Below are 112,241 nucleotides of genomic sequence, written 5' to 3'. Positions count from 1 at the left end.
CCCGTCTAACTGGCGCAATCGCAAGAAGGTGGCGCAATTGCACGAGCGGGGCCAGGTGGGGCGGATGCCGCCGCTCGCCCTCCGCTGCCGACGCCCAACGCCGCCGACGCCCAACGCCGCCGCCCTGCTGCGCCGCCCGAGTGGGTCCGACTGCGCCAAGTCTCGCTGATTGCGCCCGCTTACCTGGCGCAATCGCAAGAAGGTGGCGCAGTTGCACGAGCACGTGCGACGGGTGCGCGAGCACGTGCGACGGCTGCGCGAGCACGTGCGACGGTGGGGGACCACGTGGGACCGTAGCGGGGCCACGTCGCATGGGTGCGGCATCCGTGCCTCGGCCGTCAGTCCGCGTAGTGGTCCGCCACCTCGAGCGCCGTGTCGATCACGTCGAGTCCTCGGCGCAACTCCTCTTCGCTGATCACGAGGGGCGGAGCGATGTGCATGCGGTTCATGTGCGTGAACGGCCATACGCCGGCGGCCTTGCATGCCGCAGCGACCTCGTTCATGGACGCGGCATCCGCTCCCGACGCGTTGAACGGCACGAGCGGCTCTCGCGTTTCCCGGTCGCGCACGAGCTCGAGCGCCCAGAACAGGCCGCGTCCGCGAACCTCTCCGAGCGAACGGTGCGTGCTCAACCACTGAGTGATCGTCGGCTCTACGACTCGCGACCCGAGGTCGCGCACCCTCTCCAGGATGCCATCCCGCTCGAACACCTCGAACGTCGCGACCCCCGCGGCGCAGGCCAGCGGATGCCCCGAGTACGTCAGCCCGCCCGGGAACGCTGCGTCGTCGAAGAAGTGCGCGATGGCATCCGAGATCACGACGCCGCCGAGCGGAACGTAACCAGAGTTGATGCCCTTCGCGAAGGTGATGAGGTCGGGGACGACGCCGTAGGCATCCACCGCGAACCACTCGCCGATGCGCCCGAACCCCACCATCACCTCGTCGGCGATGTAGACGATGCCGTGCCGGTCGCACAGTTCACGGACGCCCTGCAGGTACCCGGCCGGCGGCACGAGCACGCCGTTGGTGCCGACGATCGTCTCGATCAGCACGGCGGCGATGGTCTGAGGCCCCTCGAGTGCGATCACCTGCTCGAGGTGCTCGAGAGCGCGTTGCCCCTCCTCCGCGATGGATGTCGCATGGAACGCCGAGCGGTAGGCATACGGCCCGAAGAAGTGAACGACCGAGTCGTCGGCGGGCTCGTTCGGCCAGCGGCGCGGGTCTCCCGTGAGGGCGATGGCCGTCGACGTGTTGCCGTGGTAGGAGCGGTACATCGACAGCACCTTGCGCCGCCCCGTGTACCGGCGGGCCATGCGCACGGCGTTCTCGTTGGCATCCGCTCCGCCGTTTGTGAAGAACACGTGGTTCAGATCGCCGGGGGCGACCTGGGCGATGCGGCGAGCGAGTTCGCCGCGCACGTCATTCGCCATCGACGGCTGGATGGTCGCGAGGCGGCCGGCCTGCTCCTGGATGGCCCGCACGAGATCCGGATGCTGGTGGCCGAGATTGAGGTTCACCAGTTGCGAACTGAAGTCGAGATAGGCGTTGCCGTCGTAGTCCCAGAACGTCGAGCCCTCGCCGGCGGCGACCGGAAGCGGGTCGATCTGCGCCTGCGCGCTCCACGAGTGGAAGACGTACTCGCGGTCGTCGGCCCGCACCTGCTGCTGCTCCGCGGCATCCCCGAACGAGTGCAGGGCGCCCATGCGATCCACGTACCCGGCACGGGTTCCGCTGTTGGTGAGAGTCATGTGCTTGGTCCTTCTGACGATGCTGGTGTTGTGTCGCTGTGCCGGCCCTGCCGCGAGACTTCGTGTACGCGACCAGACTTGCCGCTGTGACCTGAGTCTCGTCGCGTGCGCCAAGTCTCGGTGGATGCTTGCGGGCGGATGTGGGGTGCCGGCCGGCACGGATGCCTAGTGGTTGCCGGGAAACGCCAGCTCCACTTTGGATTGCGGCGGCTGTGCGCTCGCCTGCGGCCAGCGGCTCGTGACCACCTTCGAGCGCGTGTAGAAGTGGAACGACTCGGGACCGTAGATGTGCGAGTCGCCGAAGAGCGAGTTCTTCCAGCCGCCGAACGAGAACGATCCGACCGGAACCGGGATGGGCACGTTGACGCCCACCATGCCCACCTCGATGCGGAACTCGAACTCGCGAGCCGCTCCGCCGTCGCGCGTGAACACTGCCACTCCATTGCCGTACGGGTTCGCGTTGATGAGCTCGATCGCGTCGTCGAGCGTGTCGACCCGCACGACGGACAGCACGGGTCCGAAGATCTCGTCGCGGTATGCCTTCGACTCCAGCGGAACGTTGTCGAGCAGCGTCGCTCCGATGAAGAAGCCGTCGCCGTCGAACTGTTTCTGGGAGCCGTCGACCACGACCGTCGCGCCCTCCGCGGCCGCGCCCGTCACGTAGGAGAGCACCTTCTGCCTGTGCTGGGCCGTGACGAGCGGGCCCATGCCGCTGGCGGCATCCGTTCCGTCGCCGATGACGAGTTCGTCGATGCGCTGCCGGATGGCGGGGATGAGCCGGTCTCCGGCATCGCCGACCGCGACGAGCACGCTGACGGCCATGCACCGCTCGCCTGCCGACCCGTATGCGGCGGAGACCGCGGCGTCCGCGGCCGCGTCGATGTCGGCATCCGGCATGACGACCATGTGGTTCTTGGCTCCGCCGAGTGCCTGAACGCGCTTGCCGTTCGCGGCGGCGCGCTCGTAGATCGACTTGGCGATGGGTGTGGAGCCGACGAAGCTGACGGCGGCGACGTCGGGGCTGTCGAGGAGGGCGTCTACCGCGACCTTGTCGCCGTGCAGCACGTTCAGCACACCGGCGGGCAGCCCGGCCTCGAGGAACAGCTGGGCCAGGAAGACGGACGCCGACGGATCCTTCTCGCTCGGTTTGAGCACGACGGTGTTGCCGCACGCGATGGCGCTAGCCACCATCCACAACGGGACCATCACCGGAAAGTTGAACGGCGTGATGCACCCGACGACGCCGACGGGTTGCTTGACGCTGTGCACGTCGACGCCGCTGGAGATCTGCTCGCTGTAGTCGCCCTTGAGGTGCTGGATGAGTCCGGATGCGTACTCCACGTTCTCCAGGCCCCGCGCGACCTCGCCTGCCGCGTCCGGGAGCACCTTGCCGTGCTCGCTCGTGATGATGGCCGCCAGTTCGTCCCTGCGTTCGGTGAGCAAGTGGCGCATCCGGAACAGGATGTCCGCCCGCTTCGTCAGACTCGTCGCCCGCCATCCGGCAAGCGCGTTCTTCGCTGCGGAGATGGCGGCTGCGGCATCCGCTTCGCTGGCCATGATCACCTGGTGCTGCACGGCCCCGGTCGCCGGATTGAACACCTCGCCGGTGTGCTCGGGCTCGCCGTACTCGGCTCCGTCGACGATGTGGCGGATCAAAGCCATGGCCGGTCCTTTCGATGTTGAACCGCCCGGGTTCGCGCCCGTTCGAGGGGGTGCGGGGGTGCGTCCGTTCGGCTGTGCGAGCGTGCGGCGCCCATGCATCAGGTGCGCATTCTCGGCGCATCCGGACGAATCGACCGTTCCAGGCAGTAGTGTTGGTGCTCCCATGGTCACAGAGATGTCGGTGAGATAGCGGTGCCAGAACGTCACGGCTTCGTGGAGGCCCGCACAGATCGTCCGAGCGGGGATTCGGATGCCGGGTCAGGCATCCAGCCGCCGCCTCCGGCCGAGCTGGATCGTACGGCGAAGCGCCAGGCGGTGTCGCGCCAGGCGGTACTGCCCACTATCCGCGAGGTGCTCCGCCTCGAAGAGGTCGTCATGGCCGTGCCCGAGGTGCTGACGGGCGAGGATGCGCTCGACCGGCCGGTTCGCTGGGTGCACGTCAGTGAGACCGCCGACGTGACGCACCTCGTGAAGGGTGGCGAGCTCATCCTCTCCACCGGTGTTGGGTGGCCGACGGATGCCGCGGCGCAGCGCGACTTCGCGACTCGCCTCGTCGACGCCGGCATCGTGGGCGTCGTGCTGGAACTCGGGCACCGCTTCGCTGAGCCGCCCACGCCGTTCACCGACGCGGCGAGACGGCTCGACCTGCCCTTCGTCGTGCTGCACCGTGAGGCTCGGTTCGTGGCGATCACCGAGGCCGTGCACTCCAGGGTGATCGCGGACCAGATGGCGGCGCTTCGGGCCAGGGACGAGATCCACGCCCTCTTCACCCAGCTCAGCCTGCGCGGCAGCCCCGCCGACTACATCGTGGCGCAGGTGGCCAGAGTGCTCGGGTCGCCCGCCGTGCTCGAAGACCTGACGCATCGCGTCATCGCGGTGGAGGCGATGGGCGACGACACCCGTGTGCTGCGCGATTGGGAATCGCGGTCGCGGCAGGCGCACGACCGCGCAGCGGATGCCGTCGCCCGCGGCGTGCTGCAGGGTCCGGATGACTGGACCATCGTTCCCGTCGAGGCACGGGGCATCCGCTGGGGATACCTCATCGCCCTCTCCGGGCGGCAGCACCTGGCGGGACGCACGAACGTACTGGAGCAGGCGGCCATCGCCCTGGCGCTCGGCCGCCTCGCGGATCGAGGCGATGAGTGGACCCGCACGAGCCACGAGCGCATCGTCGCCTCGCTGCTCGGAAGGAGGTTCGCCGGCGAATCCTCCTTCGCCGACCGTCTGGAAGCGAGCGGCGTCCCGGTCGCGGGCCGAACACTCGTCGGCATGGCAACGCGCGTTCGTGGCAGCGCGAAGGGAGCCGTGGCGGCGGCATCCGCGGTGCGCGAACTCGGCGTTCCTGCGATCACGGCCGCGCATCCGTCGGCCGACTCGGGCGCGAGCGTCGTGATCGCGTCGCTGCCAGGCCGCGGCAGACTCACCGAGCAGGTGCTGCTTGCCTTCGCCGGCGCCCTTGCCACGGCCGCCGATGCGACGCCGGCGGATGTGACGGTTGCCGTCGGTGCGGATGCCGACGGTGTACCCGGCCTGCTGGCATCCGTCGAGCAGGCGACCGAGCTGCTCGCGCCGCGCGACGACCACAAGCGCCGGGGTCCGCTCATCGTTCGGGTCGACGACCGTCCATTGCTGCGGCTGCTGAACTCGTTCGGCAACGATCCGCGCCTGCAGGCGCACAGCGAACGAATGCTCGCGCCGCTCATCGAGCACGACCTGCGTCGCGGAGGCGACCTGCTCGACGTGCTCACCGCCTATCTCGCCTACCCCGGCAACCGCACGAGGGCCGCGACCGCCAGCCACCTGTCGCGTTCGGTGTTCTACCAGCGCATCGCGCTCATCGAGGACCTGCTTGGCGTCTCGCTCGACGACGGCGAAGTGGTGAGCGCCCTGCACGCCGCGCTGCTCGCGCGCCGCACGCGGCACTGAGCCCGGCGGGGCTGCGCTGCTCGCCGGCCGCGCGCGGAGCGGCCGAGCTCAGCGCCGGGTGCCCCCGCGCCGCGTCACGATGCCGTTGAGCAGCACGACCGCGAGGGCGACGACGAAGACGATCGTTCCGAAGCACAGCACCTGGGGCGGCAGGCCGACCTTGGCAGCGCCGTACACGAACAGGGGGAACGTGACGGTCGGCCCCGCAACGAAGCTCGTGATGACGTAGTCGTCGATCGACATGGCCAGCGCGAGTGCGGCGCCGGCGAGCATCCCGGGCAGCAGCAGCGGGAAGGTCACTTTCCGGAATGCGGTGAGCGGCGGCGCGCCGAGGTCACCCGCGGCCTCTTCCAACACCTTGCCCATGCCCGACAGCCTGGCCCGGATGACCACGACGACGTACGCGATGCAGAACGTGACGTGCACGAGAAGGATGGTCAGGTATCCGAGCGGAACACCCGACGACAGGAAGAACGACAGCGACGCGGCGCCCACCACGATCGACGGGGCGGCGATGTCGGCGAACACCACGGCACTCAAGGGCCCGCGCAACAGGAAGCGGTGGCGCTCCAGTGCCATCGCGAGGGGCACGCCGATCGCGATGGAGATGATCGCGGACAGCACGGCGATCTCGATCGACACCAGGAACGACTGCCCGAGCCCGCTCACCTGCGTCAGGTTCTGGTACCAGTACGTCGTGAACCCGTGCCACTGGAACGTGATGCGGTTCGTCGGCGTGTTGTTGAAGCTGTAGACGATCATCACCAGGATCGGCACGAGTGTGATGCCGATGACCACCCAGTAGATGGTGGGAAGCAGCGGTCGCTTCCGGTCCCTGCGCTCGCCGATGGGCTCCCGCACGGGGCGGGCCGTGGTGACGACATCCGTCGCGGGTGCGTTCACGGCGGTCATACCAGGTCCTCGATGTTGTCGGTTCCGGCGATGCGGGCGTAGGCGAAGAGGATGATGCCCAGCACGATCATGAGCACGGTCGAGAGGGCGGCCGCCACGTTGTACTGCTGGTTGGTGAGGTAGGCATCCTGGATCGCCTGGCCGATCACGTACGTGTGTGTTCCGCCCAGCAGCGAAGCGTTCACCGGGTCGCCCGCGCAGTCGATGAACACGAGCAGCACGCCCGCGAAGATGCCGGAGCGCGTCAGCGGCAGGATCGTGCGCGTGAAAGTATTCGTCTTGTTGCCGTAGAGGTCAGCGGATGCCTCGATCAAGCGAGGATCGATGCGCTCGAGCGCTACGTAGATGGGCAGCACCATGAACGCGAGATCGTTGTACGCGAGTCCGCCGATCACCGCCGCGTTGGTGCCGAGGATGTGGAAGCCCTTGCCTGCCAGGTGCAGGTCGCGCAGCACCGTGAGCACCGGGCCCTGATCCGAGAGCACGAACGCCCACATGTCGGTGCGGATGACGAACGACACGAAGAAGCTCAGCATCACGAGCAGCAGCAGCGCGTTCTTCCACCGCGGGGAGACCCGGAACGCGATGAAGTAGGCGAGCGGAAAGCCGACGACGATCGTGATGATCGTGGCGGCTGCGGCGTAGAGCAGGCCGCGGAGCAGGAACGTGAGGTAGGGCACATCCGAGTTCACGAAGATGTCGGAGTAGACGCTCCAGTTCCAGGTGAACGTGTAGCCGTCCTGCGGATTACCGGTCATGAGCGACACGGCGAGTCCGGATACGAGCGGGATGACGAACAGGATGAGCAGCCACGCCGTGCCGACCAGCCCGAGCAGATAGGGGGTCGAGTGCCGCAGCAGGCTGCGACGCAGACGGCCGTCCTGGCGTTCGAGCGGCGCCTGCTCGCCAGGGACGCTGGCCCGGGCGAGCGTGGGAGTGACGGCGCTCACGACTGGATCACAGGATTGAACACCTTGTTCCACTCCTCGTACTCGTCGTAGTTCTTGAACACGCGGAACTCGTGCGACTTCTCGTCGACAGAGGGGTCGGGGAACACGAGCGGGCTGTTCGCCACTTTCGGGTCGCCCAGCTCGTTCAGGATGTAGTCCTTCGCATCGGGCACGGGGCACACGTAGTTCACCCAGTCCTCGACCATGCCCGCGATCTCGGGCGTGTAGTAGAAGTCCATCCACTTCAGGGCGGAGATGGGATTCTGCGCCTGCATCGGGATCATCATGTTGTCGTGCCAGATCATCTGGCCCTCTTCGGGGATGACGAACTTCAGGTGTTTATTGCCGCCCGCGATCGCCTGGAACACGTCGCCCGACCACGCCTGCGAAACCCAGGTGTCGCCGTTGGAGAGCCGGTCGATGTAGCTCTGGTCGTAGTAGCCGGCGACGTTGGGCTGCTGCTTGCGCAACCAGTCGGCGGCCCTGCGCCAGTCGGCGGGCGTCGACTGCGTGGGGTCCACGCCGATGGCGAGCAGTGCCGCGCTACCGAGCTCGGTGTTGTCGCTCATCATGCCGACGTGGCCCTTGAACGCCGGATCCATGAGGTCTTTGAAGCTCGTGATGGGACGGTCGACGAGCTTGGAGTTGTAGGCAAGGCCCGTGAACCCGGTCTGCCACACCACCGAGTGCTTGTTGCCCGGGTCGTAGGGCGGGTTGCGCACGTTCTTGGCGGCGTATTTGGCGAAGTTCGGCAGCCGGGAGTGGTCGAGCTGCATGACGAAGCCGTTGCTGATCATCTCGGTCAGCTCCCAGCCGTTCGTCATCACGACGAGGTCGTAGCCGGTCGCCTCGTGGGCGCGCAGCTGCGGTGCCACTGTCGCGTAGAACGGCGCGTTGTTCTGGATGACCTGCTGGTAGTTGACGCTGATGCCCGTGGCCTTGGTGAACTTCTCGAGCGATGGGAACTTGCCCTTGTCCTGGTCGATGTAGAGCGGCCAGTTCGCGAAGTCGAGGTGCCCGGTCGTCTTCTGCTTCGACCAGAACGCCGCCCAGTCGACGTGCTGCTGGGCCTGGCTCGACACGGAGCCCTGGATGCTGCACCCGGCCAGGGTGGACCCGAGCGCCGCAACGCCCACCCCTGCCAGCACGCCCTTTAGCATGCCGCGCCGTGAGATGCGCGCCTCGGTGAGGCCGCGCCAGAGCGCTGGATCCGCCGAGGGAGGCGTCACGATGCCCCTCCGGATGCCGACGAGCCTGCAGCAGCGGACCCTGCAGCAGCGGAGCCCGCGGCGGGCGAGGCGGCCGGCGAAGGCGCGAGCAGGAACGCGTGGTCGGCATCCCAGGTGAGCACGACCTGTTCGCCAGGACGAGCTCGGGACGAGTCGGCCAGGTTCTGCGCGAACGCCTTGAGGGTTCCGCCCCACGGCGTGGAGACCTCGTATTCGGTGCTGGCGCCGAGGTACGTGGCGGTCACAACCGTGCCGAGCACGGTGTTTGGTTGAGAGGCGACCGCATGCGTTCCGCCGGCGAGCGCGCTCGGCGCGGCGTAGGCATCCGCTCTGGTCACCACGAGCTTCTCGGGCCGGATGCCCACGCGCGCTCCTTCGGGCAACCGGCCGTCCGCGCCTCTCACCACGAGAGGGGTGCCGTCGGGCAGGCGCAGCGACGCGCCGTCTGCGCCGGCGGTCGACGCGTCGGGAGTGATCACGTTGCACGTGCCGAGGAACTCCGCGACGAACTGCGTGGCCGGGCGGTCGTACACGCGGTCGGGCGTTCCGATGTCTTCGGTGCGCCCGGCGTTCATCACCGCGAGACGGTCGGCCATCGACATGGCCTCGTTCTGGTCGTGCGTGACGTAGAGGAACGTGATGCCGACCTCACGCTGGATGCGCTTGAGCTCCAGCTGCATGGTCTTGCGGATCTTGGCATCGAGCGCACCCATCGGCTCGTCGAGCAGCAGCACCTTCGGCTCGTTGACGAGGGCGCGGGCGAGCGCGACGCGCTGCTGCTGGCCGCCGGAGAGCTGAAGCGGGCGGCGCTTGCCGAAGCCGGCGAGCCCAACCATCTCGAGGTTGCGCTCCACCTTCTCGCGCAACTGCGAAGTCGGCACCTTGCGTCGGCGCAGCCCGAAGGCGACGTTGTCGAACACGGTCAGGTGCGGGAAGAGCGCGTAGGACTGGAACACCGTGTTCACGTCGCGCTTGTAGGGCGGCAGCATCGTGACGTCGCGTCCGTCGAGGTAGATGTGGCCGAGGCTGGGCAGCTCGAACCCGCCGACCATGCGCAATGTGGTCGTCTTGCCGCAGCCCGACGGCCCGAGCAGTGCGAAGAACTCGCCCTTGGCCAGCTGCAGGTCGATGTCGTCCACCGCGATCGCGTCGCCGAACCGTTTCGTGACGTGCCGGATGGAGATGGCGGGTTCACCCGTTGCGGTGGATGCTCCGTGCAGCGCGGATGCCGCGCCCTCGCTCGCCAGGGTCGTCATTGTTCTCCTTCGAAACGCGCCGACCGGGCGGCGCGTCGCCGATGCTGTCGCTCCCGTGCAGAGCTGGATGCGACCACTCTCGGTCAGCTCGGACGATTTGTGTCATTCTGCCAAGCCCAGTGTGACCCACCGAGGGATTTCGGTCGCGAAAAGGCATCCTCTTCGGCCATTTCGTCCGGTGCGCGGGATGCGCATGCCCGGTGCGTGACGACGGTGTTACGTCGGGCGCCCTACGCGGCGATGACGGCCGAGGCGCCGAGGCGCACGCCCTGCGCATCGAGCGCGACCACCTGCACGTGAGCCGCAGCGTCGATGGCTGTGGTGGTCTCGAAGCCGTTCTTCGGAACGGTGGCCACGGCGGCCAGCGAGTCCTCGGACGCTCCGGAAAGCACCTGCCACGAGGCCACTCGGGTTGCACCATTCCAGCTGGCGTAGACGTGCAACCGGCCGGATGCGTCGACGACAGCTGCGACGTCGGGATCCGCCTGCGGCTGCCCCACCCAGATGCTCTTGGCCACCCGATAGCAGGTGTCACCTAGCCCGGATGCCTCCCACACGGCCGTACCGTCTGACGTGAACTCGGTCGCGTACGGCTGAGTACCCCATCCCACGAGCACGTTGCCGTTCTGCAGGAGCTGCGTCGAACCCATGGCGTAGCCCACGTGGTTCTTGTCCGCGTACTCCTGCTTCAGCCGCGCCGTCTTGGCTGCCTCGTCGACGGTCAGCACGAGGCCGCGAGACGTGCCCTTCGACGTGTTCACGTGGTTGTCGAACATGCTGATCTCCGTGGCGGACTGCCTGCGGGCATCGTGCTGCCAGGCGAATGCCGCCGACTGGTCCACCGTGAAGTCGCTCTTCTTGCCGCCAAGCCGCCAGCGGATCTCGCCGGTCTTGCGGTCGAGTGAGTACACGGTGTGGGTGTGCCTCGCGGAGAGCAGCAGCGTGTCGGCAGTATCGGCCGAGATCGCATTGAGGTGGTACGGGTCGTAGGCCGAGGGTGCGGAGCCGCCGTCGGTGCCGAGGGGTTGGTAGCTCTCGCCCAGCGGGATGTGATCGCTCGCACGCCAGTCGAGGAGCAGTTCGTTCGTCGACACGTCGATCTCCTGGATATGGCAGTCGAACATCCAGCCGTCTGCAGATCCGCCGATCGACGTGAGGTCGGCGCGCACCGGCGGGTACGCCGTGATGAGAGCCGTGCCGGCATCGGTGAGCTCGAACTCGTGCAGGTCCGCCTGCAGCCCGCCGCGAGCGTACACGTGCGCGATCGGGCGATACGAGGCATCCAGGATCACTCCGTGGCCTTGACCGTTCCCGTACTGCGACGTGCCCGTCCAATAGGTGAGCACGGATTGCCCCTCGTACCGCTGCACCCGGAAGTCGGTTCCGGCTCCGCCGCCGGGGTGAGACCAGATGAGCGTTCCGTCTACGTCGTAGATGGCCGGCGAGAACTCGTCGGTCTGCGGTGTCGAGAAGACATAGCCATCCGCCAGTGCGGCTCCGCTCGGGCGCCAGATGCTGAGCTTCGGTGCGGTGACCATGGTGCTGGTGAAGCGCTGGAGCGTGTACGCGGGAGCGCTGCTCGTGCCCGACGAGGCGGTCGACGAACTGGCGATGGCGTTCGCGGTTCCGATTCCGGCGAAGGCGCCGGCGATACCGAGAGCGAGTCCGCCGCCACCGAACAGCACTTCACGTCGACGGATGCCCCTTCGCCGCTTCGCCTGCCCGCCCCCCTGGTCCGGAAGGTCGACCTCGACGGGTAGGCGGTCGCTACTCGAGTCGGTCGCGGGCTTTGGGTGTTCGGGCAGGGCGGGGGTCATGGCCATGACGGTAGGACCTGTGAATAGGTACAGGCCATGGCCCGACTGTGTCGCGGCTAGGTCGCCTTGGCCCTGCGTCGGACACTCCTCCGGGATCCCGACCTGCACGTGGCTGACCTGCCGCTGCGAGTCAGCGGGGAGTTGCCTGGGGCAGGTGCCGCAGGCATCCCCGCTCCAGCACCCGCACAGCAACACCGGCGAAAGTAGATGCGTGGAGTTGGCCGTCGACATCGTGCTCGCGCTGGCCGCGATCGTCGCCATCGCCGCAGGGTGGCGCCGCGGAGCGCTCGTGACTGCGCTGTCGATGGTTGGCCTCATCGCGGGCCTATGGATCGGGCTGCTTCTTGCTCCGCTCGTCGTCGCCTGGGTGATGCCGCAGGGCCACGGCAGCGTCATCGCCCGCACAGTGCTGGCCGCGGTGGTGGTGCTCCTCTGCGGTTCGGCTCTCTACGGTGTGGCGACCAGCCTCGGCGCAGTGTTGCGCGGGCGCATCGGTCGTCGTGGCGCCCTGAACCGCATCGACGCGGTGGGCGGAGCCGTCGTCGGCGTCGTCGCATGGGGGGCCGTCGTCTGGCTGCTGGCGGGGTTCGCGCAGTCGTCGTCGATCTACCCGGCTTCGCAACTGGCATCCGCTTCGCGCATCGTCACGATGCTCGATGACATCGCTCCGGTTCCGCCGTCCACGGCCCTCGGAGCCCTCGACGACGCGCTCGCCGGCGCGGGCCTGCCCGAAGTGTTCTCCGGCAACGAGACCATTCCCGACACGGCAGCGCCCGACCCCACGATTCCGGCGGCAGTGCGGGCCGAGTCGCAGAGCGTGGTCAAGGTGGAAGCCGTGCAGTCCAGCTGCTCGATGGCATCCAGCGGCAGCGGCTGGGTGGAGGGCCAGGGCATCGTCGTGACCAACGCGCACGTGGTGGCCGGCTCGTCGTCCGTCGAGGTCGTGACGCAGGACGACCGCGGATACGACGCATCCGTCGTCGCCTTCGATCCGGAACGCGATGTGGCCGTGCTGCGGGTGCCCGACCTGTCGGCTCCCGTGTTGCACATGGGGTCCACGCTGAAAGCGGGAGACCCTGCCGTCGTGGCCGGCTTCCCCGGCGGAGGTCCGTACACGCTGGATTCTGCACGGGTGCGTGGCGAACTGACCGCAGCCGGCACAGACATCTACCAGCACAACACCGTGGTGCGTGACGTGTATTCGCTGCGGGCCGTGGTGCGCGCGGGCAACTCGGGCGGTCCGCTGTTCGACGACGCGGGTGACGTCGTCGGCATGGTCTTCGCGAGGTCGACGACGGATGCCGACACCGGCTATGCGCTCACCCTCGACGAGGTGCGCCCCGTGCTCGCCGGTGCGAGCCCAGCGCCCGTGGCCACCGGAGTCTGCACCTCGGAGTAAGCGGTACACCGCTCGGTCTACCCGCGCTCGCGGGCACCGCGACGACCATTCGCTGAACACTCAGTGAACTCGATGAACGCCCGATGAACCGGCCCGAATCCGGTGCCAGCATGACATCGGTTCGGGGCCGTTCTGGTTCCGCCCGTGCGCCGATGGCAACCGCTCTCGCCTGACCAGGCCAAGCGGATGCCCCGCCAGGCGCGAGAACGATGGTCACGGCGAAGGCGGATCGGTGCAGCGAGCTACGAAGTACGGGGCACTGGCGCTTGCGCTCGCCGCCGTCGTGGCCGCGGGCGTCGTCGGCACGCTCCTGACGCGACAGAACCTGCAGAGCAGCCGCGGGCATCCGGATGCCTACACGGTGGCCGTCGGCATCTCCGGCTGCGGAACGGGTTGGTCGCACGCCACTTCAGGCACCCAGACGTTCGACGTGAAGAACACGTCCATTGCGGGCATGGAGGTATACCTGCAGTCCGCAGAGGGCGGCAAGGTCTACCTCGACCTGGAATCCCTCGGCGCCGGATCCACCACACGCGGCACCGCTGTGCTTGCCGCGGGGCGCTATCGCTTCGTCTGCCTGCCGGCCGACGCCGATCCCATCGCAGGACCCGTCGTTGCCGTATCGGGTGCCACGCGAGTGGCGAACGCGACGCCCGGCATCCGGCCAGTGACCCAGAACGACCTCATTCCCGCGGCGAAGCAGTACGGCGCGTGGATCGAGAGCCGGCTCCCGGTGCTGCAGACGGATGTCGACGCGCTCGCCGCAGACGTGGCATCCGGCGACCTCGACAAGGCTCGCGGCGACTGGCTCACCGCGCACCTCGAGTACGAGTCGCTCGGCGCGGCATACGGCGCCTTCGGCGATGCCGACACCGCCATCAACGGGATGCCCGCCTCCGGCCGCACCGCACTCGACGACTCCGGACTGACCGGGTTCCACAAGGTCGAGGCGCTGCTGTGGTCCGGAGCGAGCGCGGCAGAGGTCGAGCCGTTCACAATGCGCCTCGCCGCGGATGTCGCCGACCTGCGCACGAACTTCCCGAACGCGCGCATCGACCCCCTCGACATCGGCCTGCGCGCCCACGAGATCCTGGAGAACGCCATGCAGTTCGAACTCACCGGCACGACGGATGCCGGCAGCCACACCACGCTCGCCATAGTCGACGCCAACCTCGCGGGCACGGTGGAGGCGCTCGAGCCGCTGCGGGGCATCCTTGCGTCGCGGTACCCCGAGCTGAGCCAGACGGATGCCTCGATCGCCTCCGCGAGACAGCTCGTCGAGTCCTATCGCGCCGCAGACGGCACCTGGACGCCGCTGCAGAGCCTCACGACGGCGCAGCGCGAGCACCTCGACGCGAGGATCGACGCCGCAGTCGAACTGCTCGCGCCCATCGCGGCGATCTGCGACGTACGGAGGGCCGCCTCGTGACGCGTGGGCAGCCGGAGCGAGCGGAGCGCCCGCACCCTGAGCCAGCCGAACGTCCGCCGAGTACCACCGGCGCCACACGGCGGGGATTCCTGCACGGGCTGGTCGGCGCCGGCATCGCCGCGCCGCTGGCTGCCGTGGCCGCTGCGCCCGCGGCCGCATCTGCGGCGACGAGCACCTCCGCTGCGGCCGCTGCCTCCTACCCGTTCCACGGCGCGCACCAGGCGGGCATCCTCACCCCGGCGCAGCGCAACGCAACGTTCGCATCCTTCGACCTGACGGCATCCGGCCGGCAAGAGCTGACCGATCTCATGAAGACGCTCACGGATCGTGCCAGATTCCTCACGTCCGGCGGAACGCCGGACGACGTCGGCATCACGGCTCCGCCGCCCGACTCAGGTGTGCTCGGACCGGATGTGCCGGCGGACGGCCTCACCGTGACCGTGTCGCTCGGGGCATCCGTCTTCGACGAGCGATACGGGCTTGCCGCGCTCAAGCCGCACCGATTGCGCGTGATGGAGGACTTTCCGAACGATGCCCTCGACCGCGCCACGTGCGACGGCGACGTGCTGATGCAGCTGTGCGCCCATAACCCGGACACCGTGACGCACGCACTGCGCGACATCGCCAGAGCCACCCGGGGCGCCATGCAGCTGCGTTGGCGCAAAGACGGCTTCACGTCACCGCCGCGCCCGTCGGGCACGCCGCGAAACCTCATGGGCTTCAGAGACGGAACGTCCGCGCCGGCCCTCGCGGCGGCATCCGCTCCCGACCGGCTCGTTTGGGCCCACGCCGGTGCGGGCGAGCCCGGCTGGGTGGAGGGCGGCTCGTACCAGGTGGTGCGCGTCATCCGCATGCTCGTCGAGTTCTGGGACCGCGTCTCGCTGCACGAGCAGGAGAACATCATCGGCCGCCGACGAGACTCCGGTGCTCCCCTCACGGGCACCCACGAGCACGACGATCCGCACTACGAAACGGATCCGACGGGCGACGTGATCCAGATGGATGCCCACATCCGGCTCGCGAACAACCGCTCGCCCGAGCAGGCGAAGCAGCAGATGCACCGTCGTCCCTACAACTACGACTCGGGCATCGATACGAACGGAAACCTCGACACCGGCCTCATCTTCGCCTGCTTCAACCAGGACCTCGAGCGCCAGTTCGTCACCGTGCAGAAGCGACTCGCGAACGAGCCGCTCACGGACTACATCTCGCCGACCGGCGGCGGCTACTTCTTCGCGCTGCCGGGCGTTCGCGACAAAGCCGACTGGTTCGCCAGCGGGCTGCTGGCCTGATCGCACGTGACGCGATCCGGCGGGCAGCACACCTTCACGACGAAAGGAAAACGAATGCCTACGGTGTTCGGGCGGCGCTCTCTGCGCGTCGCAGCCATCCCGGTCGCGCTTGCCGCGATCGTGACGACGGCGGCCCTCGCGGCTCCGGCGTCCGCCAACCAGCCGGACTTCTCCGGCATCACCAAGACGCCCATCAAGCACCTCGTCGTGCTGTTCGACGAGAACATCTCGTTCGACCACTACTTCGGCACCTACCCGAACGCGACCAACACCGACGGCACGCCGTTCACGGCGGCACCCGGAACTCCGACGGCGAACACGATGCAGAGCGCCGGACTCATCGCATCCAACCCCAACGCGTACGCGCCGCAGCGGCTCACCCCCGCCCAGGCGGTCACGTGCGACCAGAACCACGGCTACGGCGCCGAGCAGAAGGCCGAGAACAACGGCGCGATGGACAAGTTCGTGGAGAACACGAGCAAAGACACCTGCACCGGCATGTACGGCAGCCCCGGCCTCGCCATGGACTACTACGACGGCAACACGGTGACCGCGGAGTGGAACTACGCGCAGAACTATGGAATGAGCGACAACGCGTGGGACACGGTCTTCGGCCCGTCGACCCCCGGGGCACTGAACCTCGTCTCTGGGCAGACGCACGGCGTGACCTCCATCGACCCGAAGACCGGCAAGCAGACGGCGACCCCGGATGCCTACACGGTCGTCTCGCCCGACGCGAACGGGGTCGGCACGGTGATCAACGACCCAGACCCTGCGTACGACGACTGCGCAGACAACAACCACACGTCGACCAACGCACTGGCCTCGCTCTCGGGCAAGAACGTCGGTGACCTGCTCAACGCGAAGAACGTGACGTGGGGCTGGTTCCAGGGCGGCTTCGCGCCGACCACGAAGTGGAACGGCACAGACGGCTACGCGGTTTGCGGTGCGAAGTCCACGAACGTGGCGGGTGCGGCATCCGTCGACTACTCGCCGCACCACAACCCGTTCGCGTACTACAAGTCCACGTCGAATCCGCACCACCTCGCCCCGTCGAGTGACGCCGCCATCGGTCACACCGACCAGGCGAACCACCAGTACGACCTCTCGGCGTTCGACACGGTGCTCAAGCAGAACAACCTGCCTGCCGTGTCGTTCCTGAAGGCGGCTGAGGCGCAGGATGGCCACGCCGGTTACTCCGACCCGCTCGACGAGCAGAAGTTCCTGGTGAACGAGATCAACGCCATCCAGCAGTCGCCGGAGTGGCCGAACACGGCGATCGTCATCAACTACGACGACTCGGACGGCTGGTACGACCACGTCGCACCGACCATCCTGAACGGCTCGAAGGATGCCTCGAACGACTCCGCGATCTGCTCCACCTCGTCCGCACCCGCGGCCGGTGGCTACGCGGACCGTTGCGGTCCGAGCCAGCGCCTGCCGTTCCTGGTGATCTCGCCGTTCTCGAAGCAGAACTACATCGATCACGCCGCGATCGAGCAGACGTCGATCACGAAGTTCATCGAGGACAACTGGTCGACGGGACGCATCGGCGACGCGTCGTTCGACGAGCGCGCAGGCTCCCTCGACGGGTTCTTCGACTTCAAGCACCCTCAGCAGCGTGCCGTGCTGCTGGCCGACAACGGTTCGGTCGCCAAGGTGGTGCCCGTGCAAGTGAAGCCCGGCAACGGCGGCAACTCCGGTGACGGGGGCAACGGACATGGCAACGGGAATGGCAATGGCCACACGTCGCCAGGCCAGGCGATCGCGGATGCCATCAAGTGGGTGCTCGACCAGCTCAGCTCCCTGTTGAAGCACCTGTTCTGACCCACACTGCTGGTTGAGTAGCGTCGCGAAGCGCCGCGTATCGAAACCGCCCACGCGAGTGCCTGGCAAGGTTTCGATACGCGGCTTCGCCGCTACTCAACCGCCGGTGGGCACTCGCGGGGTCACCGCTGGATGAGTAGTCGGTGAAGCCGGCGTATCGAAACCACGCCAACCGCCGGGGGCTTCCCAATTGGACCCGGAGCGCGCTCCGACCGCAATCATGGAGCCATGAAGACCTTCACACTTCCGAACACCTCCATCGAGGCGAGCAACGTCATCCTCGGCCTCATGCGCATCCGTGACCTCGAGGACGAGCAGATCCGCACCCTCGTGGCTTCGGCCCGCGATGCCGGCATCAACTTCTTCGATCACGCCGACATCTACGGCGGCGACCACGCTTGCGAGCGCCGCTTCGGCGATGTGGTGCGGTTCACCGGGGCCGAACGTGAGCAGGTCTACATCCAGTCCAAGGTGGGCATCCGTGACGGCTTCTGGGATTTCTCCAGGGAGCACATCCTCGAGTCCGTCGACGAATCTCTCGCAGCGTTGCGCACCGACTACCTCGACGTGCTCCTGCTGCACCGCCCCGACACACTCATGGAGCCGGACGCGATCGCGGATGCCTTCAGCACCCTTCACGACGCCGGCAAGGTGCGCTACTTCGGTGTCTCGAACCAGACGCCCGGCCAGACAGAACTGCTCAAGCGCTCCGTCAAGCAGCCGCTCATTGCGAACCAGGTGCAGCTGAGCATTACGCACGCGAACCTCATCGCGCAGGGCATCGCTGCCAACATGAAGGGCCTCGACCAGTCGATCGACAGGGATAACGGCATCCTCGACTACGCCCGCCTCAACAACATCACGCTGCAGGCGTGGTCGCCGTTCCAAAAGGGGTTCTTCGACGGCGTGTTCCTCGGCGACCGCGAGAATTACGCCGAGCTCAATGACGCCGTCGACGAGATCGCCGCCGCCCACGGCGTGACTCCCATCGCCGTCGCCGTCGGCTGGATCACGCGGCACCCGGCGAACATGCAGGTCGTGCTCGGCACGACGAACGCGCAGCGCGTGACGGATGCCGCGGCCGGCTCCGACCTGCCCCTCACCCGGCAGGAGTGGTACCGCCTCTTCACCGCCGCCGGCCACACCCTCCCGTAGCCGCGGACACCGCCGGTTCGATACGCGGCTTCGCCGCTACTCAATCGCGATCCCACCGGAATTCAGGACATGTGCGCAGCCGTCCACGTAGTCGCCGAGGATCGGCGTATGTCCTGAAAAGCGCCGGCGACGGCGGGCTGGGGACTGAAGCCCCTGCGGTAGAGGCTTCCGCAGGGGCTGCCAGCCGGTCCGGGCGAGGACTGGGCCGGTGTGGCTGCTCGCGCCAGCCGTTTTCAGGACACCGGCCGAGCCGTCCACATAGTCGCCGCGGGTCGGCCTATGTCCTGAATTGCGGCCGGTTGGTGCGGGCGCTCCGACACCGCCGCTCCGACACCGCCGCTCCGACACCGCTGGTTGGGTAGCGCGCGTCAGCTCCGCGTATCGAAACCAGCCGCCGAGGGTGGATGCCAACCCTTGCGTGAGCCTGGCAGGCGTCGTACTCTGTCGGTCGGTTCGAATCGATTCGAGCCACGGACGTCCACGCCCCACCTCGCGAACCCCCACCCCGTCAAACGCAGAGGAGAACCATGCGCATCACCGTGTGGAACGAGAACTTCCACGAGACGACTCAGCCTGATATCGCAGCGATCTATCCGAACGGCATCCACGCCGCGATAGCGGATGGCCTGGCTGCCCGGTTGCCGGATGCGAGCATCCGCACGGCCACGCTCCAGCAGCCGCAGCACGGACTGGACGCGCAGACACTCGACACGACCGACGTGCTCCTGTGGTGGGGGCACATGAAGCACGACGAGGTCGACGACGAGGTCGTCGACCGGGTGCAGCAGCGCGTGCTGGCAGGCATGGGTCTGATCGTGCTGCACTCCGGACACTTCTCCAAGATCTTCAAGCGGCTCATGGGCACGACGTGCTCGTTGAAGTGGCGCAATGAGGCCGAACGCGAGCTGGTGTGGACGGTCAACCCGTCGCATCCGATCGCGGAGGGCGTTCCTTCGCCGCTCGTGATCGGTGAGCAGGAGATGTACGGCGAGTACTTCGACGTTCCGACTCCGGACGAACTCGTTTTCGTGAGTTCGTTCTCCGGCGGTGAGGTGTTTCGGTCGGGCATCACCTACCGCCGCGGCCTCGGCAAGGTCTTCTACTTCAGCCCTGGCGACCAGGAGTACCCGGTGTTCTTCCACGAGGACGTGCGCGACGTTCTGGCAAACGCCGTGCGCTGGGCCGCGCCGCCGCGGGGCGTGACGCAGGTGCCCGAGGTGGCGAACCCGCCTCGCGACTGGTTCGCGCAGGCATCCGAGGCAGAGGAGGCTCGCGCGTGAGCACGCTGAAGGTCGGGGTCGTCGGGGCCGGATGGGCCGGGCAGCAGCACCTGAAGGGTTACGCCGCTCTCGACGGGGTGGAGATCGCGGCGCTGGCTGCCATGGAAACCGACCAGGTCGTCGCACTGCAGGCCGAGTACGACATTCCGTCCACGTTCCAGCGCTGGGAGGACATGCTCGCGTCCGTGCAGCTGGACGCCATCAGCATCGCGACGCCCACGTTCCTGCACGCGCCGGTGTCGATCGCGGCGCTTGCACGCGGCATCCATGTGTTGACCGAGAAGCCGATCGCGGCGGGTGTCGACGACGCGAGGCGCATGGTCGAGGCGGCGCGGGCATCCGGCAGGGTGCTGCAGGTGGTGTTCAACCACAGGCTGCGGGGAGACATCGCCGAGCTGAGCCGCATCATCTCGAGCGGTGAACTCGGCACGCCGTATGTGGCGAAGGCCGGATGGCTGCGCCGCGCGGGCATTCCGGCATCCGGCTGGTTCGCGAAGAAGGAGCTCTCCGGCGGCGGCCCGCTGCTCGACCTCGGCGTTCACGTCATCGACTACGCGCTGCACCTGCTCGGCGAGCCGGAGGTGGCGACCGTATCTGCATCGACCTACGCGGAGCTCGGCGCGAAGGTGCTCGAGGGATTCGACGTCGAAGACATCGCCATCGCCTTCGTGCGGCTGAAGAACGGCGTCACGCTCACCCTCGAGACCAGCTGGGACAGCTTCTCCCGCCACGACAACGTCTACTGGATGACCGTGTACGGCACCGAAGGCGGCGCCGAACTGCGCGTGGTCGACTATGAGACGAGCGAGTTCACGGTGTTCCGCAACGAGGCAGGCGCGGTCGCCGACTACGAGGCGACGCCGGGCGAGAACGGCGGACACGACCAGGTGGTGGCGGAGTTCATCGAGGCGATCCGCGGCGGCGCGTCCGAGTGGGTCAAGCACGACGGGTCGCTCGGGCTGCGGCGCGCCGAACTCATCGACGCGTGCTACCGCTCGGCGGAGTCCGGGCACGAGGTGGCGCTGGGCTAGTCCAGCCGAGCGCCCGGTTCGGGCCGTATCGAAGAGGCCGGAACTCAGGCCTCGCGGAGCAACTCGAACACGAGCGGCGGCGGGCTGATCACGGTCTTGTACCAGGTCCACGACTGGCCGGCGGTCTGCTCTATCGCGATCCAGCTCTGCTGCGCGGCGGGCAGACCGTTCATGGCGACCGTGAGCGTCTGTTTGCCGGTGATCGTGCGGTTGCCCAGACCGGTGGCGCTCTGGGCACCGTACTGGGTGACCGAGAAGGTGCATGGTGCACCGGCGTCCAGGTAGAAAGTGACCAGGTAGGGCCGCACGGTCGTGGCGCCGTAGGCATCCGGCTCGAAATGCACCGACACCGCAGGATTGCGGGACGGGTTCGCAGATCTGTCGAAGTTCGCGTACGGTGACGCCGCATCCGTCTGCACGATGGTCGCCTGGATGAGCGTGGTGTTGGTGCGGCCGAGGCCGACGGGGTGGGTGACCGACAGTGTGTCGATCGGTGACGGGAAGAAGGCGGACGGGCCAGCCCAGACGACCTTGGTCAGATCCTCAACGGTGAGGTCCTTTTCGAAGGACGAGAAGTCGACCCTATGGGTGGCCGCTATGCCCTCGAAGGGCTGCGGCGTCTCATGGGACATGCGCTCAGAGTAGTTCCGAAAGGTGCGGCCGACCAGCGATTTCTGTGCCGTCCGTGACCCCGTGCATAAGATGGTTCGGTGATCGAACCATCTGTGGACCGACCGGATGCCAGGTCAGCGGTTCACGCGCTGACCCGCGCGTCGCGCATCCTCGAGCGGTCGTTGACCGGCCTGAGTCTCGCCGACTTCCGGGTGCTCTCGGCCGTGGCGGAGGGGGAGGCGCGGGCATCCCGTCTTGCTCATCGCCTCGCCCTGGGCAAACCCGCGATCAGCTCGACGGTCGAGTCGTTGGTGCGTCGCGGACTGCTGCGCCGCGAAGCGCACGACGCCGACCTGCGGGCGACACAGCTCGTGCTGACCGAGGAGGGCGCTGCAGCTCGGGTCGACGCGGAGTCAGCGCTGGTCTCGGTGGTGGTCGCGTTGGTCTCGGACACGACGGATCCCGCCGCCACGCTCGCCGCGCTCGCGGCGCTCGAACCGGCCATAGAGCGGCGGCAGCAGGCGGTGGCCGCAACGAGGGTCGCGGCGCAGAGCCGCACGATGCCGGCCGTGCGGGAAGGAGCGCTGTGACGCGGGAGACAACGGAGGCGCGCACGCCCGATGCGCCGAGCGGCACCGAAGATCACCGGCCAACGGGCGAGCGCGAACCCGGATGGCTCCGCAGGCTCGGCCACTACCTGTGGCGGCACCGGCTGAACGTCACGATCGCCGTCGGCGCCGCCATTCTCGGCTCCGCGTGTCAGGTCGCGACGCCGCTCATCGCCAGGCAGATCGTGGACGGCGTCATCGTCGACAAGAATGCTCCGCTGCTGCCTTGGCTGGCTCTGCTCATCGCGCTCGCTCTGATCGCCTTCGGGTTCGCCTATCTGCGGCGGTACCGAGGCGGACGCGTCGCCCTCGACGTGCAGAACGACCTGCGCAACGAGATGCACGACAAGCTGCAACGACTGGATGCCGCCACCCTCGACACGATGCCGACCGGTCAGCTCGTCGCGCGCGCCAACTCCGACTCCGCACTCGTGCAGGGACTCCTCAACTTCCTGCCGCTTGTCACGGGCAACGTCATCATGATGGTGCTGTCGCTGGTCGTGATGTTCGTGCTGTCGCCGCTGCTGGCGCTCATCAGCCTCGCGGTCGTGCCCGCGCTGCTCGTCGTCAGCTACCGCATGCGCCGCCGCGTCTTCCCGGCCACCTGGGACGGCCAGCAGAAGGAGGGCGAGCTCGCGGAGATCGTCGACGAGGATGTCGGCGGAGTGCGCGTCGTGAAAGCCTTCGGACAGGAGCGCCGCGAGCTGGAGCGGCTCACCCGATCGGCCTCAGCACTGTACGGGTCGCAGATGCGCGCCGTGCGCATCCAGTCGCGGTATCAGCCGCTTCTGGAGGCGGTCCCCGTGCTGGGCCAGGTCGGGATCCTGGCGCTCGGCGGATGGCTGGCGCTGAGCGGCAACATCACGCTCGGCACGTTCCTGGCGTTCTCCAGCTACATCGCGCAGCTGATGGCGCCTGCCAGGCAGCTGGCCGGCATCCTCACCATCGGGCAGATGGCTCGTACCGGCCTCGAGCGCATCTTCCAGCTGCTGGATATGACGCCGACCATCCAGGATGCTCCCGGCTCGATCGAACTGCCCGCCCGGCCGGGCGCGATCGAATTCCGCAACGTCACCTTCGGCTACGACGCGCGGACGCCCGTGCTGCGCGACTTCTCCCTGACGGTGCAGCCGGGGGAGCGCGTCGCCCTCGTGGGTGCGAGCGGCAGCGGAAAGTCGACCGTGGGTCGCCTGCTCGTGCGCTACTACGACCCCGACTCCGGCGGGGTGACGGTCGGCGGAACGGATGTGCGCGGCATCCGTCTCGGCTCACTGCGTCAGAGCGTGGGCATGGCGTTCGAAGACGCCTTTCTGTTCTCCGAGTCGGTGCGCGACAACATCGCATACGGGGCACCGGATGCCGGCGACGACCAGATCGAGACGGCAGCTCGGGCCGCCCAGGCTCACGAGTTCATCATGCAACTGCCGCGGGGCTACGACACCGTCGTCGGCGAACGCGGGCTCAGCCTCTCCGGCGGGCAGCGGCAGCGCATCGCACTCGCGAGGGCGATTCTGCGCGACCCGGCCATCCTGGTGCTCGACGACGCCACGAGCGCGATCGATGCACGCACGGAGCAGGTGATCCACGACGCGCTTCGCACCGTAATGGAGGGCCGCACCGTTCTGCTCGTCGCCCATAGGCACTCCACGCTGCACCTTGCCGACCGGATCGTCGTGCTCGAGCACGGACGCATCGTCGACCAGGGCACGCACGATGAGCTGATCGATCGCAGCCGCACGTACCGCGCCCTGTTCGGAGCAACGGATGCCGCCCGTCGCGGCGACATCGACGCGCTCGCGGGGGTCCCCTTCACCGCCGGTCGAGTACCGCCCCACGAAGAGGGACGCGTATCGAGAGCAGACGATCCGGAAACACCGGGTTTCGATACGCGGGCGGCTGACGCCGCGCGCTACTCAACCGGCGGTGAGTCTGTGCCGGCGGCTGGGGCCGTGCGCGAACCTACCGGCGGTGAGTCGGTGCAGGCGGCTGGGGTGGTGCGCGCACCTACCGGCGCTGAGCAAAAGCGCGCCAGCGCCCCTCGCGCCGCCGCGGCTGCCGGCCTAGGCATGGGGCTGGGCGGGGGAGGCATGCACGGAATGAGCGCGGGCCTCGCCCCGACTCCGGCGCTCCTGGCCAGGGTCGCCGCACTGCCGCCCGTAAGGGATTTCCCAGAGATCGATCTCGACACCGAGTCACGTCACCAGCGCGATTTCACGCTCGGCAAGGTGCTGCGGGAGTTCCGGCGTCCGCTCGCGCTGGCGCTGGTGTTCGTCGTGGTCGACGCCGTCATAGGCCTGCTCGGACCGGCTGTCGTCAAGACCGGCATCGACGACGGCGTGACCACGGGAGTTGCAGCCGTGCTGTTCGGGGCATCCGCTCTTTACCTCGTGATCACGATCATCGACCTGTTCAACGGCATGGCGGAGTCGCTGATCACGGGTCGCGCGGCGCAGCGCATCATGCTGTCGTTGCGCATCCGCGTCTTCGCCCAGCTGCAGCGCCTGTCGCTCGACTACTACGAGCGCGAAATGGCCGGTCGCATCATGACGCGCATGACGACGGACATCGACCAGTTCGAATCCCTGCTACAGAACGGACTGCTCGGGGCGCTCGTCGCATTCGTCACCTTCATCGGGGTCGGCATTGCCCTCGTCATCGTGGATGCGCCGCTCGGCCTGGCCGTGCTGACCATCGTGATCCCGCTCGCCGCGGCCACCGTGTGGTTCCGGCGTCGCTCGTCCCGGCTGTACGACCTGTCGCGCGAGCGCATCGCCATCGTCAATGCGGCGTTCCAGGAGAGCCTGTCGGGCGTGCGCGAGTCGCAGGCGTTCACGCACGAGGAGGCGACCATGCGTCGTTTCCACGGGCACGGCAACGCCTACCTGCGCTCCCGGGTCGCGGCGCAGCGCCTCGTGGCGATCTACTTCCCGTTCGTGCAGTTCCTCTCCGCCATCGCCGACGCCATAGTGCTCGGGCTAGGAGCCGCGCTCATCGCGCAGGGGCAGCTCACTGCCGGTGCGCTGATCGCGTTCCTGCTGTACATCGACATGTTCTTCTCGCCCATTCAGCAGCTCTCCCAGGTGTTCGACGCCTGGCAGCAGACCAGGGTGTCGGTGTCGCGCATCTCCGATCTGATGAAGCTGGAGACGCTCACTCCGCAGCCCGAGCATCCGGTCGCAGTCGGCGATCTCGATGGTGACGTCGCGCTCGACGATGTGCACTTCGCCTATCCGACGGGTGCGGTTTCGAGGGAGGTGCGCGGACCGAGGGATGCCCGCGAGCCCCTCTCGCGGGACGCCACCGCGGCACGGCCGGCCGAGGCGCTCGCCGGCGTAGCGCTCGGCATCCGCCCGGGTGAGACCGTCGCGCTCGTCGGCGAGACCGGCGCAGGAAAGTCGACGGTCATGAAGCTCATCGCGCGGTTCTACGATCCGGACCGGGGTGCAGTGCTCGCCGACGGCGCCGACCTACGCACACTCGATCTCGGCGGATTCAGGCGCAACCTCGGTTACGTGCCTCAGGAATCGTTCCTCTTCACCGGCACAGTGGCCGACAACATCGCATACGGGCGCCCGGATGCCACCGCCTCAGAGATCGAGACCGCCGCCCGTGCCGTCGGCGCGCACGACATGATCGAGGCGCTTCCGTTCGGCTACGACACGGAGATCTCCGAGCGCGGCAAGTCGCTCTCGTCCGGACAACGTCAGCTGATCGCGCTCGCGCGCGCCGACCTCGTGCAGCCGTCGATCCTGCTGCTCGACGAGGCGACGAGCAACCTCGACCTCGCTACCGAGTCCCGTGTGACGGATGCCATGCACCGCCTCGCCCGCGACCGGACGACCGTGCTCATCGCCCACCGTCTGCAGACGGCGATGGGAGCGCACCGCATCGTCATGCTCGATCACGGCAGGGTCATCGAGGTGGGAACGCACGAGGAACTCCTCGAGCGCGACGGGGCGTACGCGGCGATGTGGCGGGCGTTCGAGCTCGCGACCACGTGAGCGGTACGGCCCCGCCCGGATTGAGTAGTACCCGCGACACCGCGGGTCCTACTCAACCCGCGGTGTCGGGGCCGGCGGCGACGATCCGCGCCTCGATGCGCCGCACGGCATCCAGGTAGTCGCCCGTCCACACGAGGCGCACCGCCGTACCCGCCGATCCGCCCCCGTCGTGTGCAAGGTCGCTGCGCAGCGAGTCGACCAACTCGCCCGTGAGCGCTTCATCGGGCACCGGCGCACCGGGGAGCTCGGCACGCTCGACGAGCCGCTTGCCGAAGCGACGGCACCAGATGGCCAGCACGGCACATGACGCCTCGAGAGCGCTCGCTGCGCGTACGTGTTCCGCCTTCGACGCGAGCCGGCCAGAGGCATCCTCGCTGTTCCACATGTCCACGAGGGCGTCGCACACCACACGGATGCCCGCCACTCCCGCCACGGCTGCCGCCGCCTGTTCGAGCGGAACGCGGTGCCCCGACGGCTCGGAGAGGTAGGTGCGGAAGGCGTCGTCGAGGCGTCGTGCGGCTGCTGCAGCACGCCTGGCCTCTCGTAGCGGGGCAGGATGACTGTCCTGCGAGTCATCCCACCTGTTCACTCCGAATCCGACCGCGCCCGACAGGTAGTCCGCCAACTCGGCGTAGGCCTCCGCGAGCGCCGTGCGCAGTGCTGCTGCGGCGCCGCGCGGCCAGAACAGGAGCCCTACGGCGAGGCTCACCAGGGATCCGAGAGCCACGTCCTCGATGCGGTACAACCCGACGGTCCAGCCGGTCGGCTCGATGATGTTGAAGAGCAGCACGAGCGTGAGCGTGAACGCCGCCTGCCCAGCGGCGAACGAGATCACGGTGGGTGCGACCCCTGCGGCCAGCACCGCGAACGGCAGCAGGATCCACAACGCGACTGTGTTCGTTCCGATGAGCGCGAGCAGCACCCCGCCCAACGCCACTCCGACGGCGGTTCCGACGACGCTGCGCACGATGTTGCGTCCGGTGCTGAGCGCGTTCGAGCGCAGCACGGCGAGCGTTCCGAGCACGACCCAGAACGAGTGCTGCACGCCTGCGAGATCGGCCAGGAGCACGGCGAGCGCGAGCGCTATCGCACCCCGGATGCTGTTGTGCAGCCACACCGAATGCCACTCCAGTTGCGCCCCCGCCCGCTCAACGCCGGCACTGAAGCTGCCGATCAGGTCGCCGGGCTGCCTGCCGAGCGCCTTGTCCCACCAACCACGACGTTCGGCCTCCGCCGTCAGCGTGATGTTGCGGCCGACCTGCCCTACGGCGTAGCCCAGCTCCTGGGTGCGGAACCCGGGATCCAGCGCACTGACGAACGACTCCACTGCCGCGGTGCGACCGGATGCCCGCCCGTCGGCTCCCGCCGCCTCGTTCTGCCAGGCTGCACCAGCGTCCACCGCTTCGGAATCACCCGGAAGCCGACCGGTGAGTGGCGGTAGCCACTTCAGCGCGCTCTCGGCCGAAGCCGACCGCGCGTCGGTCAGCCGGGCGAGCGCGATCCGCAGCTGCTCGCTCGGTGCGGCGCTTCGCATCAGGATGTCCGCTCCGCATTCCAGCACGTCGGCCGACGCGGTCTTGACGCGGCAGACATCCAGATAGAACTCGGCGGCCTGCGGAGACACGAGCCGTGGCACGAGGGCGGACTGTGCAACCACCACCTGCAGCCAGCTCAGCTCGTCGACCAGCCGAACAACGGTGCGGGCGGGTGCGTTGAGGCTGGTCGGCCGCGTGGGCGACGAGAGGAAGAGGTCGCGCAGTGCGGTCAGTGCGGCATCCGCTCTGGCCGCGTCGGCGTCGCGCTTCTCTGCGCTCGCGGCATCCCGTCCGGCCAGGATGTGATCGGCGTCTGCCCTGAGCCGGGCACCGAGTGCCCTGCATGCCGCGGCGGCGCTCGTTCGAAGCGGCATCCGAGCCGGTGCAGGCCAGAGCAGCGCAACGGCGGCGAAGGCCACGACGGATGCCGTGCCCCAGCCGGCCAGGCGCGGCACGAGCGTCGAGATGCCCCCGGGCAGCATGACGGGAAGGATGAACGAGAGCAGCAGCGAGGTGCTGGCCGAGGCGAGAACGTCGCTCACGGTGCCCAGGAACAGCACGACGAACGCAACGATGGCCATGGATGCCGATCCGAGCCAGGCGGGAGACGCCAGCAGAGTGCCGAGGCACACGAGCACCGCGCCCGTGACGGCGAGCGACGCCTGCGCCTGCAGGCGTTCCCGCATGGTTCCGCCGAAGCCGACGAACAGCAGCATGGCGAACGATCCGAACGCGCAGAACATGGCGAAGTCCGAATTGCGCACCACGAAGAACCCGAAGGCGAAGAGCGCCGGCACGAGGATGGCCGTGCGCGCTGCCCTGCGCAGCACGCCGAAGCCGGGGTCGTGGCGTTTCAGCCAGCCGCCGAAGTCGGGTCGGGCGCGGAACGTCATCCGCCGTCGCGCATTCTCAGTCACACATCTCAGTCGCCACAGCCACCATTCTCAGACCTTGGCGTCCTGCCGTGGAATGAGGATCTGCTTGATGATGAGCAGGATCGAGGCGGTCACCGGGATCGCGACGAGCGCGCCGAGCAGGCCGAGGAGAGTGCCGCCGACAAGAGCGCCGATCACGACCAGCGATCCCGGAACGGCGATCGCCTTGTTCATCACCCTCGGCGTGAGGACATATGCCTCGATCTGCATATAGACGATGTAGACGATGGCGAAGACCAGCGCGCCGACCGGGCTGCTGAAGAGTGCGATCAGGCTTCCGGCGATCCAGAACAACACGGACCCCACCAGGGGAATGAGCGTGACGCAGAACGCGACGACCGCCATGAGCAGCGGGAACGGCAGGCCGAGGAACAGGTAGAGCAGGAACGCGACGACGGCGTTGAAGAACGCGAGCACGACCATGCCGCCGAGGTAGCCGCCGATACCTGCCGAGATCTGCTCGATCATCGAGGAGACGGTCGGACGGTTGCGGGCGGGAGCCAGACGCGTGAACGCTGTCTTGATCGTCGGAAGGGTGGCGAGAAAGTACAGGCTCAGCACGAGCACGATGATGATGCCGGAGATGACCGTGCCGATGGTCACGCCCACCTTGACGACGCCGCCGCCGATCGCGGCGAGGTTCGCCGGATTGCCGAGGAAGCTCTTCACTTGGTCGGTGATCGACGACACCTGGTCGCCGAAGTTCGTCTGCAGCCAGCGGTAGACATCCGAGTGCTGGAACGCGGTGATGGTGTCAGGGATGTTCGTGACGAACTGGGTGATCTGGGTCACCATCGTGGGAATGACGAGCCAGAGCACGCCGACGAGCACGAGCGCGAAGGCTGCGAACACGATGACGATGCCCCACGGGCGTTGCACCCTGTGCCGCTCGAGCGTGCGAACGACCGGGTCGAGGCCGAGCGCGGCGAACAGGGCGAACACGATGTAGATGATGATCGTCGACAGGTTCGAGAAGGCGAGGCCGACGAGCAGGGCTGCGAGGCCGCCGAGCGTCACCATGAACCCGATGAAGAACGGGTGGTTCAGGTTCGCCCAGAAGGTGCGCGAAGGGACAGCTTCGTGGCTGCGCAAGGCCGCGGCATCCATGCTGGCGCCCGCGTCGCCGGTCGACTCCGTCATGGCCACACTCTCCCGCGTTCGATTCCAGATCCGCTCAGACACGCCGCTCGGAGACACCGTGGTGCCGCCAGCCCGGCCGGATGTCGGCGCCAGCGGGGCGTGGATGCACGCGACATGCAGCCCCAGTCCGGGACAGATCGCATAAAGGTCTAAAGTCCGACCATTGACAGCGCTGCTTCTACGGCGCAAGAATCGCGATCAACGCGTCGCGACGGCGCGGTCCCACCGACCCGATTGGCAGTGACACCGTCATGACTGAAGACACACTGGCTGGGCAGGACCCCATCGACCCGGATGCTCCGGCCGCGGTGGACGAGATCCTCGATGAAGACGCCGCGGCCCTCGCCAAGCTCGGCTACAAGCAGGAACTGCACCGCGGCATGAGCGGCTTCTCCAACTTCGCCGTCTCGTTCTCGATCATCTCCATCCTCGCCGGATGCATCACCTCGTACGCGATCGCCTTGAACTCGGGCGGCCCGGCCGCCATCAACATCGGATGGCCGCTCGTCGGCGTGTTCGTTCTGCTGGTCGCGCTCGCCATGGCCGAGGTGTGCTCGCGCTATCCCACCGCGGGCGGCCTCTATTTCTGGGCCGGACGCCTCGCGAAGAAGAACAAGCGGCAGTGGGCCTGGTTCGTCGGCTGGTTCAACTTCCTCGGAGAGGTGGCCGTGACCGCCGCCATCGACTTCGGAGCGGCGACCACCATGAACGCGTTCGCCGCGCTGGTCTGGGGCATCACACCAACGGCCCTCGGCACCTTCCTCACGTTCGTCGTTCTCATCGTCATCCACGGCCTGCTCAACACCTTCGGGGTGCGGCTCGTGAGCATCCTGTCCAACGTGTCGGCCTGGTGGCACATCGTCGGCGTGCTCATCATCGTCGGCGTGCTCTGGGTTCTGCCGACCCACCACCAGAGCTTCAGCTGGACGATGACCGCCTGGCACAACGCCACGGGGTTCTCGTTCGCCCCGTACGTGTTCCTCATGGGCCTGCTCATGGCGCAGTACACCTACACCGGCTATGACGCATCGGCGCACATCGCCGAGGAGACGAAGGGCGCCGCTCGCACGGCGCCTCGGGGCATCGTCATGAGCGTGTTGGTCTCCATCATCGGCGGCTGGATTCTGCTCTACTCGATCACCGCCGCCATCCAGAACGGCACGTCTGCCGGGCTGGACAAGCTGGCCGCCTCGAGCACGGGTCTTCCGCCCGCCCAGATCTTCCTCGATGCTCTGAACAACCCGACGATGGCCAAGTTCCTGCTCTTCATCGTGTGCGGCGCGCAGTTCTTCTGCGGCATGGCATCCGTCACGGCGAACTCGCGCATGAGCTACGCGTTCTCGCGCGACAACGCCATCCCGGGATCGCGCTGGTGGTCGAAGGTCAACAAGCGCAGCGGCACTCCGACCAACTCGGTGTGGCTGTGCGTGGTTCTCTCGGTCATCCTCACCGTGCCAGCTCTGTTCAACAACACGGCGTATCTCGCGGTCACATCGATAGCCGTCATCGGGCTGTACATCGCCTACGTCACCCCCGTGCTGCTGAGGCGACTCAACAAGGAGTTCGTACCAGGACCGTGGCACCTGGGCAGGTGGAGCCCTCTGGTGGGATGGATCGCGATCGGCTGGGTCATCCTCATCTGCATCCTGTTCGTACTGCCTCCGGTCTCGCCGATTACGGTCAGCACGTTCAACTACTCGCCGATCGCCGTGGTCGTGGTCGCCGTGCTCGCCATCGCGCTCTGGTTCGGCCGTGGGCGCAAGCACTTCATGACGCGCGAGGAGTCCGAGCATCTGACGCTCGCCGCCGACAAGCTCTTGGAGGAATGAGGCGGGAAGGCGCAGGCTCCATGACGATGACGCAGACCCCCCTCGTCGACGCCGTGCTTCAACCGGTGCGCGACCACATGGCCTTCGAGTCGTGCGTCGAGCAACTCGGCTCGGCCATCCAGCTCGGGGTGTTCCGCCCCGGCGAGAAGCTGCCGACGGAACGCGAGCTCGCGGCGCGCATGAACGTCTCCCGCTCCACGGTGCGCGAGGCGATCAGCGCCCTGCGTGCCGCCGGCATGGTCACGACGACGCGAGGACGGGGAGGCGGATCGGTGGTCGGGCAGGCGGGGGCGGCACGACCGCTGACGGATGCGGGGGCATCCGTCTCCCCGTCCCGCGCCGAGCTCGACGACCTCATCGTCTTCAGACGGATCGTCGAGCCGGGCGCCTGCCAGGCAGCGGCATCCACGAGGATGGCGAGGGAGCAGCGGGAACTGCTCCTCACGGCGCTCGCCGAGTTCGACCTCGCCGGACCGGCCGACGACAGAGTGCCCGAGCTCTACCGTCAGGCCGACGCCCGGCTGCACCTGGCGATCGCGTCGGCGTGCGGATCGCCAAAGCTCTCGAAGGCGGTGGGCTGGGTGCAGACGCGGGTGCACGAGTACCTGTCCGAGATCCCGTTCCTGCCCGCGAACATCGTCGGCTCCGACGAGCAGCACGCCCTCATCGTGCACGCGATCGTCGACGGCGACGCGGAAACCGCACGAACCACCATGGAGAAACACTGCGACGCGACCGCGGCGCTGCTGAAAGGACTTCACCCGTGACCGCGAGACAGAACGAACGCATGCTCACCCTCGACGCCCTGCGCGAGTCCATCGACGCAGGCGATATCGACACCGTCATCCTGGGCTTCACCGACATGCAGGGCAGGCTGCAGGGAAAGCTGCTGCACGCCCGCTTCTTTCTCGACAGCGTGGTCGAGCACGGCACCGAAGGATGCAACTACCTGCTCGCAGTCGACGTCGACATGAACACGGTCGACGGGTACGCCGTGTCGTCGTGGGAGCAGGGCTACGGCGACATGGTGTTCGTGCCCGACTGGGCGACCATTCGACGCATGCCCCACCTGGAGAAGACGGCGCTCGTGCAGTGCGATCTGACCTGGATGAACGGCGAGGATGCCACGGTCTCGCCGCGCTCCATCCTGAAGCGCCAGGTGCGGCGCGCGGCCGACAACGGATGGACGGCGTTGGCCGGCACCGAGCTCGAGTTCGTCGTGTACGAGAACAGCTACGAGGATGCTTTCGATCGCGGGTACCGCGGTCTGACGCCCGCGAACCAGTACAACGTCGACTACTCATTGCTCGGATCGAGCAGGGTGGAGCCGCTGCTGCGGAGCATCCGCAACGCCATGTACGAGGCGGGCCTCAACCCGGAGTCGGCGAAGGGCGAATGCAACTTCGGGCAGCACGAGATCGCGTTCCTGTACGACGAGGTCGTGACGACGGCGGACAACCACGTGGTCTACAAGCTCGCGGCGAAGCAGATCGCCGCCCAGGCGGGCAAGTCCATCACGTTCATGGCCAAGCCGAATGAGCGCGAAGGCAACTCGTGCCACCTGCACCTGTCGCTTCGCGGCACGGGCGGCGACCTCGTGTTCTGGGATGCCGACAAGCGCGAACGCACGCCGCTGTACGACCACTTCATCGCGGGCGTGCTCGCCACCATGCGCGAGTTCACGCTGTTCTACGCGCCGAACATCAACTCGTACAAGCGCTACGCGGAGGGATCCTTCGCGCCGACCGCTGTCGCATGGGGGCTCGACAACCGCACCTGTTCCCTGCGCCTCGTCGGGCACGGTCAGGGCGCACGCGTGGAGAACCGCCTCCCGGGCGGAGACGTGAATCCATACCTCGCGCTGGCGGCGATGCTCGCGGGCGGCTTGTACGGCATCGAGAACGAGCTTCCGCTCGAGCCGGAGACGACGGGCAACGCCTACACGGGCGACGCCCCGCGCGTGCCGACCACCCTGCGGGACGCCCGCGACGCGCTCGCCGCATCGGGCATCGCGCGCGAGGCCTTCGGCGACGACGTGGTCGACCACTACCTCAACTACGCCGATGTGGAACTGGCTGCGTTCGACGCGGCCGTCACCGATTGGGAGCTGCGCCGCGGCTTCGAAAGACTCTGAAGCGATGACCGTCACCGACATGCACCACGAAGCACCCGCGTCCGGCCTGCCGTCCTCGCCGTACTCCGGCGGCGGCAGCACGACGCTCATCGATCCGTCGAACGGGCGTGCTTTCGTCGAGCTGCCGCTCGCCGGACTCGAGGAGACGGATGCCGTCATCCGGCGCGCTCACGCCGCCTTCGACTCATGGCGGCGCGTCGCACCGGGTGAGCGAGCCCGCCTGCTGCGCGCGTTCGCGGCGGTGGTGGACGCGCACCTGGACGAGCTCGCGGCCCTCGAGGTGCTGAACTCCGGGCACACCATCGGCAACGCGCGCTGGGAGGCCGGCAACGTGCGCGATGTGCTCAACTACTACTCGGCAGCACCGGAGCGGCACTTCGGACGGCAGATCCCGGTCGCCGGCGGCATCGATGTGACCTTCCACGAGCCGCTCGGCGTGGTCGGAGTCATCGTGCCGTGGAACTTCCCGATGCCCATCGCCGGCTGGGGGTTCGCGCCCGCGCTCGCGGCAGGCAACACGGTGGTGCTCAAGCCCGCGGAGTTGACGCCCCTCACGGCGATGCGCATCGGCGAGCTCGCGCTGGAGGCCGGCATCCCCGATGGCGTGTTCACCGTGCTGCCCGGGCGTGGATCTGTGGTCGGCGAACGGTTCGTCACGCATCCGCTGGTGCGCAAGGTGTGCTTCACCGGATCGACCGAGGTGGGAAAGCGCATCATGCGCGGCTGCGCCGATCAGGTGAAGCGGGTCACGCTCGAGCTCGGCGGCAAGAGCGCCAACATCGTGTTCGCCGACGCCGACCTCGAGCAGGCGGCCGCGGCCGCGCCCGGCGGGGTGTTCGACAACGCCGGGCAGGACTGCTGCGCGCGCTCGCGCATCCTGGTCGAGCGGAGCGCGTACGACCGGTTCCTGGAGCTGCTGGAGCCCGCGGTGCGCGGGTTCCGCGTGGCCGACCCCGTACGCGATGACGCCCAGATGGGCCCCCTCATCTCCGCTGGGCAGCTGGCAACCGTGCGCGGATACGTGGATGCCGCCGACGTCGCGTTCGCCGGCTCGGCGCCGGCAGGAACGGAAGGTTTCTGGTGCCCGCCGACCGTGGTGATCCCGCGTGGGGCATCCGATCCGGTGTGGCGGGAAGAGGTCTTCGGTCCGGTCGTGGCCGTCGTGCCGTTCGACGACGAAGCGGATGCCATCGCGCAGGCGAACGACAGCGACTTCGGTCTCAGCGGCTCGATCTTCACCCGAGACGTCGGCCGCGCGCTGCGGGTGGCCCGTGGAGTGGAGAGCGGCAATCTCTCGGTGAACTCGCATTCGTCGGTTCGCTACTGGACTCCGTTCGGCGGCTTCAAGCAGTCCGGCCTCGGTCGCGAACTGGGCCCGGACGCGCCTGACGCCTTCAGCGAGGTGAAGAACGTGTTCATCGCAACGTGAGCCCCGGCAACCAGGGGAAGCTCGACCAGATACAGCAGCAAAGGAAGAACAACCAGATGACAGGCAAACTCGACGGCAAGGTCGCTGTGATCACGGGCGGATGCTCCGGCATCGGCTTGGCGACCGCGCGCAAGTTCCACGCTGAGGGGGCGCGAGTCGTGATCGGCGACCTCGATTCCGAGCGAGGTGCGGCCGTCGCGTCGGAGTTGGACGGCTCGTTCGTGCGCGCCGACGTGACGAACGTCGACGACGTGAACGCGCTCTTCGCGCACGCCAAGGAACGGTACGGACGGGTGGACGTCGCGTTCAACAACGCGGGCATTTCGCCGGCAGACGACGACTCGATCCTGAAGACAGGCATCGAGGCGTGGGATCGCGTGCAGAAGGTCAACCTGACGAGCGTGTACCTGTGCTGCAAGGCGGTGCTGCCGTACATGCTCGAGCAGGGTGGCGGGTCGATCATCAACACGGCATCCTTCGTGGCGGTCATGGGGGCTGCGACCTCGCAGATCTCTTACACCGCCTCCAAGGGCGGGGTGCTCGCCATGACCCGCGAGCTCGGCGTGCAGTTCGCGGGCAAGGGCATCCGGGTCAACGCTCTGTGCCCTGGACCCGTGAACACGCCGCTGCTGCAGGAGCTGTTCGCCAAGGATCCCGAGCGGGCGGCCAGGCGCCTCGTGCACATTCCGATGGGTCGGTTCGCCGAGCCCGAGGAGATCGCGAATGCGGTGGCGTTCCTCGCCAGCGACGAGTCCAGCTTCATCACCGCCACCGAGTTCCTCGTCGACGGCGGCCTGAGCAACGCCTATGTGACGCCGTTGGAGAGCGACTTCGAGTGAACGAGACCACGCGGATGCCCGTCATCGGCATCACCACGTACCACCGCTCCGCCACGTGGGGGACGTGGCGCGATGTGGTGTGCGATCTGCTTCCGACCGCGTACGCGCATTCGGTGGCGGCGGCCGGGGCTGTTCCGCTGCTCGTGCCGCTTCTCTCCGCACGGCCGGCCGCCGACGCGACGGTCGCCGCCCTCGACGGCTTGATCATCGCAGGAGGCGAGGACATGAATCCGGCCGCCTACGGCGCCGAGCCGGCGCCCCACGTCACGGTGTGGGACGACGCGCGCGACGCGAGCGAGCTGCTCCTGCTCGACGCGGCCGACCGGATCGGCCTGCCCGTGCTCGGCATCTGCCGAGGCATGCAGGTGATGGCCGTGCACTCAGGCGGCTCGCTCATCCAGCATCTTCCGGATGCCATCGGCCACGCCCACCACGCCGCCAGCGACGGCAGGTACGCCGACACCGACGTGCACGTGGACGCCGCGAGTCGGCTCTCTTCACTGCTGCCTGCAGAGTTCAGCGTCGCCAGCCATCACCACCAGGCCGTCGCCGAGCACCCGGGTTTCGTTGCGGCCGCCCGCGACGACGACGGCGTGCTGCAGGCGATGGAAGCGCAGGGGGAGCGGTTCGCGGTTGCCGTGCAGTGGCATCCCGAGCAGCACGACGACCGTGGTCTGTTCGCCGGCCTGGTGACCGCCGCCCGCGACTACCGCGCCTGAGGTGAGCGGTCCTCCACCGCCAGCCGCAGCTTCTCGCAGAGCTGCTCGAGCTGGGCGAGCTCCTCGGGTGACAGCGCCGCCCCGACGTGCTCGATGATCGAACGTCCGTGCTGCACGGCGCAGTGCCGATACAGCGCGTATCCGTCGTCGGTGAGCCGCACGAGCGAGCCGCGGCCGTCATCCGGTTCGGGGCACTTGGACAGCAGACCGCGCTCGACGAGCCGGTCGACGAGCCTGCTCACACTCGGCTGGGTCAGGAGCACCTGCTTGCGCAGGTCTCGCATGCGGATGCTTCGCCCGTCCTGCTTCGAGATGGTATGCAGAACGTCGTACTCCGTGAGGCTGAGATCGGCGTCGCGCGGGAACTCGGCTGTGAGTGAACGCATCACCGTCACCTGGGCGCGGAACAGCGCTTCCCAGGCGCTGATCGCGGACTTCTTGGCCACTGAAGTGCTCCCTCCCCGCACTGCGGACGACATCGCGTTCCAGGGTACGGCTCGGCACCGACGCCGGCGGCCTCAGTTCAGCCATGCGCGACTGCGCCAAAGACCACAGCCCGGGGTTGGCAACCGGCGTGCGCGGTCGGGAGAGAGACCCTAACCTCGAAGCATGGATGACCGTCACCCCACCTACCCGGCCCGCACCGGAGCATCCGGCGCCTGGCTCTGGACCGCAGTCGTCGTCGCCGTCATCGGCGTCGCCGGCTTCGTCGTCACGCTGCTGACAAACGGCCACTACGGCGGCTGAGGGCCTCGGCGCAGCACCGACGACCACTGCGCCATCCGCCGGATTCGAACGATCGGCCGGATGCCTGACCCGATTCGATGGGGTACGTCGTTTTCCGGCCGAGCAGCTGAGAGTTGAGCCGTCGTCCGGTCGGGTTCAGTGGACGCAGAGCGAGGTCGGTCGGGTTCGGTAGAGACAGAACGAGGGCCGGTCGTAGAGGCTTACGACCGGCCCTCTCCCTTGCACCAAGAGTGTCCTGCAATCACATTCCACACCGACCGCCACAGCAAACAGCCGGTGTTCTTGCACTCTATAACGAACGGGTAACGGGGCGCTAGTTACCTGTTCGTTATTTTTCTTATGAATTCGTCGTGAGCCACAAGACCGACGATTTCCGCCGGAATCGGCGCGGCCGCTGCACTTTCCAAGCCCGCCAAAAAAGCCACTTGGCGCGAACCGGACACGGGAGTCATTGCCTGCGCGAGTATGGTCTAGACGCCCGACTCGAATGGGCGGAGGAGAACGATGGACGACGGTGTCTCTGGGATCCGCGGTGAAGACGACGGGCAGGAACCCGACGTACCTCAGGCCGCACCACCCGTGCTCGAGGTCGAAGACCTGCACGTCTCCTACGGTGCCCGCGTCGCAGTGGACGGCGTCAGCTTCCGCATCGACCGCGGCGAGATCTTCGGTCTACTCGGACCGAACGGTGCGGGCAAGACCAGCACGCTGAGCGCCATCGAGGGTCTCGTGAAGCCCAAGTCGGGCAGCTCGAGGATCGACGGAATCGACACCGAGCGGCATCCGTTGGATGCCAAGGCACGGCTCGGCGTGCAACTGCAGTCCTCGAGCTTTCAAGCCGAGTTGAGCATCCTGCAGATCGCCCAGCTGTATGCGGGCCTCTATGGTGTGCGGCTTTCGCGTGATGAGATCGGGGACGGCATGCGCACGATCGGGCTCGATGCGGAGATGGACAAACGGTTCAAGCAGCTCTCCGGCGGGCAACAGCAAAGGCTCGCGCTGTTCATCGCGAGCATTCATGACCCGCTGCTCCTCCTGCTCGACGAGCCCACCGCGGGACTGGACCCTCAGTCGCGCCGCGCGCTGTGGCAGCGCATCGAGCAGGCCAGGGGCGCGGGGCGGAGCATCCTTCTCACCACGCACTCGATGGAGGAGGCGCAGGCCGTGTGCGATCGCGTTGCCATCATCGACCACGGCGTGCTCGTGACCACCGGCACTCCGACCGGTCTGATCGACAAACACAAAGACGATCCGCGCGTTCTGGCTGTTGCGCACGGCGACGTCACGCTCGAAGACGTGTTCATCGGCCTGACGGGAGATGCGATCCGTGACTAATACGGCAGGCCAGGCAGTGAACACGGCTCGCCCACCCCTCGGGTTGGCCGCCGCATCCCTTCTGCGCGCCGACGCCCTCGTTCTTCTCCGCAACAGGGTGTCCGGCTTCGTCAGTCTGCTGCTGCCTCTCGTGATCGTCGTGGTGACCGGTCTGACGGAGAAGAAGACGGCCCGCCTCGGCGGCCCCGATCTCACGATCGCCCTGGCCATCACGGTCGGCCTGATCAGCTCGAGCCTGCTCGGCTACGCCGTGGGTGTGGCACAGGATCGCCACGCCGGCGTGCTGCAGAGGCTTCGCGTCACCCCGGCTCCCAGCTGGATGATCATGGCGAGCAGGCTGGCCGTGCAGGTGGTGGCCAATCTGATCATCTCGATCATCGTCGTCATCGTCGGTGTCATCGTCCACGGGCTGAATCTGAACGTTGCGCAGTACGCGCTGGTCGTCGTGGTCGCGGTGCTCGGAGCCGCGGTCTTCCTGTCCATCGGACAGGCGATCGTCGGGCTTGTGGACTCGGCTGGGGCCGTGAGCGCGATCGGACGCGTACTCTTCGCGCTTCTGCTTCTGCTCGGGCTGCTGGGCGGAACGGGACTCCTCGGCGACACGCTCAAGACGATCGCCGACTGGTCTCCGGTCGGCGCACTCATGACGCTCTTCGCGGATGCTCTGACCATGTCCGCCTGGAACGACCAGGAGACGTACGCACTTCTGGCTTGCGCGGGGTACATCGTCGTCTTCGCCTTCATCGGCATCCGCTGGTTCCGCTGGGACCCTCGGTAGTCGCACGACCGGCATTCGGGCTCGTTTCCGACGAAACCTGGCGACTGCTGTAACGGCCGGCTCTCGCTAGTCGAGTCGCCCTGCTTCAGACGAGTGCGACTCGCTGGATCTCCGTGCGCGCTATGGCCCGGTCTCGCACTTCGGATGCCGACGCCCGCCTCGGGTCGCGCAGGTAGGCATCCAATGCGGCGTCGTCGGGCAGTTCGATGATCTGCGTCTCGAACGGATGCCCGTCCGGCGCCCCGCTCGTGGCATCCGTCGCCGGGGCGCCCGCCTGCGACCGTACCCTGGCCACCACGCGGGCCCCGTGCTCCGGCAGCAGCGCCAGTACGGCGTCCTCGTATGCCACGAGCGCTTCCTCTTGTCCGGCGCGCGCCCACAGCGTCACGCACAGCACGACACTCATGCCACGAACGTAGCGGAGGCGGGCGCCGTGGCCGGCCCTTGACGCAATTCACCAAACGATGAATTATGAACCCGTGGGCCACATCCGCTCACGCAGTCGACGGCGAGGAGGTCACCATGCGCGCGATCGTGCTCAAGGAGTTCCAGGAGCTGCGCCGCGACCGACGCACGCTCGCGCTGCTCATCGTGATGCCGCTTCTGCTGCTGATCATCTTCGGCTACGCGGCCAACTTCACCGTCGATCGGCTGACCGTCGCCGTCTACGGCAGCAACGCCACGAGCGTGCAGAAGCTCATCGACGACAACTCGAAACTGAAAGACCATCTCGACGTCATCTCGACCGACAGCAGCGGAACGAGATCGGATGCCACGCGCGAGCTTCGCGACGACCGCGCAGACGTGGCGATCTACACGGAGCTGGTGCCGGGACCCGAGGGATCCGCCGGGTATTCGGCGCACGTGTACATCGACGGCTCCAACCTGTTCGCGGCACAGGCGGCGCGCACGATCTTCGCCCAGATGCAGCAGCAGTTGTCGCAGCAGGCCCAGGCCACCGCCGCGCAAGCACAGGCGCACCGCGCCCCGCCGTCGCTGACCGTCACGACCTTGTTCAACCCCGACCTCAAGACCTCCTGGGTCATGGTGCCGGCGATCATCGGGCTCATCCTCACCTTCATCGGCACGATCATCACGTCGATCGGTCTGGTGCGAGAGCGCGAGGCGGGCACACTCGAGCAGCTGGCGGTCATGCCACTGCGGGCGAGCGCCGTGGTGCTGGGCAAGATCTCGCCGTACTTCCTGCTGGCGTGCTTCGACATGGCGCTCATCACGGTGCTCGGGCTGCTGCTGTTCGGGGTCCCGTTCAACGGCAATCCGCTCATCTTCATCGTCGGCGCCGCACTGTTCCTCTTCGTGGTGCTTGGGCTCGGCGTGCTCATATCGTCGGTGTCGCGCACGACGGGGCAGGCGATTCAGCTCGCGTTCATGGTGCTACTGCCGCAGATCCTGCTCTCCGGCATGATCTTCCCGCTGTCCGCTATGGCGGCGGGCGTGCGCTGGATCGGCTACTGCCTGCCCCTCACGTGGTTCACGATGATCTCGCAGGGCGTGATGATCCGCGGCGCCGGATGGGATTCGCTGTGGTTCCCGCTCGTCATCCTCGCGGCGATGGCGGTCGTGATCTTCGGCCTCGCCGTCGTACGACTCAGCCGCAGCATCTCGCCCGTCAAGCAGCGTGCGAAAGTCGAGACGGATGCCTCACCGCGGCACGCGGCGGAGGTCGCGCAGTGAGCGCCCACGCCGCGTCCGCTCTTGGCGTCAACGGCCTGTCCGTGCGATTCGGGCACACCGAGGCGCTCCGGGACGTGACGCTGGAGGCCCAGCCCGGCCAGGTCACGGCGATCGTCGGAGGGGACGGCGCGGGCAAGTCGACACTGCTGCGCGCGCTCGCAGGTCGCGTGCAGGCGGATGCCGGAGACATCCGCACCGTAGACCGCACCCGCTTCGGGTACCAGCCGGCGACGTCAGGCGTGTGGCCCACGCTGACGGTGCAGGAGAACCTAGAGTTCGTCGGGCGCTCGTACGGCATGCCCGCCGCACGCATCCGCTCCCGCTCGGCCGAGCTTCTCGAGCGCGCGGGTCTCGCAGATGCCGACCGTCGCCTAGGCAACGCGCTGTCCGGCGGCATGCGGCAGAAGCTCGGATTCCTGCTGGCGATCCTGCACGAACCCGAGCTCGTGCTGCTCGACGAGCCGAGCACGGGCGTCGACCCGGTGAGCAGGGTCGAGCTGTGGCGCCTGATCAGCGCCACGGCGGGCTCCACGACCAACGGAACGGCCACCACTGTCGTCATGGCCACCACCTACCTCGATGAGGCGCAGCGGGCGGCAGCCGTGCTCGCGCTGGATGCCGGACGGACGCTCGCCGCAGGCACGCCGGACGAAATCATCGCGTCGGTGCCGGGCAGCATCGCAACACTCGACGACCCGGATGCCGTGCCTTCCGCGATCGCGGATCGCACGTGGCGCCGCGGCACCGAGCGCCACGTGTGGTGGCCGCCCGAGACGGGTGAGCTCGCGGCGAGTACGCGCGTCGAGCATCCGGACTTCGAAGACGCCTTGATCGCGCTGTCCCTTGCGGCACACCCGGACCCGGGCGTGAAGCCGAACCCGCCGGTTGAGCCGCCACCGCCGGTTGAGCCTGTCGAAACCAAGCCACCGCGCGTCGAGGCCCGCCCCGTGTCCGCCGAAACCCGCCCGGTCCCCGGTTTCGACCGGCGCGACCAGCAGTCATCCGATGCGGCCGCCGCCGCCCGACACATCACGAAGCACTTCGGGCATGCCACCGCCCTCGACGACGTCAGCCTCGACGTGCGCCCCGGTGAGGTGGTCGGCCTCATCGGGGCGAACGGAGCGGGCAAGACGACACTGCTGCGCATCATGCTCGGCCTCGAGCGAGCGGACGAGGGCGAGGCGACACTGTTCGGCGCCCTGCCGAGCAACGCCTCCCGACGGAGGCTCGGGTACGTTCCGCAGGGGCTCGGCCTCTACACGACGCTGAGCGTTCGCGAGAATGTGGCCTTCCTGTCCAGGGTCTACGACGTGCCGAAGCCTCAACTCCCCGGGCCGCTGCTTCAGGTGCGCTCGGCGGTGGTCGGCGACATCGGACTCGGGCGGCAACGCCAGCTCGCGTTCGTGCTGGCACTCTCTCACGGGCCCGAGCTGCTCGTGCTCGACGAGCCGACGTCCGGGGTCGATCCGCTCGCGAGAGCGAGGTTGTGGGACGTCATCCATGCTCAGGCGGATGCCGGTCGTGCCGTCATCGTGACCACTCACTACCTACAGGAGGCCGAGCAGTGCACGCGGCTCGCTTTGCTCTCACAGGGGCGGATGGTGGGCTCCGGTAGGGTGCACGACCTCACCGCCGGCGCACGGGCCGTTCTCGTCACGAGCGACGATCCCGGGGTGTCGTGGCAGCGGTTGTTCGAGGTCTTGGACCGCTCCGGCCTGCCGATCATGCTGAGCGGGCGGAGCATCCGCGTGGCCGGACGCGCCGAAAAGGGCGGTGAGGATGCCCTGCGCGATGACGTCGTTCACGCGCTCGCCGGCATCCGGGCACGCGTGCAGCCCGTCCCCGCGACCCTGGAGGAGACCATGGTGCTGCTCGATCGCGAGGCCTCGGCTTCGCTCGGTGCGGCCGAGCATGCGGGGACCGCGGCGTGAGCGGCCGCCGGCCCGGTAAGTCCACCACCAGGCAGGAGCTGCTGGATGCCGCGCGCGAGGTGTTCGCGGATCGCGGCGACGACGCCACGACGCGCGAGATCGCCCAGCGCGCCGGAGTGGACCCGGCCATGATCGCTCACTACTTCGGTTCGAAGGGCGGCCTCTTCGAGGCAGTGACGAATCTGCGGGTGGACCCGCGGGATGTCATCACGCCCGTACTCGACGCAGCTCCCGAGGATGCCGCGCGCGAGCTTCTCTCGACGCTCGTACGCACCTGGGATGCTCACGCATCGGCCCTCACGGCGGTCTTGCGTACTGCGACACGCAATCAGGCGCTTGCCGCGCGCGCTCGTACGTTCATCCTCGAGCGCGCGGTGCGTCCGGTGGTCACGCGGTTCTCGCCGAGCCCGGACGAGGTCGACACCCGTGCAGCTCTGCTCGCCAGCCAGGTCGCGGGCCTCATGCTCGCCCGCTACGTGCTGCGATGGGAGCCCCTCGCCTCGGCGGACACAGAGTGGATCGTCGCCCACCTCGGCCCGACCGTGCACGGCTACCTCATGGGCCCGCTGCCCACAGCGCCGCCGCGGGAGGTGCGGGCGCCGGTGGAACCGCTACCCAACCAGCGCTCCGTACCACTCCCATAGTGTGAGAGGACGACTCGAGGAGGCTTCATGCAGACGGTGATCCAGTACGCACGATTCGGCGGACCCGAGGTCCTCGAGGCGGCCGAGTATCCCGACCCGGTGCCGGGCGAGGGCAAGGTGCGCATCGACGTGAAGGCGGCTGGGGTCAACCCGATCGACTGGAAGCTGCGGCAGGGCACCCGCCCGTCCGATCCGATCGAGAAGCCCCGGCGGTTGGGGCTCGACGTCTCGGGCGTCGTCTCGGTGGTGGGCGAAGGCGTGGAGGACTGGTCCGTCGGCGACGAGGTCGTGGTGCGTGGCGCGAGCGGGGGATACGCGAGCGAGATCGTTGCATCGGGGGGCAAGCTCGTGCGCAAGCCGGCGAATGTGTCGTTCGAGCATGCCGCGGCCCTCGGCGTGCCGGCGGGCACCGCCTACCAGGCGGTCGCTTCGATAGGAGCGGGCGAGGGAGATGTGCTCCTCATTCATGGCGCATCCGGAGCCGTCGGGCAGGCCGCGCTTCAGTTCGCGCGAGCTCGCGGCGTCACCGTCGTCGGAACGGCCGGCCCCCGGAATCTAGACCGTGTTCGCGAGCTCGGCGCCATCGCGCTCGAGTACGGCGACGGGCTGGTCGAGCGGGTGCGCGAGGCCGTTCCGCAGGGCGTGGGCTATGTGCTCGACATGGCCGGAACGGATGCCGCACTGCAGGCATCCTTCGAGTTGGTCGCAGACCGCTCCCACATCGGAACCATCGTCGTGGGTGCCAAGGCGGCGGAGCTCGGCATCAAGGCGTGGTCGGGCGGGAGTCCCGTGCCGCTGACGCCCGAAGAGGAGGCGCTGCGCGCTGAGGGGCTCGAGGCCGCGTTGGCCGGCCTTGCCGACGGCACGTTCCAGGTCGAGATCGGGGCGACCTACTCGCTACGGGATGCCGCCGAGGCCCACCGAGCAGGGCAGTCCGGCGAGGTGCGCGGCAAGATCATCCTCCTGCCCTGACGCCCCCGCGCAAGCGGGCGTATCGAAACCAAGCCCCGGCACCCCAGCCGACTCACCCGACGTACGTCGTGCTCCGCACGAGCACGGTCGCCGTCCCGGCATCCCCCTCGACGTACGGCCCCCACACGGTCCCGACGAATCCACCCGCGACTTCCGTGCTCAGCACGTCGGTGGGTATCGCCGCGCTCCTGCGCCCGTCGACCGCGAACGACACGCTCGACCCCTCGAACCGAGCCGTCACCAGGGGAGCCGTGGCATCACAGGTCCACTCCTCGACCACCTCGTCGACTCCCGCGCCCCGGCGGATGACGCGCACCAGCGCCTGTGCCAGCTCGAGCCGGATCGAGTAGCTGGAGCTTTGGCGCAGCAGAAGCCCAACGACGGCGCCCTCGACGATGCGCTCGAACGACACGCCGACCTCGGCATGGTGATGGCGCAACCGATAGAGGAGGGCTGCCGGATGACCGTCGCCGGTGACCGCAGCACCCGTCGAGCGCAGAAGGATGCCGTCGGCCCGCTCGTGCGCGAACTCCGTCGTTCCCCGCACGGCCAGCGCATCGCCGATCGTGGCGGGTTCGCTGGTGGTCGCGACCGGTCGATCTCCGACGTCGGCGATGACGCCGACGCCCGGATTGAGAACGGGCCAATCGTCTTCCCAGACGACGTCGGCGACGAATGTCTCGCGGCCCAGGATGTGTTCATCGTCGATGGTCCTGACGGCAAGGAGCACGGCAGCCCAGGAGCCGTCAACACGTTCCACGAAGTCGGCATGGCCCACGTTCTGAACCGGGTACGCGGCACCCAGGTGGCGGTGGGTGAAGATGGGATTGCGCGGGCAGTTCTCGTACGGTCCCGTGAGAGACCTCGAGCGCGCGATGACGATGGCGTGGTCGCGGAAGGTGCCGCCTTCGGCGGTCAGCAGGTAGAACCATCCGTTGCGTTCGAAAAGATGCGGCGCTTCGCTCCACGTGGCGTCCCGAAGCGCGGACTGCCAGACGATCGTCTCGTCGCTGGCGAAGACGCCGGATTCCACGTCGATCTCACGCACCCACACCTCGCACTGGCCGTCGTACTCGCTGGGCCGCTTGATCCTCGTGGCGCACCAATACGCGCGCCTGTCGTGAAAGAGGAGCGAAGGATCGAAGCCGTCGGCATCCTGCACCCAGGTGGGCTTGGACCAGGGCCCGGCGGGGTCGGTGGCCGTCACGATGAAGCTCGATTCGTCGCCGTCGCCGACGAGCGTGCAGACGATGTAGAAGATCCCGTCGTGGTAGCGGATGGTGGGAGCGTAGACCCCTTTCGAGTCGGCGATGGACGAGAAGTCGATGTCGGTTGCTGTGACGGCGGCGTGCCCGATCGGCGCCCACGACACGAGGTCGTCGCTGGCATGGATGGGCAGGCCGGGAAAGTACTCGAATGTCGAGTTGACGAGGTAGTAGCGATCGCCTGAACGACAGATCGAGGGATCGGGATAGAAGCCGGCGAGTACCGGGTTCACGGGCTGGAGCACATAAGCCTTTCGTGGTGGGTGGTGGGTGCAACGGGGCGCCGTGCCGGGCGTGCTGGAGCGACCGAGTGGCGAACGGACGGTACGACTAGGGTCGGGAGCCCGTCGAGCCGCGCGGGATGAGTTCGAAGTCGACTTCGCGGAAGGCGACGGGCGCTCGAGGGGACTCGATCCGATTGAGCAGCACATCCACGGCGATGTCGGCGATTCGTCGTCGACCTCCATCGATCGTGCTGAGCGATGGGGTGGTGTACCTGCTCTCGACGAGGTCGTCGAACCCCAGGACCGACACGTCTCCTGGCACGTCCAGACCGGATGCCTGGAGCTCGTGCAGCGCGCCGATAGCGAGAACATCGGTCACCGCGAACACGGCGTCGAACTCGATTCCGCGATCGAGCAGCGAACGCACTGCCGAGCCGCCGTCTTCGTACGCCCACGCGCCGGTCGGCAGCTCGAGCTCGGGGTCGCGATCGATGCCGCGGGTCTGCAGGCCGCGGCGGTAGCCCTCGACGCGGAGCACGGAGGTCCCGAGGGCCGGGCCCGCTGCATCCGTGCGGCCGATCAGGGCGATCCGCCGATGACCGAGGTCGATCAGATACTCCGTGCCGGCTTGAGCGGCTTCCACGTTCCGCATGGTGACGTGGTCGACCTCCGGCGAGAACACGTTCTCGCCGAGGAGCACGACGGGTCGTTCGGTGGCGAACACCCGGGCGTCTTCGGATGTCAGCGCTAGCGGGTTGATGAGCAGGCCGTCGGTCATCTGGCGCCGAGCACCCTGAAGCGCATCCAGTTCGAGTGCCCGAGTGGAGTTGGTCTGCTCGGTCAGAACGGTGTAGCCGCGGTCTCGCGCGATGTCGATGATCTCGGATGCCAGCTCCGCGAAATAGCCCTGGGTGAGGGTCGGAACGGCGAGGCCGAGCAGGTTGCTGCGCCCCAGCCGCAGGCTGCGAGCAGAGTAGTTCGGCTGATAGTCGAGTTCTGCAATGGCCGCTTCAACCTTGGTTCGAGTGGCCTCGCTGACGTACTTGTACCCGTTGACCACGTTCGAGACCGTTCGGAACGAGACTCCGGCAAGGCGGGCGACGTCTCGTAGCGTCGCGGCCATAGTTGCTCCTTCTCGGGGTCCTACTGTTCAGGATGCTCCAGCGCGGGTCATGGAGGCACACGCTCTGCAGCGCGGCGTGCGGCTCCGCTCATCCTTTGAACGCTCCGTCCATGATGCCCGCCACAAGGCGTCGTCCGACGAAGAAGAACACGATGAGCAGTGGGAGCGTCGCGAGGAACGACCCGGTCATGGCCAGCCCGAGATTGATCGTGTAGCTCTTCTGCAGCGCCTGGATGGCGATCTGCACGGTGTAGTTCTCCGGCGACTTGAGCACGATGAACGGCCAGAGAAAGTCGTTCCAGCTGGTCACGAATCCGAGCAACCCGAGCACGAAGGCGGCGGGACGCACGATCGGGAAGGCGATCCGCCAGAAGATCTGCCAACTGTTCGCGCCGTCGATACGCGCGGCGCCCATGAGCTCGTCGCTCATCGTCGACGACAGATGCTGACGCATCCAGAAGATCCCGAACGCGCTCGCGAGACCCGGGAAGATCACTCCCTGAAGGGTGTCGACCCAGTTGAACGTGCTGATGATCATGTACTGCGGGATGATCGAGAGCTGAGCAGGAACGGTCATGGTCAGCAGCACCACGAGAAAGAGCGCGTTCCGTCCCCGGAAGCGCAGCTTCGCGAAAGCGAAGCCGGCGAGCGCGCACAGCACGGCTTGGCCTCCGCCGATCGCGACGGCGATGATGACGCTGTTCAGGATCGATTGGCCGAACGGCACGGTCGAGAAGACGACGCCGACCATGTCGAAGAAGTTGCCGCCTGGAATCACGCGCGGCGGCAGCTGGGATGCCGCGGCCGTGTTGGTCGACGACACCACGAACATCCAGTACAGCGGAAAGATGCTGCCGATCGCCGCCGCGATGAGGATGACGTAGACCCACCAACGAACGCGCCCGATGTGCCGGCGACGCGGGGCACGCTGCGGGTCGAGCCATCTCTCAGGGGCAACGGCATCCGGTCGAAGTCGAGTTGCCGTGCTGGACATCAGTGCGACCCCCGCAACCGTGTGGACAACGCGAAGTTGATGGCGGCGATCACGACGACCATGACGAAGAGCGCTACGCCGATCGCCGCCCCGTAGCCGAACTTGTAGTCGCCGAACGCTTGCTCGTACAAATACAGAGTCAGCGTCTGGCATTGCCGCGCTGCACCGCAGGTGAGCGATGAGCCCGTGTTCACGAGGAGGGGCTCCGTGAAGATCTGCAGGCCGCCGATGGTCGATGTGATGACCGTGAAGATGATGATGGGCCGCAGCGACGGCACGGTGATGGAGGTGAACTGCCGCCACCCTCCAGCACCGTCGACCGAGGCGGCTTCATACATCTCACGCGGAATGGACTGCAGCCCAGCCAGGTAGAGCAGTGTCGTGTAACCGACCCATCGCCAGATGATCATGACCGCGATCACGAACTGACTCGACAGCCGCCCAGCGAGCCAGTTGACGGGGTTGCCGCCGAACAGGCTCAGGACCCAGTTGACCAGACCGTAGTGCGCGTCGAACAGCTGCGAGAACACGATGGCTGTCGCCGCGATCGAGGTGATGTACGGAATGAGCAACGACATCCGGAAGAAGTTCGCGAAACGCATGCGCGCTGCGTGCAGCAGGTGAGCGAGCGCCAGCGCGATGAGCAACTGGGGGATGGTCGACATCAACCAGATCGACAGCGTGTTGCCTGCCGCGTTCCAGAACCTCGTGTCCGAGAGCAGTGTGCCGAAATTGTCGAGTCCGACGAACGTCTTCGTGCCGATGGGATTCCAGTCGAAGAGCGAAATGACGAAGGTGAAGGCCAGCGGGAACAGGCCGAACACGGCGAACAGGATGAAGAACGGCGCGATGTACGCGTAGGGAGCGAATCGTTCGGGGATGCTTTCCCGGATGCGCCCGAGCGCGGTCGCTGGTCGCGCCAGCGTAGGAGCAGCGGTAGTCATTGGTGAACCTCGCAGTCGAACCGGCCGCTACTTGCTGATGTCCTGTTTGATGGCGCTCAGCGCGCTCGCCCACGCCTGATCAGCCGAGATCTTCTTGTTCTCGACATTGATGATGGCGTTCAGGAAGTCGGTTCCGATCTGTGCCGAGTCGGGTCCGACGTAGAACGGCTTCAGGCCCGTGATCGATTCGGTGAAGATCTTGCCGACGGGAGCGTCGGAGAAGAACGGATCGGTCTTCTGCAGCAGTTTGGGATTCGTGTAGTTGGCGACCGTGGTCGGAAGAGCACCGCTGTCGAGGAAGTGGTTCAGTTGCGACGACGGCGACTGCGAGTTCTTGATGTAGTCCCAGGCTGCTTGCGGATGCGCCGCGCGCTTCGGGATCGCGAGGTAGCTGCCGCCCCAGTTGCCCGACACCCCCGGGATCTTTGCGATGGCCCAATCGCCCTTCGTGTCAGGCGCGTTGCTCTTGACCGAGCCGAGCATCCATGACGGCGTTGCCACTGCGGCGAAGGCGCCCTTCTGCAGCCCGGCACTCCACCCGGTGGAGAAGGAGGTCAGGTTGGCGGTGATGCCGTCGGTCACCCCGGTCAGCGCGAGTTTGAACGCCGACTTGATCTGGTCGTTCTGGTAGTCGAGCTTGCGGGTCTTGTTGTCGTAGAACTGCTCGGACACCTGACCGATGGCCTGGTAGAAGATCGAGGTCTCTGCGTTGTCGATGAACGGCTTGCCCGTCTTCTGGGTGTACTCCTTGCCGACCTTGAGGAAGTCCTGCCAGGTGGGCATCAGGGCGCTCACCTGGTCGGGATCGGTTGGGAGGCCCGCGGCAGCGAACAAGTCCTTTCGGTACGACAGAGCCATGCCGCCCACGTCGGTGGGCACTCCGATCACCTGTCCGCCGGAGGCGACCGACTGCGACCAGATGGCCGGGGCATAGTCCTTCGAGATCTTCTTCGCCCCGAGCGTGTTGAGGTCGACGAAGTTGTCGGCGCTCTCGACGAACTTCGGCAGGTCCGCAGCCTGAATCAGCACGACGTCCGGCACCTTCCCGCCCGCCAGTGCCGCGGTCAGTGCCTGGGCCGTGTCGGTCGAGCTGCCGACCTCGGTCAGCTTGATGTGCACGCCTGGGTGCGACTTCTCGTACGCCTGCACGTCTGCTTTGGCATTGATGCCGGTGAACGACCACAACGTGATGTCGGAGTTCGCGGCCGATCCGCTCGAGTTGTTTGACGAGCAGCCGACAAGAGCGACGGCGACGGCCAGTGTCGCGGCCGCTGCTGCGGCCAGACGGGACTTTCTTCTCACGATGATTCCCCTCCAATGCGGAATACGTGTCCGGCGCGCGACACTGCGGCCGGTTTAGGTGAGCGCCCCGGTTCGGGGCGTCCCTTCGAGCAGGAAGCGGTCGGACGAACGGTTCCTGCAACGTTGCAAGAAAGAAAAGCACAGCGCCGGATCGAAGCGCAATAGGCGAACGGGTTTTTCTTGCAACGTTGCACGAGGGTTCTATGTGGGCCTACTCTTTCGGCAGCCTGCACTTGTCCACCACCCCGGAACCACGACGACGAGGACCCCCGTGACCGCTCTTGCCCCGACGCCGCCCATGGGATGGAACAGCTGGGATTCGTACGGAACGACGATCACCGAAGCAGAGGTGCTGGCGAACGCGGAGTTCATGCACGACCGGCTTCTTGCGGCAGGCTGGAACACTGTCGTCATCGATGCCGCCTGGTTCGACCCGTTCGCCCACGCGCATGGCTACAACGAGCCGTTGCGTCCGACCATGGATGCCTGGGGCCGGCTCGTTCCCACGCCGAACCGTTTCCCGTCGGCAGGCGACGGCGCAGGGTTCGGCCCTCTTGCCCGTGCCGTGCGCGAGTTTGGACTTCGCTTCGGCATCCACGTGATGCGGGGCATCCCACGTGAGGCGGTGGAACGCGACCTTCCGGTTTTCGGCACGGAGTACACCGCGCGGCAAGTCGCAGACGTACAGAGCGTGTGCCCATGGAACCGCGACAACTACGGGCTGAACCATGCCCATCCGGGCGCGCAGGCGTACTACGACGCGCAGGTTGCGCAGTACGCCGAGTGGGGCATCGACTACCTCAAGGTGGACGACATGTTGGCGCCGTATCACGCGGAAGAGATCGAGGCGTTTTCGCGGGCGATCGCCCGCTCGCGGCGCCCTATCGTGCTCTCGCTCTCACCCGGAACCGGTCTCTCGACACGGCATCTCGACCACCTTCGCGCCAATGCGCAAATGTGGCGAATCTCCGACGACCTGTGGGACAGGTGGGACGACGTGTATGCGCAGTTCGCCAGGCTTGCGCGCTGGGCACCGTTGCAGGAGCCAGGTGGCTGGGCGGATGCCGACATGCTTCCGCTAGGACGGATCGGGCTGCGCGCCGAGCGCGGGGAGCCTCGCGACAGCCTGCTCACACTCGACGAACAGCGCACTGTTCTCACGCTCTGGGTGATGGCGCGCTCGCCCCTCATGGTGGGCGGTGACCTGCCATCGAGCGACGGACGCACCGTCGAACTCCTCGCCAATCCCTGGCTGGGGAGGGTTCTCTCCGAGGCCCGCGACAGCGCCGAGATCCTGCGCGAGCCGCGTTCGGGCGGCGAGCACATCGTGTGGGCCGCGAGGTCGGCAGACCCCGACCGGCACTTCGTCGCGCTCTTTTCGACGGTCGCCGGTGGCTCAGAGGTCTCGGTACCGGTCTCGTCGATCGTCGGCGAGAACCGCTTCGGCGAGTGGCGCCTCCGAGACCTTTGGACCGAGGCGGATCCGACCGTGAGCGACGGGATGATCCGCGCATCCGTTCCCGAGCACGGCGTGCGCTGGTACGCCCTCGAGCCCGCCGCGGGAGAGTAGCCGCGAGGCGCCCCACCGCGGGAGAGTAGCCCGCGAGGCGTGCGCACCGCGGGTTGAGTAGCCCGCGAAGCGGGCGTATCGAAACCCCAGCCCCCCTCAGTCTTCGTGTGCCTGCTGCCTGGCGAGGTTCTCCCAGTCGTGCTGGAAGATCGCGTCGAAGTACGCGGCGACGCGCGCGCTATCGATGATGACGCCGGCATCACGGTTCTGCAGTGTGCCCGCCGTCGACCAGTTCTGGCTGCTCACGAGCGTGCGCGCCCCGTCGACGACGATGCCCTTGTTGTGCACGTTGTTCTGCAGCTTCACGTTGTGTACGACATCGAGTCCGAGTTGCTGCAGCTGCTCCAGGTATCCGGCTGTCTCGTACTGGCTCATGATGATGTGCACCTCGACACCGGCGTTCTGTCGCGCGATCACCGCGTCGATGAGGGCGGAGAAGCCTGCGGAGGCCGCCGTCTTGGTGGAGGGCGGCTCGATGTACTGGAACTGGAGGTGCAGGGATGCCGTCGCGGATTCGATCAGCGAACGCACGGCATCCGCGTAGACACCGGGGTCGGGCGTGAGTACGGGTGTGATCGTCATGTGATCGGTCAGGGTCTCCGGCGCGGTGAAGTTCTTGAAGGGCGGAGTCTGCACCAGCGGCTGAACCAGCTGCACGGCATCGAGAGCGGCAGATGCCGGGGATGCCGCCTGATGCTGCGAGGCGACCGTGTGGTCGTGCTTCAAGTACGCCTCGAACACGTTCGCGAGCGTTTCGTCGTGGATCACGACGTGCCAGTCCCGGTCGCGCGTGCGTGCCTCTGCGGCGTCCGCCGGAACGTGCACGGGGTCGATGTCCGGCTGGTTGGAGTTGTTCCAGTTGCCGCTCGAGAGCCACACTGCGCTCGAATCCCGTACTGCGACCTTGATGTGATAGGCCGACGGATAGATCCAGGCGGCCGCGTGCGGGTCAGCGCGCTCGAGCGCCCACGCCTGATCGAAGCCCGTGCCGAGCGAGCTTCGAAGGGCGGCGACGGTGTCGTCGTCCGTCTGGTCCGCGGTGGGATTCTTCGCCGGGTGGTCGAGCACGAACACGACACCCTTGCCGGCCGCCGCCTGTTCGAACCGGGTCAGCACGTGCGCGGAGGTGAAGTCGTAGAGGCCCACGGTGAGGGTCTTCTGCGTGCCGGACAGGAACTGGGCGAGCACCGGCCAGCCGGCATCCGGGCTGGCGCTGAGCTCGAGTTGGATGTCACCGCTCACCGGCTGCAGCGGCTCCCCGCTCGGCGCCGTGTAGTCGATGCGCTCTTTCGTGGCAGCGGCATCCGTCTGCAGTGGATGCCCGGTCACCGTGGCAGCGCCGGCGCCGGTCGCGGCGACCGCTTCGTAGGTCGCGTGCTGGTCGGACGCGATCGCGTGCTCGGTGGGGAACACGGGCACGGCACCCTGATCGGGAGCGAGTCGCCGCTGTTCGCCCCCCGCCGTGCGTGTGCTGACGCCCGTCAACTGCGCCGCTTTAGCGGACGACGCGGTGCGAACGTCTACGGGTACCCCACCGACCTCCGTGGGCAATGTCGTGACCGCCGATGTGCCGGCCGGGCGAACGGGAGCGACCGTCACGACGACGGCCCGCTCGCCGGTGATCCAGCCGTCGCGCATGCGGAATCCGGCGCGCACACTGAGCACGCCTGGCAGCTCGAACTCGTTCAGGTGTTCGTCGATGACGTGCTGCACCTGCTGCTGGGTTGTGGCCATGGCGCCTCCCGCCTATCCACCGTCCGCCGTCGCGAACGGTCGTCGCCTTCGACGCTACGCCTCGCCCGTGACGTCGCGGTGAACACCGCAAGCTGCTTCCACGGCGCGCGGGCTCAACCGCTGTTGGGCGACAGCAAGCCAGAACAGCCCACGCTCCTTGGGCCTTGCCTCATCTGCCCGTGGCTCCTTCGCCCTAGGCTGGAAGGTCATGACAGACAACCTGCCGCCGAACCATTCGCTGGCCGGCCACGCCGCAGTCGTCACGGGTGTCTCTCGCCGCCGCGGTATCGGATACGCCGTTGCGTGCCGGCTGGCCGAGTTGGGCGCGAGCGTGTTCATCCAGCACCACGCTGCGCACGACGCGGACCAGCCGTGGGGTAGCGACGATCTGGATGCCGTGCGCGCCGGCATCCGCGAGCACCTCGCGCCCGAAGCACGATTCGGTGACATCGCCGAGGACCTCTCCGACCCGTATGCCCCCTCGCGCGTGATCGACGAAGCGGTGCGCGCGCTGGGACGCGTCGACATCCTGGTCTGCAACCACGCGCGCAGCGGCGGCGACGGGTCGATCTTCGACATGACCGCGCAGAAGATCTCCGGCCACTACGACGTGAACACCCGCTCCACACTGCTGCTCACACGCTGGTTCGCGGAGCAGTTCGGCGGCGGGCGCGAGCACGAGGGCGGGCAGAGGGATGCGCAGCATGCAGCGGCGCCTGGCGAACGCGAGCGGGTGGCCGTACCGGTCGACGAGTTCGCGACGGGCCGCGTCATCTGGATGACGTCGGGCCAGCACTCGGGACCCATGCCAGGCGAGGTCGCGTACGCGGCGAGCAAGGCGGCTCTTGCCGGGGTCACGCCCACGGTGGCGGCGGAGTTGCTGCCGCGCGGCATCCTGCTGAACACCGTCAACCCCGGTCCCGTCAACACCGGTTACCTGGACGCCGACACGAGCGACCGCTCGGCAGACACGGTCGCAGACGTGCTGACGTCGATGCCGTTCGGCCGGTTCGGTCAACCGGAGGACGTGGCCCGCCTGATCGGTTGGCTGTCCTCGCCCGATGCGCGCTGGATCGTGGGCCAGGTACTCACCTCCGACGGAGGCTTTGCCCTCCGCTGACCGCCGCCGCCGCTGACCCGGCGCCCCCGCTCGCGCGGCGCAAAGGAGTGGGGCAACGCAACCGTCTCAGGAACGCGAGACGCTAGCCGATGCGGCGGCCGCGACGGCGCATCGATCCGGACCGTCTGCTCTGCCAACTGCGGTGCGCCGCCGCTCGCGCGGCGCTAGGGACCGGGGCAACCCAGCCGTCTCGAGAGCGCAACACGCTAGCCGATGCGGCGGCCGCGACGGCGCATCGATCCCGGCCACGTGTTCTGCCGACTGCGGTGCGCCGCCGCTCGCGCGGCGCTAGGGACCGGGGCAACCCAGCCGTCTCGAGAGCGCAACACGCTAGCCGATGCGGCGGCCGCGACGGCGCATCGATCGGGACCGTCTGCTCTGCCAACTGCGGTGCGCCGCCGCTCGCGCGGCGCACAAATCAAAACAGATCGGGGCTGGGTGCACCTGCGTGGCGAATGGTGACGTCGGCGTGGCGATCGAACCGGTAGCCGACGCCACGCACGGTGCGCACGATGTCTTCGTAGCGTCCGAGCTTGGAGCGGAGGCGACGGATGTGCACGTCGATCGTGCGCTCGTTGGGAACGTCGTCGTCGCCCGCCTGCCAGAGCGAGGAGATGAGCTCCGCGCGGTCGATGGTGCGACCCTCGCGCAGTACGAGGTACTGCAGCAGCTCGAATTCCTTGTAGGTGAGCGGGATGGGGTCGTTGTCGAGCAGGAGGCGCTTGCGCGAGATGTCGACCACGACGCCTGTTGCGCGATCCTGTGCGGGGTCGGCAGCCTGGCGGCTGCGGGCGACGGCGGCGGGATCCTGCAGGGCGAGCCGAACCACGTCGATGTCGCGGCCTCCTGCGGTCTCGGGCGCCAGTGCAACCGCCGCGTAGGTCTCCGACCCGGGGGCGATCTCGGCGGCGAGCCGCTTGAGCGCCTCGACCACGTGGCCGAGATCCGTTCCGGCGGCGGCCGCCTTGTCTTCGTCGAATCCGACGTAGATCGCGAATCCGCGGGCCCTCGTGCCGGAGGGTACAGCCTTGATGCGCACGGGGGCAGGGGCATCCTCAACCGGGGGAGCATCCGTGCGAGTGACCCGCTGCTGCACGGGGAGCGGCTGCAGTGGCTGCTGCTGCTCGGGGTGAACGCGGCGCGGATGCGTCGGACGCTGAGTCGCGGGCGCTACGGCGGGCGAGACCTGTGGAGTCGTGACACGAGCGACCGGCCTGGCTCGGCGATCGTCGGTGGAGGTGGTGTCGGTCAGCGGGGTGACAGTGGCAAGAGACATGGGAGTGAAGTCCTCGAGATGATGATGCGATGAACCGGGTGTGCTGGCGCGCAGATTGTCGAACCCGTTCCGCGCTGTACCTGGTGGGTCGCGCCTGTTCGGCTTGAGAGCTTCGATGATGTGCCGTCGAAGCTGTCTGGTTCGATTCTGTGCTGGGCCACTTTGGGCCGGTGCGGAAACCTGCGAGATGGATGCGGCTTCCGGTGCGTCGGTTCGAGACAGAGGTCTCGTTGGCTGCTGTGCCGGGACAATGGACGGTCGGTCCTCGGGTCTCGGTGGATCAGCTGCGACGCGGGCGAAGAGTCGTCAGATCAGCGACACATTCGACAGCACATGACGGCTGCGCGGCCGGGCATCATCATGCCGGCGTTCCCGAGGGCCTCGAAGGAGGTCAGGGTGCGCGTGGGTGCAGTCATGCATGCCAGTAAAGCGGATGCCCGCGCTGCTGTCAAAAAGAAAGCCTGGCTTCGGGCTTCATACCAGCCCGTAGAGGCGGTCACCGGCGTCGCCGAGGCCCGGCACGATGTATCCGTGTTCGTTGAGCCGCTCGTCGACGGCTCCGACCACCAGGGTCACGTCGCGGCCGTCGGTGAGGCGCTCGACGGCAGCGATGCCCTCTGGGGCGGCGAGGATGCAGATGGCCGTGACATCCACGGCGCCGCGCTTGAAGAGGAATTCGATGGCGGCTCCGAGTGACCCGCCCGTTGCGAGCATCGGGTCGAGCACGAAGCACTGCCGGTTCGAGAGGTCGTCCGGCAGTCGCTCGGCGTACGTCGTCGGCTGAAGGGTCTCCTCGTTGCGCACCATGCCGAGGAAGCCCACCTCTGCGGAAGGCACGAGCTTGACCATGCCTTCGAGCATCCCGAGCCCCGCGCGAAGGATCGGCACCACGAGCGGCTTCGGATCGGCCAGCGTCACGCCCGTCGTTCGTGCGACTGGGGTCTCGATGTCGATCGGGGTCACGCGCACCCCGCGGGTCGCCTCGTAGGCGAGCAGCGTCACGAGCTCTTCGACGAGCGCGCGGAAGGTCACCGAGGGGGTCTCGCGGTTGCGGAGCACCGTCAGCTTGTGGGTGACCAGAGGATGATCTGCAACGTGCACTCGCATAGGCTCAAACCTATCGCGGGCTCAGACGCTCGGACCTGGCAGAGTCCGGCCAGCGCGCTCGGCGGACTCTGCGCTCAATCGCCTTCGGGCCAAGGCTGGGTCGTGAGCCCGAGCGGGACGACGAGGGGAGCAGGGTGCCGATCATCGATCAGGCGCACTGGATGCGTCGTGCCGTGTCCGACGCCCGCCTCGCCCTGACCACGGGAGACGTTCCGGTCGCCGCCATCGTGCTCGGCGGCGACGGGCTCGTGCTCGGCGCCGGCCGCAATGAGCGCGAGGCGAGGCAGGATCCGACGGCGCACGCCGAGATCCTCGCACTGCGCCGTGCGTCGGAGGCGACGGGCGACTGGCACCTCACGGATGCCACGCTCGTCGTCACGCTCGAGCCGTGCGTGATGTGCGCGGGCGCCATACTCTCCGCTCGCGTGCCGACCGTGGTGTTCGGGGCGTGGGACGACAAGGCCGGCGCGGCAGGCAGCGTCTACGACGTTCTTCGCGACAGGCGCCTGAACCATCGCGTCGAGGTGTACGGGGGAGTGGAGGCGGATGCCTGCGGCGCCCTGCTCGCGGAGTTCTTCGCCGAGCGTCGCTGATCCGCACACGACGGCCGACGTGCGCTGCCTCGGGCGCGCTGCCTCCAGGCGGCCGCCTCAGGCGTCCCGCCTCAGGCGTCCCGCCTCATGCCCCTAGGGATGTCGAGCCGAGTCCCTTCGCTCGTCCCGGCGTCGTCCGAGCGCTCCTCTGCTCGCCGGGCTTTGCGCTCGCGACGGAGTAGATCCTGCGAGGCGGGGCATCCGTCACGAGGTCGAGCATGGCATCCGCCAGGTCGGACCTGTTCATCGTGAAGTGACCGCGCACGTTCAGCCACTCCCTCGAGACGTAGCCGCGGGCGTCGCCGTCGCGCAGCATGGGCGGTCGCACGATCGTCCACTCGAGGCCGGACGAGAGCAGCTCCCGCTCGGCCTGCTTCGTGTCGGCGAACTGCTTGCGTAGAAACGCTCCGAGCAGGGGCTTCACGACCGCTCGCGTGAACCATCCGTCTCCGTCAGTCGAGTGACCGGCCGCGGAGATGAAGGCGATGCGGCGAACGCCCGTGCGCTCCATCGCCGCGACGGTGGCTCTGATGCCCTCGGCCAGCACGTCTTCGCCGCTCGATGAGCTGTGCCCGAGCGCACTCACGACCGCGTCGGCGTCACGGATGCCCTGAGCCAGGGCGTCGACGTCGGTCGCGGATGCCTGCACGACCCGAACGCGCGGGCCGAGGTCGCCGAGCTTCTCCGGCGACCGGGTGATGGCCGTCACGTCATCGCCCCTGGAGAGGGCGGAGGTGACTGTGAGGCTCCCGGTGCGTCCGGTCGCGCCGATGACTGCGATGCGCATGAGGTCTTCCTTCGGTTGGTGCTGTTCGTATGCTGGTGAGTGAACACTTACTCACCTATGATCACTGTAGGGTTAGTGGACGCTCACCTGTCAAGTGATCTCGCCCAAATCGGCAGAACGTAGATAGGCAGAACGCGGATCCGCAGAACGCAGATCCGCAGAACCCGGAGCTGCAGAACAGGTCAACCGAACAGGGCGGGCCGATCGGAGGGGAGCGGTGGTGCAAGCGAAGGGACGGGCATCCGTGGAGGGAACGCGTACGCCGCGCGATCGGATTCTCGACGCGGCGGCATCTGTGATGCGTGACAAAGGCATCGCTGCGGCGACCACGAAGGAGATCGCGCGCGCTGCCGGCTATTCGGAGGCGATGCTCTACAAGCACTTCGACGACAAACTGCAGCTGTTCGTCGGTGTGCTCAAGGAGCGGCTGCCTTCGTTCCGAGAGCCGCTCGACCGTCACAGCGGCGACGTTCGCCGTGACCTCGAACACATCGTTGAGGCGCTCATGCGGTTCTATTTCGAGTCGTTCCCGATCGCGGTTTCGATCTTCGCCTCGCCCGACCTGCTCGCCGCCCAGCGCAGGGCATCCGAGACGCGTGGCGTCGGTCCCGAAGCACCGGGGCGCGCCGTTCGCGCCTACCTGGAGGGCGAGCGCGACGCGGGCCGGCTCCCCGCCGATTTTGACGCGGATGCCGTGGCATCCCTTCTCACCGGGGCGGCGCTGCACGCTGCGTTCCTGGCGGTATTCGCCGGCCGCGATTCGCTGCAACGCCCTCGTGCCCGTGCGAAAGCCCTCGTCTCGTCGGTGTTGCCGCCCACGGTGAGCTGATTACCGCTGTCGCTGCGGCACCAAGGGCCGCGCGGGCTGGCGCGCCGCGCTAGTCCTCGGATTTGATGACGATGGCCTCGGTCTGCGGGCTGGACAGGGTCGGCTGTTCCGACGGGCCACGTTCAGTGGCGTCGGCTTGCGCGGCGGCCGCCGACGGTCCAGCGTCGCGGTAGACATCCGGCTCGATGTAGATGACCCGCGCGACCGGCACCGCCGCACGCACACGTGCCTCGATGGCGTCGATGGATGCCGCGACCTCGTCGAGCGTGCGGCCGCCGGGCTGCGCGATCTTCGCCGCGACCAGCAGCTCGTCCGGACCGAGGTACAGCGTCTTGAAGTGGATGAGGCGGTCCGCTTCTCCGCCGGACAGGATCGCGCGCTCGATGGCTGCGGCATCCGTCTCGCTTGCGCCCTCGCCCACCAGCAGGCTCTTCGTCTCGATGCCCAGCACGATGGCGACGCCCACCAACAGCGCGCCGATGAAGACTGTGCCGATGCCGTCCCACACGCCGTTGCCGGTCAGGATGGTCAGCCCGACTCCGATGAACGCGAAGGCAAGGCCCGTGAGCGCGGCGACGTCTTCGAGCAGCACGACGGGCAGCTCGGGCGCCTTGGCGCGGCGAATGAAGCCGAACCAGGTGCCGGCGCCCTTGTGCGGTCTTGACTCGCGCACGCCCGTGCGCAGCGAGAACGACTCGAGCACGATCGAGACGACCAGTACCAGCAGCGGCAGCCACCACACCTCGAGCGCGTGCGGGCGGGCGATCTTGTCGATGCCTTCGTAGACGGAGAAGACGCCACCTACCGAGAACAGGATGATCGACACCACGAAGGCGTACACGTACCGCTCGCGCCCGTACCCGAAGGGATGCTCGCTGTCGGCACGGCGCTTCGCCCGCCTCGACCCGACGAGCAGCAGGATCTGATTGCAGGAATCCGCCAGCGAGTGCACGCCCTCGGCGAGCATGGAGGACGACCCGGAGAAGATCCAGGCGAGGATCTTGGTCAGCGCTATGCCGAGGTTCGCGGCGAACGCGGCGATGATCGCCGTCGTGCCCGACCCGTGCGCGGGAGCCGCCGGCTCAGCGGTCGTCTGCCCAGGGGTGTGCTGAGAGCGCGCCTCGGTCATGCGCTCCATCCTAGGGACGGCCGCACGAGGCGAGCATGCGGTGTGACGCGGCTTGCCGGCGGTCGCGGACGTCAGCGGCGAGGCGCGATCTCGCCTGAGCCCCTGGTGATGAGCGTCGTCGGAACCGTGTACACGCGTTCCGGCGTGCCGTCGCCCGACAAACGGGCGAAGAGCCGCTCCGCGGCCAGTTCGCCGATGGCTCTCGGGTCCTGCGCTACGACAGTGACCGCAGGTTCGAGCAGATCGGCGAGAACGATGTCGTCGAAGCCAACGAGGGCCACGTCGTGATGCACTCCGCGCTCCCGCAGGGCCCGCAGCGCGCCGATCGTCAGCAGGTTCTGGGCGCTGAACACAGCGGTGGGGGGTGTCGGGCCGTCGAGCAGGCGCAGGAGAGCCCGCCGTGCGGCATCCTCCTCGGTCAGGTCGTCCACGGCAGGGGCCGCGCTGACGGGCAGGCCCGCACGCCCGAGCTCCTCGAGGAAGCCCCGCTTGCGCTCACGGGCGGTGTAGATCTCGTGCTTGTCGCCGAGAAAGGCGATGTTCCTGTGGCCGTGTGCCAACAGGTGAGCGGTCGCCAGGGATGCGCCGTTTGCGTTGTCGCTCACCACGCTGTCCGCGAGGATGCCCGACGGCTCACGGTCGACGAAGACGAGCGGGGTGCCGCGCTCCTGCTCGGCACCCAGGTAGCTCTGGCTCTTCTCGATGGTGGTCAGGATGAGCCCGTCGACGCGGCGCTGGAGGAGCGAGTCGATGGCTCCGCGCTCGCGGCCCGGGTCGTCGTCGAGGCTCGCGGCGATGACCGCTGTGCCGTGCGCCCCCGCCGCATCTTCGATGGCGCGATGCATGGCGCCCGAAAATGGGTTCGCCACGTTTCCGAGCAGCAGGCCGAGCGTACGCGTGCGGTGGTCGGAGCGACGCAGGTTTCCGGCATGGATGTCCGGCCTGTAGTCGAGCGCGCGAACCGCTTCGAGCACCTTCGCGGCCGTCGCCTCCGAGACGTTCGGTTCGCCGTTGATCACCCGCGAAACGGTCTTCAGCCCGACCCCGGCAAGCTTGGCCACCTGCCGCATCGTGGGGCGCGCGCGCTGGGCGACCGGGCGATGCGTTTCATCTGACAACGATGTCATTTCTAGACTCCTGGCTCGGTTCTCGTCTTGACCTTACAGGATGAATGGGCTAAGCATGGGTATTGACACCGTTGTCATGGGCAGCGCGCCCTCATCGAGGAGGATGAACATTCAATGTCGAATCACACAGCACGATCACGAGTCACGCGGGCCGTGGCGCTCGGATCGGTCGCCGCGATGGCCATGGTGGGTCTCGCGGCATGTTCCAGCTCGGGGTCGGGCTCGAACGACAAGGTCGGGGTCTCGCTCATCGTGAAGACCACGAGCAACCCGTACTTCGTCTCCATGGAGCAAGCGGCGAAGCAGGCCGCCGCGAAAGACGGCGTCGCCCTCACCCTTGCCGCAGGCAAGGAGGACGGCGACACCGACACCCAGATCCAGGCGATCGAGAACTCGATCTCGCGGGGTGACAAGGGCATCCTCATCACGCCCAACGGTCCTGCCGTGAACAACGAGATCGCGAAGGCCCGCAAGGCCGGCCTCTACGTGATCGCGCTCGACACCGCGCCCGACCCCGCGAACACCGTCGATATCACCTATGCCACCGACAACTTCGCAGCAGGTGAGGCCATCGGAAAGTGGACGGCGGCCAAGCTCGACGGCAAGAAGGCCGTGATGGCCATGGTCGACCTGAATGCCACCCAGAACATCACGGTGGACTACGAGCGCGACACCGGTTTCTTGACCGGGATGGGCATCAAGGTTCCCGACAAGAACAAGAACGGAAGCGAAGCGCCTTCCGGCAAGTACACGGGTGGCAAGGGCGGCGACTACCAGATCGCAGGTCACCAGCCATCCCAAGGCGCCGAAGACGGCGGTCGCACCGCGATGGAGACCATCCTCTCGAAGACCCCGAATGTGAACGTCGTCTACGCCATCAACGAGCCGGCGGCATACGGTGCGTACCAGGCGCTGAAGGCGGCAGGCAAGACCGACGGCGTCCTGCTGGTCGGGATCGACGGCGGATGCACGGGCGTCGGCTACGTCAAGCAGGGCATCCTGGGCGCAACGAGCCAGCAGTACCCGTCGAAGATGGCGACCGAGGGCATGGAGGCCATCGTCAAGCTCGCCAAGACGGGCAAGAAGGCGAGCACCAGTGCCGGTCTCGACTTCCACAACACGGGCTCCCAACTCATCACCGACCAGGCGGTCGCGGGCCTGAAGAGCATCGACTCGAGCCAGGGCAGCAAGCTCTGCTGGGGCAAGTGACCGATGCTCACCGACGGGTGGGCGGGTGCGAGCGCACCTGCCCACCCGGGAAACGACGAAGTTCAGGAGTAATACCGTGAGTCAGCAAGCCACCACGACCGGTGCCGATCCGGTCCCGACGTCTCAGCTCGATCTGGCGCAGGAGTTCATCAGGCGGAGGACTCCGATGTCCGTCGTCCGGGGAGCCCTGCACCGCTACCCAGCCATCAGCCCCGCGGTCGTGCTGGTGATCGCCATCATCGTGTTCGGGGTCATCAACGACCGCTTCCTCGCCCCCGCGAACCTCTCCCTCATCACCCAGCAGGTCGCTGTCATCGGAACCCTGGGCGTCGCACAGACGCTCGTCATCCTCACCGCTGGCATCGACCTGTCGGTCGGGGCGATCATGGTCTTCGCGTCCATGGTGATCGGCCAGCTCTCGGCTTCGCACGGATTCCCGCCGTGGCTCGCCCTGCTGGCCGGCCTCATCGCGGGACTGGCGGCAGGTGCCTTGAACGGCTTGCTCGTCACGCGGCTGAAGCTGCCGCCGTTCATCGTCACGTTGGGCACCCTCAGCATCTTCACGGCGCTCACGCTCCTGGTGTCGAACGGCTCCACGGTGCAGGGCAACCAGATGCCGGACATCGTCACATGGACGGGCGACACGTTCCGCGTGCTCGGCGTCGACATCACCTACGGCGTCGTGCTCATGCTCGCGCTGTACGTCATCGTGGCGTTCATCCTTGGCCGCACCGCATGGGGACGCCACGTGTACGCCGTCGGCGACGACCGCGAGGCGGCGCGGCTGACTGGCGTGCGAGTCAACGCGCTCCTGCTCAGCGTGTATATCGCGGCAGGCGCCATCCTCGCGCTCGGCGCCTGGGTGCAGATCGGGCGGTCGTTCGCGGCAAGCCCGAACGCGGCAGCCGACGTGAACCTCGACTCGATCACCGCCGTGGTGATCGGTGGCACGAGCCTGTTCGGAGGCCGTGGCACGATCTGGGGCACGCTTCTCGGTGCCCTCATCGTCGGCGTCTTCCGCAACGGGCTCGCGCTCGCCGGACTCGACGTTCTCTACCAGACGCTCGCCGTCGGCGTGCTCGTCATCGTCGCGGTCGCCATCGACCAGTGGATCAGAAGGGCACGCAAATGACCACGACAGCTTCGGCGCAGACCGAAACCCGCACCCCGATTCTTCAGGCGAAGCGCTTGGTCAAGACCTTCGGACACGTGGTCGGGCTCGACGGTGTCAGTCTCGAGCTGTACCAGGGCGAGGTGCTGGCCGTGATCGGCGACAACGGCGCAGGCAAGTCCACCCTGATCAAGTGCCTCACCGGCGCGGAGATCCCAGACGAGGGCGAGATCTTCCTTGGTGGCAAGCAGGTGCACTTCCGCCGGCCGCAGGATGCCCGTGATGCGGGAATCGAGACCGTCTACCAGTCGCTCGCTGTCTCGCCGGCGCTCGACGTGGCATCCAACCTCTATCTGGGCAGGGAGGAACGCAAGAAGGGCTTTCTGGGCTCGGTCTTCCGCGTCATGGACACCAAGGGCATGCGGCAGCGGGCGCGTGCTCAGCTCAACGAGCTGGGCATCTCGACGCTTCAAGACGTGGCCGTCGCCGTCGAGAACCTCTCAGGCGGTCAGCGGCAGGCCGTAGCCGTCGCTCGCGCAGCCGCGTTCGGCTCGAAGGTCGTGGTGCTCGACGAGCCCACCGCCGCGCTGGGCGTGCGGGAATCGAACCAGGTGCTGCAGCTCGTCAGGCGGCTGCGCGACAACGGGGTGCCGGTCATCCTGATCAGCCACAACATGCCCCACGTGTTCGAGGTGGCCGACCGCATCCACATCCAGCGCCTCGGCAAACGTGCGGCGACGATCACGCCCGAGTCGCACAGCATGACCGACGCCGTGGCAATCATGACGGGCGCCGCCACCGTCTGAGCACCTCAGGCCGCCGCCGCCCGGTAAGGATGCCACCGGGCGGCGGCCGTGCGCACGGCAACGCCGGGCCGCGATCTCGCTCACGCCGACGGCCTACGCTGGTCGGCATGAGCGAGACCGTCGTGAAGCTGCCGAAGATCGCGATCCTGGGGGCCGGCTCGATGGGCCGGGCCATCCTGAGCGGACTGCTCAAGCCCGGAGTGCAGGTCGAAGGCGGCATCGTCGTGACGAACAGGAGCACGGAACGGGCGGCATCCCTCGGGCACAAAGACGGCGTCATCGCGCTCGCCACCGAGGAAGACCCTGAGGCGAACCGAACGGCGGTGTCCGGCGCAGGCATCGTGCTCGTCGCGGTCAAGCCGGCCATGGTGCCCGATCTGCTGGGCGAGATCGCGGATGCGCTTTCACCCGACGGGATCGTCGTGAGCGTGGCGGCAGGCGTTCCGCTTGCGCGCTTCGAGGAGCTGCTGCCTGAGTCCGTCGGCGTCGTTCGCACGATGCCGAACACACCCGCACTCGTCGGCAAGGCAGTGACCGGGCTGAGCGCGGGCGCGCGTTCCACGCAGGAGCAGCTTTCACTCGTGCGCAGCCTGTTCGAGACGGTCGGCACCGTTGTCGAGGTGCCCGAGTCGCAGCTGGATGCCCTCAGCACGATTTCCGGGTCGGGTCCCGCCTATGTGTACTTGCTCATCGAACAGCTGACGGCCACCGCGGTGGACAAGGGATTCAGCCCTGAGCAGGCCGCCGAGCTCGTGAACGGCACGTTCGTGGGGGCCGCCGCACTGCTCGAGGCATCGGATGCCACGCCCACCGAGCTGCGCATCCAGGTCACCAGCCCGAAGGGCACGACCGAGCGGGCGATCGCAGTGCTGCAGGATGCCGACCTCAAGTCGGTCTTCGACCGTGCGACCGACGCCGCGCTGGCGCGCGCTCGAGAGCTCGCCGCCGGCTGACGCCTTACCGCTGGCTGAGTAGCGCCGCCGCAGGCGACGCGTATCGAAGCCCCGCCGTTGTACGGGGCGTTGGGGGGGTTCGATACGCGCCTTCGGCGCTACTCAACCCCCGGTGGGCGTCTTCCGGCGCTACTCAACCCGCGGTGGGGCGCCCCGCGCCGCTACTCGAGGGCGGCGAAACGCTCGACGTCGGAACTCGCCCCCGACACGATGATGAGGTCGTGGTCGGAGACCGTCGTGTCTCCGGTCGCATACGTGAACGGCTTGCCCGGCGCCTTCACGCCCACCACGGTGATGTCGTACTTGCGCCGCACTTGCGACTGGGTGAGCGTGATGCCGCGCAGCATCTTCGGCGGGTACATCTTCACGAGCACGAAGTCGTCGTCGAACTCGATGAAGTCGAGCATGCGTCCGGAGAGCAGGTGCGCGATGCGTTCGCCCGCCTCGGCCTCCGGGTAGATGACGTGGTTCGCACCGATGCGCTCGAGGATCGTGCCGTGCGACTTCGAGATCGCCTTGGCCCAGATCTGCGGAATGCCGAGGTCGACGAGGTTGGCCGTGATGAGTACGGATGCCTCGATCGACGACCCCGTGGCGACCACCGCGATGGAGAAGTCCTGTGCCCCGATCTGGCGCAGCGCCTCGATCGATCGGGCATCCGCCTGCACGGTGTGCGTGATGCGCTCCGACCACTTCTGAACGAGGGCCGCGTCGGTGTCGACGGCGAGCACCTCACGGTCGAGCCGGTCGAGCTGTCCTGCCGTCGCGGCACCGAACCGGCCGAGGCCGATCACGAGAACTGGGGCGTCGTGTCTGATGCGGTCAACCAACGATGGGCCTCTCTTCCGGATGCTGGTAGTACTGCCCGCGCTGCGACTGTGCGAGCGCGGCGGCGAGTGTGACGGTGCCCACGCGTCCGAGGAACATCGTGAAGGCGAGCACGTAGACGGCCGGTGTTGGGGCATCCTGCGTCAGTCCGGTGGACAGGCCACAGGTGGCGAACGCGCTGATCACGTCGAAGAGCACGTGGTCTAGCGAGTCCTTCGTGATCGCCAGCACCGTCACAGTCGCCACGGCGACGATCGTCGCACCCCACAACACGACGCTCACCGCCACCCTCAGCACGTCGGTGGGGATGCGTCGCCTGAAGGCCTCCATGGAGTCCACGCCACGTGCTTCGGCCAGTGCGGCGAGGAACAGCACCGCAAGGGTCGTGACCTTGATGCCCCCGGCGGTCGACGCCGACCCGCCTCCCACGAACATGAGCATGTCGGTCACGAGCAGCGATGAGTGGTGCAACTGATCGATGTTCACGACCGAGAACCCGCCAGACCGTGCCATGACCGACATGAAGAGCGACTGGAACACGGCGTCTCCGGCTCCGCGAGGTGCCAGCGTGTTCGGATTGCCCGCCTCGAGCACGAAGTAGAGCAGCCATCCGGCCAGCAGCAGCAAGCCGAAGGTGACGAGCGTGAGCCTGACGTGCAGGGTCCAGAGCCTGCGTCTCACCTTGGGGCGCAGGTTCTGGGCGATGGCGAAGATCACGGGAAAGCCGATTGCGCCGGCGATCACGCCGAGCATGAGCGCGGTGAGGAAGAAGTAGTCGCCGGCGAACGGGGTCAGGCCGGACTCGTTGGGCGTGAATCCGGTGTTGGTGAAGGCCATGGCCGAGTAGTAGAGGGAGTTCAGGGCGCTGTCGTAGAGCGAGAAGCCGTGCACGAGCATCCTCGGAAAGAGTGCGAACGCCACCACGAACTCGATGAGCACGGCGCTGAGTGCCACAGTGCGGAGCAGGTTGCCGATCTCGCCGAGGCCGATCGCCTGGCCCTCGGCGACCGGACCCGCGTGTGCTCGCAACGGATTGCTGTCGCTCGCCGCGATGAGCTTGGCGCGCAGTCCGAGCTTGCGCGAGATGACCATGCCGAGGATCGACGCGAGCGTCAGCACGCCGATGCCTCCGATCTGCACGCCGAAGTAGATGACCACATGGCCGAAGCCCGACCAGTGAGTCGCCATGTCGACGGTGGAGAGCCCCGTGACGCACACGACCGAAACCGCAGTGAAGAACGCGTCGGCGAGCGGCGTCGCCGACGGACCGGCGGTCGAGATGGGAAGTGTGAAGAGCAGTGTGAACAGCACGATGAGCAGGGCGAACACCCCGATGGCGAACCGTGAAGGGCTCGAGCCGGCGAACTCGTTGATCCTCAGCTGAATGCGTCCCCACCAGCTGGTCGGAACGAGGTGCCTGGATGCCTGTGCCGTAGCCCGCATCGGCCGCCTTCCTGCGAGTCTGCTAGCGCGCTCGATGCTATCGCGAGCATGCTGCGCTCCACCCGCGCCGCCCACAGCATCGCCGGGCGTGCACCGGACGGCGTCGGATCTGCCGAACATGCCGCTTCGGGAACGTATGCCGGAGAGGGCATGGTGCCGTGGGCATCCGGCAAGTAGCCTTGGGGGATGCCGGACATCTTTGACATCGTCGCGGATGCCACACGGCGCGACATCCTTCGCGTGCTGCTGGAGGCGTCGGAGGGCTCAGACAGCGGCGAGGTCAGCGTGTCGCAGATCGTCGGCGAACTCGAGTTGAGCCAGCCGACCGTCTCGAAGCATCTCAAGGTACTGCGCGAAGCGGGACTGGTGACCGTGCGCGAAGAGGGGCAGCACCGCTACTACCGCATCGATGTGAAGCCGCTCGAGGAGATCGAGGACTGGCTCATGCCGTTCGTGAGCGGCGGATTCGACATCGACGACATCGACGTCGGCGCCGTGGTCGCCGGTTTGAAGGACGAGACCAAGGAGTTCGCGGAGCAGGTCGGCAAGGTGTTCGCCGACACGAGCCACCGTGTCACGAGCGTCGTCGACAGGGTGCGACCCAAGCGACGTCGCTGAGCTGTCGGCATACGCGAGGGGCCGGGCCCACCGGATGGTAGACTGGGCGACCGTGCTGCCGCGCGCCCGCGCAGCACGCCGGCAAACTTTTGTGAGGTCTTTGTGGGTTCTGTTATCAAGAAGCGCCGCAAGCGCATGGCGAAGAAGAAGCACCGCAAGCTGCTTCGCAAGACGCGTCACCAGCGTCGCAACAAGAAGTAGCGTCACGAACAAGCGCCGGGCACGCCCGGCGCTTTCGCTTTTCGCGCCCCCTGTGCGCCTCCCCTTTTCGGGATGTGGTCGTCGGCCGGCAGGTCACGATGCGTCAGGCGTCCTAGGCTGAGAGCCGTGTCGAACGTGCAGCTCACTCTCATCGGCAAGCCGGGTTGTCACCTATGCGATGACGCAAGGGACGCCATCGGCCAGGTGACCGCTGCTCTGCCTGATTCCTCGCGCATCATCATCGAGGAACGCTCGATACTCGACGAGCCCGACCTTTTCGACCGCTATGTGGAGGAGATCCCTGTCGTGCTGATCGACGGCAGGCAACACACCTACTGGCGTGTGGACAAGGACCGGCTCGCCGCCGCCCTGAGCGAGCGGCTCGCCGGCTGACCTCCGATTCAAGCTCTGCTCCATTGCTGACGGCGGTTGACGCCGCAGCACACTCGTGATCGACGGAAGGACGGACCCATGCCGCTTCGGCACGTGGTGACCTGGAAGGTGAAGAGCGACTCCGAGGCGGAGCGTGAGCGGCTGAAGGCGGAGTTCCGCGACCGGCTGCTCTCCCTCCCTCCGCAGATCGACGTGATCCGGGCGTTCGAGGTGGGGCTGAACAACGCTGGGGCATCCGACAACTACGACGTCGTGCTCGTGTCGGAGTTCGACGACGAGGATGCCTTGCAGCGCTACATCGAGCATCCCGTGCACCAAGAGGTGGTCGCCTTCGTGCGAGCCAACACCGAAGGCCGAGCGGGAGTCGACTTCACGGTCTGACGCGGGGTCCAGCGGGCACTCCGCCAACCCTCGATTGCGCCATCTTGCGGCAATTGCGCCCGTCGAAATGGCGCAATTGCTGCAAAGTGGCGCAGTCGGGTAGGCGCTACGGCGTGAGTCGCGTCGGGCCGCGGAACAGGAAGGTGGTCTCGCGAATCGACTGCTCGCCCAACAGCAGCATCAGCACGCGGGCGAGCCCCATGCCGAAACCGCCGTGGGGTGGGATGCCGTACCGGAAGAAGTCGAGGTACGACTCGAGCCCTGCGAGGTCGAGGCCCTTCTGCTGCGCTTGCGCCTCCAGCACGTCGATGCGGTGTTCGCGCTGGGCTCCGGTCGTGATCTCGACGCCGTTGTAGATGAGGTCGTAGCTCTTCGTGAGCCCGGACTCGGCATCCACCATGTGGTAGAACGGCCGGATCGACAGCGGGTAGTCGGTCAGGAACACGAAGTCGTGACCGTACGTCTCCTTGACGTGGGCCGAGATCTGACGCTCGCCCTCGGGGTCGAGGTCGCCGTCGGCTCGGGGAACGGTGTAGCCGCGCTGCTTCAGGATGTCGTGCGCCTCGGCGAGCGGGATGCGCGGGAACGGTACGGACGGCACCTCGACCTCGATGCCGAACGCCTCGCGCAACTCGTCGCCGTGCTTCTCCTTGACGGCCGTGAACCCTGCGACGAGCAGTTGCTCCTGCATGGCGATGACGTCGTCGTGCGACTCGATCCAGCTCATTTCGGCGTCGACCGTGGTGAACTCGGTCGCGTGCCGCGACGTGAACGACGGGTCGGCGCGGAAGACCGGCGTGATGGCGAACACCTTGCCGAATCCGGCGGCCTGGGCCATCTGCTTGAAGTGCTGCGGGCTCTGCGCAAGATAGCCGGTGCCGAGCTCGAAGTACTCGAGCTGGAACAGTTCGGCCCGTGACTCGGCCGGCGTCGCCATGAACGTCGGCGTGTGCACCTCGATGAAGCCGTTGTCGATCCACCACGTGCGCCACGCGTGCTCGAGCGTGGTCTGCACGCGGAAGATGAGGTTGTTGCGCGGCTGACGCAGGTCGATGAACCGCCAGTCCAGCCGCTTGTCGAGGCTGGAGTCCGTCGCGATCGGCAGCTCAGGATGCGCGTACGTCTCGACCTTGAGGGATTCGATCTTCACCTCGATGCCGCCGAGCTTCACCCGCTCGTCGTGCTTCAAATGTCCGGTGACGGTGACGAAGGAGCCGAGCGTGAGCGACGAGATCGTCTCGGCGATGTCATCCGTCACGCTCACGCCGACGGGCACATCTCCGGATGCCTCGACCACCTCGGTTGCCTGCGCCGCCGCCCGCGGGTGCACCAGCTGCACCGCACCCGATTCGTCGCGCAGCACCACGAACTGCACCTTCTTCTGATCGCGCACCGTCTCGACCCATCCGGAGACGGTGACGGGGCCGTCTTCAAGGGCGGCGAGGTTCTTGACGAGTACGCGGGAAGTCACCACAAGAGTCTATGGGCGACTGAGGCGAGAGCCAGGCGAGCTCGCTCGCCTGGCCGAGCCGATGGAGTCCCATGAGGGCGACGCCGCGATATGGGCGACTGAGGCGAGAGCCAGGCGAGCTCGCTCGCCTGGCCGAGCCGATGGAGTCCCATGAGGGCGACGCCCCGATATGGGCGACTGAGGCGAGCCGCGGGAGCTCTGTTGCCCGTGGTCTCGGTGGCGCGGCAACACCATTTCAGGACGTGCGCAACGTCGCGCCCACTATGTCGGTGGAGCGTCCCATGTCCTGAAAACGTGTCGCTGGTGGCGAGCAAGGTGGCGAGCCCACGGCCGGGCCGGTGGGGAGCCGACGGCCGAGCTGGCGGCCGAGCCGGCGGGTGTGCGGGCCGTCGCCCACTGCTCTCGGCGAATTCACCAAGGGGGCCTCTCTACACTGTCAGGGTGGCGGCTTCCCAGGTGCATCTCGTGCGTCACGGCGAGGTGCGCAATCCCGAGGGCATCCTGTACGGCAGGATGTCCGGCTTCCACCTCTCCGAACTCGGCCGCCTGATGGCACAGGCCGCTGCCGACGACCTCGTCGCCCGCGACCGCCCGGTCGCGGCGGTGATCGCGTCGCCCCTGCAGCGCACTCAGGAGTCCGCCGCCCCTATCGCCGAGGCGTACGGAATCGCCACCGAGACGGATGCCCGCCTCATCGAAGGCGCCAATCGCTTCGAGGGCACGGTGATGTCGCGCGCCCTGCGCAACCCGCTCAACTGGCCGTGGCTCATCAACCCGCTGCGTCCGAGTTGGGGCGAGGCGTACCGATCGATCGAGCAGCGCATGCTTGCAGCGATGCACGATGCCTTCGACACGGCAGAGTCCCTGGCTGCCGAGCAAGACGGAGACGGCGGCGCAGATGTCGTGCTCGTGAGCCACCAACTGCCCATCTGGGTCGCCCATCTCGCCGTCGCCGGCGAGCGTTTCATGCACGACCCGAGGGAACGACGCTGCTCGCTCTCCAGCATCACGAGCTTCGAGCGCCGCGAAGGGCAGTTCGTCGAGGTCGGATACGCCGACCCCGCTTCCGCCCTCGCAGCCGATTCGACCGACGTGGGGGCGGTGTGAGCACCGTTCGCAACATCGGCTCGCCCCGGCGCCTCCTCGCTGCCGTGACCGCTGCACTCGCCGTCGGCGCGTTGCTGGCCGGCTGCAGCAACGACGAACTGGCGAAGCAGTACACGTCGGGTGTCGACAAGAACTACATCGCCGCCGCAAGCGGCGTCACCGAAGTGAAGCCCGCCGACCGCGGCAAGCCAATCCACTTCTCCGGCACCACGCAGGACGGCTCGACGTTCTCGTCGACGTCCGCCCTCGGGCAGGTGCTGGTCGTCAACTTCTGGTACGCGGGATGCCCGCCCTGCCGCGCGGAGGCATCCGACCTCACGAAGATCGCCGGCGAGTACCAGACGAAGGGCGTCACGTTCGTCGGGGTCAACACACGAGACTCCGCCGCCACGGCGACAGCGTTCGACACCGAGTTCAAGGTGAACTACCCGTCGATCCTCGACGTGGACGGGGGAGCGGTACAGCTCGCCTTCAGCGGATCCATGCGACCGAACGCAACGCCGACCACGTTCGTGATCGACAAGAAGGGCCGCGTCGCCGCGCGTATCGCCGGTGACATCGCCACGCAGCCGTCCACGCTCACCACTCTGATCGACTCGGCGCTCGCCGAGAGCAAGTGACGGGCGAGTGATGGGCGGCGTCGAAAACTTCATGCTGTCGGCACCCCTGCTGCTGACGGTGCCCGTTGCGCTGCTTGCCGGGGTGATCTCGTTCGCCTCGCCGTGCATCCTGCCGCTCGTTCCCGGCTACCTCGCCTACATCGGCGGGTTCACGGGCGAGACATCGGCGGCCGCGGCAGCCGTCGGCGCGAGCAGCGGCACCGGCGCCGCAGGCACGCGCGCGGGTACGGCGACCGCCACCCGTCCAGAGCGCACCGCCCGCAACCGTCTCGTGCTCGGCGTCGCACTGTTCGTGCTGGGCTTCGCAGCGGTGTTCGTGCTGACCGGATTCGTGTTCGGCGCGCTCGGGTTCTGGATGATCCAGTGGCGCGACCTCATCACGCGCGTCGCGGGCCTCATCCTCATCGTGCTCGGGCTCGTGTTCGTCGGCCAGTTCACCTTCCTGCAGCGCACGTTCAAGCCGCAGTGGCGTCCGCTCACCGGTCTCGCCGGTGCTCCGCTGCTCGGCGTCATCTTCGCCATCGGCTGGAGCCCGTGCACAGGCCCGACGCTCGCTGCCATCACCACCATGAGCTACTCGAGCGGGTCGGCGTGGCAGGGCGCGGTGCTCGCGCTGTTCTATGCGCTCGGCCTCGGCGTGCCGTTCGTGCTCATCGCGCTCGGGCTGGGTTGGGCATCCGGAGCCGTTGCGTTCCTGCGGCGGAACATCAGGGCGATCAACGTCGTGGGCGGCGTGCTGCTCATCGCCATCGGCATCCTCATGGTCTCCGGCATCTGGAACCAGTGGATCATCGCGTTGGCGGGGGTGATTCCGAGCTTTGGCACAGCACTCTGAACTCACCGGCGCCGAGGCCGCCGGCACCGAGGCGCTCGCCGAACCCGAGAACGCAGTGGCCGGGGCTGACTCCGGCGCCGACGAGAACCGGGCACAGGCCAGGCGCGACAGCAGGCCTTCCGGACACGTCGACACGAAGGATGCGGACGAGCCCGCCCAGCCCAAGCTCGGCTTCGTCGGCTGGTTGCGCTGGACCTGGCGACAGCTCACCAGCATGCGCACCGCGCTGTTCCTGCTCCTGCTGCTGGCCGTTGCTGCCGTGCCCGGGTCGCTCGTGCCGCAGCACGTGTCCGACCCGAACGGCGTCGTGCAATACAAGCTCGACCATCCTGCGCTGTACCCGATCCTCGACAAGCTGCAGGTCTTCGACACCTACACCTCGGTGTGGTTCTCGGCGATCTACCTGCTGCTGTTCGTCTCGCTCATCGGGTGCGTCGTGCCGCGCATCACACACCACCTCGAGGCGATGAGGTCCAAGCCGCCTCGCACGCCTGCGAGGCTGCAGCGCATGGCCGGCTTCCGCGTGCGGGTGCTGAAGGGGTTTGCCTCCAACGGGACGGCGGCCGACGCCGTGGCTGCGCGGCAGGCGGTCGTTTCGAGCGCGCAGAAGCTGCTCAAGGCATCCGGATATCGAACGGTCGTTTTCGAGACGGCAAGGGATGCCTCGGTGTCGGCCGAGCGCGGCTACCTGCGCGAGACCGGCAACATCGTGTTCCACGCGGCGCTGGTCGGAATCCTGGTCGCGGTCGGGGTGGGCGGCGGGTTCGGGTACACCGGGCAGCGCGTGGTGGTCGACGGGCAGAGCTTCGTCAACACGCTCGTGAACTACGACTCGTTCAACCCGGGGCGCTTCGTCGACACGAGCGCGCTGACGCCGTACTCGCTCGAGCTCAACGGCCTCGCAGTGAAGTACGTCACCGACAACAAGAACGCGATCGGCGCCCCGAGCGATTACACGGCGCGGGTGACCGCTACGCAGGACGGCAAGACCAGCCAGCGGATCATCAAGGTCAACGACCCGCTCGCCATCGGCGGCACGAACGTCTACCTGCTCGGAAACGGTTACGCGCCGGTCGTCACGGTGCGCGACGCGGACGGCAAAGAGGTGTTCCACGACGCCATCCCGTTCCCTCAGCAGTTCCAGAACATGGCATCGCAGGGCGTGATCAAGGTGCCGGACGGCTTGAAGCAGCAGCTGGGCATGATCGGCCTGTTCTACCCGACGGCGACCAAGCTCTCCTCCGGAGCTCTCGCGTCCTCCTACCCCGACACGCGCAACCCGGTGCTCGACCTGTCCGTTTATCAAGGTGACCTGGGCCTCAACAAGGGCGTGCCCGTGTCGGTGTATGCGCTCGACATCGACAAGATGACCGAGATCGCCGGGCCGAACGCCAAGGCCAAAGGACTCGAACTCAAACCGGGTGAATCCGCGAACCTGCCGAACGGTCTGGGCAGCGTCACGTTCGACGGCGTCAAGCGGTTCGCGAGCCTCGACATCCACCATGACCCCACCCAGGGCTGGGTCCTGCTGTTCGCAGTGCTCGTGCTCGGCGGACTGCTCACGTCGCTGTTCGTGCCCAGACGGCGGCTCTGGGTGAAAGCCGTGACGCAAGACGACGGATCCCTGCGCCTGGAGTACGCAGGGCTCGCGCGGGGCGAGGATCCCCGCCTCGACGACGCCGTGGCATCCATGGTCGAACGGCACATAGCGGCGCTGACCGGACGTTCCACCGGTTCGGCGAATCAACAGACGACGTAGGATTCTTCACATCGTGCTCGACACCCTCTCGCAGATCTTCATTTACGTGGCCATGGGCCTCTACGCGGCCGCGTTCATCGCGTTCGCACTCGACCTGGCGCGCCGCAGCGCCAGGGCGACGATTCCGGCGGCCGTGCCCAGCGCCGTGTCGCGGCGTACCGCACCCGCCGAGGACCTCGTGTTCGTCGAGGCGGGCGGTGTGCAGACGGATGCCGCCGCATCCGCAGGCGGGACCGTCACGGGTTCGAGCGGCGTGGCATCCGGCTCCGTCGTCGCGGGTGACGGCCAGGGCGTCGATCGTCCGCGGAGGTTCGGGTCGCTGTCACGGCTGAGCCTGCGCATCGAAGACGACGTGCACGGCGACCGCATCACGTCGAAGAGCCTGCGCGTTGCCATGGTGCTCACCATCATCGGCTGGGGACTTCACCTGTTCGCCGACGTCTTCCGTGGAATCGCCGCGGGGCGCGTTCCCTGGGCGAACATGTGGGAGTTCTCGATGACGGGCACGCTCGTCATCGTGGGCATCTTCCTGCTCGCGAACCTGCGGTTCGACCTGCGCTACCTCGGCACGTTCGTGCTCGGGCTCGTGTGCATCCTCCTCATGATCGCCACGACCCGCTACTACGTGCCGGTCGTGCCGCTGCCTCCCGCGCTGCAGTCGTACTGGCTGGTCATCCACATTCTGGTCGCGATCCTCGCCACGGCGTTCTTCGCGCTTGGTTTCGCACTGTCGGCCGCGCAGCTTCTGCAGGTGCGGCGCGAGTACCAGGTGGCGGCGGACAGGCCGACCCAGTTCCGCTTCCTCGCGACGCTCCCGAAGTCGGACACGCTCGAGAACCTCGCGTACCGCATCAACATCGTCGGGTTCATCTTCTGGACGTTCACACTCATCGCCGGCGCCATCTGGGCCGAGAAGGCGTGGGGCCGCTACTGGGGCTGGGACACCAAAGAGGTCTGGACGTTCATCATCTGGGTCATCTACGCCGGATACATCCACGCTCGCGCGACGCGCGGCTGGCGCGGCACCCGCTCGGCGTGGTTGGCGATCATCGGGTTCAGTGCCGTGATGTTCAACTTCGGTGTCGTGAACGTGTTCTTCCACGGGCTGCACTCGTACAGCGGCCTGACGTCCTAAGCCCGCGCGATCGCCGCCTTGAGCGTGCCGACACCCCAGAGCGCGCCGACGCCCGTCGTGTGCGCCGAGTCTCGATGATCGGGGCACGCCCGACAGTCCGGGTTACGACCTCGGGTGCGCTCAGCGGTTCGGTCGGGCTTGCAGGTGCCTGTAGCAGCGCTCGACGCGAGTGAACCACCAATCGCGGCGGTCGGCATCCGCTTCGTGCTCGGCGACGAGGGCATCGTCGACGTCGACGCGCCGCACCGGGATGCGCCCGGCCACGGGCGTTAGCGGCTCGCGCGTGACATCCGCCGCCAGCATCGCCGCCGTGCCAAGACCGCAGTCGTACTCGAGATGCGGAACGGATGCCGCCAGCATCGCTCCCATGGAGAGCCCGACAGACGTGTCGATGGCGCTGGACACCACGGCGGGCAGCCCGGCCAGACGGATGATCTCCAGCGCAGAGCGGATGCCGCCGAGGGGCTGAGCCTTGACGATCAGGACATCCGCTGCCCCTGCCCGCGCAACCGCGAGCGGATCTGATGCCTTGCGCACGCTCTCGTCTGCAGCGATCGGGATGCCCATGTATTTCACGCGGCGCCGAACCTCCGCCAGTTCCTCCACGGAGGCGCACGGCTGCTCGACGTACTCCAGGTCGAACGGCGCGAGCGCGTGGATGGCGTGCTCGGCCTCGTCCACGTTCCACAGCGCATTGGCGTCGACACGGATGCGGCCCTCGGCACCGAGCACGTCGCGCACAGCTGCCACTCGGGCGACGTCGTCGGCGAGCCGTTGCCCCGGCTCGGCGACCTTCACCTTTGCGGTCCGGCAACCGGGATAGCGGGCGAGCACGGATGCCGCCTCACCTGCGGCAACGGCCGGCACCGTCGCGTTGACTGCCACCGAGTCCCGCAGAGGAACCGGATCGTCGGCCCAGCCGAAGTCGATGGCGGCGGCGAGCCAGGCGGATGCCTCGTCATCGTCGTACTCCACGAACGGCGAGAACTCCGTCCACCCGCGTGGACCCTGCGTCACGAGGGCTTCGCGCACGGTGATGCCGCGGAACCGCGTGACCATGGGCAGCGCTACGACGCGGGCATCCGCCAGCAGGTCGTCCAACGGTGGAAGGTCGGCTGGGGGAAGCGCTGCGTGGCGGGAGGGCATGTTCCCAGTGTGTCAGCGTGCCGGGATGATGCGAGGAAGCGGGCCCTCCAGCCGCGCGACGGCGATCTTGACCTCGGTGAGCTCGTGCGTTTGGGCGTCCATCCTCGCGCTGAGTGCCCGGGTCTGCTCGTCGATCTTGGCGTCGAGGATCCGCCCTCGTTCGTCGATCTTGGCGTTCAGCAGTCGCCCGTGTTCGTCGATCTTGGCGTCGAGCAGTCGCCCGTGTTCGTCGATCTTGGCGTTCAGCAGTCGCCCCTGCTCATCGATCTTCGCGTCGAGCACCCGCGCTCGTTCGTCGATCTTGTCTGCGAGCCGTTGAAACTGCGTGTCGGAGCGGCGCACGATCCAGCCGAAGCCGCCCGCCAGCGTGAGGAACACCGCTGCGAAGCTGGCCAGGGTTGCAAGCGTCTGGGCCGACACGAACATGCCTCCATTCTCTCCGTGTGGTGGTGCAAGTTCCACCAGACGGTACGGCTGATGACGCCGCAGGGCCAGGTGCTTGCTCCAGACTGTGGATAGCGCAGCGCCATGCCCGCCTGGGGAGACCGGGTAGTAGGGCTGCACGCGTGGCAGGCGAACATCGAAGCAGGGAGGCACGACGGCATGGCGATCGATCTGGAGCGCGTCTACAAGGATCTGCACGAGCATCCGGAGCTGTCGTACAGCGAGCATCGCACGGCGAAGATCGCGGCGGATGGCATGCGAGACCTGGGCATCGAGGTGACAGAAGGCGTAGGCCGCACCGGCGTCGTCGGTGTACTCGCCAACGGGGAGGGGCCGGTGGTGCTCTTGAGAGCCGACATGGATGCCCTGCCCGTGCAGGAGGAGACCGGGCTCGAATATGCGAGCAGGGAGCGGGGCATCGATCCGGACGGCAACGACGTGCCGGTCATGCACGCGTGCGGTCACGACGTGCACGTCGCCTGCCTGCTCGGCGCCGCGGAGGCGCTCGCCGGTAGCACGGATGAGTGGGCAGGGACCGTCGTGTTCGTGTTCCAGCCGGCTGAGGAGCTTGGATCCGGCGCCGTCGAGATGATCGGCGACGGCCTCTACGACAAGTTCCCCAAGCCGGACATCGTGCTCGGCCAGCACGTGGCGCCCGCTCCCGCCGGCGTCGTCGGTGCCCACGCGGGTCCGGCATTCGCCGCCACCGACGGCTTCATCCTCACGCTGCACGGCGAGGGTGGCCACGGTTCGCGACCGGAGGCGACCGTCGACCCCGTCGTGATGGCGGCTGCCACCGTGATGCGCCTGCAGACCATCGTGTCTCGGGAGATCGCAGGCGGCGAGACAGCCGTCGTCACGGTCGGCACCATGCATGCAGGAACCAAGAGCAACATCATCCCCCCGGATGCCACGCTCGGCATCAACGTGCGCACCTACGACACGGGCGTGCGAGACCGTGTCATCGCAGGCATCCGGCGCATCGCCGAGGCGGAGGCCGCGGCATCCGGTGCCGAGCGGCTTCCCGATGTGGAGCTCACCGAATCGTTCCCCGTGCTGCACAACGACGAGGAAGCCACCGCGCGCACGGTGCAGGCCTTCCGATCTGCATTCGGGTCGAACAGGGTCATCGACCCCGGGCGCGTGACGGGCAGCGAAGACGTCAGCGCGCTCGCCACGGCTGCCGGCGCGCCGATCGTGTTCTGGCTGCTCGGTGGCCTGGACCCGCAGCTCTTCACGACGGCACTGTCGAACGGAACGACGGATGCTGGCATCCCCTCGAACCACTCGCCGCACTTCGCGCCGCTCATCCATCCCACGCTCGAGACGGGCGTGCAGGCGCTCGTCGTGGGGGCCAGGGAGTGGCTGGGCCGCGCAACTCCGTAGTGTTGAGTACATGAACCAGCAGGTTTCGGAGCTGTTCGACGCGGGGCAGTGGGCGCCGGCATCCGCAGGTGGGTCCGCCGACCAGGGCTTCACCGACATCACCTATCACCTGTCCAACGATGGCCGCATCGCGCGCATCGCCTTCGACCGGCCGGAGGTGCGCAATGCGTTCCGTCCGCACACGGTCGACGAGCTCTACGCCGCGCTCGACGACGCACGTCAGAACCCGCGCGTCGGCGTCGTACTGCTCACCGGCAACGGCCCGAGCCCCAAAGACGGCGGCTGGGCGTTCTGCTCGGGAGGCGACCAGCGCATCCGCGGTCGCGACGGGTACAAGTACGAACCGGCGCCCGAGACTGGCGCGAGCGCTGGCGTCGCGGCGGAGGCCGGAAATGACCTCCGCCCCCAGCCCCAGCGCGCGGCCCTAGGACGCCTTCACATCCTCGAGGTGCAACGGCTCATCCGATTCATGCCCAAGGTCGTGATCGCCGTCGTCCCTGGCTGGGCTGCCGGAGGCGGCCACTCGCTGCATGCGGTGTGCGACCTCACCATCGCGAGCGCCGAGCATGGCAGGTTCAAGCAGACGGATGCCGACGTCGGTTCCTTCGATGCCGGTTACGGGAGTGCGTACTACGCAAGGCAGATCGGGCAGAAGTTCGCGCGCGAGGTGTTCTTCCTCGCCCAGGAGTACTCCGCGCAGCGCGCCTACGAGATGGGTGCCGTGAACGCGGTCGTTCCGCATGCGGAACTCGAGAAGACGGCGATCGAGTGGGCCAGAACCGTCCTCGGCAAGTCGCCCACGAGCATCCGCATGCTCAAGTACGCGTTCAATGCCGTCGACGACGGCCTGGTCGGCCAGCAGGTGTTCGCGGGCGAGGCCACGCGGCTCGCGTACGGCACCGATGAGGCGGTCGAGGGCCGGGATGCCTTCTTGCAGAAACGCGAACCGGACTGGTCGCCGTTTCCCTGGCAGTACTGAGCGCGCGGCCAGTCCGGTTCGGCACTCGACGCCGTTAAACACTCGACGCGAGTGAAAACAGCAGATGCGGCCGAGAACAGCAGAAGTGCTGCTGTTCTCGGCGCGCGAGCCCGAAAGCTGCTGCTCCGGTAACAGCGGCACTGCAACGCGCAACCGGGGAGCGGGCTAGCGTGGAGTGGTGAGCCGCCCGCTGATCGTCGTCGACGCAGGCGAGCCGCACGCGGTGTACCTGGCACTGCGCCGTGCGCTGACCGGCGACGGGCCCGCCGTGTTGCCTCGGCAGCATGAGCCCGGCCCGAGATCCGGGACGACGGATGCCGATGCTACGGCGGGACTCCCCGCCTCGGTGCCGCGCAACGTGGCGCTCGTCGTCGAGACGTCGGGCTCCACCGGCGCGCCGAAACGGGTGGCACTCAGCGCGGACGCTCTGCTGGCCAGCGCGGCGGCATCCGCGGGTGCGATCGGGGGGCAGGAGCCGGGACTCGCACGCTGGCTGCTCGCGCTGCCCGCCCACTACATCGCCGGCGCCAACGTGCTGGTGCGCTCGATCGTGGCCGGAACCGAGCCGGTCATCCTTCCACCCGGACACTTCGACCCGGCAGCATTCTTCGCCGCCGCCGAGACGCTCGACTCCGACCAGCGCTTCACCTCGCTGGTGCCCGTGCAACTTGCTCGTCTGCTCGATGCCGCTATGGATGCCGCCGCTCACGGCGACCCGGACGTGCTGGCTGTCCTTCGTCGCTTCGACGCGCTGCTCATCGGCGGGCAGGCGCTGCAGCCGGAGTTGCGGCAACGCGCGCTGGACGCAGGCTTACGAATCGTACGAACGTATGGATCGAGCGAGACCGCCGGCGGATGCGTCTACGACGGCGTGCCGATCGGAACGGTCCGTGCCCGCGAAGCAGACGGTCGGATCGAGCTCGCCGGTCCCGTGCTGGCCGAGGGCTACCTGGATGCCGACGGCCGCATCGACACGAAACGAACCCATGCCGCGTTCCACACCGCAGACGGCGCACGCTGGTACCGAACCGGCGACCTCGGATCGGTGGATCCCGACGGCCGAGTGAGCATCGTCGGCAGGGCGGACAACGTCATCATCTCCGGCGGGGAGAAGGTGTCACTCGACGCGGTGGAGCGTGCCGTGCGCAGGCATCCAGGGCTCGTCGAGGCGGTCGTGGTCGCAGCGGCGAGCGAGGAATGGGGTCAGGTACCAGCCGTCGTCGCCGTCGGCCACCCGCAGTTCGATCTCGCCCAGCTCCGGGCCGCGGTGCAGGCCGAACTCGGCCACGCCGCCGCCCCCGCACTCCTGATCACCGTCGACCGGATGCCCCATCTCGCCTCGGGCAAGCCGGATCGCATCGCGCTCGCCCGGCTAGTGGCCGAGCAAACCGGGCCTCACGGAGGCGGCGTCCCATCCTCGGCTGCAGGCGACGGGAAGTGACGGAGGCTTGTCACCTAGCCGCCGTCGATACAATGCCGCCTTGTGAGTAGCAGCGCGCGCAGCAGGTCGAAGCCCAAGTCGAAGCGCAAGGGCGGACATCCGGCGGGACGGCCGGGCGCCGTCGCGCCCGCGACCTTCCGGGACTGGATCGGCGGTGCACGGCTGCGCACACTTCCGCTCGCGATCGCACCCGTGCTCGTGGGCACAGGCGCGGCGGTCGATGCCAGCAACCCAGGCGTGTTCCATTGGGTGCGCGCCCTGCTGTGCCTCGCCGTCGCGCTCTGCCTGCAGATCGGCGTGAACTACGCGAATGACTACTCCGACGGCATTCGCGGAACGGATGCCTACCGCGTCGGTCCCAGCAGGCTCACCGGGTCGGGCAAGGCGAAGCCGCGCGCCGTGCTCACGGTCGCGCTCGTGTTCTTCGCACTCGCCGCGATCGCAGGCATTCTGCTCGTGATCGCCTCGCAGCAGTGGTGGCTGCTCATCGTCGGTGCTGCCGCGATCGGCGCCGCCTGGTTCTACACCGGAGGCAGGCATCCTTACGGGTATTACGGCCTCGGTGAGGTGTTCGTCTTCGTGTTCTTCGGCCTCGTCGCCACGGCAGGCACCATGTTCGTGCAGGTGCTCAACGTGTCGCAGGTGGCTTGGCTGTCAGCGGTGGCCGTCGGCCTGCTCGCCTGCGCCGTGCTCATGGTCAACAACCTCCGCGACATCGACGCGGACAAGAAAGCGGGCAAGCGCACGCTTGCGGTGCTCGTCGGCAAGGGATGGTCGCGCACGCTCTACACCATCTTCGTGTTGGTGCCGTTCGCGATTCTGGCCGTGATCAGCCTCCTGTACACACTCGGATGGCTGGGCTTCTTCACGCTCATCGCCGCGCTGCCCGCCATCGTCATCACGCTGTTCGCCCGCACGCCACGCGAACTCATCATCGCGCTGCAGCTGACGTCGTTCAGCGCACTGGGTTACGCCGCCTTCCTCGGTGCAGCGCTCGCTTGGTCGCCACTGTGATCATTTGTGCGCCGCGCGAGCGGCGGCGCACCGCGGTTGGCTAGGTGGGTGGTCGCGTTCGGCGGCGTACACGCCGCCGCCTTGTGGAGCGTGTTGCGGACGGCTCGTGGTTGGGTTGCGCCGGTCTTTGGGCTCCGAGAGATTTGGTGCAATGGGGCGCCGCGCGAGCGGCGGCGCACCGCGGTTGGCTAGGTGGGTGGTTGCGTTCGGCGGCGTGCACGCCGCATTGCGGAGCGTGTTGCGCTGAAACCCTCGCAGGCCCGTTGAAGCAGATCTAGGACGCGGAGCGGGCCAGCGGCAGCAACTCGACGTCGATGCGGTCCAGGTCGCGCTCGCAGCCGTTGGAATCGACGAAGGCGATGTGCAGCGGTTCACGTGTGTCCGCCGCCACGTAACGCGACGCCGGCTCCATCCCGTTCGGCAGGTGTCGATTCCCCCACGCCTGCAGGGCTGCGAGCACAGGCGCGAGCTCTTCGCCGGAAGCGGTGAGAACGTATTCGTCACGCGTGCGGGCCCCATCGTCGCGATAGGCCTGCCGCTCGAGCACGCCGAGGTCCACCAGCTTGGCGAGCCGGTCGGCGAGTACGTCCGGCGTGATCCCGAGCCGTTCGCGGATGTCCCGGAATCGCGTGAAGCCCAGGCGTACGTCGCGCACGACGAGCAGCGTCCACTTCTCGCCGAGCACGTCGAGGGAACGGGCGATGCCGCACCGCTGGTTGACCGGAGACAACGACTTCATGACTCAATCCTAGCTGAGTCGGTATTTCCTATCCAGATGCGCTAGCGTCGTGGACATGCCCACGCTCTCGCCCCGCGCTTCCTTCTGGACCGCCGCTGCCGTCGCAGGTCTCGCGCTGTGGGCCAGCGGGGCCCCGACGATCGTGTACCCGCTGTACGAGCGGCTGTGGGGTCTCAGCGCGGCGACGAGCACGCTCATCTTCGCGATCTATCCGATCGTGCTGATTCCGGTGCTTCTGGTCTTCGGCAACCTCTCCGACAGTCGTGGCCGTCGATTCGCCATTCTGCTCGGGCTCGGGGCACTGGCACTCGGCACGCTGACCTTCGGTCTGGCCACTGGGTTGCCCGAGGTGCTCATCGGCCGCGCGCTCATGGGCGTGGGCGTCGGGCTGTCACTTGGCCCAGCAGCCGCGGCGATGATCGAGTTCGGTGGCCCGCAGCGAGCGCCGCGCGCAAGCTCGACGATGACCGCTGCCACGGCCGCCGGCCTCGCGCTTGCCACGGTCGTCGGTGGCGGCCTCGTGCAGTACGCACCGCAGCCGTTGCATCTCACGTTCTGGGTGCTGCTCGTCGTGATCTTGGCGGTCGGTGCCTGCGCCACGTTCCTGCCACGCGTCCGGGACGCCCAGGCCCCGTCCTGGCGCCCACGAGTGCCCCGCGTCCCTGCAGGGGTGCGCCTTGCGTTCACCGCCGGGGCACTCGGTGTCTCGACGGCCTACGCGGTCGGATCCGTGTTCCTCGCCCTTGGCGCGCAAGTCGCGGCCGACCTGCTGCGGTCCTCGAACGCGTTGCTGAACGGAACGGTGATCGCGATCTCCGCCGTCGTGATCGGTGTAGTGGCAATCGCAGCTCGGCGAGTCCCGCCCCGCGTTGCGCTCGGCCTCGGTCCGGTCGCGCTCCTGGCCGGGATGGGCTCCCTTGTGATCTCGGGACTCGGGCACTCGATGCCGATGTTCCTCGTGGCCTCGGTGCTCACGGGCGGAGGCTACAGCCTCATGTACGCGGGCGGTCTCGGCATCATCACCGCGACCGCACCTGCGCATCACCGGGCCGCCGTCATCTCGGCCGCGTTCACGGTCGGCTATCTCGTCCAAGCTGCTGTAGCCCTCGTGCTCGGCTCTATCGCGACGAATCTCGGTCTGCTCGTCGCGATGGAACTCGCGGCCGTCGTGCTCGTCGTGCTCGGGATCGCCACCGCCGTCACGGCCAACGTGGGCACGCGGCGCCGCTCCGCGACCGCTCCCGTCCCCCTCTCCTGACCCCCCCTTCGAAAGGAAAACCCATGACATCCCTCGACAACGCAGTAGTGCTCGTCACCGGCGCGAACGGCGGGCTCGGCATCGAGTTCGTCACCCAGGCGCTCGCGCGCGGCGCCCAGCGCGTTTATGCGACGGCTCGCTCGCCGCGAAACTGGGACGACGAGCGAATTGTGCCCCTCCCACTCGACGTGACCTCGGCGTCGTCCATCCGCCAGGCGGCCGAGCGCGCGAGCGACACGACGATCGTGATCAACAACGCCGGGATCGGGGGAGGTGGGCCTCTCCTCGGGAGCTCGCTCGACGACATCCGCCGCATGTTCGACACCAACGTGTTCGGCGCTCTGGAGGTGGCGCAGGTCTTCGCGCCCGTGCTCGCCGCCAACGGCGGGGGTGCGCTCGTCGACGTGCACTCCGCGCTCAGCTGGCTCGGCCGTGGCGGTGCGTACGCGGCAACGAAAGCGGCGTTCTGGTCGCTGACCAACTCGCTGCGTCTCGAGCTGCGAGGGCAGGGTACGCAGGTACTCGGCGCCCACCTCGGCTACACGGACACGCCCATGACGGCCGGCCTTAACGTCGTCAAGGAGGACCCAGCGGACATCATCTCCGCGATCTACGACGGCCTGGAGGCAGGCGAACTCGAGGTGCTCGCCGACGAGACGAGCCGCCAGGTGAAGGCGGGTCTGTCGCAGCCCATCCCGGTGCTCTATCCGGAATTCGCTGCGCGCTAGCCGCAGCCGCAGCAGAACGCAGCACGTATTCAGGACATGCTCGGCGCCGTCCACATAGTCGCCACGGTGGCGGGCATGTCCTGAAAACGGGTTGCGCGGTACTGCGAAAGCGGCCGACTCAGCGCCACCCGGCAGCCATAGCCCTCCGCAAGGCCCCGGATGCCTACTCGGGCTTTCGCGGAGCGCGCTCGGACGCGTCGACCGCCGCGTCCTCCACCTGGTCGTCGACGGTGGGCTTTGCCTCTGTGCGCTCGCGCCTGCGGGCCGCGGCGAGTTGATCCGAGACGGCCTGCCGCGGGCCCCGCAGCAGCAGGTACGACAGGCAGAAACCGATGACGACCGCGGCAACGGCTGAGATGACCCACAGATCAGAGGGCAGCACCAGCAAGAGCACCACGAGCGGCACGGCGATGAACAAGAGCCGCAGCACTGTGTAGGTGAGCCAGGCCGGTATGCGTTTCACCGTTCAAGTGTAGGGAGAGTGGCGCGGTGAGGCGCCTGTGAGACGGTCACCGCGACGACGCACCTGCCGTCCGGGCGTCGGACCTACGCACCGCTACCTCTCAGCCACGGGCGAGGTCCGCCGGGAGGTGCGCGGACTAGCATGGCCCCATGGTTCGCGTCTGGCTCGTCATCGGAGTCATCGCCGCGCTGTTCTATATCTATTCGATCGTGGACTGCGCCTTGGCGGAGCGCGAACGCGTTCGGGGAGTCCCCAAAGCGGCGTGGGTCGCGATCGTGGTCGTCTTCGCGATCATCGGCGGCGTCCTGTGGTTCATGATCGGCAGGCCGCGGCGCGGCGATCGCGTCAGGCGAGGCCCCGTCGCGCCCGACGACGATCCCGAGTTCCTGAAGAACCTGGAGCGCGACCGCAGGCAGCAGGAACGCATCCGCCGGCTCGAGAAGGAACTTTCAGACCTCGACGAGGCACCGAAGAAGAAGTCCGGCGACACCGACGGCCGCCGGGATGGCTGAACCCGCGCATGCGCGGGAGCCCGGGCGCGACCGCACCCCTGTGACCACCACGGGCAATCCGGCGACGGATGCCGCGCTCGCGCTCCTCACCCAGCTCGTGCGCGAGGGCCTGCGGCACATCGTGCTCGCACCCGGGTCGCGCTCGCAGGCGCTCGCACTGGTCGCCGCCGAGCTCGAGCGCGTCGGCGCCGTGGAGCTGCACGTGCGCATCGACGAGCGCGTTGCGGGATTCCTCGCGCTCGGCATCGCGGCAGAGACCGGGCATCCTGCTGCCATCGTCACCACGAGTGGTACAGCGACGGCCAACCTTCTCCCGGCCGTACTCGAGGCGCACCATTCGAACCTCCCCATGCTGATGCTCACCGCGGACCGGCCGGTGCAGATGAGGGGCATCCGCTCGAATCAGACGACGGTGCAGGCCGGCATGTACGGCGCGGCAGCCCGCCGCGCGCTCGACGTTGCTGCTCCGACGGGGGCGACCGGCGAGACGGATGCCTACACCCGCCTCGCCACTCAGGCATGGTCGGCCGCCCTGGATGAGACCGGCCCCGTTCACCTGAATCTCGCCTTCCGCGAGCCGCTGTCCGCCGCGGTGCCAGACCTCGGCTCCTTCGCCGCGCACGTGGCCGCAGCCGGCGCCGAGCAGGCCATCCGGGACGGCATCGGCAGCGATTCTCCCGTCGTTCACCCCGCAGCTCTCACCCGCCAGCACCTCTCCCTGGCACCCGGGCCCCGCACCATCGTCATCGCCGGAAACGCCGCAGGCCCCGAGGCCGAGGCACTCGCCAGGGCGGGCGGCTGGCCCCTCATCGCGGAGCCGTCCAGTGGATCCCGCTTCGGTCCGAACCTCGTCGTCGCGTACCGGCAGTTGCTGCGCGAGCCTGAGTTCGGCGGCGCGGTGCAGCGAGCCGTCGTCTTCGGACATCCGACGCTTAGCCGCGAGGTGCCCGCCCTGCTGCACAGAGACGACATCGAGACCGTGGTCGTCGCGCCCGTGGGCGAGGAGGTGTACGACCCAGCGCGCTCCGCAACGGTCGTGGCGTCCGTCGACGCGCGCGACCACGACCCCACGAACGCCGAGGCGCGCGCCTGGGTCGGCCGATGGGTCTTCGCCAGCCGGGCGCTCCTCGATGAGGATGCCTCCGGCACCGCAGACCACGCCGCCCCCGACATCGAGGCGGCCCGCTCGCATTCGCCCGAGCAACGACTCGCCTTCGCGAAGTCGGAACTCGCCGCCGTGCGGGCATCAGTGACGCGGCGCATGCTCGTCGACGCGCTGTGGCGGTTCACCTGGCCCCACGACCGGCTGGTGCTGGGAGCGTCGCGACTCATCCGCGACCTGGATGCCTTCGCGCCCGGCAAGAAGATCCGAGCGCATGCGAATCGCGGCCTCGCCGGCATCGACGGCACCATCTCGACGGCCATCGGCATCGCCCTTGCCTCGCAGCAGGCCGAGTCGGATGCCCCGTACGGCACCACGCGGGTGCTTCTCGGTGACCTTGCCCTGCTGCACGACGCGGGTGCGCTGCTGTTCGGTGAGGGCGAGCGTCGCCCGACGGTGCAGGTCGTCGTCGGAGACGACGGCGGTGGAACCATTTTCGACTCGCTCGAGGTCGCCCAGACCGCGCCGCCCGAGGCCATGCGCCGCGTGCTCACCACTCCGCAGTGCGTCGAGTGGGAGCGACTGGCCGAAGCCTATGGTTGGAACTACCGCCGCGTGGCGACGCGCGGCGAGCTGGACCAGGCGCTGTCGGCTCCGCCGCACGGAACGAGCATCGTTCACGTGCCGCTGACCGGCTGAGGCGGGAGGCGACGATGTCGACGGGCAAACGCAAGGCCGACCGCAGCGGCTGGATCGTGGATCCCGCGGTGCAGTTGCTCGCGGCAGACGGGTTCGACCTGTCGAAGATCCCGACGGGAGGCAAACCGGGATTCACGGGATCGTCGAAGGCAGGCAAGCAGGCGTTACGTGCGGCATCCGAGCAGCTCGCCGACCTGCAGGAGCGCCTGTTCGCGGGGCGGCAACGTGCGGTGCTTCTCGTGCTGCAGGGCATGGACACGTCGGGCAAGGGCGGCATCGTCGCCCACGTCGTCGGTGCTGTGAACCCCCAGGGCGTGAAGTACGTCGCGTTCAAGCCGCCCACAGAAGCCGAACTGCGGCACGACTTTCTCTGGCGCATTCGCAAGCAGGTGCCGGAGCCCGGGATCATCGGTGTGTTCGACCGCTCGCACTACGAGGATGTCTTGGCCGGCAGCGTGCGTTCGCTCGCCCCCGAGGATGAGATCGAACGACGATACGGCGCGATCAACGACTTCGAGAGCGAACTGGTCGAGTCCGGAATACGCATCCTGAAGGTGATGCTGCACCTCGGCGCCGACGAGCAGAAGAGCCGTCTCCTTGCACGTCTGGACGACCCCGAGAAGTACTGGAAGTACAACCCTGGCGACGTCGACGACCGGGCACTGTGGCCGCGCTATCAGGAGGCGTATCAGCGCGCGATCGAGCGAACATCGACGCCGGAGGCGCCGTGGTACGTCGTGCCGGCCGACCACAAGTGGTACGCACGGCTGGCGGTGCAGCAGCTTCTTCTCGGCGTACTCGAGGACTTCGACCTCGAGTGGCCGCCTGCCGACTTCGACGTCGATGCAGAGCGCGAGCGGCTTCTGAGCCTCTCGTTGGCCCCTACTGGAACGCCTCGGTGACCGGTCGGAACTTCATGCTGGTCTCGGCCAGCTCGCGCTCCGGAACGGAGTCCGCCATTATGCCGCAACCGGCATACGCCGTGATGTCACCGTTCGAGGTCACCTGGGCACATCGCAGCGCGATCGCCCACTCGCCGTCTCCGTCTGCGCCGATCCAGCCGACCGGTCCGGCGTAGCGCTCGCGATCGAAGGGCTCGAGCTCGCGGATGAGCCGCACCGCGGCATCCGTCGGGGTTCCGGCAACGGCGGCCGTCGGGTGCAAGCCGGCCACCAGGTCGAGCGATCCGGATCCGTCGTTCAGTGTGCCCGTGACATCCGTCGCCAGGTGCCAGAGGTTGGGCAGTTTGAGCGGGAACGGGGCTTCGCTCGCCTCCAGAGCCGAGGTGTGTGGACGCAGAGCGCCGATGACGCTGCGTACCGCGACGGCGTGCTCTTCCCGATCCTTGGCGCTGTGCAGCAACTCGTCTGCCGAGTCGTGATCGGATGCCGCGTCTCTGCCACGCCCGCTCGTTCCGGCCAGCACCCTCGCGTCGATCGTGCCGTGATGCACGCGCACGAGCGTCTCTGGGCTCGAACCGAGAATGCCGTCGACGGCATATGTCCAGCACTGCGGATAGCCGAGCGCGAGTTCGACGAGCGCCCGGCGCACGTCGGACTCGGCCGGAAGGTGGGTGTGCAGGTCGCGCGCCAGCACGACCTTCTCGAGGTCGCCGCGGCCGATGCGCTCGACGGCGACGGATACCGCGCGCTTGTACGCCTCCCGCGTGAGCTTGCCGGGCATCATCGTGAGCCGGTACTCGGCGCCGAACGACTCGGGATGCGGCACAGGCGGCATCGCGGGAGCGTCGGAGCTGCGGATGCGCGTGATCCACGAGCGTCCGTCCCGTCTGCCGATGACGACCTGCGGCACGACGAGCACGCTCGCCGCGGCGCTTTCGTCGTCGAACGCGAAAGTCCCGAAAGCGACCAGCCCCGTCCCCGGCACGCGCACGGTGTCGTGCACGCTCGACACCGACGCGAGCTGTTTCCATGCGGCAGAGGCCCGAGCGATGCGGTCAGCGCCGCGGAACTCGAGCCGCAGCGCTTCGCCGACACCGGCGATCCCTTCCCCCTTGCGCATCCACAGAAGCGGAGCGTGGGAGTCCGTGAAGGGAATGATGTGTCTGACGTCGTCGAGGGGGGTGGTCTCGACCGTCAACGCCTGTACTCGGGTCGCGATTACGGTCACGCCCCTAGCGTACGTCGCAGCCCTGAGCGTTGCCGTCGCGCCCCGGAGAGACACTGCCGCGATCGGCCGCTCCACAAGCGACGTTCCGCCCGCTGATCGGGCCCCCGGCATCGCCGCGCACACCCTAAGCTTGACCGGGTGAGTAGGGCCGACCTGAGCAAGCAGCCGTCGGACGTCGCCTCGATGTTCGATGAGGTCTCGGCCGCATACGATCGCATGAACGCCATGTCGACCGTCGGCATCGACGCACTCTGGCGCGTCGCCACCACCCGGGCCGTTGATCCCCGCCCAGGGCAGTTCGTGCTCGACGTCGCGGCCGGCACCGGCACGTCCAGCGCCTCGCTCGCCCGCTCTGGCGCGCGCGTCATCGCCGCAGACTTCTCACCAGGCATGATCGCCGTCGGCCGGCGCCGCCAGGCCGGCAACACCAATGTCGAGTTCGTGCAGGCGGATGCCACGCAACTGCCCTTCGACGACGACAGTTTCGATGCGGTCACCATCTCGTTCGGGCTGCGCAACATCGTCGACCCGGATGCCGCCCTGCGCGAATTCTTCCGGGTTGCGAAGCCGGGGGGCAGGGTCGTGGTGTGCGAGTTCTCGCGGCCGCCGGCATCCGTCATCCGCGCCGCGTACTACGCCTACCTGCGATACGGGATGCCGGTGTTCGCGCGCCTCGCGTCGTCCAATCCGGTCGCTTACTCCTACCTCATGGAGTCGATCAGGGAGTGGCCGGATCAGCACACTCTGGCAGGCATGGTCCGGCGCGCCGGATTCGAACGCGTCGCCTACCGCAACCTCACGTTCGGCATCGTCGCGCTGCATCGCGGCTTCGTTCCTCTCGACTCGGCGCAGAGATCCGACCATCGCGCAACAGGTGAGGCATCCCACGCCGAATCGAAGGGCGGCAGATAGTGCCATCGCTGCCGCTCGCACGCCGCGAGACCACCCTCACGAGCCAGCTCGGCCTCGGCGACCGCGTCTTCGCCTCTGGTAAGGACAAGCGCTTCGCCGCCGATGTCGACGCGGGACTGGAGCTGGTGGAGCAAGGTCTGCGCGAGCAGGTCAGGTTCGCGGATGAACTTGCCGACGTCACGGCGCGCTACCTGCTGAACGCAGGCGGCAAGCGCGTGCGTCCGATGCTCACGCTCATCACCGCCCAGCTCGGGGAGGGCGCAACGTCGGAGGTGATCGACGCCGCCCAGGCCGTGGAGATCACTCACCTGGCCTCGCTGTACCACGACGACGTCATGGACGAGGCACAGACGAGACGCGGTGTGCCGAGCGCGCAGCACGTGTGGGGCAACTCGGTGGCCGTGCTCACGGGTGACCTGCTGTTCGCGAGGGCGAGCCAGCTGGTGGCAGGTCTCGGCGAGGGCGCCATCCGGCTGCAGTCGGACACGTTCGAGCGGTTGTGCCTCGGCCAGCTGCACGAGACCATCGGTCCGCACGAGGGCGACGACCCGGTCGAGCACTACATCGGCGTGCTCGCCGACAAGACCGGGTCCCTGATCGCCGCGGCCGCACAGATGGGTGTCATGTTCTCCGGTGCCCCGGAGGAATACATCCGGCCCGTCATGGAGTTCGGCGAGAAGGTCGGCGTGGGCTTCCAGCTGATCGACGACGTGATCGACCTCTCCGGCAAGGGTGCGGAGACCGGCAAGACGCCGGGCACCGACCTGCGCGCAGGCGTGGCGACCCTGCCTCTGCTCAAGCTGCGGGAGCTGGCATCCACCGGTGACGCGCGAGCCGCAGCGCTGCTCGACCGCCTCGACACCGAGGTGCTCGGCGCGCCAGACACCAAGGACGTGAGCGAGGTCGTCACGGCGTTGCGCGAGCATCCGGTCACCCAGGAGACGCTGGATGAGGCACATCGCTGGGCGCACGAAGCGGTTCAGGCGATCGCACCATTACCTCAAGGGTCGGTGAAACGGGCGCTCACGCGGTTCGCCGATACGATCGTCGAGCGGTCCAGCTGACCCCACGACGGGAACGGATGCCGTCATGCACGCAAGCAGCGCCCTTCATGCCGACAAGCATCCGGCGCACGCGGCTGCACGACGAGATGGATCGCGAAGCGATGAGCCACGACGCGGCGACGCACCTGAAGCGATCGACGCGGCCGACTACGAAAGGGAAACCTTCATGACCAAACTCCGCCTGGCCATCGTCGGGGCGGGACCGGCCGGCATCTATGCCGCCGACATCCTGCTCAAAGCGGAGCGCGAGTTCGACGTGTCGATCGATCTCTTCGACCAACTGCCCGCACCGTACGGGCTCGTGCGTTACGGAGTGGCGCCGGATCACCCACGCATCAAGGGCATCATCACGGCGCTGCGCGAGGTGCTGGACCGCGGCGACATCCGCCTGTTCGGCAACGTGCGCTTCGGCACCGACATCACGCTCGACGACCTCAAGCAGCACTACAACGCCGTGATCTTCGCGACGGGAGCCGTGCGCGATGCCGACCTCGACATCCCTGGCATCGAGCTCGAGGGTTCGTACGGCGCCGCCGAATTCGTGAGCTGGTACGACGGGCATCCCGACTATCCGCGCACCTGGCCGCTCGAGGCGGAGTCCGTCGCCGTGGTCGGCAACGGCAACGTGGCGCTGGATGTCTCGCGCATCCTCGCGAAGCACGCAGACGACCTGCTCCCCACCGAGATCCCGGACAACGTCTACCAGGGGCTGAAGCAGTCGCCAGTGACCGATGTGCACGTCTTCGGGCGCCGTGGACCGACATCCGTGAAGTTCACGCCGCTCGAGCTGCGCGAGCTCGGCGAGCTGCGCGACGTGGACATGATCCTGTACGACGAGGACTTCGACTACGACGAGCACGCCCGCCAGGTGATCGCCGGCAACAAGCAGGTGCTCGTCATCGACCGTGTGCTGCAGCAGTGGCGGCAGCGCGAGGTGGGACAGGCATCCCGCAGGCTGCACCTGCACTTCTACGCCCGACCGATCGAGCTCGTCGACGGCGGCACCGGCCGCGTCTCGGCGATCAGGTACGAGCGAACCGCCCCAGACGGTCAGGGCGGCGTGTTCGGCACGGGGGAGATCCGCGAGATCCCGGTGCAGGCGGCGTACCGTGCCGTTGGATACTTCGGCTCGCCGCTGCCCGGCATCCCGTTCGACAAGCGGCACGGTGTCATCCCGAACCACGAGGGCCAGGTGCTGCACGCGAAGGACAACACGCAGTTCTACGGCGTGTACGCCACGGGGTGGATCAAGCGCGGTCCCGTCGGCCTCATCGGCCACACCAAGTCGGATGCTATGGAGACCGTCTCCCACCTCATCAACGACCTCGGCAACTGGTGGACCCCCGCCGATCCGTCTGAGCAGTCGGTGACCGAGCTGCTGAGCGCGCGCGGCATCGAGTACACGAACCTCGACGGATGGCACAACCTCGACGCGTTCGAGCAGGCGCTTGGCGCAGCCGAGGGCCGCCCACGCATCAAGGTGGTGCCGCGCGACGAGATGGTGCGGGCATCCAACGATCCCGCCACCCCCGCCACCCCCACCGCTGGTTGAGTAGCGACGCGCAGCGCCGCGTATCGAAACCCCGGGCCGCCGTGTCGGTGCGTTTCGCCGGTGCCCTTGTCGCCACGGGGGACATTTCGTTCTCGCAACGAGGGGTGGTGGCATTCGGTCCGCCGTGATTGACTCCGAGTGGCCGCACGGGGACGGTCGGCGGAACGCGGGGGCGGGCCGGACATCGAGCATGCAGGGGGGTGGCGTGCCCATGGCCGTCACACGCAAACGCAAAGGCATCATCCGGGCGATTCTGGCGGGCGGCGTCGTTCTCGGCGTCGGCGCCGCCGTCACGCTCGCGGCGTGGAATGCATCGGAGTTCGCGACCGGAACGTTCCAGGCAGGCACGTTCGCCTTCGAGGGATCGACGGACGGATCCGCCTACGCGTCGCATCCGACCGCTCCGGGCGCGACCTTGGCCTTCAGCGCCGGGGTGAGCAACCTGTCGCCGAGCGCGACCACCTACTCGGCGTACTGGGTGCGCCTGGGGGCAGGCACCACGGCCAACGCGACGGTGACCCTGCAGTCGGGCGGCACATCGGGCACCGTGACGAATCTGACCTACAGCATGGTGCAGCTCGCCGCGGCCGGAACGTGCAATGCAACGGCGACCGGCACCACCCTGGTGCCCGCAGGAACCGCGGTCGGTACGGTGCCAGGCACGCCAACGTTCGCGCTCTCGGCGGGTAGCCCGACGACGTCCGCGGGTACGGCCGTGCAGGTGTGCGTCGTCGTCACCGCCGGCTCCGGCCTCCAGCAGGGGCAGACCGGATCGGCAACCTGGCAGTTCGCCGCCCAGTCGAGCTGATCACGGTGTGGCCGCAGACGTCGTCATGAGCGCAGGCACCATCGACGCCACCGTGGCGCGTCGTGCCGTGGCGATCACGCGAACCACGCTGCTGAATGTCGCTGCCGTGCTCGGTGCCGCATGCATCCTGCTGGTCGTGCTCGCCGTGGTGTTCCACATCAGCCTGATCATGTTCCGAACCGGGTCGATGTCGCCGCAGATCCCCACCGGATCCCTCGCCGTCGTGCAGCAGATTCCCGCCAGAGACGCGCGCGTCGGCCAGGTCGTCACGGTGGATCGACCCGGCGCGCTTCCCATCACTCACCGCGTGGTCAGCACTCGGCCCGCGCCCGGGGATGCCGCTCAGCTGGTTTTGAAGGGTGACGCCAACGCGTCCGCGGACCCGCAGCCCTACACCGTGCGCACCGTTCGGCTCGTTCTGCTGTCGCTGCCAGGACTCGCGTATGTGGTGGTCTGGCTCGGCAACCCGCTCGTGCTTGGCGCGCTCACTGTCGCGGTCGCTGCGCTGATCGTCTGGGTGCTCTGGCCGCGCGACGAGGCCAAGCGCTCGGGCAGGCACGCGGAAGGCGCGTGAGCCGTGGCATCCGAACGCGCGAAGACGGCCATGCTCATGGCAGTGCTGGCCGTCTCCGCGGTCGCCGCGGTGCTTGGTTTCGCCCTGCTGCGGCCGGCCGCTGCCCTCGGCCAGGGGGTTCAGGACCAGGCGCCGGCCCTCGTGCTCGCAGGCGATCCTCCGGGCACCGTGCACACGCTGACGCGGGATTCGCCCGCCCTGTGGAACGTCGGAGTGACCCTGCACCGGATGCCCGTCAGCACGGTGGTCGGCATCCTCACCGCGAACGGCGGGGTGGCAGCCGCTGACGTGTCCGTGCCGACGGAGGTCGAGCTGCTCGGGTGCGCCGCGGCGTGGAGTGGCACGACGTGCCCGACGGCCGAACGAGTCATCTTGCCCGTCACGCCTACGGATGCCCTGCCCGACGGCGCGCGATCCCTGAGCGGCACATCTGGCCCGGTGCCGGCGAGCATGTGGGTGCAGGCACGCGTCACCATGCCGCCGGACGCGCGCGCCGATGCCTCCGGACGTTTCGAGCTGCGCCTCACGGTCGACGCGACGGGCGCGGACGAAATCCCTGCCGGCGGCCTGGCGCCAACTGGCTCGTCGCCGCTCGGACCCGCACTGCTCGGCGTGGCTGCCGTCACGGCCGGGTTCGCCGTCGTGGGTCTCGCACGGAGGCGACGCCGTGGCTGAGCGGAGGTGGCTCTTGCGGGCGGCAGCGGCATGCGTGGCCGTCGTCGCAATGCTCGGCGGCGGGCTGGTTCATCCCGCCCAGACGGATGCCAGTTGGCGCGTGTCGGAGTACACGCGCGGCACGTTCACGGCCATGACGCTGCAGAAGCCGGTCCTCAGCGCGTGCACCTACAACCCCGGGCTGCTCGGGGTTACTCCGGTCATCACAGTGACCTGGAATTTCGCCGCGGGTACGCCGAGCGCAGCGACCGCGAACTACGCCGCGTCGAGCGGATCGGTGCTGGGCACGCTGCTCGGCGGCGTGACCGAGACGACCACTCCGGCCGTGGGCACAGGAACGACCTACACCACCACGTTCAAAGGCTCGACCTTGAGCGGGCTCGCGGGGGCCACGTACACGGTCGGAATCCAGGCGCAGCTGGGCGCGTGGACCTCGCCCTTCGGCACAGCCACTGCGTCGAGCGGCTTGGCAGGGACCAACGCCTCGTGCACGCCGTAATAGCGCCGCGCAGCTAGCGGAGCGCCCCACAATAGCGCCGCGATGCGGAGCACAGACTCGCTCCGGCTCAGTTCACCTAGCCGTTGCAGTGCAGCGCATGGTCAGCGTCACAGTACCTGCGTCGTCGCCGAGCTCGAGCACCGCGGATGCCTCGCCGAGCTCCCCGAGGCTCGTCACGTGGGTTCCGCCGCACGCGATCCGCGCGGTCGCGGCCGGTCCGGAGGCCGGTCCCGTCTCCAGCTCGGGCAGCTCGCATACCCAGAAGCGGGGGTCGCTCAAAGCATCGCCCTCGCGCTCGATGTGAACGCGAGCATCCGTCGCGATCCACGCGCGAAGGGTGTCCGTCGTCGAAGCCGCCAACTCGTCCAGCGACCCGGCGAGACCCTCCGTGGCGAATCCCTTGCGGCGCAGCGACTTGTTGAGCCGGAACACATCGACCGAACCGCCTGGCACGATCGTCGAGGACTGAATGGCCTCATGATCGAAATCGGGCCGGCCGAGAGCATCCTCACGCACGGGTTTGCTCCACCGATCGGCCAGCGCGGCGTTCAACGCGAGCGACGCGAGGTGGCACAGCGTGTGGCCGACCGAGAGCGCATGGCGGTGCTCCGAGTCGACGCTCACGAGCACCTCGTCGCTCACCGCGATGCGGCTCGGCCGCTGCAGCACGTGTGCGACGACGAACGCCCATCCTTCTGTGCCGCGCCGCACGGGTACCTCGTCGCCGATGAACAGGTTCGTTCCGTCCGTTGCGGCGACCACGACGTCGTCGAGCGGCGTTTCACGCCCGTCGACGAGGATCGAGCCGCGGTCCGGGCCCTGATCGGGCCAGGCTCGGTCGACGGGATGCGCCGGCGTGCGGTCGAGCAGCACGACCTCCTGGTCGTCGCCGTACGGCTGCACGTGCAGCACGACGGCCTGGGCGCTGAGCGATTCCGGGCCGCTCGAGGCGTACAGAACCGTCGTATCGGAGGAGGGCAGCGGCATCCTGGCTCTCGTACTCTCGCTGAATCAGCGGAAGTTCACGAACTGCAGGTCGACGTCCATGTCGGCCCGCTTGAGCATCGCGATCGTCGACTGTAGATCGTCGCGGCTCTTCGACGAGACTCGGACCTCGTCGCCCTGAAGCTGGCTCTTCACCGACTTGGGCGCCTCGTCGCGGATGAGCTTGTTGATCTTCTTGCCGGTCTCCTGGTCGATGCCCTGCTTGAGCGCGACCTCCAGGCGGAACTCTTTGCCGCTGGCGTACGGCTCGCCGACATCCAGGCTCTTGAGCGAGATGCCTCGCTTGATGAACTTCGACTCCAGCACGTCGAGGATGGCTTTCACGCGCTCCTCCGTGTTGGCTTTCAGCAGGACCTTCTCGCCGCTCCACTCGACGGACGCCCCGACATTCTTGAAGTCGTAGCGCTGGTCGACCTCTTTGCGGGCCTGGTTGACGGCGTTGTCGGCCTCCATCTTGTCGACCTTGCTCACGACGTCGAACGACGAATCTGCCATGACCTCGAACTCCCTTGCGCGACCGTTGATCTCCCTGCGAGTTTACGGGCGATTGAGGCGAGAGCCGGGGGAGCTTGCTCACCCGGCCGAGCCGATTGAGTCCGTGAGCGGTGGCGATACGGGCGATTGAGGGTCGGCCCCGGGAGCTCGCTCACGGGGCCGGGCCGATTGAGTCCGTGCATCGCGACGGAGGATGCCCGGACCCGAGGTGTCGCGAACGCCCGGATGCCGACCGACCGTAGGCTGTCGGCGTGACTCAGGACTACGCCGACCTCGCCGCGACCGGATCCGACGTGACGCCATGGCTCATCGTTGCCGGCATCATCGTGCTGCTCGGGGTGATCGCGCTCGTCGTCGCGGGCGTCATCCGCTCCAGAAGGGCTGTTAGCGAAGCGGAGACCGCGGCGGAGGCTCAAGCCGATGCATCCGCGCCCGGCACGGCCGAACCGGAAGCGACCGCTTCCCCCGAGGCCGGCCCGGACACTCCCGCATCCCCCGAGACCGGACCGGACGCGCCAGACGACAACACACCCAAGCCCTGATCTGGCGCCTCATCCGGCGCACGGCCTGCCGAAAATCGGAGATTCGTGCCGCCACGCCGGAGGCGGCCACCCCCCGGCGGCGCGTCGGAGCAAATCTCCGATTTCCGGCGACCGACTGCGGGGGCGGCCCCAGCGGCGGTGGATTTCACCGGATGCCCGTGCGTGGGTATCCTTGACTTCGCGCCTTCGGCCAGGTGATTACACGTGGTCGGGAGCGCCAAGGCAGGTTACCCAAGCGGCCAAAGGGATCTGACTGTAAATCAGCCGGCATAGCCTTCGGGGGTTCGAATCCCTCACCTGCCACTTCGTGAATGGGTCCCTTCCGCAAGCAAGAGGGACCCATTCGTGTCTCGGGCGGAGCGCGTTCTTCACCGAGTCGCCACTACGAAGGAGCCGCATGCGCGTCACCATGCTTCGGGCCAAGATCCACCGCGCAACGGTCACGAGGTCGGATCTGCACTACGTGGGCTCGCTCACGGTGGACCGCGAGCTGCTCGAGGCATCCGGCATCCTCGTCGGGGAACAGGTCAGCGTGGTCGACATCGAGAACGGCGAGCGGTTCGAGACGTACGTCATCGAGGGCGAGCCGGGGTCGGGCATGATCGGGGTCAACGGTGCTGCAGCGCGACTGGTCAGCGTGGGAGACCGAGTCATCATCATGGCGTACGGATCGGTGAAGCTCTCGAAGGCTGCTTCCGTTCGTCCGAGGGTCGTCCTGGTCGACGACGAGAACAAGGTGCAGCACAACGGGGATGACGCGGCGTTCCCGACCACCTATCCGCACTGAGCGCTGCGCCTACTGGAGTCCGCGCGGACCGCGCCGTCAGCAGGTCCGGGCTTCCGGATGCTCTCCCAGCACAGGAATCGGATGCCCGGATAGGCTCGCCCCGACAGCATCCGACGGTGGGGAGGCAGCGTGGCGGACGACCGGAACGCGCAGACGCAGATCAACTTCGACATCCCATCGGAGGTGGAAGCGGGAAGCTTTGCAGACTTCGCGAGCATCTGGCACACGGACAACGTGTTCGTGCTGGACTTCGCCTCGCTGCGCGGTCCTGCCACGGAGACCCCGGACGAGAACGGTGAGCCGCATCGGTCGGTGAACGCCCGCGTCGTGAGCAGGGTGCGAATTCCGCCGGAGCAGGTCTTCGAGCTGGCGAAGGCACTCACGCGTGAGCTCGAGCTGTGGGAGCAGCAGACCGGCCGCCGCAACCCGCAATAGGCTCCGCCAGCCGCGGGTCGAGTAGCGCCGTCGAAGGTGCCGCGTATCGAAATCGCGGTCTGGAGACCGCGGGTTGAGTAGCCCCGCCGAAGGTGCCGCGTATCGAAACCCAGCCCACCCCGGCCGCAGGCGGAACTCACCCTTCAGGCGCTCGCCGCGCCCACCGTCTGCCGCGAGGCGGCCGAGCTCTCGACGAGTGCGTCGAGCCGTTCCACGATCTTGTTGACGACTGCGCACGCCGTCGCGAGGTCCATGGCGTCGAGCTCGTTGACCACGTCGACGATGGCGGCGTGGTGGTCGTGATAGGCGGAGTCGACGAGGTGCACGGCCGGCTCGGTCGGCACAAGGTAGTGCGCCCTGCGATCGCTCGGATGGCTGACCCGGGTGAGGTAACCCCTCGTCACGAGGCGCTCGATCACGTTCGTCACCGTCGCACTGGAGGTGTTCAACATGACGATCACGTCTTTCGGGCTCATGTCGCGTCCGTCCCTACGCGCCTGCACCAGGTAGCGCAGGGCGTTGAACTCCAGGGACGACAGCCCGGTCGACTCGAGAGCACGGTTGGCGAGCAGGAATTCGGCGCGCCTGAGCCTCAGCAGCGCTTCGGTGAGCGCCTTGCCCTCCGCCGTCTCGGGCTGAGCGGCGTAGAGGTGCTCGCTTTCATGGCGTACGACGGTCTGCGGCACGGGTCTCCTCCAGGTCGAAGTCGGTTTCCGTCCGGGCTCGGATGCCTGTGAGCGACCACTGCGCGGCGGCGAGCGTCTCGAAGGCGCCTGCTCTCGCACCGGTGGCATCCCGTGCGACGTAGCTCGCGCCTTCAGCCGTCACCGTCCCGACGAAGTCGCCGTTTCGTGCGGCAACCCAGAACCCCAGCTCGGGCTCCGCCCACTGCGCGTCGGCCACCGCCGGGTCGTCTTCAGTCACGATCCGGAGGGCGGGAAGGTCGCGTGCCACGGGCGTCATGAGTCCTCCTTTGAAACTTTACTCTCATTGCGCTTGTCTAACACCTCAAGTTACACATATTGTGACTAGTACAGAAAGTGAACTGTTCGGATCATGAGTTTCAAAGAGAACGAGCCTCTAAGTCCATGAGCCGAACGGCACTGTCCCGATGACGACGAGGAGCGGCGAGATGGCCACGTTCAACTACAACAACATGCTGCAGGCGGAGTTCGACGACCGCACGCTGGCTCATCTCGAGCGCGTCATCGTCGGAAAGATGCGCCGTCGGGAGGCCTTCCACTTCGCCTGGACGACTCCGGAGGGCGAGCGCAAGTCGGTCTGGCTCGACAGTGGCGTCGCGGTGTCGTTCGACTACGCGCACCCCGTTCGCGACTTCAATCGCACCTGGCTTGAGCGGCTCATGTCGTCGGCATCCAGCGCCGCGGGCCTGACTGTTTTGCCCGAACCAGAGGAAGAGGTTCAGGTGGAGTCGAGGCAGTCCCGCCGCGCGGGCTTGATCGCAGCGTGATGCCCGGCGCATCAGTCGATCACCCGCACGAGCTCCCAGACACCCGGCTCAGCTAGCCGCACGTCGAAGACTCGGGTCTCGCCGTCGTCGCTGGTTCCCTGGAATCGCCAGCCCTTCAGCGGCGACGGCGGGTGGGTCATGACTGGGCTGAGCGGGACGCCTGGCTCTGGGCCGAGGCGGGTCGGGGTATCGGTGACGCGGAAGCGGCGGCCAGCCCAGAACATCCGTCTGGGGACACCGTCTTCGTCGATCCACACGGTGACGATGTCGGTGGTATGAGTGATGCTCACGGCAGACCTCCTAGCCGAAGTGTCGAACAAAGCTTCGATGGAATCGACGATAGATCGCCTTGGAGCGACACGCCAAACGCGATGTTCGGGACCCCGTAGCATCGAAGGCATGCCTGCGAACGATGAGCTTGTAAACCTCGCCCGTACCATCGCGTGGGAGGCCGGGCAACTGGTCCGAGCCCGCCGTGAGGAGGGCGTTGAGGTCGCCGCGACCAAGACGGCGCCCGAAGACATCGTCACCGCGGCCGACCGCGAGTCCGAAGACCTCATCCGGGGCCGCATCGCCGAGGAGCGCCCAGGCGACGGCTTCTTCGGCGAGGAGAGCGACGCGAGCGCCAGTACCACGGGCCTGACCTGGATCGTCGACCCCATCGACGGCACCGTGAACTATCTCTACGGCATCCCCGCCTACGCGGTGTCGATCGCCGTGGTCGAGGGCGACCCCGACCCGAACACGTGGCGAGCGCTGGCATCCGCCGTGGTGAACCCGGCGACCGGGGAGGTGTACACGGCCACGGCCGGTGGAGGTGCCTACCTCGGAGAGCAACGGCTGCAGGTTCCCACCGGCAAGCAGCTGTCGCTCGCCTTGGTCGGCACGGGCTTCTCGTACGACTCGAGGCGGCGAGGGCTACAAGCGGAGGCCGTGAGCATGCTCATTCCGCGGGTGCGCGACATCCGCCGCATCGGCGCCGCGTCGCTCGACCTCTGCAATGTGGCGGTCGGTCGGCTGGATGCCTACTACGAGAAGGGCCTCAAGCCCTGGGACCACGCAGGCGGTGCACTCGTTGCAGCAGAGGCGGGTGCCACCGTGGCGGGCCTGCACGGCGTTCCGGCCAGCCGTGCGCTGACCATCGCGGCAGAGCCGGGACTCTTCGCTCAGCTCGAGCCCGTGCTCGACGAGCTGGGCGTCGCCGACCGCTGAGACCGGCGGCGGCCCTGCCTATCCCGCGAGGGTTCGGCGAACCGCGCCGCGCCTCAGCCGGCGATCCAGACGGCCGTGTCGCTCGGGAGGATGTCGCCCGCCAGCGGCTCGCTGGAAACGACGACCTCGCCCGCGGGCAGCGAAATGGATGCGCCGCTCAGGTTGGCCAGCACAATGAGTTCGCCGTTGTGGAACGCCACCACGTCGTCGCCGTAGCCCTCGAGCCACTCGAGTGACCCGCCTCCGAGCTTGCGCTGCTCGCGTTCGGCGAGCAGGCGTTTGTAGAGCGAGAGCGTCGAATCGGGATGCTCCGCCTCGACATCGCGCGCGAACGACGCCCACTCTGCGGGCTGAGGCAGCCAGCTCTTGCCTGACGGGCTGAAGCCGTAGGAGGGACCAGCGGCGGTCCACGGAATCGGCACACGGCATCCGTCGCGCCCGTACCGCTCACCGCCGGTGCGGAACCAGGTCGGGTCCTGCCTGGCGGAGTCCGGAAGGTCGATCACCTCGGGAAGCCCGAGCTCTTCGCCTTGATACAGGTAGGCCGAGCCCGGCAGCGCGAGCATGAGGGTCGTCGCAGCGCGCGCCCGACGCAGGCCGAGAGCCTCGTTCGGGCGGAAGGGCGTCTTGGGGCCGAGACCGTGTCCTTGCGGGTTCTCCTCGGAAAGCCCCAGGCGGGTGGCGTGCCGCACGACGTCGTGGTTCGAGAGCACCCAGGTGCTGGGTGCGCCGACGCCGTTGAAGGCCGCGAGGGAGTCCGCGATCACCTTGCGCAGGGCATCCGCGTGCCACGGCGTCTCGAGGTAGGAGAAGTTGAACGTCTGCTGCATCTCATCGGGGCGCACGTACCTGGCGAGCTTCGACGGCGGGCTGACCCACGCCTCGCCGCACAGCGCGCGATCGCCGTCGTACTCGGCCAGCACCTTGTGCCAGTCGCGGAAGATGTCGTGGCCGCCCTCCTGCGCCCAGAACGGTGCGCCCGGCTCTTCGTCGCTGATGTCGGGCTCGAGGGTCACGCTGGCACCGCTCAGTGAGCCGCCGCGTTCCTCCGGCGTGTAGTCGGGCAGGCCCTTCTTCTTCACCATGCCGTGGGCGACGTCGATGCGGAATCCGTCCACGCCGCGGTCGAGCCAGAAGCGGAGGATGCCCCTGAACTGCTCCCACACCCATGGGTCTTCCCAGTTGAGGTCGGGCTGTGACGAGTCGAAAAGGTGCAGGTACCACTGCCCGGGAGTTCCGTCGGCATTGGTGGTGCGGCTCCATGCCGGGCCCCCGAAGACGGACTCCCAGTTGTTGGGCGGCAGTTCGCCGTTCTCACCCTTGCCGTCGCGGAACCAGTAGTGGCCGCGCTCGGGGCTGCCCGGGGCGGATGCCAGTGCCTGCTTGAACCACACGTGATCCGACGACGTGTGGTTGGGCACGAGGTCGACGATCAGACGCAGGCCGAGCTCGTGGGCGGCCGCGAGCATCCGATCGAAGTCGTCGAGCGTTCCGAAGAGCGGGTCGACGTCGCAGTAGTCGGCCACGTCATAGCCGGCGTCTCGCTGCGGGGAGGTCATGAACGGCGACAGCCAGACGGCATCCACACCCAGGTCGCGAAGCGCGGGCAGATGGGCCCTGATGCCGGGCAGGTCGCCGACGCCGTCGCCGTTGCTGTCGGCGAACGAGCGCGGATACACCTGGTAGATGACGGCGCTGCGCCACCATTCCCTGCCTGTCCCCTTCGTCGCTTCCGCCGCTGACGTGGTCGGGCGTTCCTCTATCTGCGTCACGTCTTCCGATGCCGTGGCCTCGGGTGCATCTGTCGCGGGGATCGTGTTCACAGCTCTATCCACCCTCGTGGTCCTCGTTCGATTGGTCGCATGCGTGTGCATGCTCATGCTCCCGCATGGTGCACGCAAGCGCCTGCCACTGTAGGCAAATCAGTAAACGCTTGCAAAAGGGGTTTACGCAGGTCGTTCCGGCCTTACTGAAGAGAACTGTCAAGTAGCGTGAGCGGATGCTCGCGCCCCACCACGACGGATCGCCCCTGTGCGTCTCCGATCCCGCTCCACGGCTCGGTGACACGGTGCGAGTGCGGGTGCGCATCCCGCACTCGTTCGGCCAGGTGGCCGCGGTGCGCACAAGGTCGAATCCCAACCATGAGCCCTGTTTCACGGATGCGAAACGCGTCGCCACCGCGGACGGGTGGGACTGGTGGGAGGCGTCCGTCGAGGTGGAGAACCCGGTGCACGGTTACCGGTTCCTCATCACACGGAGCAACGGCTCGAGCGTGTGGCTCAACGCAGCCGGCCTCTTCACGACGGAGACGCCCGATGTCGACGACTTCCGGCTCGTGGCGTACGACCCGGCACCCGACTGGGTGCGATCGACCGTGCTCTACCAGGTCTTCCCGGACAGGTTCGCGCGGTCCGCGGCGGCGGACGATCGGCAGGTGCCGAGTTGGGCGATTCCTGCACGCTGGAGCGATCCCGTCGACGCGACTCCGCCAGCCGAGTCCGCTCAGTTCTACGGCGGCGATCTAGATGGTGCGGCCGAGCGCCTGGACTACCTGGCCGACCTCGGCATCACGCTCGTCTACCTCACACCCGTATTCCCTGGAAGGTCGAATCACCGCTACGACGCGGCATCTTTCCACGATGTTGACCCGTTGCTCGGCGGAGATGACGCGCTCGCCAGGTTCGTGGCGGCCGCGCACCAGCGCGGGCTGAAGGTGATCGGCGACCTCACCACCAACCATTGCGGCAACGACCACGAGTGGTTCACGGCGGCGTACGGGCATCCGGATGCCCCGGAGAGCGACTTCTTCTACTGGCTCGACGACGAGCACACCGAGTACGTCTCATGGCTCGGCGTGCGCAGCCTGCCCAAGTTCAACTGGCGGTCGCAGGAGCTTCGAAAGCGGTTCATCGATGGGCCGGACTCCGTCGTCGCGAAGTGGCTCAAGCCGCCATTCTCGCTCGACGGATGGCGGATCGACGTGGCGAACATGACCGGACGCTACCGGGACGACGACTTCAATGTAGAGGTGCGCCGCACCATCCGCCGCACCATGGTCGAGGCGAATCCCGACACAATCCTGCTCGGCGAGTACACCAACGATGCCGCGCCGGACTTCCAAGGGGATGCCTGGCAGGGCGCCATGACGTACGCCAACTTCACGCGTCCTGTGTGGGGCTGGCTGTCGCAGCCGAAGAGTCCTTCGACGTATTTCGGGCAGCCGGTCAGGGTCATCCCTTCTTATACGGGCCACGAGCTGGTGGATGCCCACACCCGCTTCACGGCGGCATTCCCCTGGCGCGTGCGCCTCGGCACCATGAACCCGCTGGACACGCACGACGTTCCTCGGTTCCGCACGCACGCCCTGCCCGGTGTGGTGCCCGTGGCGTTCGGTCTATCGGTGACGATGCCAGGCATCCCGGTGGTGTGGGCGGGGGACGAGTTCGGGTTGACGGCCGAGAGCGGCGAGGCATCCAGAATGCCGATGCCCTGGCAGCTGCTCGACGATACGCCCGGCGCTCCCGGCGAGGATGTCGTTGACCCGGCGACGGGTGCGACCGCGAAGGATGCCCGCGCCACCCAGGCGCTGTACCGCGAGCTGATCGCGTTGCGCCGCACGCACGTGGCGCTCGACGAGGGCGGATTCCGGTGGGTGCACGTGGGCGACGACGTGCTCGTGTTCATCCGCGAGCACGCCGAGGAGTCGGTGCTCGTGCTTGCGTCCCGCGCGGCGGCGGACGTTCGCCTGCCCTACGAAGCGGCAGCTGGATGGGAGCAGGCGAAGATCGTGTTCGGCGACGTGGAACTCGAGGTGGACTCGCCGGCGGAGGAGGACGACGGCGGCGTTCGGCTGCGTGTTCCGGGACCGCAGTTCGTGGCGATCGCGATGCCAGGCATCCGGCTCGGCTGAGTCCCGCGTTCAGGCCGCGCGGTCGGCCGGGCACACCAGGCGCGTGGCCGTGCGCTGATCCGCCGGTCGCAGCACCGAGTGCGCCGTCATCGGCTCACCGCACAGTGGGCACGATGCGTCGTTGCGCCGCACATCGGGGCCCTCGGGATGCCCTGCGCCCAGTTGGGCGGGACCGGTGAACGTGCGGACCACCCTGTTGAACCTCTCGTAGAAGTCCCAGAACCGAGGCGCCACGGTCGTACTCCATCCCGTCCCAATAGTTAGGGCACTAATGATTAGCGCAAGCGTAACATGGTGGCCGGAGGTGGAGCATGGCGAGACGCATCGAAGAGGCAACCCAACGGTCGGGCGCTGGGGCGGCCGGCGCTGGGGCGGCCGGCATTGGGGGCGCAGCGGAGGCTGGGGGAGTGCAGCGAGCGCCCGACGACCTCCTCAAGCTCAGCAATCAGGTCTGCTTCGCGCTCGCCGTGGCATCCCGCAGCGTTATCGCGCTGTACCGGCCGGTGCTGGAACCGTTGGGCCTCACGCATCCGCAGTACCTCGTCATGCTCGCGTTGTGGGAGGAGAGCCCTCGCACCGTCGCCGGCATCGGGCGTGAGCTGCAGCTCGAACCCGCGACGCTGTCGCCGCTCTTGAAGCGGCTCGAGGCATCCGGTCTGCTTACCCGCGAACGGGATGCGAACGACGAGCGGATGCTCCGCGTCACCCTCACCGAGAAGGGTCGCCGACTGCGCGAAAAGGCGCTGGACGTTCCACCGCAGATCATCGAGAAACTGGGTCTGGACCTTACGGAACTGGAGTCCCTGCGGACCGCGCTGCACCGAGTCATAACGGCTGCCGGCGGGGGTGACGCACGGTCTGAACCGGTATTCGGATGATGATATCCTCGTACGGTTGCCGAATCGGACCTCGGTCGTTCGGTGTCGCCCCGATAGCTCAGTGGTAGAGCACTTCCATGGTAAGGAAGGGGTCGTCAGTTCAATCCTGACTCGGGGCTCCAGCTTGGTGCGGTGGCCCTCAGGTCCGGCACGAAGACTGCGGCGGGATAGCTCAGGTGGTTAGAGCACACGGCTCATAATCGTGGTGTCGCGGGTTCAAGTCCCGCTCCCGCTACTCACCTAGAAAACACTGGGAACGGCGGCCATTGCATGGCCGCCGTTCCTGCGTTTCAGGATGGTTTTGCCCACATTTTGCCCACACTTGATTCGGCCACTTCGTTGAGCCGGTCGGCGACGGCGTCGAGGTCGTCGTCGAAGAGGTCGCTGTAGGTGTCAAGGGTCATCGCGGCGGAGGCGTGACCGAGCATCCGTTGCACGGCCTTCACGTTGGCCCCCGCGCTGACGGCGAGGGAGGCTGCGGTGTGACGGAGGTCGTGGATCGTCATCGCCGGCAGCCCGGCCTCCTCGAGCGCAGCGTCCCACCATGAGTTGGCGACCGTGGTCGGGGTGCGTTGGTAGCCGCCGTGTCCGTCGTCGAAGACGATGTCGTCCCTGGTCTTGCCATCACATGCTGCTGCGAGCGGGATAGTGAGGAACTTCGGATAGGGCACGCTGCGCCGTTCATGGGTCTTGGGCGTGCCGACCAGGATCGACCCGTTCACGTACACGGCGTTCTCTACGACCATGAGGCGCCGTCTGAGCGTGTCGATGTCCTTCACCCGTAGTGCGGATGCCTCACCCCATCGCAGGCCGGTGTAGGCGAGCAGGGCGATGATCGGGCCATGTTCGCCGCTTGCGGCTACCAGCTGTGCGACCTGTTCGTTGCTCAGGTACGTGTGTGGGCGGGAGATGCGGCGTGGGAGCTTCACTCCGCGGGCGGGGTTGGAGGGGATCAGGTGATCCTTGACCGCGGCGTCCAGAATCCCGGCGAGGATGTCATGCGCGCGGCGCACGATCGTCGGTGACTTCGACTTCCTGCCATCGCCGCCGGCGCCCAGCCGAGTGACCCACGCCTGTACCTCGCTGTGCCGGATGGTGCCGATCATCGTGTTGCCCCAGGTCGGTTCCACGTGCAGCCGCCACGCTGACTCGTACACGTACGCCGTGGACGGCTTCACATGCGACCTCGACGCCAACCATGCGGTTCCGAGCTGGCCCACGGTGTTACGCGCTGCGGCGGGGTCGATGTACTCGCCGGTCGCCTTCTTCATCTCCACTGACGCCAGAAACAATTCGGCCTGGTGCTTGGTACGGAAGCCGCGCTTATCGGTCTGCGAGTGGTCGGGTTTGCGATACCTGACCCGATACCGTTTCCCGGCCGCAGTTTCGTACCCGGTGATGCTCCCCATCATTCCGCCCTCCGGTTCGCGTCCGTGATCCGCTGGCTGAGTGCTTGCCTGCTCAGCCCAGTCCTCGAGGCGAGTGAGTTCCAGCTTTCGCCCACCTGGCGAAGCTGCCCGATCAGCTCGTCCCGCTCCGACCGCAGGATGTCCTGCTCAGTCTGGAGTCGCCCGATGGCGCGCCCGAGGTGACCGAGCCGGTCGAGGGCGTCGGCGCGCGTACCCCATCTGTCCTCCAACACGGTCAACGCGTCGGCGGCGTGCCGCTGTGCGGCCACGCGCTCTCGCTCCGCAACGTGTCGGATCGCTGCTGCGTCGTGCTGTTGCCGTTGTCTTTCGTACGAGCTTGAGCGTCGTTTCGTCTTGCCTAGATTCCCCCGATTTCCCATGCAAGCCGGTTTACACGCAACCCCTGTCGTTGCGGACGCAACAACAGGGACCCACTGAAAGTGCCTGCGTGCATTGCCATTTTCGGTTTCTTGGATCTTCCTGGCTCCGTCGTCCCTTTCATCCGTCGTATCCGTTGTCGTTGCTCGATCGATGTCGTCGTCCGTACCGTCGTCGCCTTCGTTTCGAGGAACGCTTCGCCGACGGGCCTCGGAGGGGAATCGCGACCGACTGAAGTCAAGTTGCAGTTGACGTACCCATGCGTACTTTTTCACCGTACGGGTCTTGCGCACATCGGACGTTCGAGAGCAGCCCTGGCTGGAGGAGACGAGCGATCGATGCCCGGTGCGGGACCCGCTTACGTACAGCCGAAACGACAAAGAGCGCTGCGAAAATTCCGCCAAAGAGTGCCAACAGTCACGCGTCCGCAGCGCCCCCTCCAGCTCAGCCGCCGAAACCAACGTTATTGGCGCCCTCGCACTCAATCCATCGGCATCGGTTTGGTGGGCCGCAGATCGGCCGAAGCTACTCTGAAGAGGTGACAGCGGTGAGAACAACGGCACCTACTCTTCGATCCCGCGGAGACACGGCACTTTCGATCGTCCTGCTCGTCGCTGCCGTCTTCATCGCGGCCGTGAGCTGGTTCACCATCTATGTCCTAATCGGCTTGACCACCACGAGCTCAGGGCCTCGGCCGTGTGCGGGCGCTCCAGTCGCAATATTTCTCTATCCTGCGTTGAGTATCGCCTGCGTCCTTGCCGGCGCTAGCTGGGTCGCCTATCGGAAAGCACGACGGCAACATGCTTGGTGGGCTGCTGCGACCACCGTTGCGGGGGTGCTGGTGTTTGCTGCTCTAATAGCCGCGAACTGGCTGGTGTTCGTTCAGCCTTTGTGCCGGTGATAGAAAACTAGGCGTTCGTCGAGATTCTTCTTGACGAACGTCACTTTTCGCGAGTAGACCTTGCTGTGAATGGCGACTGAGGGGGTCGCCATAGCCGAAGGAGTCTCGTGAAACGTCATCTTCTGACGGGTGCTGCGCTTGTTGCAGCCGTCGCGTCGATGGGGATCTTCGTAGCACCAGCAGCGCAGGCACAGGGTATTCCAAGACCAAGTCTGAACAGCTCGGTCGGATGCGAGGGGAGTCCGCGAACGATCGTCCCGGATCGGAACGCCGTGGCAGCGCATGGGATCTCTGCGGTTTTTCCCGACGCCGTGGCCACTGATCCAAATTTGGCTGCTTCTGTTCCAGCTGCCATGAAGAGGACCTTCGCGAGTAACCCCACATGGGTAACGAATCTCAAATGCGGAACGCCAATACCCCAGCCGAAAGGCGACGTTCAGCGAACGCAAGGGATGCAGCCGCTCGCAACGCAAGCCGTCACTCCCACCGTCGACCAGGCAACCTCCTACAACTGGTCTGGATACCGCCTAGCCGGCATCGATTTCAACCACACGTACTATTCCTCAGCTGGAGGCGTCTGGAACGTCCCCGCCCCCTACCCACCGAACAGCGGAACGGACCAGGAAAGCGCCTCCATCTGGGCAGGCATCGGCTCGGGCGACGGTAGCGGTACCAGTGCGGACCAACTGCTCCAGGCCGGCTCGGTGTCGTACTCGGGTCCAGGCGTTGGCGGGGTGGGACCGAGCGGCACATACATGTTCTATGAGGTCTTTCCGTACCAGGACGAAGTCACGGTGACAAACCTTCCCGTGAACGGGAACGACCTCGTTGAGTCATTCGTGTTTTACGACGTTCCCCACAACACCATGGACTTCACCCTCTGCACCTCAACCACGAATGCATGCGGCTCGGGCCAGGAGGTGATGACCGAACCCGTGGGTAGCTGGGCCCAGCAGGTTGAATGGATAGTCGAGCGTCATGGCTTCGCGGGACACATCAGCCGCCTCCTGAGATTCGACACCAACGTGCATATGACCGCTACTTACGGCGAAATGGAGGGCGGATCTACCACGACGGACACGTACATCATCGGTGAAGGACCGTCGGGCGGCGGCGCGCATTTGGATCAGATCACCATGGTGAATTGTCCCGGCTCCACCGACCCCGCTCCATACTTAGCTCAAGCTCTCCCGCTTCTTAGCGGAGCCTTCGACGTACAGTGGCACTCCACAGGAACCACGTGTTGAGAAGGCGCAGCGGCCGTGATGCCTGCGCGAGTCGACGATCGCGTTCACCATCAGACCGTCCCACGATGATTCTGACCGCTACAACCAGATAGAACCGCGCGGGCGCTTTCGGAGCGACACCAATCGATCGTTATCGATGCATCTCAGACTCCACCGTGCCAGAGCACGAGATCCTTGACGGCCTCTCGCGCTGCCCGGCGTTGCTCGTTCAGCACGCGTGCTCGTCCCACAGCGCTCTGTCTCCTAAACTTCGGCCCTCAGGGGGCCACGGGGTACAGCGATTCGAGCCGAGTGAAGCCGACGGGTTCGCCGTCGTTATTGAACTTCATCTCTGAGTGCTCGTGCGATCCCGCGGCGTGCGTGATCGCGGCGAGTACGAGCACGACACCCTTGCGGTCGAGGCTGGGTAGCTCCTCGCTGAGGTCGACGGTGGCGCCGCCAAGCAGCGAGGCCGCGATGCGCACGATTTCATCGTGCCGGAGCAGAGCCGCGACTCATAGGGGAAGTGTTCGGTAGAGGATCGGCTTGCGGGCGCCGTCTTCGAGCGCCGCGGTACTGTGCAAGATGTGCTGGTCGGGATAATCGCGCTAAGTGCCGCTTCCCTCGCGGTCGCCGTCATGGTTGCGCTGTGTGCCGCAGGCGTGATCCCCCGGAAC

The 112,241-nt window shown here is 67.5% G+C and carries 107 protein-coding genes and 3 tRNA genes (1 of these 110 cut by a window edge); 69 read left to right on the top strand and 41 right to left on the bottom strand.

Annotation, left to right across the window (positions count from 1 at the left end):
• Positions 1-338: 338 nt before the first annotated feature.
• Positions 339-1,703: an aspartate aminotransferase family protein gene (locus ACO2Q7_RS14235; protein WP_423356512.1), complete on the bottom strand. Its 1,365-nt coding sequence runs from the start codon at positions 1,701-1,703 to the stop codon at positions 339-341.
• A 210-nt stretch (positions 1,704-1,913) separates the two neighbouring features.
• Positions 1,914-3,410 carry a CoA-acylating methylmalonate-semialdehyde dehydrogenase gene (locus ACO2Q7_RS14230; RefSeq protein ID WP_423356359.1) on the bottom strand — a complete coding sequence of 499 codons (1,497 nt, stop codon included), beginning with the start codon at positions 3,408-3,410 and terminating at the stop codon, positions 1,914-1,916.
• A 192-nt stretch (positions 3,411-3,602) separates the two neighbouring features.
• On the opposite strand from ACO2Q7_RS14230, the gene ACO2Q7_RS14225 reads away from it, so the two are divergent.
• A complete protein-coding gene (locus tag ACO2Q7_RS14225; protein ID WP_423356358.1) occupies positions 3,603-5,336 on the top strand; it encodes a PucR family transcriptional regulator in 1,734 nt (577 codons plus the stop codon).
• Between the two features lie 48 nt (positions 5,337-5,384).
• Here the strand turns inward: ACO2Q7_RS14225 and ACO2Q7_RS14220 are convergent, their stop codons facing one another.
• The 5 genes from ACO2Q7_RS14220 to ACO2Q7_RS14200 form a co-directional block, all read right to left on the bottom strand.
• Positions 5,385-6,248, bottom strand: coding sequence for an ABC transporter permease (locus ACO2Q7_RS14220; protein WP_423356357.1), 864 nt, complete (start codon positions 6,246-6,248; stop codon positions 5,385-5,387).
• Positions 6,245-7,198, bottom strand: coding sequence for an ABC transporter permease (locus ACO2Q7_RS14215; RefSeq protein WP_423356356.1), 954 nt, complete (start codon positions 7,196-7,198; stop codon positions 6,245-6,247). The genes ACO2Q7_RS14220 and ACO2Q7_RS14215 overlap by 4 nt, the downstream gene beginning before the upstream one ends.
• Positions 7,195-8,427 (bottom strand): extracellular solute-binding protein, encoded by a 1,233-nt coding sequence (locus tag ACO2Q7_RS14210; protein WP_423356355.1) that lies wholly within the window; start codon positions 8,425-8,427, stop codon positions 7,195-7,197. The genes ACO2Q7_RS14215 and ACO2Q7_RS14210 overlap by 4 nt, the downstream gene beginning before the upstream one ends.
• Positions 8,424-9,683, bottom strand: coding sequence for an ABC transporter ATP-binding protein (locus ACO2Q7_RS14205; RefSeq protein ID WP_423356354.1), 1,260 nt, complete (start codon positions 9,681-9,683; stop codon positions 8,424-8,426). Before ACO2Q7_RS14205 ends, ACO2Q7_RS14210 begins: the two co-directional genes overlap by 4 nt.
• A gap of 230 nt (positions 9,684-9,913) precedes the next feature.
• A complete protein-coding gene (locus tag ACO2Q7_RS14200; RefSeq protein ID WP_423356353.1) occupies positions 9,914-11,500 on the bottom strand; it encodes an arylsulfotransferase family protein in 1,587 nt (528 codons plus the stop codon).
• 211 nt (positions 11,501-11,711) lie between these two features.
• Between ACO2Q7_RS14200 and ACO2Q7_RS14195 the strand changes: the two genes are divergently transcribed.
• The 7 genes from ACO2Q7_RS14195 (at position 11,712) to ACO2Q7_RS14165 (ending at position 20,913) form a co-directional block, all read left to right on the top strand.
• Positions 11,712-12,899, top strand: coding sequence for a MarP family serine protease (locus ACO2Q7_RS14195; RefSeq protein WP_423356352.1), 1,188 nt, complete (start codon positions 11,712-11,714; stop codon positions 12,897-12,899).
• Between the two features lie 232 nt (positions 12,900-13,131).
• Entirely contained in the window at positions 13,132-14,328 is a 1,197-nt protein-coding gene (locus ACO2Q7_RS14190; RefSeq protein WP_423356351.1) for an imelysin family protein, read from the top strand.
• On the top strand, positions 14,325-15,620 hold the full coding sequence (gene efeB, locus ACO2Q7_RS14185; protein ID WP_423356350.1) for an iron uptake transporter deferrochelatase/peroxidase subunit: 1,296 nt from the start codon (positions 14,325-14,327) through the stop codon (positions 15,618-15,620). The genes ACO2Q7_RS14190 and efeB overlap by 4 nt, the downstream gene beginning before the upstream one ends.
• Before the next feature lie 54 nt (positions 15,621-15,674).
• Positions 15,675-17,447, top strand: a complete 1,773-nt coding sequence (locus ACO2Q7_RS14180; protein ID WP_423356349.1) for a phospholipase C — start codon at positions 15,675-15,677, stop codon at positions 17,445-17,447.
• Positions 17,448-17,675: 228 nt separating this feature from the next.
• Entirely contained in the window at positions 17,676-18,602 is a 927-nt protein-coding gene (locus ACO2Q7_RS14175; RefSeq protein WP_423356348.1) for an aldo/keto reductase, read from the top strand.
• Positions 18,603-19,129: 527 nt separating this feature from the next.
• Positions 19,130-19,882 (top strand): ThuA domain-containing protein, encoded by a 753-nt coding sequence (locus ACO2Q7_RS14170; RefSeq protein WP_423356347.1) that lies wholly within the window; start codon positions 19,130-19,132, stop codon positions 19,880-19,882.
• Complete coding sequence (locus tag ACO2Q7_RS14165) at positions 19,879-20,913, top strand: Gfo/Idh/MocA family protein (protein WP_423356346.1); 1,035 nt, start codon at positions 19,879-19,881, stop codon at positions 20,911-20,913. The genes ACO2Q7_RS14170 and ACO2Q7_RS14165 overlap by 4 nt, the downstream gene beginning before the upstream one ends.
• Positions 20,914-20,957: 44 nt before the next feature.
• On the opposite strand, the gene ACO2Q7_RS14160 is transcribed toward ACO2Q7_RS14165, so the two are convergent.
• Positions 20,958-21,545, bottom strand: coding sequence for a hypothetical protein (locus tag ACO2Q7_RS14160; protein ID WP_423356345.1), 588 nt, complete (start codon positions 21,543-21,545; stop codon positions 20,958-20,960).
• A 78-nt stretch (positions 21,546-21,623) separates the two neighbouring features.
• On the opposite strand from ACO2Q7_RS14160, the gene ACO2Q7_RS14155 reads away from it, so the two are divergent.
• Together ACO2Q7_RS14155 and ACO2Q7_RS14150 are read left to right on the top strand one after the other, a co-directional pair.
• Complete coding sequence (locus tag ACO2Q7_RS14155) at positions 21,624-22,115, top strand: MarR family winged helix-turn-helix transcriptional regulator (RefSeq protein ID WP_423356344.1); 492 nt, start codon at positions 21,624-21,626, stop codon at positions 22,113-22,115.
• Entirely contained in the window at positions 22,112-26,134 is a 4,023-nt protein-coding gene (locus ACO2Q7_RS14150) for an ABC transporter ATP-binding protein (protein WP_423356343.1), read from the top strand. The genes ACO2Q7_RS14155 and ACO2Q7_RS14150 overlap by 4 nt, the downstream gene beginning before the upstream one ends.
• A gap of 52 nt (positions 26,135-26,186) precedes the next feature.
• Here ACO2Q7_RS14150 and ACO2Q7_RS14145 read toward each other — a convergent pair whose 3' ends face one another.
• Positions 26,187-28,562: an FUSC family protein gene (locus ACO2Q7_RS14145; RefSeq protein WP_423356342.1), complete on the bottom strand. Its 2,376-nt coding sequence runs from the start codon at positions 28,560-28,562 to the stop codon at positions 26,187-26,189.
• Between the two features lie 51 nt (positions 28,563-28,613).
• Positions 28,614-29,744, bottom strand: a complete 1,131-nt coding sequence (locus ACO2Q7_RS14140; RefSeq protein WP_423356341.1) for an AI-2E family transporter — start codon at positions 29,742-29,744, stop codon at positions 28,614-28,616.
• 251 nt (positions 29,745-29,995) lie between these two features.
• Here ACO2Q7_RS14140 and ACO2Q7_RS14135 point away from each other — a divergent pair, with 251 nt between their 5' ends.
• Genes ACO2Q7_RS14135 through ACO2Q7_RS14110 form a run of 6 tightly spaced genes read left to right on the top strand, consistent with a single transcriptional unit; the run spans position 29,996 to position 36,694 of the window.
• A complete protein-coding gene (locus ACO2Q7_RS14135; protein WP_423356340.1) occupies positions 29,996-31,573 on the top strand; it encodes an amino acid permease in 1,578 nt (525 codons plus the stop codon).
• 26 nt (positions 31,574-31,599) lie between these two features.
• Positions 31,600-32,340 (top strand): FadR/GntR family transcriptional regulator, encoded by a 741-nt coding sequence (locus ACO2Q7_RS14130; protein ID WP_423356339.1) that lies wholly within the window; start codon positions 31,600-31,602, stop codon positions 32,338-32,340.
• Between the two features lie 20 nt (positions 32,341-32,360).
• The gene (locus tag ACO2Q7_RS14125; protein WP_423356511.1) at positions 32,361-33,707 is read left to right on the top strand and encodes a glutamine synthetase family protein; all 1,347 of its coding nucleotides are present in this window, start codon (positions 32,361-32,363) and stop codon (positions 33,705-33,707) included.
• A gap of 19 nt (positions 33,708-33,726) precedes the next feature.
• Entirely contained in the window at positions 33,727-35,136 is a 1,410-nt protein-coding gene (locus tag ACO2Q7_RS14120; protein WP_423356510.1) for an aldehyde dehydrogenase family protein, read from the top strand.
• 56 nt (positions 35,137-35,192) lie between these two features.
• Entirely contained in the window at positions 35,193-35,975 is a 783-nt protein-coding gene (locus tag ACO2Q7_RS14115; protein WP_423356338.1) for a 3-oxoacyl-ACP reductase, read from the top strand.
• The gene (locus tag ACO2Q7_RS14110; RefSeq protein WP_423356337.1) at positions 35,972-36,694 is read left to right on the top strand and encodes a gamma-glutamyl-gamma-aminobutyrate hydrolase family protein; all 723 of its coding nucleotides are present in this window, start codon (positions 35,972-35,974) and stop codon (positions 36,692-36,694) included. The genes ACO2Q7_RS14115 and ACO2Q7_RS14110 overlap by 4 nt, the downstream gene beginning before the upstream one ends.
• On the opposite strand, the gene ACO2Q7_RS14105 is transcribed toward ACO2Q7_RS14110, so the two are convergent.
• Positions 36,682-37,140 carry a MarR family winged helix-turn-helix transcriptional regulator gene (locus ACO2Q7_RS14105; RefSeq protein WP_423356336.1) on the bottom strand — a complete coding sequence of 153 codons (459 nt, stop codon included), beginning with the start codon at positions 37,138-37,140 and terminating at the stop codon, positions 36,682-36,684. The genes ACO2Q7_RS14110 and ACO2Q7_RS14105 overlap by 13 nt on opposite strands.
• A 163-nt stretch (positions 37,141-37,303) precedes the next feature.
• On the opposite strand from ACO2Q7_RS14105, the gene ACO2Q7_RS14100 reads away from it, so the two are divergent.
• The 3 genes from ACO2Q7_RS14100 to ACO2Q7_RS14090 all read left to right on the top strand — a co-directional run bounded on the left by ACO2Q7_RS14100 (position 37,304) and on the right by ACO2Q7_RS14090 (position 39,554).
• The gene (locus ACO2Q7_RS14100) at positions 37,304-37,441 is read left to right on the top strand and encodes a hypothetical protein (RefSeq protein ID WP_423356335.1); all 138 of its coding nucleotides are present in this window, start codon (positions 37,304-37,306) and stop codon (positions 37,439-37,441) included.
• A gap of 504 nt (positions 37,442-37,945) precedes the next feature.
• Positions 37,946-38,776, top strand: coding sequence for an ABC transporter ATP-binding protein (locus ACO2Q7_RS14095; protein ID WP_423356334.1), 831 nt, complete (start codon positions 37,946-37,948; stop codon positions 38,774-38,776).
• Positions 38,769-39,554 (top strand): ABC transporter permease, encoded by a 786-nt coding sequence (locus ACO2Q7_RS14090; protein ID WP_423356333.1) that lies wholly within the window; start codon positions 38,769-38,771, stop codon positions 39,552-39,554. The genes ACO2Q7_RS14095 and ACO2Q7_RS14090 overlap by 8 nt, the downstream gene beginning before the upstream one ends.
• An 85-nt stretch (positions 39,555-39,639) precedes the next feature.
• On the opposite strand, the gene ACO2Q7_RS14085 is transcribed toward ACO2Q7_RS14090, so the two are convergent.
• Complete coding sequence (locus ACO2Q7_RS14085; protein ID WP_423356332.1) at positions 39,640-39,960, bottom strand: hypothetical protein; 321 nt, start codon at positions 39,958-39,960, stop codon at positions 39,640-39,642.
• A 65-nt stretch (positions 39,961-40,025) separates the two neighbouring features.
• Here ACO2Q7_RS14085 and ACO2Q7_RS14080 point away from each other — a divergent pair, with 65 nt between their 5' ends.
• Genes ACO2Q7_RS14080 through ACO2Q7_RS14065 form a run of 4 tightly spaced genes read left to right on the top strand, consistent with a single transcriptional unit; the run spans position 40,026 to position 44,796 of the window.
• Positions 40,026-41,249, top strand: coding sequence for an ABC transporter permease (locus ACO2Q7_RS14080; protein WP_423356331.1), 1,224 nt, complete (start codon positions 40,026-40,028; stop codon positions 41,247-41,249).
• Positions 41,246-43,180, top strand: coding sequence for an ATP-binding cassette domain-containing protein (locus ACO2Q7_RS14075; RefSeq protein ID WP_423356330.1), 1,935 nt, complete (start codon positions 41,246-41,248; stop codon positions 43,178-43,180). Before ACO2Q7_RS14080 ends, ACO2Q7_RS14075 begins: the two co-directional genes overlap by 4 nt.
• The gene (locus ACO2Q7_RS14070; RefSeq protein WP_423356329.1) at positions 43,177-43,824 is read left to right on the top strand and encodes a TetR family transcriptional regulator; all 648 of its coding nucleotides are present in this window, start codon (positions 43,177-43,179) and stop codon (positions 43,822-43,824) included. The genes ACO2Q7_RS14075 and ACO2Q7_RS14070 overlap by 4 nt, the downstream gene beginning before the upstream one ends.
• Before the next feature lie 27 nt (positions 43,825-43,851).
• Positions 43,852-44,796, top strand: a complete 945-nt coding sequence (locus tag ACO2Q7_RS14065) for an NADP-dependent oxidoreductase (protein WP_423356328.1) — start codon at positions 43,852-43,854, stop codon at positions 44,794-44,796.
• 52 nt (positions 44,797-44,848) lie between these two features.
• Here ACO2Q7_RS14065 and ACO2Q7_RS14060 read toward each other — a convergent pair whose 3' ends face one another.
• The 5 genes from ACO2Q7_RS14060 to ACO2Q7_RS14040 form a co-directional block, all read right to left on the bottom strand.
• Positions 44,849-46,306: a family 43 glycosylhydrolase gene (locus ACO2Q7_RS14060; RefSeq protein WP_423356327.1), complete on the bottom strand. Its 1,458-nt coding sequence runs from the start codon at positions 46,304-46,306 to the stop codon at positions 44,849-44,851.
• 85 nt (positions 46,307-46,391) lie between these two features.
• A complete protein-coding gene (locus tag ACO2Q7_RS14055) occupies positions 46,392-47,408 on the bottom strand; it encodes a LacI family DNA-binding transcriptional regulator (protein ID WP_423356326.1) in 1,017 nt (338 codons plus the stop codon).
• A gap of 88 nt (positions 47,409-47,496) precedes the next feature.
• Positions 47,497-48,402, bottom strand: a complete 906-nt coding sequence (locus ACO2Q7_RS14050) for a carbohydrate ABC transporter permease (RefSeq protein WP_423356325.1) — start codon at positions 48,400-48,402, stop codon at positions 47,497-47,499.
• A complete protein-coding gene (locus ACO2Q7_RS14045; RefSeq protein WP_423356324.1) occupies positions 48,402-49,346 on the bottom strand; it encodes a carbohydrate ABC transporter permease in 945 nt (314 codons plus the stop codon). Before ACO2Q7_RS14045 ends, ACO2Q7_RS14050 begins: the two co-directional genes overlap by 1 nt.
• A 27-nt stretch (positions 49,347-49,373) precedes the next feature.
• Complete coding sequence (locus ACO2Q7_RS14040; RefSeq protein ID WP_423356323.1) at positions 49,374-50,648, bottom strand: extracellular solute-binding protein; 1,275 nt, start codon at positions 50,646-50,648, stop codon at positions 49,374-49,376.
• 271 nt (positions 50,649-50,919) lie between these two features.
• Here ACO2Q7_RS14040 and ACO2Q7_RS14035 point away from each other — a divergent pair, with 271 nt between their 5' ends.
• Positions 50,920-52,218: a glycoside hydrolase family 27 protein gene (locus ACO2Q7_RS14035; RefSeq protein WP_423356322.1), complete on the top strand. Its 1,299-nt coding sequence runs from the start codon at positions 50,920-50,922 to the stop codon at positions 52,216-52,218.
• Positions 52,219-52,314: 96 nt separating this feature from the next.
• Here ACO2Q7_RS14035 and ACO2Q7_RS14030 read toward each other — a convergent pair whose 3' ends face one another.
• Positions 52,315-53,952 carry a phospholipase D-like domain-containing protein gene (locus ACO2Q7_RS14030; protein ID WP_423356321.1) on the bottom strand — a complete coding sequence of 546 codons (1,638 nt, stop codon included), beginning with the start codon at positions 53,950-53,952 and terminating at the stop codon, positions 52,315-52,317.
• Between the two features lie 208 nt (positions 53,953-54,160).
• Between ACO2Q7_RS14030 and ACO2Q7_RS14025 the strand changes: the two genes are divergently transcribed.
• A complete protein-coding gene (locus ACO2Q7_RS14025; RefSeq protein WP_423356320.1) occupies positions 54,161-55,072 on the top strand; it encodes an SDR family oxidoreductase in 912 nt (303 codons plus the stop codon).
• 418 nt (positions 55,073-55,490) lie between these two features.
• On the opposite strand, the gene ACO2Q7_RS14020 is transcribed toward ACO2Q7_RS14025, so the two are convergent.
• Together ACO2Q7_RS14020 and upp are read right to left on the bottom strand one after the other, a co-directional pair.
• Positions 55,491-56,348, bottom strand: a complete 858-nt coding sequence (locus ACO2Q7_RS14020) for a winged helix-turn-helix domain-containing protein (RefSeq protein WP_423356319.1) — start codon at positions 56,346-56,348, stop codon at positions 55,491-55,493.
• 474 nt (positions 56,349-56,822) lie between these two features.
• Positions 56,823-57,455, bottom strand: coding sequence for a uracil phosphoribosyltransferase (gene upp, locus ACO2Q7_RS14015; protein ID WP_423356318.1), 633 nt, complete (start codon positions 57,453-57,455; stop codon positions 56,823-56,825).
• A gap of 134 nt (positions 57,456-57,589) precedes the next feature.
• Here upp and tadA point away from each other — a divergent pair, with 134 nt between their 5' ends.
• A complete protein-coding gene (gene tadA, locus ACO2Q7_RS14010; protein ID WP_423356317.1) occupies positions 57,590-58,048 on the top strand; it encodes a tRNA adenosine(34) deaminase TadA in 459 nt (152 codons plus the stop codon).
• Between the two features lie 85 nt (positions 58,049-58,133).
• Here the strand turns inward: tadA and ACO2Q7_RS14005 are convergent, their stop codons facing one another.
• The gene (locus ACO2Q7_RS14005; protein ID WP_423356316.1) at positions 58,134-58,835 is read right to left on the bottom strand and encodes an NAD(P)-dependent oxidoreductase; all 702 of its coding nucleotides are present in this window, start codon (positions 58,833-58,835) and stop codon (positions 58,134-58,136) included.
• Positions 58,836-59,052: 217 nt separating this feature from the next.
• On the opposite strand from ACO2Q7_RS14005, the gene ACO2Q7_RS14000 reads away from it, so the two are divergent.
• Positions 59,053-59,664, top strand: a complete 612-nt coding sequence (locus ACO2Q7_RS14000; RefSeq protein WP_423356315.1) for a TetR/AcrR family transcriptional regulator — start codon at positions 59,053-59,055, stop codon at positions 59,662-59,664.
• A 49-nt stretch (positions 59,665-59,713) separates the two neighbouring features.
• Here the strand turns inward: ACO2Q7_RS14000 and ACO2Q7_RS13995 are convergent, their stop codons facing one another.
• Both ACO2Q7_RS13995 and ACO2Q7_RS13990 read right to left on the bottom strand, forming a co-directional pair.
• Positions 59,714-60,793, bottom strand: a complete 1,080-nt coding sequence (locus ACO2Q7_RS13995; protein WP_423356314.1) for a cation diffusion facilitator family transporter — start codon at positions 60,791-60,793, stop codon at positions 59,714-59,716.
• A gap of 71 nt (positions 60,794-60,864) precedes the next feature.
• A complete protein-coding gene (locus tag ACO2Q7_RS13990; protein ID WP_423356313.1) occupies positions 60,865-61,920 on the bottom strand; it encodes a LacI family DNA-binding transcriptional regulator in 1,056 nt (351 codons plus the stop codon).
• 114 nt (positions 61,921-62,034) lie between these two features.
• Between ACO2Q7_RS13990 and ACO2Q7_RS13985 the strand changes: the two genes are divergently transcribed.
• From ACO2Q7_RS13985 to proC, 4 genes are all read left to right on the top strand, one after another.
• Positions 62,035-63,129, top strand: coding sequence for a substrate-binding domain-containing protein (locus ACO2Q7_RS13985; RefSeq protein ID WP_423356312.1), 1,095 nt, complete (start codon positions 62,035-62,037; stop codon positions 63,127-63,129).
• A gap of 76 nt (positions 63,130-63,205) precedes the next feature.
• Positions 63,206-64,261, top strand: coding sequence for an ABC transporter permease (locus tag ACO2Q7_RS13980; protein ID WP_423356311.1), 1,056 nt, complete (start codon positions 63,206-63,208; stop codon positions 64,259-64,261).
• Complete coding sequence (locus ACO2Q7_RS13975) at positions 64,258-65,046, top strand: ATP-binding cassette domain-containing protein (protein WP_423356310.1); 789 nt, start codon at positions 64,258-64,260, stop codon at positions 65,044-65,046. The genes ACO2Q7_RS13980 and ACO2Q7_RS13975 overlap by 4 nt, the downstream gene beginning before the upstream one ends.
• Positions 65,047-65,153: 107 nt before the next feature.
• On the top strand, positions 65,154-65,999 hold the full coding sequence (proC, locus tag ACO2Q7_RS13970) for a pyrroline-5-carboxylate reductase (protein WP_423356309.1): 846 nt from the start codon (positions 65,154-65,156) through the stop codon (positions 65,997-65,999).
• Positions 66,000-66,160: 161 nt separating this feature from the next.
• On the opposite strand, the gene ACO2Q7_RS13965 is transcribed toward proC, so the two are convergent.
• Complete coding sequence (locus ACO2Q7_RS13965; protein ID WP_423356308.1) at positions 66,161-66,829, bottom strand: potassium channel family protein; 669 nt, start codon at positions 66,827-66,829, stop codon at positions 66,161-66,163.
• A complete protein-coding gene (locus ACO2Q7_RS13960) occupies positions 66,822-68,270 on the bottom strand; it encodes a TrkH family potassium uptake protein (RefSeq protein ID WP_423356307.1) in 1,449 nt (482 codons plus the stop codon). Before ACO2Q7_RS13960 ends, ACO2Q7_RS13965 begins: the two co-directional genes overlap by 8 nt.
• Positions 68,271-68,318: 48 nt before the next feature.
• Between ACO2Q7_RS13960 and ACO2Q7_RS13955 the strand changes: the two genes are divergently transcribed.
• From ACO2Q7_RS13955 to ACO2Q7_RS13935, 5 genes are all read left to right on the top strand, one after another.
• Positions 68,319-68,447: a hypothetical protein gene (locus tag ACO2Q7_RS13955; protein ID WP_423356306.1), complete on the top strand. Its 129-nt coding sequence runs from the start codon at positions 68,319-68,321 to the stop codon at positions 68,445-68,447.
• 9 nt (positions 68,448-68,456) lie between these two features.
• Positions 68,457-68,888, top strand: coding sequence for an ArsR/SmtB family transcription factor (locus ACO2Q7_RS13950; RefSeq protein WP_423356305.1), 432 nt, complete (start codon positions 68,457-68,459; stop codon positions 68,886-68,888).
• Between the two features lie 102 nt (positions 68,889-68,990).
• Positions 68,991-69,089 (top strand): 30S ribosomal protein bS22, encoded by a 99-nt coding sequence (locus ACO2Q7_RS13945; protein ID WP_003792170.1) that lies wholly within the window; start codon positions 68,991-68,993, stop codon positions 69,087-69,089.
• 126 nt (positions 69,090-69,215) lie between these two features.
• The gene (locus tag ACO2Q7_RS13940; protein ID WP_423356304.1) at positions 69,216-69,482 is read left to right on the top strand and encodes a glutaredoxin family protein; all 267 of its coding nucleotides are present in this window, start codon (positions 69,216-69,218) and stop codon (positions 69,480-69,482) included.
• A gap of 78 nt (positions 69,483-69,560) precedes the next feature.
• Positions 69,561-69,863: a Dabb family protein gene (locus tag ACO2Q7_RS13935; protein ID WP_423356303.1), complete on the top strand. Its 303-nt coding sequence runs from the start codon at positions 69,561-69,563 to the stop codon at positions 69,861-69,863.
• 106 nt (positions 69,864-69,969) lie between these two features.
• Here the strand turns inward: ACO2Q7_RS13935 and aspS are convergent, their stop codons facing one another.
• Positions 69,970-71,334, bottom strand: coding sequence for an aspartate--tRNA(Asn) ligase (gene aspS / locus ACO2Q7_RS13930; RefSeq protein ID WP_423356302.1), 1,365 nt, complete (start codon positions 71,332-71,334; stop codon positions 69,970-69,972).
• Positions 71,335-71,775: 441 nt separating this feature from the next.
• Here aspS and ACO2Q7_RS13925 point away from each other — a divergent pair, with 441 nt between their 5' ends.
• Genes ACO2Q7_RS13925 through ccsB form a run of 5 tightly spaced genes read left to right on the top strand, consistent with a single transcriptional unit; the run spans position 71,776 to position 76,790 of the window.
• On the top strand, positions 71,776-72,441 hold the full coding sequence (locus ACO2Q7_RS13925; protein ID WP_423356301.1) for a histidine phosphatase family protein: 666 nt from the start codon (positions 71,776-71,778) through the stop codon (positions 72,439-72,441).
• Positions 72,438-73,061 carry a TlpA family protein disulfide reductase gene (locus tag ACO2Q7_RS13920; protein ID WP_423356300.1) on the top strand — a complete coding sequence of 208 codons (624 nt, stop codon included), beginning with the start codon at positions 72,438-72,440 and terminating at the stop codon, positions 73,059-73,061. The genes ACO2Q7_RS13925 and ACO2Q7_RS13920 overlap by 4 nt, the downstream gene beginning before the upstream one ends.
• 10 nt (positions 73,062-73,071) lie before the next feature.
• A complete protein-coding gene (locus ACO2Q7_RS13915; RefSeq protein WP_423356299.1) occupies positions 73,072-73,896 on the top strand; it encodes a cytochrome c biogenesis CcdA family protein in 825 nt (274 codons plus the stop codon).
• A 55-nt stretch (positions 73,897-73,951) separates the two neighbouring features.
• On the top strand, positions 73,952-75,655 hold the full coding sequence (gene resB / locus ACO2Q7_RS13910) for a cytochrome c biogenesis protein ResB (protein WP_423356509.1): 1,704 nt from the start codon (positions 73,952-73,954) through the stop codon (positions 75,653-75,655).
• A gap of 52 nt (positions 75,656-75,707) precedes the next feature.
• Complete coding sequence (gene ccsB / locus ACO2Q7_RS13905; protein WP_423356508.1) at positions 75,708-76,790, top strand: c-type cytochrome biogenesis protein CcsB; 1,083 nt, start codon at positions 75,708-75,710, stop codon at positions 76,788-76,790.
• A 120-nt stretch (positions 76,791-76,910) separates the two neighbouring features.
• On the opposite strand, the gene ACO2Q7_RS13900 is transcribed toward ccsB, so the two are convergent.
• The gene (locus ACO2Q7_RS13900) at positions 76,911-77,936 is read right to left on the bottom strand and encodes an o-succinylbenzoate synthase (RefSeq protein WP_423356298.1); all 1,026 of its coding nucleotides are present in this window, start codon (positions 77,934-77,936) and stop codon (positions 76,911-76,913) included.
• A 12-nt stretch (positions 77,937-77,948) separates the two neighbouring features.
• On the bottom strand, positions 77,949-78,362 hold the full coding sequence (locus ACO2Q7_RS13895; RefSeq protein ID WP_423356297.1) for a hypothetical protein: 414 nt from the start codon (positions 78,360-78,362) through the stop codon (positions 77,949-77,951).
• Between the two features lie 177 nt (positions 78,363-78,539).
• On the opposite strand from ACO2Q7_RS13895, the gene ACO2Q7_RS13890 reads away from it, so the two are divergent.
• The 4 genes from ACO2Q7_RS13890 (at position 78,540) to ACO2Q7_RS13875 (ending at position 83,200) form a co-directional block, all read left to right on the top strand.
• Positions 78,540-79,766: an amidohydrolase gene (locus ACO2Q7_RS13890; protein WP_423356507.1), complete on the top strand. Its 1,227-nt coding sequence runs from the start codon at positions 78,540-78,542 to the stop codon at positions 79,764-79,766.
• Positions 79,767-79,776: 10 nt separating this feature from the next.
• A complete protein-coding gene (locus ACO2Q7_RS13885; protein ID WP_423356296.1) occupies positions 79,777-80,745 on the top strand; it encodes a 1,4-dihydroxy-2-naphthoyl-CoA synthase in 969 nt (322 codons plus the stop codon).
• Positions 80,746-80,923: 178 nt separating this feature from the next.
• On the top strand, positions 80,924-82,186 hold the full coding sequence (locus ACO2Q7_RS13880) for an AMP-binding protein (protein WP_423356295.1): 1,263 nt from the start codon (positions 80,924-80,926) through the stop codon (positions 82,184-82,186).
• 42 nt (positions 82,187-82,228) lie between these two features.
• Positions 82,229-83,200, top strand: a complete 972-nt coding sequence (locus tag ACO2Q7_RS13875; protein ID WP_423356294.1) for a 1,4-dihydroxy-2-naphthoate polyprenyltransferase — start codon at positions 82,229-82,231, stop codon at positions 83,198-83,200.
• A gap of 274 nt (positions 83,201-83,474) precedes the next feature.
• Here the strand turns inward: ACO2Q7_RS13875 and ACO2Q7_RS13870 are convergent, their stop codons facing one another.
• Complete coding sequence (locus ACO2Q7_RS13870; RefSeq protein ID WP_423356293.1) at positions 83,475-83,939, bottom strand: winged helix-turn-helix transcriptional regulator; 465 nt, start codon at positions 83,937-83,939, stop codon at positions 83,475-83,477.
• A 55-nt stretch (positions 83,940-83,994) separates the two neighbouring features.
• On the opposite strand from ACO2Q7_RS13870, the gene ACO2Q7_RS13865 reads away from it, so the two are divergent.
• Together ACO2Q7_RS13865 and ACO2Q7_RS13860 are read left to right on the top strand one after the other, a co-directional pair.
• Positions 83,995-85,197: an MFS transporter gene (locus ACO2Q7_RS13865; RefSeq protein WP_423356292.1), complete on the top strand. Its 1,203-nt coding sequence runs from the start codon at positions 83,995-83,997 to the stop codon at positions 85,195-85,197.
• A 23-nt stretch (positions 85,198-85,220) separates the two neighbouring features.
• Positions 85,221-85,925, top strand: coding sequence for an SDR family oxidoreductase (locus tag ACO2Q7_RS13860; protein ID WP_423356291.1), 705 nt, complete (start codon positions 85,221-85,223; stop codon positions 85,923-85,925).
• A gap of 163 nt (positions 85,926-86,088) precedes the next feature.
• Here the strand turns inward: ACO2Q7_RS13860 and ACO2Q7_RS13855 are convergent, their stop codons facing one another.
• The gene (locus ACO2Q7_RS13855) at positions 86,089-86,388 is read right to left on the bottom strand and encodes a DUF4229 domain-containing protein (RefSeq protein ID WP_423356290.1); all 300 of its coding nucleotides are present in this window, start codon (positions 86,386-86,388) and stop codon (positions 86,089-86,091) included.
• A 149-nt stretch (positions 86,389-86,537) separates the two neighbouring features.
• Between ACO2Q7_RS13855 and ACO2Q7_RS13850 the strand changes: the two genes are divergently transcribed.
• The 3 genes from ACO2Q7_RS13850 to ACO2Q7_RS13840 are packed head-to-tail and all read left to right on the top strand — an operon-like array spanning position 86,538 to position 89,603.
• Positions 86,538-86,900 (top strand): PLD nuclease N-terminal domain-containing protein, encoded by a 363-nt coding sequence (locus tag ACO2Q7_RS13850; RefSeq protein WP_423356289.1) that lies wholly within the window; start codon positions 86,538-86,540, stop codon positions 86,898-86,900.
• Entirely contained in the window at positions 86,893-88,701 is a 1,809-nt protein-coding gene (gene menD, locus ACO2Q7_RS13845; protein WP_423356288.1) for a 2-succinyl-5-enolpyruvyl-6-hydroxy-3-cyclohexene-1-carboxylic-acid synthase, read from the top strand. Before ACO2Q7_RS13850 ends, menD begins: the two co-directional genes overlap by 8 nt.
• Before the next feature lie 14 nt (positions 88,702-88,715).
• Complete coding sequence (locus tag ACO2Q7_RS13840) at positions 88,716-89,603, top strand: polyphosphate kinase 2 family protein (protein WP_423356287.1); 888 nt, start codon at positions 88,716-88,718, stop codon at positions 89,601-89,603.
• Here ACO2Q7_RS13840 and ACO2Q7_RS13835 read toward each other — a convergent pair.
• Entirely contained in the window at positions 89,584-90,831 is a 1,248-nt protein-coding gene (locus ACO2Q7_RS13835; RefSeq protein ID WP_423356286.1) for an isochorismate synthase, read from the bottom strand. The two genes, ACO2Q7_RS13840 and ACO2Q7_RS13835, sit on opposite strands and share 20 nt — an antisense overlap.
• Positions 90,832-90,969: 138 nt before the next feature.
• On the opposite strand from ACO2Q7_RS13835, the gene ACO2Q7_RS13830 reads away from it, so the two are divergent.
• From ACO2Q7_RS13830 to ACO2Q7_RS13800, 7 genes are all read left to right on the top strand, one after another.
• Entirely contained in the window at positions 90,970-91,743 is a 774-nt protein-coding gene (locus ACO2Q7_RS13830; protein ID WP_423356285.1) for a class I SAM-dependent methyltransferase, read from the top strand.
• Positions 91,740-92,807 (top strand): polyprenyl synthetase family protein, encoded by a 1,068-nt coding sequence (locus ACO2Q7_RS13825; protein WP_423356506.1) that lies wholly within the window; start codon positions 91,740-91,742, stop codon positions 92,805-92,807. The genes ACO2Q7_RS13830 and ACO2Q7_RS13825 overlap by 4 nt, the downstream gene beginning before the upstream one ends.
• A 166-nt stretch (positions 92,808-92,973) precedes the next feature.
• Positions 92,974-94,359, top strand: a complete 1,386-nt coding sequence (locus tag ACO2Q7_RS13820; protein WP_423356284.1) for an FAD-dependent oxidoreductase — start codon at positions 92,974-92,976, stop codon at positions 94,357-94,359.
• 211 nt (positions 94,360-94,570) lie between these two features.
• Positions 94,571-95,167 (top strand): SipW-dependent-type signal peptide-containing protein, encoded by a 597-nt coding sequence (locus ACO2Q7_RS13815; protein WP_423356283.1) that lies wholly within the window; start codon positions 94,571-94,573, stop codon positions 95,165-95,167.
• Between the two features lie 25 nt (positions 95,168-95,192).
• Positions 95,193-95,741, top strand: a complete 549-nt coding sequence (locus ACO2Q7_RS13810; protein ID WP_423356282.1) for a signal peptidase I — start codon at positions 95,193-95,195, stop codon at positions 95,739-95,741.
• Positions 95,742-95,744: 3 nt separating this feature from the next.
• Positions 95,745-96,416, top strand: coding sequence for a hypothetical protein (locus ACO2Q7_RS13805; RefSeq protein ID WP_423356281.1), 672 nt, complete (start codon positions 95,745-95,747; stop codon positions 96,414-96,416).
• Positions 96,409-96,915, top strand: a complete 507-nt coding sequence (locus tag ACO2Q7_RS13800) for a hypothetical protein (protein WP_423356280.1) — start codon at positions 96,409-96,411, stop codon at positions 96,913-96,915. The genes ACO2Q7_RS13805 and ACO2Q7_RS13800 overlap by 8 nt, the downstream gene beginning before the upstream one ends.
• Positions 96,916-96,987: 72 nt before the next feature.
• Here ACO2Q7_RS13800 and ACO2Q7_RS13795 read toward each other — a convergent pair whose 3' ends face one another.
• Both ACO2Q7_RS13795 and ACO2Q7_RS13790 read right to left on the bottom strand, forming a co-directional pair.
• A complete protein-coding gene (locus ACO2Q7_RS13795; protein ID WP_423356279.1) occupies positions 96,988-97,902 on the bottom strand; it encodes a metal-dependent hydrolase in 915 nt (304 codons plus the stop codon).
• Between the two features lie 24 nt (positions 97,903-97,926).
• Positions 97,927-98,415: a YajQ family cyclic di-GMP-binding protein gene (locus ACO2Q7_RS13790; protein ID WP_423356278.1), complete on the bottom strand. Its 489-nt coding sequence runs from the start codon at positions 98,413-98,415 to the stop codon at positions 97,927-97,929.
• A 251-nt stretch (positions 98,416-98,666) separates the two neighbouring features.
• On the opposite strand from ACO2Q7_RS13790, the gene ACO2Q7_RS13785 reads away from it, so the two are divergent.
• The 4 genes from ACO2Q7_RS13785 (at position 98,667) to ACO2Q7_RS13770 (ending at position 100,179) form a co-directional block, all read left to right on the top strand.
• Entirely contained in the window at positions 98,667-98,957 is a 291-nt protein-coding gene (locus ACO2Q7_RS13785) for an LPXTG cell wall anchor domain-containing protein (protein WP_423356277.1), read from the top strand.
• Positions 98,958-99,178: 221 nt separating this feature from the next.
• Positions 99,179-99,260, top strand: a tRNA-Tyr gene (locus ACO2Q7_RS13780).
• Between the two features lie 94 nt (positions 99,261-99,354).
• Entirely contained in the window at positions 99,355-99,744 is a 390-nt protein-coding gene (gene panD / locus ACO2Q7_RS13775; RefSeq protein ID WP_423356276.1) for an aspartate 1-decarboxylase, read from the top strand.
• Positions 99,745-99,873: 129 nt separating this feature from the next.
• Positions 99,874-100,179, top strand: a complete 306-nt coding sequence (locus ACO2Q7_RS13770) for a DUF3467 domain-containing protein (RefSeq protein ID WP_423356275.1) — start codon at positions 99,874-99,876, stop codon at positions 100,177-100,179.
• A gap of 143 nt (positions 100,180-100,322) precedes the next feature.
• Here ACO2Q7_RS13770 and ACO2Q7_RS13765 read toward each other — a convergent pair whose 3' ends face one another.
• Positions 100,323-100,865: a MarR family winged helix-turn-helix transcriptional regulator gene (locus ACO2Q7_RS13765; RefSeq protein WP_423356274.1), complete on the bottom strand. Its 543-nt coding sequence runs from the start codon at positions 100,863-100,865 to the stop codon at positions 100,323-100,325.
• The gene (locus tag ACO2Q7_RS13760) at positions 100,840-101,142 is read right to left on the bottom strand and encodes a hypothetical protein (RefSeq protein ID WP_423356273.1); all 303 of its coding nucleotides are present in this window, start codon (positions 101,140-101,142) and stop codon (positions 100,840-100,842) included. The genes ACO2Q7_RS13765 and ACO2Q7_RS13760 overlap by 26 nt, the downstream gene beginning before the upstream one ends.
• A 169-nt stretch (positions 101,143-101,311) precedes the next feature.
• On the opposite strand from ACO2Q7_RS13760, the gene ACO2Q7_RS13755 reads away from it, so the two are divergent.
• Positions 101,312-101,650 carry a hypothetical protein gene (locus tag ACO2Q7_RS13755; RefSeq protein ID WP_423356272.1) on the top strand — a complete coding sequence of 113 codons (339 nt, stop codon included), beginning with the start codon at positions 101,312-101,314 and terminating at the stop codon, positions 101,648-101,650.
• A gap of 11 nt (positions 101,651-101,661) precedes the next feature.
• Here ACO2Q7_RS13755 and ACO2Q7_RS13750 read toward each other — a convergent pair whose 3' ends face one another.
• The gene (locus tag ACO2Q7_RS13750; RefSeq protein ID WP_423356271.1) at positions 101,662-101,940 is read right to left on the bottom strand and encodes a hypothetical protein; all 279 of its coding nucleotides are present in this window, start codon (positions 101,938-101,940) and stop codon (positions 101,662-101,664) included.
• 109 nt (positions 101,941-102,049) lie between these two features.
• On the opposite strand from ACO2Q7_RS13750, the gene ACO2Q7_RS13745 reads away from it, so the two are divergent.
• A complete protein-coding gene (locus ACO2Q7_RS13745; RefSeq protein WP_423356270.1) occupies positions 102,050-102,862 on the top strand; it encodes an inositol monophosphatase family protein in 813 nt (270 codons plus the stop codon).
• Positions 102,863-102,915: 53 nt separating this feature from the next.
• Here ACO2Q7_RS13745 and ACO2Q7_RS13740 read toward each other — a convergent pair whose 3' ends face one another.
• Positions 102,916-104,736, bottom strand: coding sequence for a glycoside hydrolase family 13 protein (locus ACO2Q7_RS13740; protein ID WP_423356505.1), 1,821 nt, complete (start codon positions 104,734-104,736; stop codon positions 102,916-102,918).
• A gap of 125 nt (positions 104,737-104,861) precedes the next feature.
• Here ACO2Q7_RS13740 and ACO2Q7_RS13735 point away from each other — a divergent pair, with 125 nt between their 5' ends.
• Positions 104,862-106,772: a glycoside hydrolase family 13 protein gene (locus ACO2Q7_RS13735; RefSeq protein ID WP_423356269.1), complete on the top strand. Its 1,911-nt coding sequence runs from the start codon at positions 104,862-104,864 to the stop codon at positions 106,770-106,772.
• A 9-nt stretch (positions 106,773-106,781) separates the two neighbouring features.
• Here ACO2Q7_RS13735 and ACO2Q7_RS13730 read toward each other — a convergent pair whose 3' ends face one another.
• Positions 106,782-107,006 (bottom strand): hypothetical protein, encoded by a 225-nt coding sequence (locus tag ACO2Q7_RS13730; protein WP_423356268.1) that lies wholly within the window; start codon positions 107,004-107,006, stop codon positions 106,782-106,784.
• 77 nt (positions 107,007-107,083) lie between these two features.
• On the opposite strand from ACO2Q7_RS13730, the gene ACO2Q7_RS13725 reads away from it, so the two are divergent.
• The 3 genes from ACO2Q7_RS13725 (at position 107,084) to ACO2Q7_RS13715 (ending at position 107,885) form a co-directional block, all read left to right on the top strand.
• Complete coding sequence (locus ACO2Q7_RS13725; RefSeq protein ID WP_423356267.1) at positions 107,084-107,650, top strand: MarR family winged helix-turn-helix transcriptional regulator; 567 nt, start codon at positions 107,084-107,086, stop codon at positions 107,648-107,650.
• A gap of 47 nt (positions 107,651-107,697) precedes the next feature.
• Positions 107,698-107,772: transfer RNA gene (locus tag ACO2Q7_RS13720), tRNA-Thr, on the top strand.
• 39 nt (positions 107,773-107,811) lie between these two features.
• Positions 107,812-107,885 (top strand) — tRNA-Met (locus tag ACO2Q7_RS13715).
• A 55-nt stretch (positions 107,886-107,940) separates the two neighbouring features.
• Here ACO2Q7_RS13715 and ACO2Q7_RS13710 read toward each other — a convergent pair.
• Together ACO2Q7_RS13710 and ACO2Q7_RS13705 are read right to left on the bottom strand one after the other, a co-directional pair.
• A complete protein-coding gene (locus ACO2Q7_RS13710) occupies positions 107,941-109,059 on the bottom strand; it encodes a tyrosine-type recombinase/integrase (RefSeq protein WP_423356266.1) in 1,119 nt (372 codons plus the stop codon).
• Positions 109,059-109,328 (bottom strand): hypothetical protein, encoded by a 270-nt coding sequence (locus ACO2Q7_RS13705; RefSeq protein ID WP_423356265.1) that lies wholly within the window; start codon positions 109,326-109,328, stop codon positions 109,059-109,061. Before ACO2Q7_RS13705 ends, ACO2Q7_RS13710 begins: the two co-directional genes overlap by 1 nt.
• A 1,117-nt stretch (positions 109,329-110,445) precedes the next feature.
• Between ACO2Q7_RS13705 and ACO2Q7_RS13700 the strand changes: the two genes are divergently transcribed.
• Positions 110,446-111,585, top strand: a complete 1,140-nt coding sequence (locus ACO2Q7_RS13700; protein ID WP_423356264.1) for a G1 family glutamic endopeptidase — start codon at positions 110,446-110,448, stop codon at positions 111,583-111,585.
• Between the two features lie 257 nt (positions 111,586-111,842).
• Here ACO2Q7_RS13700 and ACO2Q7_RS13695 read toward each other — a convergent pair whose 3' ends face one another.
• On the bottom strand, positions 111,843-112,049 hold the full coding sequence (locus ACO2Q7_RS13695; protein ID WP_423356263.1) for a hypothetical protein: 207 nt from the start codon (positions 112,047-112,049) through the stop codon (positions 111,843-111,845).
• 153 nt (positions 112,050-112,202) lie between these two features.
• Between ACO2Q7_RS13695 and ACO2Q7_RS13690 the strand changes: the two genes are divergently transcribed.
• Positions 112,203-112,241, top strand: the 5' end (the start) of a protein-coding gene (locus tag ACO2Q7_RS13690) for an SdpI family protein (RefSeq protein ID WP_423356504.1). It continues 252 nt past the right edge of the window; only the first 39 of its 291 coding nucleotides appear in the window; its start codon is at positions 112,203-112,205; its stop codon lies beyond the right edge, outside the window.

The sequence above is a fragment of the Rathayibacter sp. KR2-224 genome (assembly GCF_049446075.1).
In the GTDB taxonomy this organism is placed as follows: Bacteria; Actinomycetota; Actinomycetes; order Actinomycetales; family Microbacteriaceae; genus Humibacter.
This window is presented reverse-complemented; position numbering and strand designations above follow the sequence as displayed.

Coding starts and splice junctions, on each gene's coding strand:
- ACO2Q7_RS14235 (WP_423356512.1), bottom strand. CDS start 1,703: ATGGGCGCCCTGCACTCGTTCGGGGATGCCGCGGAGCAGCAGCAGGTG.
- ACO2Q7_RS14230 (WP_423356359.1), bottom strand. CDS start 3,410: ATGGCTTTGATCCGCCACATCGTCGACGGAGCCGAGTACGGCGAGCCC.
- ACO2Q7_RS14220 (WP_423356357.1), bottom strand. CDS start 6,248: ATGACCGCCGTGAACGCACCCGCGACGGATGTCGTCACCACGGCCCGC.
- ACO2Q7_RS14205 (WP_423356354.1), bottom strand. CDS start 9,683: ATGACGACCCTGGCGAGCGAGGGCGCGGCATCCGCGCTGCACGGAGCA.
- ACO2Q7_RS14200 (WP_423356353.1), bottom strand. CDS start 11,500: ATGACCCCCGCCCTGCCCGAACACCCAAAGCCCGCGACCGACTCGAGT.
- ACO2Q7_RS14180 (WP_423356349.1), top strand. CDS start 15,675: ATGCCTACGGTGTTCGGGCGGCGCTCTCTGCGCGTCGCAGCCATCCCG.
- ACO2Q7_RS14175 (WP_423356348.1), top strand. CDS start 17,676: ATGAAGACCTTCACACTTCCGAACACCTCCATCGAGGCGAGCAACGTC.
- ACO2Q7_RS14170 (WP_423356347.1), top strand. CDS start 19,130: ATGCGCATCACCGTGTGGAACGAGAACTTCCACGAGACGACTCAGCCT.
- ACO2Q7_RS14160 (WP_423356345.1), bottom strand. CDS start 21,545: ATGTCCCATGAGACGCCGCAGCCCTTCGAGGGCATAGCGGCCACCCAT.
- ACO2Q7_RS14145 (WP_423356342.1), bottom strand. CDS start 28,562: ATGACGTTCCGCGCCCGACCCGACTTCGGCGGCTGGCTGAAACGCCAC.
- ACO2Q7_RS14140 (WP_423356341.1), bottom strand. CDS start 29,744: ATGACGGAGTCGACCGGCGACGCGGGCGCCAGCATGGATGCCGCGGCC.
- ACO2Q7_RS14135 (WP_423356340.1), top strand. CDS start 29,996: ATGACTGAAGACACACTGGCTGGGCAGGACCCCATCGACCCGGATGCT.
- ACO2Q7_RS14130 (WP_423356339.1), top strand. CDS start 31,600: ATGACGCAGACCCCCCTCGTCGACGCCGTGCTTCAACCGGTGCGCGAC.
- ACO2Q7_RS14125 (WP_423356511.1), top strand. CDS start 32,361: ATGCTCACCCTCGACGCCCTGCGCGAGTCCATCGACGCAGGCGATATC.
- ACO2Q7_RS14120 (WP_423356510.1), top strand. CDS start 33,727: ATGCACCACGAAGCACCCGCGTCCGGCCTGCCGTCCTCGCCGTACTCC.
- ACO2Q7_RS14115 (WP_423356338.1), top strand. CDS start 35,193: ATGACAGGCAAACTCGACGGCAAGGTCGCTGTGATCACGGGCGGATGC.
- ACO2Q7_RS14100 (WP_423356335.1), top strand. CDS start 37,304: ATGGATGACCGTCACCCCACCTACCCGGCCCGCACCGGAGCATCCGGC.
- ACO2Q7_RS14095 (WP_423356334.1), top strand. CDS start 37,946: ATGGACGACGGTGTCTCTGGGATCCGCGGTGAAGACGACGGGCAGGAA.
- ACO2Q7_RS14085 (WP_423356332.1), bottom strand. CDS start 39,960: ATGAGTGTCGTGCTGTGCGTGACGCTGTGGGCGCGCGCCGGACAAGAG.
- ACO2Q7_RS14080 (WP_423356331.1), top strand. CDS start 40,026: ATGAACCCGTGGGCCACATCCGCTCACGCAGTCGACGGCGAGGAGGTC.
- ACO2Q7_RS14065 (WP_423356328.1), top strand. CDS start 43,852: ATGCAGACGGTGATCCAGTACGCACGATTCGGCGGACCCGAGGTCCTC.
- ACO2Q7_RS14055 (WP_423356326.1), bottom strand. CDS start 47,408: ATGGCCGCGACGCTACGAGACGTCGCCCGCCTTGCCGGAGTCTCGTTC.
- ACO2Q7_RS14050 (WP_423356325.1), bottom strand. CDS start 48,402: ATGTCCAGCACGGCAACTCGACTTCGACCGGATGCCGTTGCCCCTGAG.
- ACO2Q7_RS14045 (WP_423356324.1), bottom strand. CDS start 49,346: ATGACTACCGCTGCTCCTACGCTGGCGCGACCAGCGACCGCGCTCGGG.
- ACO2Q7_RS14030 (WP_423356321.1), bottom strand. CDS start 53,952: ATGGCCACAACCCAGCAGCAGGTGCAGCACGTCATCGACGAACACCTG.
- ACO2Q7_RS14025 (WP_423356320.1), top strand. CDS start 54,161: ATGACAGACAACCTGCCGCCGAACCATTCGCTGGCCGGCCACGCCGCA.
- ACO2Q7_RS14020 (WP_423356319.1), bottom strand. CDS start 56,348: ATGTCTCTTGCCACTGTCACCCCGCTGACCGACACCACCTCCACCGAC.
- upp (WP_423356318.1), bottom strand. CDS start 57,455: ATGCGAGTGCACGTTGCAGATCATCCTCTGGTCACCCACAAGCTGACG.
- ACO2Q7_RS14005 (WP_423356316.1), bottom strand. CDS start 58,835: ATGCGCATCGCAGTCATCGGCGCGACCGGACGCACCGGGAGCCTCACA.
- ACO2Q7_RS13995 (WP_423356314.1), bottom strand. CDS start 60,793: ATGACCGAGGCGCGCTCTCAGCACACCCCTGGGCAGACGACCGCTGAG.
- ACO2Q7_RS13990 (WP_423356313.1), bottom strand. CDS start 61,920: ATGACATCGTTGTCAGATGAAACGCATCGCCCGGTCGCCCAGCGCGCG.
- ACO2Q7_RS13985 (WP_423356312.1), top strand. CDS start 62,035: ATGTCGAATCACACAGCACGATCACGAGTCACGCGGGCCGTGGCGCTC.
- ACO2Q7_RS13975 (WP_423356310.1), top strand. CDS start 64,258: ATGACCACGACAGCTTCGGCGCAGACCGAAACCCGCACCCCGATTCTT.
- proC (WP_423356309.1), top strand. CDS start 65,154: ATGAGCGAGACCGTCGTGAAGCTGCCGAAGATCGCGATCCTGGGGGCC.
- ACO2Q7_RS13960 (WP_423356307.1), bottom strand. CDS start 68,270: ATGCGGGCTACGGCACAGGCATCCAGGCACCTCGTTCCGACCAGCTGG.
- ACO2Q7_RS13955 (WP_423356306.1), top strand. CDS start 68,319: ATGCTGCGCTCCACCCGCGCCGCCCACAGCATCGCCGGGCGTGCACCG.
- ACO2Q7_RS13950 (WP_423356305.1), top strand. CDS start 68,457: ATGCCGGACATCTTTGACATCGTCGCGGATGCCACACGGCGCGACATC.
- ACO2Q7_RS13935 (WP_423356303.1), top strand. CDS start 69,561: ATGCCGCTTCGGCACGTGGTGACCTGGAAGGTGAAGAGCGACTCCGAG.
- ACO2Q7_RS13915 (WP_423356299.1), top strand. CDS start 73,072: ATGGGCGGCGTCGAAAACTTCATGCTGTCGGCACCCCTGCTGCTGACG.
- ccsB (WP_423356508.1), top strand. CDS start 75,708: ATGGGCCTCTACGCGGCCGCGTTCATCGCGTTCGCACTCGACCTGGCG.
- ACO2Q7_RS13900 (WP_423356298.1), bottom strand. CDS start 77,936: ATGCCCTCCCGCCACGCAGCGCTTCCCCCAGCCGACCTTCCACCGTTG.
- ACO2Q7_RS13895 (WP_423356297.1), bottom strand. CDS start 78,362: ATGTTCGTGTCGGCCCAGACGCTTGCAACCCTGGCCAGCTTCGCAGCG.
- ACO2Q7_RS13890 (WP_423356507.1), top strand. CDS start 78,540: ATGGCGATCGATCTGGAGCGCGTCTACAAGGATCTGCACGAGCATCCG.
- ACO2Q7_RS13885 (WP_423356296.1), top strand. CDS start 79,777: ATGAACCAGCAGGTTTCGGAGCTGTTCGACGCGGGGCAGTGGGCGCCG.
- ACO2Q7_RS13870 (WP_423356293.1), bottom strand. CDS start 83,939: ATGAAGTCGTTGTCTCCGGTCAACCAGCGGTGCGGCATCGCCCGTTCC.
- ACO2Q7_RS13865 (WP_423356292.1), top strand. CDS start 83,995: ATGCCCACGCTCTCGCCCCGCGCTTCCTTCTGGACCGCCGCTGCCGTC.
- ACO2Q7_RS13860 (WP_423356291.1), top strand. CDS start 85,221: ATGACATCCCTCGACAACGCAGTAGTGCTCGTCACCGGCGCGAACGGC.
- ACO2Q7_RS13850 (WP_423356289.1), top strand. CDS start 86,538: ATGGTTCGCGTCTGGCTCGTCATCGGAGTCATCGCCGCGCTGTTCTAT.
- menD (WP_423356288.1), top strand. CDS start 86,893: ATGGCTGAACCCGCGCATGCGCGGGAGCCCGGGCGCGACCGCACCCCT.
- ACO2Q7_RS13840 (WP_423356287.1), top strand. CDS start 88,716: ATGTCGACGGGCAAACGCAAGGCCGACCGCAGCGGCTGGATCGTGGAT.
- ACO2Q7_RS13820 (WP_423356284.1), top strand. CDS start 92,974: ATGACCAAACTCCGCCTGGCCATCGTCGGGGCGGGACCGGCCGGCATC.
- ACO2Q7_RS13815 (WP_423356283.1), top strand. CDS start 94,571: ATGGCCGTCACACGCAAACGCAAAGGCATCATCCGGGCGATTCTGGCG.
- ACO2Q7_RS13810 (WP_423356282.1), top strand. CDS start 95,193: ATGAGCGCAGGCACCATCGACGCCACCGTGGCGCGTCGTGCCGTGGCG.
- ACO2Q7_RS13795 (WP_423356279.1), bottom strand. CDS start 97,902: ATGCCGCTGCCCTCCTCCGATACGACGGTTCTGTACGCCTCGAGCGGC.
- ACO2Q7_RS13790 (WP_423356278.1), bottom strand. CDS start 98,415: ATGGCAGATTCGTCGTTCGACGTCGTGAGCAAGGTCGACAAGATGGAG.
- panD (WP_423356276.1), top strand. CDS start 99,355: ATGCGCGTCACCATGCTTCGGGCCAAGATCCACCGCGCAACGGTCACG.
- ACO2Q7_RS13760 (WP_423356273.1), bottom strand. CDS start 101,142: ATGACGCCCGTGGCACGCGACCTTCCCGCCCTCCGGATCGTGACTGAA.
- ACO2Q7_RS13755 (WP_423356272.1), top strand. CDS start 101,312: ATGGCCACGTTCAACTACAACAACATGCTGCAGGCGGAGTTCGACGAC.
- ACO2Q7_RS13745 (WP_423356270.1), top strand. CDS start 102,050: ATGCCTGCGAACGATGAGCTTGTAAACCTCGCCCGTACCATCGCGTGG.
- ACO2Q7_RS13740 (WP_423356505.1), bottom strand. CDS start 104,736: ATGCACACGCATGCGACCAATCGAACGAGGACCACGAGGGTGGATAGA.
- ACO2Q7_RS13735 (WP_423356269.1), top strand. CDS start 104,862: ATGCTCGCGCCCCACCACGACGGATCGCCCCTGTGCGTCTCCGATCCC.
- ACO2Q7_RS13725 (WP_423356267.1), top strand. CDS start 107,084: ATGGCGAGACGCATCGAAGAGGCAACCCAACGGTCGGGCGCTGGGGCG.
- ACO2Q7_RS13710 (WP_423356266.1), bottom strand. CDS start 109,059: ATGGGGAGCATCACCGGGTACGAAACTGCGGCCGGGAAACGGTATCGG.